At 41.5% G+C, this 115,343-nt stretch carries 107 protein-coding genes and 2 tRNA genes (1 of these 109 running past the window's edge); 54 read left to right on the top strand and 55 right to left on the bottom strand.

Annotated features, from left to right (window positions below):
* Positions 1 to 529: the 3' portion of a 3-keto-disaccharide hydrolase gene (locus tag PP181_RS09405; protein ID WP_154919439.1), read on the top strand. It extends 191 nt beyond the left edge of the window; 529 of the gene's 720 nt are visible here — the last part of the coding sequence; its start codon lies off the left edge, out of view; it ends in the stop codon at positions 527 to 529.
* Positions 530 to 568: 39 nt separating this feature from the next.
* On the opposite strand, the gene hisIE is transcribed toward PP181_RS09405, so the two are convergent.
* The 21 genes from hisIE to PP181_RS09300 all read right to left on the bottom strand — a co-directional run bounded on the left by hisIE (position 569) and on the right by PP181_RS09300 (position 20,923).
* Positions 569 to 1,168 (bottom strand): bifunctional phosphoribosyl-AMP cyclohydrolase/phosphoribosyl-ATP diphosphatase HisIE, encoded by a 600-nt coding sequence (hisIE, locus tag PP181_RS09400; protein WP_272636885.1) that lies wholly within the window; start codon positions 1,166 to 1,168, stop codon positions 569 to 571.
* 9 nt (positions 1,169 to 1,177) lie between these two features.
* On the bottom strand, positions 1,178 to 1,873 hold the full coding sequence (locus PP181_RS09395) for an aspartate/glutamate racemase family protein (RefSeq protein WP_272636884.1): 696 nt from the start codon (positions 1,871 to 1,873) through the stop codon (positions 1,178 to 1,180).
* 6 nt (positions 1,874 to 1,879) lie between these two features.
* On the bottom strand, positions 1,880 to 2,635 hold the full coding sequence (gene hisF / locus PP181_RS09390) for an imidazole glycerol phosphate synthase subunit HisF (protein ID WP_272636883.1): 756 nt from the start codon (positions 2,633 to 2,635) through the stop codon (positions 1,880 to 1,882).
* Between the two features lie 58 nt (positions 2,636 to 2,693).
* The gene (locus PP181_RS09385; protein ID WP_272636882.1) at positions 2,694 to 3,053 is read right to left on the bottom strand and encodes a four helix bundle protein; all 360 of its coding nucleotides are present in this window, start codon (positions 3,051 to 3,053) and stop codon (positions 2,694 to 2,696) included.
* Between the two features lie 13 nt (positions 3,054 to 3,066).
* Positions 3,067 to 3,606, bottom strand: a complete 540-nt coding sequence (locus tag PP181_RS09380; protein ID WP_272636881.1) for a DinB family protein — start codon at positions 3,604 to 3,606, stop codon at positions 3,067 to 3,069.
* Positions 3,599 to 4,381 (bottom strand): 1-(5-phosphoribosyl)-5-[(5-phosphoribosylamino)methylideneamino]imidazole-4-carboxamide isomerase, encoded by a 783-nt coding sequence (gene hisA, locus PP181_RS09375; protein WP_272636880.1) that lies wholly within the window; start codon positions 4,379 to 4,381, stop codon positions 3,599 to 3,601. The genes PP181_RS09380 and hisA overlap by 8 nt, the downstream gene beginning before the upstream one ends.
* The gene (hisH, locus tag PP181_RS09370; protein ID WP_138258137.1) at positions 4,378 to 4,971 is read right to left on the bottom strand and encodes an imidazole glycerol phosphate synthase subunit HisH; all 594 of its coding nucleotides are present in this window, start codon (positions 4,969 to 4,971) and stop codon (positions 4,378 to 4,380) included. The genes hisA and hisH overlap by 4 nt, the downstream gene beginning before the upstream one ends.
* Entirely contained in the window at positions 4,968 to 6,149 is a 1,182-nt protein-coding gene (gene hisB, locus PP181_RS09365) for a bifunctional histidinol-phosphatase/imidazoleglycerol-phosphate dehydratase HisB (RefSeq protein WP_272636879.1), read from the bottom strand. The genes hisH and hisB overlap by 4 nt, the downstream gene beginning before the upstream one ends.
* A 182-nt stretch (positions 6,150 to 6,331) precedes the next feature.
* Complete coding sequence (gene hisC / locus PP181_RS09360; protein WP_272636878.1) at positions 6,332 to 7,378, bottom strand: histidinol-phosphate transaminase; 1,047 nt, start codon at positions 7,376 to 7,378, stop codon at positions 6,332 to 6,334.
* Positions 7,379 to 7,400: 22 nt separating this feature from the next.
* Entirely contained in the window at positions 7,401 to 8,693 is a 1,293-nt protein-coding gene (gene hisD / locus PP181_RS09355) for a histidinol dehydrogenase (protein WP_272636877.1), read from the bottom strand.
* Positions 8,694 to 8,786: 93 nt separating this feature from the next.
* The gene (gene hisG / locus PP181_RS09350) at positions 8,787 to 9,644 is read right to left on the bottom strand and encodes an ATP phosphoribosyltransferase (protein ID WP_272636876.1); all 858 of its coding nucleotides are present in this window, start codon (positions 9,642 to 9,644) and stop codon (positions 8,787 to 8,789) included.
* A gap of 267 nt (positions 9,645 to 9,911) precedes the next feature.
* On the bottom strand, positions 9,912 to 10,727 hold the full coding sequence (locus tag PP181_RS09345) for a prohibitin family protein (protein WP_154919461.1): 816 nt from the start codon (positions 10,725 to 10,727) through the stop codon (positions 9,912 to 9,914).
* A gap of 10 nt (positions 10,728 to 10,737) precedes the next feature.
* Positions 10,738 to 12,762 (bottom strand): VWA domain-containing protein, encoded by a 2,025-nt coding sequence (locus PP181_RS09340; protein ID WP_272636875.1) that lies wholly within the window; start codon positions 12,760 to 12,762, stop codon positions 10,738 to 10,740.
* Positions 12,763 to 12,811: 49 nt separating this feature from the next.
* Positions 12,812 to 13,561: a 3-oxoacyl-[acyl-carrier-protein] reductase gene (gene fabG, locus PP181_RS09335; RefSeq protein WP_272636874.1), complete on the bottom strand. Its 750-nt coding sequence runs from the start codon at positions 13,559 to 13,561 to the stop codon at positions 12,812 to 12,814.
* Positions 13,562 to 13,839: 278 nt separating this feature from the next.
* The gene (gene sucD, locus PP181_RS09330; RefSeq protein ID WP_138258129.1) at positions 13,840 to 14,712 is read right to left on the bottom strand and encodes a succinate--CoA ligase subunit alpha; all 873 of its coding nucleotides are present in this window, start codon (positions 14,710 to 14,712) and stop codon (positions 13,840 to 13,842) included.
* Between the two features lie 160 nt (positions 14,713 to 14,872).
* A complete protein-coding gene (locus tag PP181_RS09325; RefSeq protein ID WP_272636873.1) occupies positions 14,873 to 15,808 on the bottom strand; it encodes a UDP-3-O-(3-hydroxymyristoyl)glucosamine N-acyltransferase in 936 nt (311 codons plus the stop codon).
* A gap of 10 nt (positions 15,809 to 15,818) precedes the next feature.
* Positions 15,819 to 16,385 carry an elongation factor P gene (gene efp / locus PP181_RS09320; protein ID WP_272636872.1) on the bottom strand — a complete coding sequence of 189 codons (567 nt, stop codon included), beginning with the start codon at positions 16,383 to 16,385 and terminating at the stop codon, positions 15,819 to 15,821.
* Positions 16,386 to 16,454: 69 nt separating this feature from the next.
* Positions 16,455 to 17,240 carry an acyl-ACP--UDP-N-acetylglucosamine O-acyltransferase gene (gene lpxA, locus PP181_RS09315; protein WP_138258126.1) on the bottom strand — a complete coding sequence of 262 codons (786 nt, stop codon included), beginning with the start codon at positions 17,238 to 17,240 and terminating at the stop codon, positions 16,455 to 16,457.
* A 10-nt stretch (positions 17,241 to 17,250) separates the two neighbouring features.
* Positions 17,251 to 18,648 carry a bifunctional UDP-3-O-[3-hydroxymyristoyl] N-acetylglucosamine deacetylase/3-hydroxyacyl-ACP dehydratase gene (locus PP181_RS09310; protein ID WP_272636871.1) on the bottom strand — a complete coding sequence of 466 codons (1,398 nt, stop codon included), beginning with the start codon at positions 18,646 to 18,648 and terminating at the stop codon, positions 17,251 to 17,253.
* Positions 18,649 to 18,650: 2 nt separating this feature from the next.
* Entirely contained in the window at positions 18,651 to 19,667 is a 1,017-nt protein-coding gene (gene lpxD, locus PP181_RS09305) for a UDP-3-O-(3-hydroxymyristoyl)glucosamine N-acyltransferase (RefSeq protein ID WP_272636870.1), read from the bottom strand.
* A 23-nt stretch (positions 19,668 to 19,690) separates the two neighbouring features.
* Complete coding sequence (locus tag PP181_RS09300) at positions 19,691 to 20,923, bottom strand: HD domain-containing protein (RefSeq protein WP_272636869.1); 1,233 nt, start codon at positions 20,921 to 20,923, stop codon at positions 19,691 to 19,693.
* A 256-nt stretch (positions 20,924 to 21,179) separates the two neighbouring features.
* On the opposite strand from PP181_RS09300, the gene porX reads away from it, so the two are divergent.
* The 5 genes from porX to PP181_RS09275 all read left to right on the top strand — a co-directional run bounded on the left by porX (position 21,180) and on the right by PP181_RS09275 (position 26,020).
* The gene (porX, locus tag PP181_RS09295; protein ID WP_272636868.1) at positions 21,180 to 22,724 is read left to right on the top strand and encodes a T9SS response regulator signal transducer PorX; all 1,545 of its coding nucleotides are present in this window, start codon (positions 21,180 to 21,182) and stop codon (positions 22,722 to 22,724) included.
* 5 nt (positions 22,725 to 22,729) lie between these two features.
* On the top strand, positions 22,730 to 23,140 hold the full coding sequence (tsaE, locus tag PP181_RS09290) for a tRNA (adenosine(37)-N6)-threonylcarbamoyltransferase complex ATPase subunit type 1 TsaE (RefSeq protein ID WP_272636867.1): 411 nt from the start codon (positions 22,730 to 22,732) through the stop codon (positions 23,138 to 23,140).
* Between the two features lie 464 nt (positions 23,141 to 23,604).
* On the top strand, positions 23,605 to 24,270 hold the full coding sequence (locus tag PP181_RS09285) for a hypothetical protein (protein WP_193554885.1): 666 nt from the start codon (positions 23,605 to 23,607) through the stop codon (positions 24,268 to 24,270).
* A 96-nt stretch (positions 24,271 to 24,366) separates the two neighbouring features.
* Complete coding sequence (locus PP181_RS09280; RefSeq protein ID WP_138258120.1) at positions 24,367 to 25,566, top strand: alanine dehydrogenase; 1,200 nt, start codon at positions 24,367 to 24,369, stop codon at positions 25,564 to 25,566.
* A gap of 64 nt (positions 25,567 to 25,630) precedes the next feature.
* Positions 25,631 to 26,020, top strand: coding sequence for a DUF4258 domain-containing protein (locus PP181_RS09275; protein ID WP_272636866.1), 390 nt, complete (start codon positions 25,631 to 25,633; stop codon positions 26,018 to 26,020).
* Here the strand turns inward: PP181_RS09275 and PP181_RS09270 are convergent, their stop codons facing one another.
* Positions 26,021 to 27,187, bottom strand: coding sequence for a proline dehydrogenase family protein (locus tag PP181_RS09270; RefSeq protein WP_272636865.1), 1,167 nt, complete (start codon positions 27,185 to 27,187; stop codon positions 26,021 to 26,023). It lies immediately after the preceding gene.
* 119 nt (positions 27,188 to 27,306) lie between these two features.
* Here PP181_RS09270 and aroB point away from each other — a divergent pair, with 119 nt between their 5' ends.
* Positions 27,307 to 28,368, top strand: a complete 1,062-nt coding sequence (aroB, locus tag PP181_RS09265; RefSeq protein ID WP_272636864.1) for a 3-dehydroquinate synthase — start codon at positions 27,307 to 27,309, stop codon at positions 28,366 to 28,368.
* 110 nt (positions 28,369 to 28,478) lie between these two features.
* Complete coding sequence (locus PP181_RS09260; protein WP_138258117.1) at positions 28,479 to 28,817, top strand: hypothetical protein; 339 nt, start codon at positions 28,479 to 28,481, stop codon at positions 28,815 to 28,817.
* A 1-nt stretch (position 28,818) separates the two neighbouring features.
* Here the strand turns inward: PP181_RS09260 and PP181_RS09255 are convergent, their stop codons facing one another.
* The 3 genes from PP181_RS09255 to PP181_RS09245 all read right to left on the bottom strand — a co-directional run bounded on the left by PP181_RS09255 (position 28,819) and on the right by PP181_RS09245 (position 31,104).
* Positions 28,819 to 29,334, bottom strand: coding sequence for a DinB family protein (locus PP181_RS09255; RefSeq protein WP_272636863.1), 516 nt, complete (start codon positions 29,332 to 29,334; stop codon positions 28,819 to 28,821).
* Positions 29,335 to 29,408: 74 nt separating this feature from the next.
* On the bottom strand, positions 29,409 to 29,888 hold the full coding sequence (locus PP181_RS09250; RefSeq protein ID WP_027066901.1) for an Lrp/AsnC family transcriptional regulator: 480 nt from the start codon (positions 29,886 to 29,888) through the stop codon (positions 29,409 to 29,411).
* Positions 29,889 to 29,994: 106 nt separating this feature from the next.
* On the bottom strand, positions 29,995 to 31,104 hold the full coding sequence (locus PP181_RS09245; protein ID WP_272636862.1) for a M14 family metallopeptidase: 1,110 nt from the start codon (positions 31,102 to 31,104) through the stop codon (positions 29,995 to 29,997).
* A gap of 147 nt (positions 31,105 to 31,251) precedes the next feature.
* Here PP181_RS09245 and PP181_RS09240 point away from each other — a divergent pair, with 147 nt between their 5' ends.
* Together PP181_RS09240 and PP181_RS09235 are read left to right on the top strand one after the other, a co-directional pair.
* On the top strand, positions 31,252 to 31,680 hold the full coding sequence (locus PP181_RS09240) for a hypothetical protein (RefSeq protein WP_246160898.1): 429 nt from the start codon (positions 31,252 to 31,254) through the stop codon (positions 31,678 to 31,680).
* A 313-nt stretch (positions 31,681 to 31,993) separates the two neighbouring features.
* A complete protein-coding gene (locus PP181_RS09235; protein WP_272636861.1) occupies positions 31,994 to 33,460 on the top strand; it encodes a Gfo/Idh/MocA family protein in 1,467 nt (488 codons plus the stop codon).
* A 12-nt stretch (positions 33,461 to 33,472) separates the two neighbouring features.
* On the opposite strand, the gene PP181_RS09230 is transcribed toward PP181_RS09235, so the two are convergent.
* The 6 genes from PP181_RS09230 to PP181_RS09205 form a co-directional block, all read right to left on the bottom strand.
* Positions 33,473 to 34,429, bottom strand: a complete 957-nt coding sequence (locus PP181_RS09230; RefSeq protein ID WP_154919495.1) for a sterol desaturase family protein — start codon at positions 34,427 to 34,429, stop codon at positions 33,473 to 33,475.
* A 96-nt stretch (positions 34,430 to 34,525) separates the two neighbouring features.
* On the bottom strand, positions 34,526 to 34,960 hold the full coding sequence (mscL, locus tag PP181_RS09225) for a large-conductance mechanosensitive channel protein MscL (RefSeq protein ID WP_138258112.1): 435 nt from the start codon (positions 34,958 to 34,960) through the stop codon (positions 34,526 to 34,528).
* A gap of 12 nt (positions 34,961 to 34,972) precedes the next feature.
* Positions 34,973 to 37,663, bottom strand: coding sequence for a DNA gyrase/topoisomerase IV subunit A (locus tag PP181_RS09220; RefSeq protein ID WP_272636860.1), 2,691 nt, complete (start codon positions 37,661 to 37,663; stop codon positions 34,973 to 34,975).
* 23 nt (positions 37,664 to 37,686) lie between these two features.
* Complete coding sequence (locus PP181_RS09215) at positions 37,687 to 39,549, bottom strand: DNA topoisomerase IV subunit B (RefSeq protein WP_272636859.1); 1,863 nt, start codon at positions 39,547 to 39,549, stop codon at positions 37,687 to 37,689.
* Positions 39,550 to 39,846: 297 nt separating this feature from the next.
* A complete protein-coding gene (gene ychF / locus PP181_RS09210) occupies positions 39,847 to 40,941 on the bottom strand; it encodes a redox-regulated ATPase YchF (RefSeq protein WP_272636858.1) in 1,095 nt (364 codons plus the stop codon).
* Positions 40,942 to 41,201: 260 nt separating this feature from the next.
* On the bottom strand, positions 41,202 to 41,555 hold the full coding sequence (locus PP181_RS09205) for a 4Fe-4S dicluster domain-containing protein (RefSeq protein ID WP_154919502.1): 354 nt from the start codon (positions 41,553 to 41,555) through the stop codon (positions 41,202 to 41,204).
* Positions 41,556 to 41,685: 130 nt separating this feature from the next.
* Here PP181_RS09205 and PP181_RS09200 point away from each other — a divergent pair, with 130 nt between their 5' ends.
* The 8 genes from PP181_RS09200 (at position 41,686) to PP181_RS09165 (ending at position 50,007) form a co-directional block, all read left to right on the top strand.
* A complete protein-coding gene (locus PP181_RS09200) occupies positions 41,686 to 42,759 on the top strand; it encodes an acyl-CoA reductase (protein ID WP_272636857.1) in 1,074 nt (357 codons plus the stop codon).
* A 61-nt stretch (positions 42,760 to 42,820) separates the two neighbouring features.
* Positions 42,821 to 43,885 carry a 3-phosphoserine/phosphohydroxythreonine transaminase gene (gene serC, locus PP181_RS09195; protein ID WP_154919506.1) on the top strand — a complete coding sequence of 355 codons (1,065 nt, stop codon included), beginning with the start codon at positions 42,821 to 42,823 and terminating at the stop codon, positions 43,883 to 43,885.
* Between the two features lie 187 nt (positions 43,886 to 44,072).
* The gene (locus tag PP181_RS09190) at positions 44,073 to 45,023 is read left to right on the top strand and encodes a D-2-hydroxyacid dehydrogenase (protein WP_272636856.1); all 951 of its coding nucleotides are present in this window, start codon (positions 44,073 to 44,075) and stop codon (positions 45,021 to 45,023) included.
* Positions 45,024 to 45,089: 66 nt separating this feature from the next.
* Positions 45,090 to 45,722 carry a DUF937 domain-containing protein gene (locus tag PP181_RS09185; protein ID WP_154919510.1) on the top strand — a complete coding sequence of 211 codons (633 nt, stop codon included), beginning with the start codon at positions 45,090 to 45,092 and terminating at the stop codon, positions 45,720 to 45,722.
* A 67-nt stretch (positions 45,723 to 45,789) separates the two neighbouring features.
* Complete coding sequence (locus PP181_RS09180; RefSeq protein WP_272636855.1) at positions 45,790 to 46,257, top strand: DUF6146 family protein; 468 nt, start codon at positions 45,790 to 45,792, stop codon at positions 46,255 to 46,257.
* A gap of 30 nt (positions 46,258 to 46,287) precedes the next feature.
* Positions 46,288 to 46,608 carry a DUF6787 family protein gene (locus tag PP181_RS09175; RefSeq protein ID WP_272636854.1) on the top strand — a complete coding sequence of 107 codons (321 nt, stop codon included), beginning with the start codon at positions 46,288 to 46,290 and terminating at the stop codon, positions 46,606 to 46,608.
* Positions 46,609 to 47,019: 411 nt separating this feature from the next.
* Entirely contained in the window at positions 47,020 to 49,413 is a 2,394-nt protein-coding gene (locus PP181_RS09170; RefSeq protein ID WP_272636853.1) for a TonB-dependent receptor, read from the top strand.
* 15 nt (positions 49,414 to 49,428) lie between these two features.
* Positions 49,429 to 50,007: a type 1 periplasmic binding fold superfamily protein gene (locus PP181_RS09165; protein ID WP_272636852.1), complete on the top strand. Its 579-nt coding sequence runs from the start codon at positions 49,429 to 49,431 to the stop codon at positions 50,005 to 50,007.
* A 131-nt stretch (positions 50,008 to 50,138) separates the two neighbouring features.
* Here the strand turns inward: PP181_RS09165 and PP181_RS09160 are convergent, their stop codons facing one another.
* The 4 genes from PP181_RS09160 to folE are packed head-to-tail and all read right to left on the bottom strand — an operon-like array spanning position 50,139 to position 52,818.
* Entirely contained in the window at positions 50,139 to 50,573 is a 435-nt protein-coding gene (locus PP181_RS09160) for a monoheme cytochrome C (protein ID WP_272636851.1), read from the bottom strand.
* Positions 50,574 to 50,591: 18 nt separating this feature from the next.
* Positions 50,592 to 51,812, bottom strand: coding sequence for a sulfite oxidase (locus PP181_RS09155; RefSeq protein WP_272636850.1), 1,221 nt, complete (start codon positions 51,810 to 51,812; stop codon positions 50,592 to 50,594).
* A gap of 51 nt (positions 51,813 to 51,863) precedes the next feature.
* Positions 51,864 to 52,163, bottom strand: coding sequence for a hypothetical protein (locus tag PP181_RS09150; RefSeq protein ID WP_138258098.1), 300 nt, complete (start codon positions 52,161 to 52,163; stop codon positions 51,864 to 51,866).
* A gap of 55 nt (positions 52,164 to 52,218) precedes the next feature.
* On the bottom strand, positions 52,219 to 52,818 hold the full coding sequence (gene folE, locus PP181_RS09145) for a GTP cyclohydrolase I FolE (protein ID WP_138258097.1): 600 nt from the start codon (positions 52,816 to 52,818) through the stop codon (positions 52,219 to 52,221).
* Between the two features lie 207 nt (positions 52,819 to 53,025).
* Here folE and PP181_RS09140 point away from each other — a divergent pair, with 207 nt between their 5' ends.
* From PP181_RS09140 to PP181_RS09130, 3 genes are read left to right on the top strand one after another with little or no spacing between them, the layout of a single operon-like run.
* Positions 53,026 to 53,706: an ABC transporter ATP-binding protein gene (locus tag PP181_RS09140; RefSeq protein ID WP_272636849.1), complete on the top strand. Its 681-nt coding sequence runs from the start codon at positions 53,026 to 53,028 to the stop codon at positions 53,704 to 53,706.
* 4 nt (positions 53,707 to 53,710) lie between these two features.
* Positions 53,711 to 54,268, top strand: coding sequence for a CPBP family intramembrane glutamic endopeptidase (locus PP181_RS09135; RefSeq protein ID WP_272636848.1), 558 nt, complete (start codon positions 53,711 to 53,713; stop codon positions 54,266 to 54,268).
* Positions 54,265 to 55,029 carry a TIGR02757 family protein gene (locus PP181_RS09130; RefSeq protein ID WP_154919526.1) on the top strand — a complete coding sequence of 255 codons (765 nt, stop codon included), beginning with the start codon at positions 54,265 to 54,267 and terminating at the stop codon, positions 55,027 to 55,029. The genes PP181_RS09135 and PP181_RS09130 overlap by 4 nt, the downstream gene beginning before the upstream one ends.
* On the opposite strand, the gene PP181_RS09125 is transcribed toward PP181_RS09130, so the two are convergent.
* The 3 genes from PP181_RS09125 to PP181_RS09115 form a co-directional block, all read right to left on the bottom strand.
* On the bottom strand, positions 55,026 to 56,855 hold the full coding sequence (locus tag PP181_RS09125) for a cytochrome-c peroxidase (RefSeq protein WP_272636847.1): 1,830 nt from the start codon (positions 56,853 to 56,855) through the stop codon (positions 55,026 to 55,028). The two genes, PP181_RS09130 and PP181_RS09125, sit on opposite strands and share 4 nt — an antisense overlap.
* Positions 56,856 to 56,929: 74 nt before the next feature.
* The gene (locus PP181_RS09120; protein WP_272636846.1) at positions 56,930 to 58,552 is read right to left on the bottom strand and encodes an alkaline phosphatase PhoX; all 1,623 of its coding nucleotides are present in this window, start codon (positions 58,550 to 58,552) and stop codon (positions 56,930 to 56,932) included.
* Between the two features lie 159 nt (positions 58,553 to 58,711).
* On the bottom strand, positions 58,712 to 59,848 hold the full coding sequence (locus PP181_RS09115; protein ID WP_272636845.1) for a Gfo/Idh/MocA family protein: 1,137 nt from the start codon (positions 59,846 to 59,848) through the stop codon (positions 58,712 to 58,714).
* Between the two features lie 138 nt (positions 59,849 to 59,986).
* On the opposite strand from PP181_RS09115, the gene PP181_RS09110 reads away from it, so the two are divergent.
* Positions 59,987 to 61,477, top strand: coding sequence for a S10 family peptidase (locus tag PP181_RS09110; RefSeq protein ID WP_272636844.1), 1,491 nt, complete (start codon positions 59,987 to 59,989; stop codon positions 61,475 to 61,477).
* Here the strand turns inward: PP181_RS09110 and PP181_RS09105 are convergent.
* A complete protein-coding gene (locus PP181_RS09105; RefSeq protein ID WP_211361176.1) occupies positions 61,474 to 61,932 on the bottom strand; it encodes a hypothetical protein in 459 nt (152 codons plus the stop codon). The two genes, PP181_RS09110 and PP181_RS09105, sit on opposite strands and share 4 nt — an antisense overlap.
* Positions 61,933 to 62,114: 182 nt before the next feature.
* Between PP181_RS09105 and PP181_RS09100 the strand changes: the two genes are divergently transcribed.
* Genes PP181_RS09100 through PP181_RS09090 form a run of 3 tightly spaced genes read left to right on the top strand, consistent with a single transcriptional unit; the run spans position 62,115 to position 64,989 of the window.
* Positions 62,115 to 62,582 (top strand): hypothetical protein, encoded by a 468-nt coding sequence (locus tag PP181_RS09100; protein ID WP_272636843.1) that lies wholly within the window; start codon positions 62,115 to 62,117, stop codon positions 62,580 to 62,582.
* A gap of 7 nt (positions 62,583 to 62,589) precedes the next feature.
* Positions 62,590 to 63,279, top strand: coding sequence for an SGNH/GDSL hydrolase family protein (locus PP181_RS09095; RefSeq protein ID WP_272636842.1), 690 nt, complete (start codon positions 62,590 to 62,592; stop codon positions 63,277 to 63,279).
* 3 nt (positions 63,280 to 63,282) lie between these two features.
* Entirely contained in the window at positions 63,283 to 64,989 is a 1,707-nt protein-coding gene (locus PP181_RS09090; protein ID WP_272636841.1) for a phytoene desaturase family protein, read from the top strand.
* Here PP181_RS09090 and PP181_RS09085 read toward each other — a convergent pair.
* Positions 64,986 to 65,858: a phytanoyl-CoA dioxygenase family protein gene (locus tag PP181_RS09085; protein WP_272636840.1), complete on the bottom strand. Its 873-nt coding sequence runs from the start codon at positions 65,856 to 65,858 to the stop codon at positions 64,986 to 64,988. The two genes, PP181_RS09090 and PP181_RS09085, sit on opposite strands and share 4 nt — an antisense overlap.
* A gap of 75 nt (positions 65,859 to 65,933) precedes the next feature.
* Between PP181_RS09085 and PP181_RS09080 the strand changes: the two genes are divergently transcribed.
* Together PP181_RS09080 and PP181_RS09075 are read left to right on the top strand one after the other, a co-directional pair.
* Entirely contained in the window at positions 65,934 to 66,365 is a 432-nt protein-coding gene (locus tag PP181_RS09080) for a YybH family protein (RefSeq protein ID WP_272636839.1), read from the top strand.
* A 146-nt stretch (positions 66,366 to 66,511) separates the two neighbouring features.
* Positions 66,512 to 68,071: a M28 family peptidase gene (locus PP181_RS09075; RefSeq protein WP_272636838.1), complete on the top strand. Its 1,560-nt coding sequence runs from the start codon at positions 66,512 to 66,514 to the stop codon at positions 68,069 to 68,071.
* 171 nt (positions 68,072 to 68,242) lie between these two features.
* On the opposite strand, the gene PP181_RS09070 is transcribed toward PP181_RS09075, so the two are convergent.
* A tRNA-His gene (locus PP181_RS09070) sits at positions 68,243 to 68,318 on the bottom strand.
* 341 nt (positions 68,319 to 68,659) lie between these two features.
* Between PP181_RS09070 and PP181_RS09065 the strand changes: the two genes are divergently transcribed.
* Both PP181_RS09065 and PP181_RS09060 read left to right on the top strand, forming a co-directional pair.
* The gene (locus PP181_RS09065) at positions 68,660 to 70,609 is read left to right on the top strand and encodes a tetratricopeptide repeat-containing sensor histidine kinase (protein ID WP_272636837.1); all 1,950 of its coding nucleotides are present in this window, start codon (positions 68,660 to 68,662) and stop codon (positions 70,607 to 70,609) included.
* A 275-nt stretch (positions 70,610 to 70,884) separates the two neighbouring features.
* Positions 70,885 to 72,906 (top strand): tetratricopeptide repeat-containing sensor histidine kinase, encoded by a 2,022-nt coding sequence (locus tag PP181_RS09060; protein ID WP_272636836.1) that lies wholly within the window; start codon positions 70,885 to 70,887, stop codon positions 72,904 to 72,906.
* Here the strand turns inward: PP181_RS09060 and bshB1 are convergent.
* Together bshB1 and PP181_RS09050 are read right to left on the bottom strand one after the other, a co-directional pair.
* On the bottom strand, positions 72,903 to 73,619 hold the full coding sequence (gene bshB1 / locus PP181_RS09055; RefSeq protein WP_272636835.1) for a bacillithiol biosynthesis deacetylase BshB1: 717 nt from the start codon (positions 73,617 to 73,619) through the stop codon (positions 72,903 to 72,905). The two genes, PP181_RS09060 and bshB1, sit on opposite strands and share 4 nt — an antisense overlap.
* Positions 73,620 to 73,650: 31 nt before the next feature.
* Entirely contained in the window at positions 73,651 to 74,823 is a 1,173-nt protein-coding gene (locus PP181_RS09050) for a trans-sulfuration enzyme family protein (protein ID WP_272636834.1), read from the bottom strand.
* 185 nt (positions 74,824 to 75,008) lie between these two features.
* Here PP181_RS09050 and PP181_RS09045 point away from each other — a divergent pair, with 185 nt between their 5' ends.
* Complete coding sequence (locus PP181_RS09045; RefSeq protein ID WP_272636833.1) at positions 75,009 to 76,319, top strand: M14 family metallopeptidase; 1,311 nt, start codon at positions 75,009 to 75,011, stop codon at positions 76,317 to 76,319.
* A 290-nt stretch (positions 76,320 to 76,609) separates the two neighbouring features.
* Here PP181_RS09045 and ccsA read toward each other — a convergent pair whose 3' ends face one another.
* Positions 76,610 to 79,795 (bottom strand): cytochrome c biogenesis protein CcsA, encoded by a 3,186-nt coding sequence (gene ccsA / locus PP181_RS09040; protein ID WP_154919554.1) that lies wholly within the window; start codon positions 79,793 to 79,795, stop codon positions 76,610 to 76,612.
* A 292-nt stretch (positions 79,796 to 80,087) separates the two neighbouring features.
* Between ccsA and PP181_RS09035 the strand changes: the two genes are divergently transcribed.
* The 8 genes from PP181_RS09035 (at position 80,088) to galK (ending at position 89,153) form a co-directional block, all read left to right on the top strand.
* On the top strand, positions 80,088 to 80,861 hold the full coding sequence (locus PP181_RS09035) for a Rossmann-like and DUF2520 domain-containing protein (RefSeq protein ID WP_272636832.1): 774 nt from the start codon (positions 80,088 to 80,090) through the stop codon (positions 80,859 to 80,861).
* Positions 80,845 to 81,372, top strand: a complete 528-nt coding sequence (locus PP181_RS09030) for a KdsC family phosphatase (RefSeq protein ID WP_272636831.1) — start codon at positions 80,845 to 80,847, stop codon at positions 81,370 to 81,372. The genes PP181_RS09035 and PP181_RS09030 overlap by 17 nt, the downstream gene beginning before the upstream one ends.
* A gap of 2 nt (positions 81,373 to 81,374) precedes the next feature.
* Positions 81,375 to 81,965, top strand: coding sequence for a Maf family nucleotide pyrophosphatase (locus tag PP181_RS09025; RefSeq protein ID WP_272636830.1), 591 nt, complete (start codon positions 81,375 to 81,377; stop codon positions 81,963 to 81,965).
* A 32-nt stretch (positions 81,966 to 81,997) separates the two neighbouring features.
* Complete coding sequence (locus PP181_RS09020; protein ID WP_272636829.1) at positions 81,998 to 82,948, top strand: septum formation inhibitor Maf; 951 nt, start codon at positions 81,998 to 82,000, stop codon at positions 82,946 to 82,948.
* 3 nt (positions 82,949 to 82,951) lie between these two features.
* A complete protein-coding gene (locus PP181_RS09015) occupies positions 82,952 to 83,509 on the top strand; it encodes a mechanosensitive ion channel domain-containing protein (protein ID WP_154919565.1) in 558 nt (185 codons plus the stop codon).
* 85 nt (positions 83,510 to 83,594) lie between these two features.
* Positions 83,595 to 86,126 carry a PIG-L family deacetylase gene (locus tag PP181_RS09010; protein ID WP_272636828.1) on the top strand — a complete coding sequence of 844 codons (2,532 nt, stop codon included), beginning with the start codon at positions 83,595 to 83,597 and terminating at the stop codon, positions 86,124 to 86,126.
* Positions 86,127 to 86,237: 111 nt separating this feature from the next.
* Complete coding sequence (locus PP181_RS09005; protein WP_272636827.1) at positions 86,238 to 87,971, top strand: sodium:solute symporter; 1,734 nt, start codon at positions 86,238 to 86,240, stop codon at positions 87,969 to 87,971.
* Positions 87,972 to 87,995: 24 nt separating this feature from the next.
* On the top strand, positions 87,996 to 89,153 hold the full coding sequence (gene galK, locus PP181_RS09000; protein ID WP_272636826.1) for a galactokinase: 1,158 nt from the start codon (positions 87,996 to 87,998) through the stop codon (positions 89,151 to 89,153).
* A 146-nt stretch (positions 89,154 to 89,299) separates the two neighbouring features.
* Here galK and PP181_RS08995 read toward each other — a convergent pair whose 3' ends face one another.
* Both PP181_RS08995 and PP181_RS08990 read right to left on the bottom strand, forming a co-directional pair.
* The gene (locus PP181_RS08995) at positions 89,300 to 90,142 is read right to left on the bottom strand and encodes a DUF2911 domain-containing protein (protein ID WP_272636825.1); all 843 of its coding nucleotides are present in this window, start codon (positions 90,140 to 90,142) and stop codon (positions 89,300 to 89,302) included.
* Positions 90,143 to 90,231: 89 nt separating this feature from the next.
* Positions 90,232 to 91,416, bottom strand: coding sequence for a T9SS C-terminal target domain-containing protein (locus PP181_RS08990; protein WP_272636824.1), 1,185 nt, complete (start codon positions 91,414 to 91,416; stop codon positions 90,232 to 90,234).
* 202 nt (positions 91,417 to 91,618) lie between these two features.
* Between PP181_RS08990 and PP181_RS08985 the strand changes: the two genes are divergently transcribed.
* The 3 genes from PP181_RS08985 to PP181_RS08975 all read left to right on the top strand — a co-directional run bounded on the left by PP181_RS08985 (position 91,619) and on the right by PP181_RS08975 (position 94,303).
* Complete coding sequence (locus tag PP181_RS08985; RefSeq protein WP_154919578.1) at positions 91,619 to 92,116, top strand: SRPBCC family protein; 498 nt, start codon at positions 91,619 to 91,621, stop codon at positions 92,114 to 92,116.
* A gap of 183 nt (positions 92,117 to 92,299) precedes the next feature.
* The gene (locus PP181_RS08980; protein ID WP_272636823.1) at positions 92,300 to 92,986 is read left to right on the top strand and encodes an SDR family NAD(P)-dependent oxidoreductase; all 687 of its coding nucleotides are present in this window, start codon (positions 92,300 to 92,302) and stop codon (positions 92,984 to 92,986) included.
* Entirely contained in the window at positions 92,987 to 94,303 is a 1,317-nt protein-coding gene (locus PP181_RS08975) for a cryptochrome/photolyase family protein (RefSeq protein WP_272636822.1), read from the top strand. It begins immediately after the preceding gene.
* Here PP181_RS08975 and PP181_RS08970 read toward each other — a convergent pair whose 3' ends face one another.
* Positions 94,304 to 95,362: a DUF6340 family protein gene (locus tag PP181_RS08970; protein ID WP_272636821.1), complete on the bottom strand. Its 1,059-nt coding sequence runs from the start codon at positions 95,360 to 95,362 to the stop codon at positions 94,304 to 94,306. It lies immediately after the preceding gene.
* Positions 95,363 to 95,620: 258 nt separating this feature from the next.
* Here PP181_RS08970 and PP181_RS08965 point away from each other — a divergent pair, with 258 nt between their 5' ends.
* From PP181_RS08965 to PP181_RS08945, 5 genes are read left to right on the top strand one after another with little or no spacing between them, the layout of a single operon-like run.
* Entirely contained in the window at positions 95,621 to 97,048 is a 1,428-nt protein-coding gene (locus PP181_RS08965) for an amidohydrolase (RefSeq protein WP_138258064.1), read from the top strand.
* Positions 97,049 to 97,066: 18 nt separating this feature from the next.
* A complete protein-coding gene (locus PP181_RS08960) occupies positions 97,067 to 97,231 on the top strand; it encodes a Lacal_2735 family protein (protein ID WP_154919586.1) in 165 nt (54 codons plus the stop codon).
* A gap of 19 nt (positions 97,232 to 97,250) precedes the next feature.
* A complete protein-coding gene (locus PP181_RS08955; protein ID WP_154920294.1) occupies positions 97,251 to 97,697 on the top strand; it encodes a VOC family protein in 447 nt (148 codons plus the stop codon).
* 41 nt (positions 97,698 to 97,738) lie between these two features.
* Complete coding sequence (locus PP181_RS08950; protein WP_272636820.1) at positions 97,739 to 98,143, top strand: GNAT family N-acetyltransferase; 405 nt, start codon at positions 97,739 to 97,741, stop codon at positions 98,141 to 98,143.
* 54 nt (positions 98,144 to 98,197) lie between these two features.
* Positions 98,198 to 99,199, top strand: a complete 1,002-nt coding sequence (locus PP181_RS08945) for a pirin family protein (protein WP_272636819.1) — start codon at positions 98,198 to 98,200, stop codon at positions 99,197 to 99,199.
* A 10-nt stretch (positions 99,200 to 99,209) separates the two neighbouring features.
* Here PP181_RS08945 and murA read toward each other — a convergent pair whose 3' ends face one another.
* The 3 genes from murA to PP181_RS08930 all read right to left on the bottom strand — a co-directional run bounded on the left by murA (position 99,210) and on the right by PP181_RS08930 (position 101,665).
* On the bottom strand, positions 99,210 to 100,517 hold the full coding sequence (gene murA / locus PP181_RS08940; protein WP_138258059.1) for a UDP-N-acetylglucosamine 1-carboxyvinyltransferase: 1,308 nt from the start codon (positions 100,515 to 100,517) through the stop codon (positions 99,210 to 99,212).
* A 15-nt stretch (positions 100,518 to 100,532) separates the two neighbouring features.
* Complete coding sequence (locus PP181_RS08935) at positions 100,533 to 101,183, bottom strand: DUF4290 domain-containing protein (protein ID WP_272636818.1); 651 nt, start codon at positions 101,181 to 101,183, stop codon at positions 100,533 to 100,535.
* A 194-nt stretch (positions 101,184 to 101,377) separates the two neighbouring features.
* Entirely contained in the window at positions 101,378 to 101,665 is a 288-nt protein-coding gene (locus tag PP181_RS08930) for a DUF493 family protein (protein ID WP_272636817.1), read from the bottom strand.
* A gap of 87 nt (positions 101,666 to 101,752) precedes the next feature.
* Here PP181_RS08930 and PP181_RS08925 point away from each other — a divergent pair, with 87 nt between their 5' ends.
* The 5 genes from PP181_RS08925 to PP181_RS08905 all read left to right on the top strand — a co-directional run bounded on the left by PP181_RS08925 (position 101,753) and on the right by PP181_RS08905 (position 106,277).
* Entirely contained in the window at positions 101,753 to 102,313 is a 561-nt protein-coding gene (locus PP181_RS08925) for an ATP-binding protein (protein ID WP_272636816.1), read from the top strand.
* A complete protein-coding gene (locus PP181_RS08920; RefSeq protein ID WP_272636815.1) occupies positions 102,314 to 104,209 on the top strand; it encodes a RecQ family ATP-dependent DNA helicase in 1,896 nt (631 codons plus the stop codon).
* Entirely contained in the window at positions 104,209 to 105,156 is a 948-nt protein-coding gene (gene fmt, locus PP181_RS08915; protein ID WP_272636814.1) for a methionyl-tRNA formyltransferase, read from the top strand. Before PP181_RS08920 ends, fmt begins: the two co-directional genes overlap by 1 nt.
* Before the next feature lie 176 nt (positions 105,157 to 105,332).
* Positions 105,333 to 105,605: an HU family DNA-binding protein gene (locus PP181_RS08910; RefSeq protein ID WP_138258053.1), complete on the top strand. Its 273-nt coding sequence runs from the start codon at positions 105,333 to 105,335 to the stop codon at positions 105,603 to 105,605.
* Between the two features lie 111 nt (positions 105,606 to 105,716).
* Positions 105,717 to 106,277 (top strand): YqgE/AlgH family protein, encoded by a 561-nt coding sequence (locus PP181_RS08905; RefSeq protein WP_138258052.1) that lies wholly within the window; start codon positions 105,717 to 105,719, stop codon positions 106,275 to 106,277.
* 421 nt (positions 106,278 to 106,698) lie between these two features.
* On the opposite strand, the gene PP181_RS08900 is transcribed toward PP181_RS08905, so the two are convergent.
* Together PP181_RS08900 and PP181_RS08895 are read right to left on the bottom strand one after the other, a co-directional pair.
* Complete coding sequence (locus tag PP181_RS08900; protein WP_272636813.1) at positions 106,699 to 107,544, bottom strand: aminotransferase class IV; 846 nt, start codon at positions 107,542 to 107,544, stop codon at positions 106,699 to 106,701.
* 52 nt (positions 107,545 to 107,596) lie between these two features.
* Positions 107,597 to 107,980, bottom strand: a complete 384-nt coding sequence (locus PP181_RS08895; RefSeq protein ID WP_138258050.1) for an START-like domain-containing protein — start codon at positions 107,978 to 107,980, stop codon at positions 107,597 to 107,599.
* Positions 107,981 to 108,113: 133 nt separating this feature from the next.
* Here PP181_RS08895 and PP181_RS08890 point away from each other — a divergent pair.
* A tRNA-Met gene (locus PP181_RS08890) sits at positions 108,114 to 108,187 on the top strand.
* 408 nt (positions 108,188 to 108,595) lie between these two features.
* On the opposite strand, the gene PP181_RS08885 is transcribed toward PP181_RS08890, so the two are convergent.
* Positions 108,596 to 109,354 carry a LytR/AlgR family response regulator transcription factor gene (locus PP181_RS08885; protein ID WP_272636812.1) on the bottom strand — a complete coding sequence of 253 codons (759 nt, stop codon included), beginning with the start codon at positions 109,352 to 109,354 and terminating at the stop codon, positions 108,596 to 108,598.
* Positions 109,355 to 109,356: 2 nt separating this feature from the next.
* On the bottom strand, positions 109,357 to 111,390 hold the full coding sequence (locus PP181_RS08880) for a histidine kinase (protein WP_272636811.1): 2,034 nt from the start codon (positions 111,388 to 111,390) through the stop codon (positions 109,357 to 109,359).
* 314 nt (positions 111,391 to 111,704) lie between these two features.
* On the opposite strand from PP181_RS08880, the gene PP181_RS08875 reads away from it, so the two are divergent.
* Complete coding sequence (locus PP181_RS08875; RefSeq protein ID WP_272636810.1) at positions 111,705 to 112,949, top strand: hypothetical protein; 1,245 nt, start codon at positions 111,705 to 111,707, stop codon at positions 112,947 to 112,949.
* Between the two features lie 168 nt (positions 112,950 to 113,117).
* Here PP181_RS08875 and PP181_RS08870 read toward each other — a convergent pair whose 3' ends face one another.
* A complete protein-coding gene (locus PP181_RS08870) occupies positions 113,118 to 113,366 on the bottom strand; it encodes a hypothetical protein (RefSeq protein ID WP_161598246.1) in 249 nt (82 codons plus the stop codon).
* 281 nt (positions 113,367 to 113,647) lie between these two features.
* Between PP181_RS08870 and PP181_RS08865 the strand changes: the two genes are divergently transcribed.
* Positions 113,648 to 114,346 carry a hypothetical protein gene (locus tag PP181_RS08865; RefSeq protein ID WP_272636809.1) on the top strand — a complete coding sequence of 233 codons (699 nt, stop codon included), beginning with the start codon at positions 113,648 to 113,650 and terminating at the stop codon, positions 114,344 to 114,346.
* The last annotated feature ends 997 nt before the right edge of the window (positions 114,347 to 115,343 follow it).

Raw genomic sequence — 115,343 nt, 5'->3', positions numbered from 1 at the left:
TGCCTTGATTGCCAATCCTGATACCACAAATAGGGACCTCGTTACCAAGCAGCGTTTTAGGAATTTTGAACTGGAGTATGAATGGGCCGTTGATACCGCCGCAAATTCAGGGGTTTTCTTTCACATGCAGGAAGATCTGTCCATGGAAGCTGGAAATGGCAATAGTCCAAACTGGTTGGACAACTATGAACTGCAAATCCTGGACGATGAAAATTTTTACGATACGCTTGCCGTACGATCTGCTGGTTCCTTGTACGATTTGATTAAACCTGTTGCCAAGGAACTAAAACCAATCGGCGATTTTAACAGAGCAAGACTTGTTCACAATAACGGACACGTTGAGCACTGGTTAAACGGGAACAAAGTCATAGAATTTGAGATGAACAGTCCCGAAATGAAAAAATTGTTGAACGAAAGCAAGTTTAAGGAAAATCCTGATTTTCACTCCCACCAGGAAGGTCACATCATGTTTCAGCATCACGGCCAACGTGTTTACTTCAAAAACATCAGAGCTAGGGAAATCGAATAGTATTTATTGAATCAATTGCATATAAAAAAACGGTACTCCTTACTTTTTCCGTTTCATTAACTCGGCTTCGATATCCTTTAGACTGAACCCCTTGGCCTGTAATAGGATCAAATGATGAAAAAGTAGGTCGGCACTTTCATACAGAAACAAATCATCTTTGTTGTCCATGGCTTCTATGACCGTTTCCACGGCCTCCTCCCCTACTTTTTGGGCAATTTTGTTGATGCCTTTTTCAAAAAGGGATGCAACATAAGAAGTGTCGCCTTTAGCGGCTTTTCTCCGTTGGGCAATTGTATTTTCCAATTCTGAAAAGAATCCAAAATTGGAATTGTTTTCTTCGTTCCAACAGGTATCACTTCCTGTATGACAGGTTGGCCCTACAGGATGTACGGAAATCAACAGCGTATCGTTATCGCAATCAGTTTTTATGGCAACCACCTTTAAAAAGTTACCACTTTCCTCGCCTTTGGTCCACAAGCGCTCCTTTGTTCGGCTATAAAAAGTAACCTTCCCACTTTCTTGGGTTTTCTCCAGAGCCTTTTCGTTCATATAGCCCAACATGAGCACATTTTTTGTTCGTGCATCCTGTATAATGGCTGGAACAAGTCCGTCTGTATTTTTTGTAAAATCTACTTCCATCGTAAGTCGTTATTCGGCCAAGGCAAAATTCACGGCCGCATTTGAATGAATTAATGTAGTGTCAAAGGTAGGAATATTGCAATGTTCCTGTTGGATCAACAAAGGTATTTCGGTACAACCTAAAATAACTCCTTTTGCCCCTGCTTTTACTCCAGCATCGATAATCCTGAGGTAAACTTCCCTGGATTCAGGCGAAATAATTCCTTTGGAAAGCTCTGTATAGATAATGTTATGGACCAATTCTTGGTCTGACTCTTTGGGTATCATAGTTGTTATTCCAAACTGCGTTTTGAGGATATCTTTATAAAAATGAAGTCCCATGGTATATTTGGTTCCCAACAAAAGCACCGTATCAATTCCTTTTGAAACAACGGCTTGCCCAGTAGCTTCGGCAATATGGAGTAAGGGTATGTTGGTTACCTTCTTTATACTATCCGCACATAGGTGCATGGTATTCGCACCGATGAGAATCATTTCTGCTCCGGTTTGCTCCAACCTTCTGCCAATATTGGCAAATTCCTTGTTCAAGGATTCCCAATCCCCGGCACTTTGCTTTTTGGAGATTTCATGGAAGTCTACCGACTCCATCACCAATTTACACGAATGGGAACCTCCCAATTTTGAATTCACTATCTCGTTTAGGTACTGATAATACAGTTGGGTGGACTGCCACGTTATACCTCCAATAAGTCCGATTTTTTTCATCTATCTCTATATCCTAACGGTAACGCCTTCTTTTTGAAGTTCCTTTTTTAAATCCCTTATTTTAATTTCCTTAAAATGGAACACACTGGCGGCCAGGGCGGCATCTGCTTTACCTTCCTTAAAGGTGTCCGTAAAGTGCTGAATATTTCCTGCCCCGCCTGATGCTATAATTGGAATAGTAAGTTCGTCGGACAATTTGGCCAAGGCTCGGTTTGCAAAACCGTCCTTTGTACCATCGTGGTCCATGGAGGTAAACAATATCTCACCGGCACCCCGTACTTCAACCTCTTGGGCCCATTCAAATAGTTTCCGTTCCGTAGGTACCTTGCCTCCCACCAAATGCACAATCCATTCTCCATCAATTTGTTTGGCATCGATGGCCACCACAATACATTGAGATCCAAATTTAGCTACCAAATCATTGATTAATTTCGGATTCTTCACCGCCGAGGAGTTTATGGAAACCTTGTCCGCACCGTTTTGCAGTAAAATATCCACATCCTCTACTGAGGAAATACCACCTCCAACGGTAAAGGGTATGTTTACCTTTTCAGCTACGTGATACACCAAATCCGCCAAGGTCTTTCTTTTTTGTTCTGTTGCCGAAATATCCAGGAAGACCAGTTCATCCGCGCCTTCCTTGCTATAGATTTCTGCAAGTTCCACCGGATCACCGGCATCCCTTAAGTCTACAAAATTGACGCCCTTTACTGTTCTGCCGTCCTTTATATCTAAACAGGGTATGATTCTTTTTGCTAACACTTTTTAATTTAGAATTACGGATTTAAAATTTAGAATATTAATTTTCTCATATTCATGGTTAAGAAATTTGATTTAATCGTTTTCGAACGGCCATGATTGAACTAACCGTTATGGCAAGTAGTTCGTTGGCTTCCTTTAAAAGAACATTCAAATTATTTTTTTCATTAATTTCAGTTTTTTGAAACATTTCAAGCCAAAACATACTTTCATCCAATTCTTCTTCCACAATCTTCAGTTTATTAATAAAATCTTTATCGGATTTTGCTCTACAAGCAGCTCCATAATTTGCACCAACTGAGCTGGAACTACGAATCAATTGTCTTACCCAAGCATCAAATTCCCTTGATTTAGGAATTAGCTTACAAAGTTCCCAACATTCAAAGGAAAAATTTTGAGTTCTAATTTTTAAATCCTTCATTAATTTTTATTATTCAGCTTTTATTCTTCATTCTGAATTCGTCATTCAAAACTGTTAAATCTAGACCATCATAAAAACCTAAATCCTTGTTCCTCAAAAGCTTTACCCAAAAAGCGATTTGACCCGTGTGGTAAGATAAATGCTCCACCGCATGCATTATGACCCCTACTCCTGAAAAGGAAAACCCTTGAACGGAACGAATTTTGACCAATTGCTCTGGTTTGGCATCAAAAATGACCCTCTTGGCATCATCCACCGTACTGCCCAGTTTTTTAAGCAATTCCACTTTAGTGAGCCCCCCTTTGGTTTGAAATTCGGCATCCCTATTGCGTATATCGTCCACCTCGCCCAGGGAAGAAATAATATATTGGGTCATGTTACCACAAATATGGAGAATTAAATTTCCAATGCTATTCAAGGAGTCGTTCGGTTTTTGCCAGACCTCCGCATCGTTGATGGATTCCATACTTGTTTTAATCATCCGGGTACTTTCATCCATTCGATAGAGGGCATTCTTGACCAGCTCCTCTATGAATCGTGCTTCTTTATCCATGGTTCATAATATAAGTTTCCAATTGTTTCAAGGTAATCCTATTTTCATATATGGCCTTGCCGATAATGACTCCCTCACAACCAATTTGCGCCAACCGGGGAAATTCTTCAAAACAGGAAATCCCCCCCGAAGCAATTAGTTTTAGAGATTTCCCCGATGTTTCCTTTACTATTTTTTCATACAGTTGAAACGAGGGGCCTTGTAACATTCCGTCTTTTGATATATCGGTACAAATAACATAGGAAATCCCTTCTTTCTGATATTCCTGAATAAAAGGAATCAGGTCTTCGGTCGATTCTTCCTGCCATCCGGAAACGGCCACTTTTTCTTCCATCGCATCGGCCCCAAGAATTATCCTTTCTGCCCCATGTGCATTCAGCCAACCAAGAAATACTTCCCTATTTTTTACCGCTATGCTTCCACCTGTAATTTGATTGGCACCACTTTCAAAGGCAATTTTCAAATCCTCATCGGTTTTTAATCCACCGCCAAAATCTATTTTCAAGCTTGTTTTGGATGCAATCTGTTCCAGTACCTTATGGTTAACGATATGCTTGGATTTTGCCCCGTCCAAATCCACTAGGTGAAGGTATTTTATACCATGGGCCTCAAACTCCTTGGCGACTTCCAAAGGATTTTCGCTATATATTTTCTTGGTATCATAATCCCCTTTGGAGAGCCGTACACACTTCCCTTCTATTATGTCGATGGCCGGTATGATTCGAAGCCCCCTATCCCCCAATGGGGAAATACCATCCGTAGTTACCTTTATCATACCCATAAAAAATTCTCCAATATTGCCGAGCCATATTCCCCCGATTTTTCAGGATGGAATTGGGTCCCATAAAAATTATCTTTTTGAAGGGCCGCACTATAGGGTAGACCGTAATCCGTAATCGCAATAGTATCCCCACATAAGGATGCGTAAAAACTATGAACTAGATACACATAATCTTCAGTAAGACCTTGAAATAAGTCACCCTTCAAATCATATATCTTGTTCCAGCCAATTTGTGGAATTTTTAAGCTCCTTTCAGGTGTGTGCGGGCCAAACTTTACAACATCGACATCAAAGATGCCCAGTCCTTTGGTATTACCTTCTTCCGAACCGTTACACATCAACTGCATTCCCAAGCAGATACCCAAAACTGGTTGTTTAAGGGTGGGAATCAATTTATCCAATCCACTTTCCCTTAGTTTTTTCATAGCGCTACTGGCTTCTCCAACACCAGGAAATATTATTTTTTCCGCATTTCGTATTTCGTCTACAGCATTGCTTAATACAGCATCATACCCTAAACGTTTTATCGCAAATTTGATACTTTGGATGTTTCCCGCACCATAATTTATAATAACAATTTTCATAACACACCTTTCGTAGATGGTAGGAACATTTTTTCAGCGTCCCGCTTTACCGCCATTTTTATACTCTTTGCAAAGGCCTTGAAAATAGCCTCTATCTTGTGGTGCTCATTGGTTCCTTCTGCCTTGATATTTAGGTTTGCCTTGGCACCATCCGAAAATGATTTAAAAAAATGATGGAACATTTCGGTGGGCATGTCCCCAATTTTTTCCCGTTTGAAATCGGCATCCCAGACCAACCAGTTTCTTCCGCCAAAGTCGATAGCGACCTGTGCCAAGCAATCGTCCATGGGCAGGCAAAATCCGTAACGTTCAATGCCCAATTTAGTTCCCAAAGCTGCATAAAATACTTCTCCTAAGGCAATTCCTGTGTCTTCTATCGTATGGTGCTCGTCCACTTCCAAATCGCCGTCGACTTTAATCTTTAGGTCCATCTGCCCATGTCGCGCCAATTGGTCCAACATATGGTCAAAAAAGGCCAATCCGGTATGGATGTCGCTTTTTCCCGTCCCATCCAAATTTAATTCGATGAGGATGTCCGTTTCGTTGGTTTTACGATGTGTAGAAGCCGTTCTTTCCTTCAGTTTTAAGAACTCATAGATTTTTTGCCAATCGTTGCTTTCAAATGCAATAAATGCATCCAGCTCTTCTCTTTTCACCGTAATTTCGGAAGTGCCCAGATTTGTTTCGTCATTGATGTAGATGCCTTTGGCTCCCAAATTCTTAGCGAGTTCCATATCTGTTAATCGGTCGCCAATAACAAAGGAATTTTTAAGGTCGTATTCGTCAGAGAAATATTTAGTAAGGAGTCCGGTGCCCGGTTTTCTAGTATTGGCGTTTTCATGGGGAAAGGTGCGGTCCAGAAATACTTTATTGAAAACCACGCCTTCATTTTCAAAGGATTTAAGAATGAAATTATGAACGGGCCAAAAGGTTTCTTCCGGGAAGGAATCGGTTCCCAAGCCATCCTGATTGGTAATCATGACCAGTTCATAATCCAGTTCCTTGGCGATTTTACCCAGAAAAGTAAAGGCCTTTGGATAGAAAATCATTTTTTCAAAGGAATCTATCTGCTCGTCTACCGTTTCCTTAATAAGGGTACCGTCTCTATCGATAAATAGGACTTTGCGGCCCCCTCCGCCCCCAATGGGGAAACTATTTTTAGCTTTTTCCGATTTCATTCGTTTAAAATTAGGTTAACAGATTGATTTTAAACATTTCCTTTAATAGAGGTTTTTAACTTATGATAGTAAAGCCCTCGACGAGGGTTTCACAGGTTTAAAATTAGTTCAACAGTTTTATTTTTAAGCATTTACATTTGTAGTGGGACTGGATTGCCATAACAAATCCTTCGATGAGGGTTTCATGGTAATTCTTTTAAGGCCTTTATCAAAAATTCATTTTCCTTATGCGTCCCAACAGTAAATCTCAAGGTGTTTTCACAGAGCGGTTGCGTTGTTCTATTGCGAATGACGATGCCTTTTTTTAGCAATTGGTCATATCTTAGCGATGCATTATCCACTTTGGCCAGAATAAAATTGGCATCGGTAGAATAAACTTGTTCAACAAATTGAATGGTTTTCAACGTTTGTTCCAATGCCTTTCTTTCTTTAAGGATATTCTCGACTTCTTGGTTAATTTCCTCCAGATTCATTACCCTTTGCAATGCCCTTTGTTGGGTCAGTTCATTGACATTATAAGGCGGTTTTATTTTGTTCAATACCGATATTATTTCTTCGGATGCCATACATATTCCCAAACGGATACCGGCCATGCCGTAGGCCTTTGACAAGGTCTGTGTTACAATCAAATTGGGATAGTCCGATAATTTGGATACCCAACTATCCTCCAATGAAAAATCAATATAGGCCTCGTCGATGACCACCAGACCCTGAAAGGACTGCAACAAAAATTCAATGCTTTCCGCCGCGAAACTATTCCCTGTGGGGTTATTGGGCGAACAGATGAAAATCATTTTGGTTTGGGTATCCATCGTATTTAAAATCGTGTGCATATCCGGTTGGAAATTCTCCAACAATAGTACCTCCCTATTTTCCACTACATTGATATCAGCCAAAACCTTGTACATGCCATACGTTGGCGGCAGTGTAATAATATTATCCACTTTTGGTTCACAAAAGGCCCGGAAAAGCAAATCGAGCACTTCATCACTGCCATTACCCAATAAAATATTGGCTTCTGAGATTCCCTTTTGCGCGGCCAGTACCGACTTCAAACTCCGCTGCTGTGGATCCGGATAGCGATTGACGCCATTTTGAAACGGATTTTCATTGGCGTCCAAGAAAATCATTTCCGAACCATCCGAAACATATTCGTCCCGAGCCGAGGAATAAGGTTTTAAGCCCTTTACGTTTTCCCTGATCAATTTATTTAGTTCAAATTTTTGCATATCAATACTTCTGGACCTCGTTCTAAATAACATTTTTTAGTTCTTTCAATCGTAAGGTAACCGCATTCTTATGTGCCTGCAAACCTTCCGCCTCGGCCATAAGCTCAATGGCCTCGCCTATATTCAGAATGCCTTCCTGGCTTATTTTTTGAAAGGTCATGCTTTTCATAAAACTGTCCAGATTTACGCCACTATACTGTTTCGCATAACCATTGGTGGGAAGTGTATGGTTGGTTCCGGATGCATAGTCGCCCGCACTTTCCGGGGTATAATTTCCAACAAATACGGATCCGGCATTTGCCACGTTGTCAATAAAATAATCTTCGTCCTTAGCACAGATAATGTAATGTTCCGGCCCGTACGCATTTATCAATTCTACGGCCGTTTGCCCATCTTCCACATAAATCGATTTACTATTTTCAATCGCCATTTTGGCGATGTCCTTTCGCGGTAATTCTTTGAGCTGATTTTCAAGTTCTGTTTCTACTTGGTTTATCATTTCTTTTGAGGTTGAAACCAATAGTACCTGACTGTCCGTACCGTGTTCGGCCTGACTCAATAAATCGGATGCAACGAAAGCGGGATTTGCTGAATCATCAGCAAAAACCAAAAGTTCACTAGGCCCTGCGGGCATATCGATGGCCACGCCATGCTTTGTGGCAATTTGCTTTGCGACGGTTACATATTGATTTCCGGGTCCGAAAATTTTATAGACTCTGGGAACGGATTCCGTACCAAAGGTCATTCCCGCAATCGCCTGGATACCCCCAACTTTCAGGATTTTTGTCACGCCACATAATCCCGCTGTATATAATATCGCAGGATTGACATTACCTTGCTTGTCCGGTGGCGTACATAAAACAATTTCTTTACATCCCGCCAAATTCGCCGGTACCGCCAACATCAAAATAGTGGAAAATAAAGGGGCCGTTCCCCCAGGAATGTATAACCCGACTTTTTGAATGGGTCTCTTTTCCTGCCAACATTCCACACCAGGAGCGGTTGTTACAGAAACCTTTTGGGTCTTTTGGGCCCTATGAAACTTCTCGATATTGCTTTTTGCCAATTGAATGGCTTGCTGTAGCTTTTGGGATACCAAACCTGCTGCATCCTTTATTTCCTGTTCAGATACCAATAAACTATCCAGCACTACCCCATCAAAGGTTTCCGTATACTTCTTCAAAACGGAATCCCCACCATCCTTCACTTCTGAGAAGACCCTATTTACCGTATCCTCGATATCGGATATAGTTTGGGTGGGTCTTTTAAGCAACTTGTCCCAAGATTCTTTACTTGGGCTATAAATTTTGTTCATACTTTCAATCTCAAATTAGCAACTGATTTTTAGCTTTAGGAAATTCATTATATTTTATAACTACGAGCAAAATGCCAACATCCAATAGCCGTTTCACAAAACCATTTTCTCTATCGGGCATACCAAAATACCTTCGGCACCGGCCTTTTTCAATTCGTCAATAACTTCCCAAAAGGTATCCTTATCGATAACCGTATGCACGGAACTCCATCCTTCTTCCGCCAAAGGCAGCACCGTTGGACTGCGCATTCCCGGAAGCAACTTTAGAATATCCTTTAATTTGTCGTTTGGTGCGTTCAACAGCACGTATTTTGATTTTCGGGCTCGCAAAACCGACTGAATCCTAAATTGAAGTCGTTTCAACAAAGCGGTGCGCTCCTCCGATATCTTTGGCGAAACGGCCAATACCGCTTCACTGGTAAGCATTACCTCCACTTCCTTCAAATTGTTCTTGAACAAAGTGCTACCGCTGGAGACAATGTCACATATTGCATCCGCTAGCCCAATATTCGGTGCTATTTCCACAGACCCGTTGATAATGTGTAATTCCGCCTTTACCCCTTTTTCCTTTAAATAATTGTTCACTGTATTGGGATATGAGGTAGCGATACGTTTTCCTTCAAAATCGTATACGGATTTATATTTAACCGATTTTGGAACCGCCAACGAGACCTTACACTTGGAAAAGCCCAATTTTTCCGCAATCGAAATATCCTCTCCTTTTTCAATCAAAACATTTTCCCCGATTATGGCTATATCCACCACTCCGTCCCTCAAATATTGGGGAATGTCGCCATTGCGCAAGTAAAAAACCTCCATGGGAAAGTTTCTACTGGATGCCTTCAATTGGTCCTTGCCATTATCTATGGAAATGCCACAATCCTTTAAAATTTGAAGGGAATCCTCGTTCAATCTTCCCGATTTTTGAATCGCAATCCTAATTTTTGTCATGCTCGTTTCTTTATTTTTTTGTTGATGCTATCGAAACCAAAAACAAAACCCGCTTGATTTCTCAAACGGGTTTTAAAATATGTCTGTAATACTACAATACATTTTTACCTCGCTTGAGCGCAAGTATAAAAATGATGATGTGTATTGTTTTTCTTCATTACTGTGTAAAAGTAAAATTTAATTTTTTTATGGAAAAGAATATTTCCGAAAAATAACAATTTACTCGATATTCGAGATTTAGTTCAAAAAGCGAAATGCTTAGGTATTTTAGTTATTTCCCAAAATCAAAGGCAATCCGTCCCCTCCACTTCCAATGACCACTACTTTTGAATTTGGGGATTCTGACATTTTTAAGGTAGCATCGATACCTTTATCCTGCAAAATCTTATCGGTCAAGGATGCACTTAGTATTTTATTGGCATCGGCCTTACCTTGGGCTTCAATTCTTTGGCGCTCAGCCTCTTTTTCGGCGGTAATCAATCGGAATTCATATTCCAAGGATTCCTGTTCCTGTTTCAGTTTACGCTCTATGGCGTCCTTGATAGTCGGTGGCAAGGTAACATCCCGTACCAATATTTCATTGAGCTGAATGTATTCGTCGTCCACAATCTTTTTGGTCTCCTCAAAAATCTCCATTTGAATGGCGTCCCTTTTACTGGAATACAATTGCTCCGGTGTATAGCGACCAACTACGGAACGCGCCGCGGAACGGATCGTGGGTAACAAAACACGTTGTACATAATCTTCCCCCTTTTCTTGGTGCAACTTGCCCAACTCATTGTATTTTGGTTGAAACCAGGCCGATGCATCCAGCTTTATATCCAGACCATTGCTGGAAAGGACGTTCATTTTTTCAAAGACTTCCTGTTGTCTGACCTCGTAGATATATACCTTGTTCCAAGGTGCTACCAAATGAAATCCTTCCCCCATTGGGGGCTTATCCGTTACCACTCCATTTCCAAAGGTTTTATAAAGCACCCCTGCCTCCCCAGAACCTATGGTCACGGCGGATTTTGAAATTAAAATAACTAGCACTATAAAAATAAATATTGCCGGAAGGGCAATTTTTGGTAATTTGTCCATCTCTATCTGTTTAAATTAGTCCGTTATATTTTCTTAGGAACCACTCCGTACTAAACGCCACTATGATTATGGCCAAGAGTATCCTGTAGTCTATCAAAGATACGATATTTTCAATGCTTTTTTGTGTGGGAATGTAGTTGTTATTGGTGCCGAGTTCTTCAATTAGACTTTCAATTTGGTCCGGAAAATAGGAAGCGCCATTTGTGTTATTGGCGAGCAGGTCCATTTTTTTGTGGTCACTGGAAACGAATTGTTTTTCAAGATCAAAATCAGAAATTGCAAAGCTCCCGTTTTTTGAGATTCCCTCCCCTTCCACATTTACTGTAAATTCATAGGAGCCCGGTTCCAAATCGCTCAAATCCGCTTCGTAGTATCCGCTTCTTATGGCCATGGTCCTACTGGAGGAATTCCCGTTTTCAGTGTTTATAATGGTTATATTCAGGGTTGCATTTGGGTCAAATATATATGCCTGGTCAAAATACGTGGCGGTAATGATCGCCCTATTGCTGCCCTCAAAGGTATTGGAATACTCCAGGTTGAGTCGGTCTCGCTGTGCACTTGCCGTAAAATACCGAACAAGTTTGCCCATAAAGCTATCGAAATTCGTGAAATCGCCGGTGGAACGATAAGTCTGAGCACGCCATCTCCAAATATCGGCACCTGCTAAAATTCCCTTCTTCCACGATTCCTGTTCCATTACAGTAAGCAAGGGTGAATTTATGTTCACGCCCCTGATTTCAGAATCCAGTAATACATCATGGGGTACCTTCATTGTAATGGGACCTGCATCGCTCGTTAATGGGGGAAAATCGTCGGTATCAAAATCGGAAATATCAAAATTGGAAAAAGCGGCATTGGTCCTCCCAAACACCTCCTGTTCCGGATAGCCCAGTTCAACCTCAAAATCGTCCTGAACCTGATTGAGAAAATTAAAGTCGGTGTTGACCCCGGTTATGATCAAATGATTGGATTTTTTGTTTTTTATGAATTGAAAGATGGCATTGAAACTTCTATTGAGTTCATACAGCAGAAAAATATCCATTTCCTCTAAAGTTCCGGCTGGAGCATTTGGTTTTAAGAATGTCACTTTTCGTTGTTCGTTACTTTCAATCGCTTTTTTTAAAGCTCCCAAATCCGGATGCAGAATTTCAGAAACGATGCCCACATTTGTTTTTTCGTCGATCACTTCCACCGTTGTTTCACGGCTATTGTTTGCAATATTTCTTTCCGAAGGCAATTGGGACGTGCTTACGTTTATCCTTTTTAGGCCTACAGTAGTAGCATCTATCAGCGTATTGATGTTTTTTAAATTGTTGGATTCCGATAGTTCAACGGTTTCGGAAAAAATAGTCCTCTCACCTACCTTTATTTGGACCCGAGTAGTAATAGTGCCGCTACCCTGATATCGCACATAGGTTTCAACCGGGAATTTATTGTTCAGGAAAGCATAGGTGTTTGTATTTATTGGTCCGATACCCAAATCTTCATACGCCGTGGTATCGCCTACCGTGATGGTATACACGGGCTTCTTTGCGCTACTCTCATAGGTGTAGTCCCTACCTACGTTCTGATTCCCATCGGAAATAAGTAGCATGGCACCCTGTTTTCTTCGGTAGGCTTCATTTATATCGGAAAGGGGTTCCCCTATGTTGGTAAACATATCGGAAAACGAAAGACTGTCCAAAGGTTTCAAATCGATTCCAAAGGAGAATCTGTTTATGGTAAACCTATTTTGAAGGTTTTCGGAATTGTTCAAGGCTTCCAGAATGGTATTTACTTCAGTTCCATGTTCCTGCATGGATGTGGAATTATCTACTAGGATATTCAATACCGGATTTTCAATGGTATAGGTAGATTTGGCAAATTGGGGATTAATGAGGAGCAACAAAATACCAAATACACCTAAAAAGCGTAAGAAGGCCAGAAAAAGGGTCAACCGGGTCCTTTTCTTTTTCCTATAAAAATACTGAAACAGTGCTACCAAAATAGCCACGATTGCGGCTAAAATAACAAGTAGAACTGTTTCAGTTTGCATTAATTGAATTTGTTGAGATGACTTTTGGAAGTCGGGAAATATAGGGTGCTTATGTTAGCATGCCGCCATCCACATTGAGCACCTGTCCCGTAACGTAGGCCGATAGATCAGAGGCAAAGAAAAGACATGCATTGGCAATGTCTTCCGTAGTGCCACCACGCTTTAAAGGGATACCGTCCCTCCAGCCCTGGACCGTTTTTTCATCCAGTTTCTCGGTCATTTCCGTTTCTATGAAACCCGGTGCAATGGCATTGCAGCGAATGTTTCGAGATCCGAGTTCCAGTGCAACCGATTTTGTAAAACCGATCATACCGGCTTTGGAGGCCGCATAATTGGTCTGCCCGGCATTGCCTTTCACACCAACCACGCTACTCATGTTTATGATTGAGCCCTTGCGTTGTTTTAGGAAGGTACGTTGGGTGGCCTTTGTCATGTTGAAGACCGACTTCAAATTGATGTCCATAACGGAATCGAAATCTTCCTCAGACATACGCATTAAAAGATTATCCTTTGTGATTCCCGCATTGTTTATAAGTACGTCGATTACGCCGTTAAAATCCTTTAAAACTTCGGCAACCAGGTTTTCCGCTTCTGCATAGCTTGCAGCATTACTTTTGTAGGCTTTTGCCTTTACCCCCAAGGCATTGAGTTCCTTCTCCAGCTCCAAGGCGGGCGCCTCGCTAGAACTATAGGTGAACGCCACATTGGCCCCATTTTCCGCAAATACTTTGGCGATTCCCTTTCCAATACCTCGGCTGGCACCGGTAATTATTACATTTTTTCCTTCTAACAGTTTCACACGTTTAAAATTAGGTTAATAGTTTGATTCTTAAACATTTCCTTTATTGAGGTATTTGACTTTCCATAACAAATCCTTCAATGAGGCTTTCATGTAGTTACTATTTCTAGGGTCGTTTATCAAATATAAGTATATAGACTAAAAAAAATCCCGTAACAACGGGATTTTACTCGATAATCGAGATTTAAAAAAATACGATGCTCAATAAAACCACTGAATTGATTTCAATTAAAGAATTTAGCGGATTAAATCTAGGTGTCCATTGATTTTGGTATGTCCTAGGACATTACTTCTTTCACCTTGGCACCTATTTCGGCGGGAGAATCTACCACATGGATTCCGTGCTCCCTCATGATTTTCTTTTTGGCTTGTGCCGTATCGTCGCTACCTCCTACAATGGCCCCGGCATGTCCCATAGTCCTTCCTGCAGGAGCCGTTTCCCCAGCAATAAATCCTACGATAGGTTTTTTACTTCCGCTTTCCTTATACCATTTTGCAGCATCAGCTTCCAATTGACCGCCAATCTCACCGATCATCACTACACACTCGGTTTCAGGGTCATTGATCAAAAGTTCTACGGCTTCTTTAGTAGTTGTACCAATAATAGGATCACCACCAATACCGATCGCCGTAGTGATTCCCAAGCCTTGTCGTACCACCTGATCGGCAGCTTCGTATGTCAATGTACCAGATTTAGATACAATGCCAATGTTTCCTTTCTTGAAAACGAAACCTGGCATGATACCCACCTTGGCCTCTCCCGGTGTGATGACTCCAGGGCAGTTTGGACCGATCAACCTACAATTTCTGTCCTTGATATAGTTGGAAGCGATCACCATATCCGCTACCGGAATTCCTTCGGTAATGGTAATAATCACTTTAATGCCTGCATCCGCAGCTTCCATAATCGCATCCGCCGCAAAAGCGGGCGGAACGAAAATGATAGAGGTATCTGCCCCAACTTTTTCAACAGCTTCACTAACGGTATTAAAAACAGGTTTTCCCAAATGCTCTTGGCCGCCTTTTCCCGGAGTAACACCACCAACGATATTGGTACCATACTCAATCATTTGTTCGGCATGAAAGGTGCCCTCGCTTCCTGTAAATCCTTGTACAATAATTTTGGAATCCTTGTTTACTAAAACGCTCATATTGCTGTTGATTTTTATTGGCACAGCCAAGGGTTAATCACCGGTTGGCTTGCCTCGAAATTAAAATTAGTTCCTAACGAATTACCCGTTGGTTTGACCCGAGGTATAATTCTGCTGCAAAAATATATGTTTGTCAAAGAATACTAAAGTATTCCGCTTCTTATTTATTGTCCAGTTTTTTTATTATTTCCGGTATTTTTTTTGTGTATGCCAATTGCTTCAGCTTCTCGCGAGATTCTTCAATAGGCGTACCAAAATAGCTTTTACCTCCAGGAACCGACTTTGTAACGCCCGTTTGGCCCATGATGACGGCCTTTTTCCCTATGGTGATGCCACTATTGGTACCCACTTGCCCCCATAGGGTGACTTCATCCTCAATTACCACACAACCGGCAATACCAGTTTGGGAAGCGATCAAACATTTCTTGCCAATAACCGTATCGTGTCCTACATGGACTTGATTGTCCAATTTTGATCCCGCACCTATGGTAGTATCCCCGGTAACGCCACGGTCTATGGTACAGAGGGCGCCCAAGTCCACATTGTCCTCAAGAACGACCCTTCCTCCGGACAACAATTTATCAAAGCCTTCAGGCCTGTTTTTATAATAAAAAGCATCGGCGCCAAGGACGGATCCCGCATGGATCGTAACCCCATTTCCAATGATGCAATTATCATAAATACTCACATTGGCATGAACTACACAATTGTCCCCAATGGTAACATTGTTCCCTATAAATACATTGGGTTGTATTATGGTATTTTTTCCGATGTTGGCCGAATTGGATATCGCTCTGACCGAAGCTACAAAGGGACTGAAATACTGGGTTAGTTTGTTGAAATCCCTAAATGGGTCATCCGAAATCAAAAGGGCCTTGCCCATTGGGCAATCTACCTTTTTATTGATAAGAATTACGGTCGCCTTGGAATGTAAGGCCTTGTCGTAATACTTTGGATGGTCTACAAATACAATGTCCCCTGCTTCCACTACATGGATTTCGTTCATGCCCAACACGGGAAAATCCGGATCACCAACAAAATCGGATTGAATGATTTCGGAAATCTGTTTTAGGGAAAAAGTAGTCGGAAATTTCAAGTTCCTGGTTTTATTCTTTTACACGCTCCATGTATGATCCGCTGGAGGTGTCGATCTTAATTTTATCGCCCTCGTTGATGAACAACGGTACGTTCACCTCTGCACCAGTTTCCACTTTGGCTGGTTTTGTGGCATTGGTGGCGGTATTTCCTTTTACCCCCGGCTCCGCATAGGTTACTTCCAAAACTACACTTGCCGGCATTTCAACGGACAGGGGCATGGCATCCTCCGTATTGAACATAATCTTAACCACTTCGCCCTCCTTTAAAAGTCCGGGCGCATCCAAAGCACTCTCTGCTAGGGTAATCTGGTTGTAGTCCTCCGTATTCATAAAGTGGTAGGTCTCCCCTTCCGCATACAGAAATTGGTACGATCGTGTTTCCACACGTACATCCTCAATTTTGTGTCCTGCAGAAAACGTGTTGTCCAATACCTTCCCGGTAGAGACACTTTTTAGTTTGGTTCTAACAAACGCCGGTCCCTTTCCCGGTTTCACATGCAAAAATTCGATGATTTTATAGATATCATTGTTATATCTGATGCACAATCCTTTTCTAATATCTGATGTAGATGCCATTTGTTATATTCTTAAAATGATTTTTGATAATTTATTTGGATAAACCAAAAGTTTGCAAAAGTAAGGTAATTAACTATTACTGAAATACCCTTTCATAATTCCACGTTGCGAATCCCTTATGAACTGCAGAATTTCGTCACGCTCTGGAGTCGCCTCCATTTCGGCCTCCAAAATTTGGACGGCCTGGGTATTGTTAAAATTCTTCTGATATAGAATGCGATATATATTCTGAATCTCCCTGATTTTATCCGATTCATAGCCCCTCCTTCGTAAACCGACGGAATTAATCCCGACATAGGAAAGTGGTTCCCGGGCGGCTTTCACGTAAGGGGGTACGTCTTTTCTAACCAGAGATCCTCCTGTTACAAAGGCATGCTGCCCAACCGATACAAATTGGTGCACCGCCACCAATCCGGCCAAAATAACATTGTCACCAATGGTCACATGTCCGGCCAAGGTAGAATTGTTGGAGAAAATACAATTGTTGCCCACCAAACAATCGTGGGCGATATGGCAATAGGCCATGATAAGACAATTTTTGCCCACCACCGTTTTCATACGATCCGATGTGCCTTTATGAATGGTAGCACATTCACGGATGGTAGTTCCGTTTCCAATGACCACGGTCGTTTCCTCGCCCTTGTACTTTAAATCCTGTGGTGGGGCGGAAATTACGGCACCAGGAAAAATATTGCAGTTTTTCCCGATTCTAGCACCTTCCATGATCGTGACATTGGAACCGATCCAAGTGCCCTCTCCAATGGTTACGTTGTTGTGAATGGTGGTAAAGGGTTCTATTACCACATTCTTTGCAATCTTGGCGCCTGGATGCACATATGCCAGCGGCTGATTCATACTGTCCTTATTATTTTGATTTTACGATTTGGGCCATCAGTTCCGCCTCAGAGACCAATTTATCATTTGCATAGGCATAGGCCTGCATGTGGCATATTCCCCTTCTAATGGGCGAAATCAAATCACATTTGAATATTAAAGTATCACCAGGAAGCACCTGTCTTTTGAACTTTACGTTGTCCATTTTCATGAAAAAAGTCAAATAGTTTTCTGGATCCGGTACGGTACTCAACACCAAAATCCCGCCTGTTTGGGCCATCGCTTCCACTTGTAAAACACCTGGCATTACTGGAGCACCTGGGAAATGTCCTACAAAGAAAGGTTCGTTCATAGTTACATTTTTCATACCCACAACGTGCGAATCAGAGAGTTCCAATATTCTGTCTACCAATAAGAAAGGAGGTCTATGCGGTAACATTTTCATAATTTGGGTAACATCCATCAAAGGCGGTTGACTCAAATCATATTTAGGTACGTTATTTCTTTTTTCAAGCTTTATGATTTTGGAAAGCTTTTTTGCAAATTGGGTGTTTACAAAATGACCGGGCTTGTTGGCTATTACCTTTCCACGAATTCGGGTTCCGGCCAGTGCCAAATCCCCTACAACGTCCAAGAGTTTATGACGGGCGGCCTCATTGGGCTGATGCAAGGTGAGGTTATCCAAAATCCCGTTCGGTTTTACGGATAGCTTCTTTTTATTAAAGGCCTTTTCCAGTTTTTTCATCGTCGCCTCGGATATCTCCTTGTCAACATATACGATCGCATTGTTCAGATCTCCTCCTTTGATAAGGCCATTTTCCAAAAGCATTTCAAGCTCGTGCAGAAAACTAAAGGTACGTGCTGCGGAAATCTCCTCTTTAAAATCGGAAAGTTTGTCCAAGGTGGCATTTTGCGTGCCCAATACCTTAGTGCCAAAATCCACCATGGTGGTCACCTGATATTCATCCGCAGGAATAATGGTGATTTCACTTCCGCTTGCTTCATCTTTATAGCTTAGCACATCCTTAACGACATACTCTTCCCGCATTGCTTCTTGCTCAACAATACCCGCGCTTTCCAAAGCTTCTACAAAAAACTTTGCGGAGCCGTCCATAATGGGCGGCTCGGGAGAGTCCAGCTCGATCAGTACATTATCGATTTCCAAACCTACCAGTGCGGCCAGTACATGCTCCGAAGTATGGATTTTTACGCCGTTCTTTTCCAAATTAGTACCTCGCTGGGTATTTACCACGTAATTGGCATCGGCTTCTATAATAGGTTCCCCTTCAAGATCTACACGCTTAAATTTATAGCCATGGTCTTCAGGTGCGGGAACAAACTTTATGGTCACGTTCTCCCCGGTATGCAGACCTACTCCGGCAAGGGAAACTTCCTTAGCAATGGTGCGTTGTTTATCATTCGTATTCATCGTCAATCCTTATTTTCCAAGTTGTCGATTCTGTTCATTATTTTAGGTAAGTTTTTAAAATGCACGTACGACTTGTTAAAGTCGCCATAATTCAGTGCCGGTGATCCTTGTAGGACTTCGTTGTCCTTTACATTTCTTCCTATTCCGGATTGCGCTTGTATTTTTACATTATTGCCAATAACGATATGGCCTACGATACCCACTTGACCGCCTATCATACAGTGCTTCCCAATTTTTGTAGAGCCCGCAACCCCTGTTTGGGCGGCAATTACCGTATGTTCCCCAATTTCAACGTTATGGGCAATCTGAATTTGATTGTCTAGTTTCACACCTTTTCTCAGGATGGTGGAACCCAAAGTTGCCCTATCGATGGTGGTACCGGCCCCCACATCTACATTATCCTCTAAAATCACATTTCCCGTTTGGGGAACCTTGCTGAATTCTCCCTCGGAATTGGGGGTGAACCCGAAGCCATCGGCACCAATGATCACACCGCTATGCACGACGCAATTGTTTCCAATGATACTTTCAGAATAAATTTTGGCCCCCGCAAAAACCACAACGTTATTGCCTATTCGCACGTTATCCCCAATATAGACATTGGGGTAAATCTTGACGTTATTTCCAATGGTTACATTACTTCCAATATAGGAAAACGCCCCCAAATACAAATCGTCACCAAATGTGGCGGAATCCGATTTATAAACAGGTTGCTCAATGCCCGTTTTGTTATTCTTGACCTGATTGTAATATTCCAGTAATTTGGAAAAGGACTTATAGGCATCCTCCACTTTGATAAGGGTCGTTTCCAAATCCTGCTCCGGAATAAAATCCTTGTTTACTATGGTGATGGAAGCTTTGGTCTTGTAAATATGGGAAGTGTATTTTGGGTTGGCCAAAAAGGTCAAAGAGCCCTTTTCTCCTTCCTCGATCTTGGCCAATTTGTGAACGGCTATCTCTGGATTTCCATGGACTTCACCCTCTAAAATACCTGCAATTTGACCTGCTGTAAACACCATGGGCACAAATGTAAGAAAAATTGTTATACGGCATCTTTGGGGTAACAGATATAATATTTGGTCACCGTTTTTGACAGTGCCGTAATATTCAAGTGGTCCGAAAGTTTGGCTACATCTACGATTTTCCCATTTTTTCGTAAAATGTGGATGTTTTGGCTTTCTTGATTATAGGCCCTGTTCTCAATTTCCCCGGTGAATATAAAATAGGAGATTTCATCCTCCGTGGATAACCCGAACATCTTGGCAACCTTCTCCTTCCTTCGGGTCAATTTTCCTTTTTTGATGGGCTCTTTTTTAACTTTGATGTGCAGCAGCTTTCTATTTATCAACATTTTGCAAAGTGTAGAGAGCACCTTATCATCCTCTTCCTGCCAATTCTTTACTGCGGATAAAATGTCGATATCGTCCAACTTTGAGAACCGCTCCAGCACTTGAGCGTCAAATCTATCCCGATTAATATCATTTTGTAGAAAGAAAAGTAAAGAGTTGCTCCCTTGTAATTGCCGGCCATTTTTGATCAAGAAACGCGCCCTCTTTAGAATACTGATCAGAATTTGCTCCGCAACCACCCCAGTCTTGTGTAAATACACTTGCCAATACATAAAACGGCGGGCCATCAAAAACTTTTCCACAGAATAAATACCCTTCTCTTCCAATACGAGATTACCACTGTCCACCACATTTAACATGGTGATGAGTCGGTCTGCATTGGTATTTCCTTCGGATACGCCCGTATAAAAACTATCCCTCTTGAGGTAGTCCAATCGATCCATATCCAACTGACTTGAAACCAGCTGATTCAAAAACCTTTTAGGATGTTTCCTTGTAAAAATGGAAATTGCCTCGTCCAATTCTCCGTTGAAAACCTTGTTTAGTTCTTGCATGAATTGAAGCGAAATTTGCTCGTGGCTAACCCCGTTTACGATACTATGTTCCATAGCATGAGAAAACGGGCCATGACCAATATCGTGCAAAAGAATCGCTCCCAGAAGCCCTTTTTCTTCCGCCTCCGAAATAGCTACACCTTTAAATCGTAGTACCCGAATCGATTTTTGCATGAGGTACATGCTACCTAAAGCATGGTGGAACCTGGTGTGGTGCGCACCTGGATAAACCATATAAGAAAGTCCCATTTGCGATATTCTACGCAAGCGTTGAAAATACGGATGGGCTATCAGGTCAAAAATCAAATCGCTGGGAATCCTAATAAATCCGTAAATTGGATCATTGAATATGGTGAGTTTTTTGGGTTTCATTTAAACATTAGAAGTTGCATCCAATTTTCAAAGTTATGTAAATTAATAAGGTAATACCTTGTGTTTAGAATTGAGATGATTTAATTGAGATATGAGAATCTAGATGTAAGATGAGATACTTATTAGTGAAAATGTAAAAAATTAAAAGAGATAAGGAGTTTCTTTAACAATGAACAACGAACAACGAACAACGAACAACGAACAGCCAACGGCCAACAGCGAATAGCGAAAAACCAATAACGACTTAGAATACTTGATGAACAAAATAAAAATACTTTGGGTGGACGATGAAGTGGACCTATTAAAGCCACACATTCTCTTCCTTCAAAATAAAAATTACGAAGTAATTACTTGTCAGAGTGGACAGGAAGCCTTGGAAGAATTGGAAAAAACACGGGTGGACATTGTTTTTTTGGACGAGAACATGCCGGGTATTTCAGGATTGGAAACCTTGAGCGAAATCAAGATTATTGATTCCTCATTGCCCGTGGTGATGATTACCAAGAGCGAAGAGGAATTTATTATGGAAGAGGCCATAGGCTCCAAAATTGCCGATTACCTCATAAAACCGGTGAACCCGAATCAAATTTTGTTGTCCCTTAAAAAGAGTCTGGACCATTCCAGATTGGTATCGGAAAAGACCACCAGTAACTATCAGCAGGAATTCCGGAAAATTGCCATGAACCTATCCATGGTGAATTCGTATGACGAATGGGTAGAACTCTATAAAAAATTGATTTATTGGGAGCTTCAACTCGAACAAATAGAGGACAGTGGAATGTTCGAAATCCTGGAATCCCAAAAAGTGGAAGCTAACAACCAATTTGGGAAGTTCATCGATAAAAATTATGAAGATTGGTTCCACGGAGGCGATGCCCCGGTACTATCGCATACCCTTTTTAAAAATTGGGTAGCCCCCGAAATTAAGGATGAAAAGACACTGTTGATCGTAGTGGACAATTTGCGATACGATCAGTGGTACTCCTTTGAGGATACAGTAGGTTCGTTCTACAAAAAGACCAAGGAAAAATCCTATTACAGTATTTTGCCAACGGCTACTCAGTATGCCCGAAATGCGATTTTTTCAGGATTGACTCCTTTGGACATGGAGAAAAAATATCCGGATTGGTGGAAGAACGACACGGATGAAGGAGGCAAAAACCTTTATGAAGACAAATTTTTGGAGGCGCAATTGAAGCGATTGGGACTCGATTTAAAATGGGAATACCATAAAATTAGTAGTCTTAAGCAAGGGAAACAACTATCCCAGAACTTTAGATCCCAAAAAGATAATGACCTTACGGTGATTGTTTACAATTTTGTGGATATGCTCTCACATAGCAAAACAGAAATGGAAGTCATTAAGGAATTGGCCTCAAACGATAAGGCCTATAGGTCCCTTACCCAAAGTTGGTTCAAAAACTCCCCGTTGTTGGAAATTATCCAACAAGCACAGAGCTTGGGAATGAAATTAATCATTACGACGGACCATGGCACTATCAATGTAAAATCCCCTTCTAAGGTCATTGGGGATCGGGACACCAGCTTAAACTTGCGCTACAAAACAGGCAGAAGTCTTAGCTACGAGGAAAAGGATGTATTCGCCGCCAAAGACCCTAAAAGCATTTTTCTGCCTAATATCAATGTGAGCAGTTCCTTTATATTTGCGAAGAACGATATGTTCTTTGCCTATCCCAATAACTTTAATCATTACGTAAGTTATTACCGTAACACCTATCAACATGGAGGGGTTTCCTTGGAAGAAATGATTGTACCTTTTGTAGTTTTGGAGCCAAAATAGTCTTCATGGAACTTATTTATACCGAAAAGGAACTTCAGAAAACGGCAAATGCCATCCTAGCGGAATTTTCTACAAACATATTCGCCTTTTACGCTCCCATGGGTGCCGGAAAAACGACCCTGATCAAGGCCCTCGTAAAGGAATTGGGTGCCGTTGACGAAGTAAGTAGCCCCACGTTTGGACTGGTCAATGAATATGCTGATGGCGAGGGGAATCCAATCGCCTACCATTTTGATTTTTATCGATTGAAGGATGAAATGGAAGCCTTGGATTTTGGCTTGGAAGACTATTTTAACACCAATGCCTATATTTTTATGGAATGGCCGGAAAAAATCCTATCCCTTTTGCCGGACAACGTATTGGCCTTAAAAATTGAAATTTTGGATACAATAACTAGAAAGATATCCGTGGTTTGATCAAGTCATTCGCACAATTACCTCCATTTTCAAATAAAATCAACATCGTTTAGCAAAGGGAATTATTGTATTTTTTCGATGAAATACATGTATATCGATAAAATGTATATTTTTCACGACGAAATGCACAATTTTAACGTTTAAATGCATTTTTTTTGTCCATTATTTCTTACGTTTGCAGTAGAACAATTTAATTATTAACTAAATCCCCTAGTGAAAATGAAAAATAAAAGAACATTTCTTGCATCCCTCGCATTAGGAGTATTTCTGTTAGGAGTTATTTCTCCAACAGTTCTAGACCAAAAGCCTAGTGTGGATAAACGATTAATTACCAAAACCGGGAAAAAGCAATAGTCTAAAATTTCAGTTTTGAAAATTTAACAAAAGGACAATCAATAAATTGTCCTTTTTTTCGTTGAGATATTTTAGCTTGTATTCCAAGCAAAGAAATATCAATGACGTAAATGAATAATTCAGAAAGAAAGCGAGCAAAGAGGAAGTTATTTTTAGACTCATTGATGGTCTTTTTAATTATAGCTTCTCCTTTCATCTTCAAACTTCACGAATATGTATCCACTGAAGAAGGGGCTACATTAAACATTTTAGGAATTGAAATAAATGATAATGGTTTTGCTAACTTAAGTGTTTACATATGGTTCATGTTAGGAAAATTAGTTCCATTATACCTTCTTTTAATATGGTTTTTTACATGTAAGCACTGGTGGTATCATATAATATTGATTCCTATTACAATGTATGCTTTTCAAATTTTCGAAGAGATTTATTCAGATGATTATTATATTGATACTGAAAACATCCTTTGGCTATTACCAATTTGTATGGTAATTATTCCTTTTGTTTATTTCATTAGAATTAAGCTTTATGACAAGTACGTACATGGTATCGACTTGGAAGCCATGGAGGCTGAATTGGAAGAGCTTAAAGAAAAAAATAGTAAAGACGGATATTCCTCAAAAGCTTCCCATGAAAATGACGTAGACGTAGCCGAAGATTTAAAACCCGAGTCGCTCTCCGAAGAAATAAACCGAAAACTTTCCACGGACAATATAGAGCAAGGCTTAAAAATCTTCCAGGACAAACTGCAAAACTGGTTCCATTTCAGGCTTTGACCATCAGGACATTCAGGTATATTATTACGAAATCCATTTATCTAAAAATCGTACATTTGATTTAGGACGTATTCATCCTTTTTTAGATATGCCTCTATGAACCAACCAAGCTCTCCATTTAGTAAACAGCAATTAATACCCCAAGAGGAAACTCTTGAGGTCCTACGGCAAAAAGGGGAACTCTTTATAGGTATTCCCAAAGAAAATCAATATCAGGAAAAACGGATCTGCCTCACTCCAGATGCGGTAAATGCCATTACTTCCAATGGTCATAGGGTACTTTTGGAATCGGGTGCCGGGGAGGGTGCCAATTTCTCCGATAAAGATTACGTAGATGCCGGAGGAGAAATAACCCGCGATACGAAAAAGGTCCTTTCATGTCCGCTGTTGCTTAAAGTGGAGCCACCTACTCTATCGGAAATAGCCTTGATCCATCCGCAGACTACGGTAATATCGGCCTTACAAATAAAAACCCAGAACAAAAGTTATTTTGAGGAGTTGGCCAAAAAACGGATAACGGCCATTGCTTTTGAATACATTCGTGACGAGGATGGCAAATATCCCGCCGTGCGCTCCTTAAGTGAAATTGCCGGAACTGCCTCCGTACTCATTGCCGCGGAATTAATGGCGGCCACCAATAAGGGAAACGGACTCATGTTCGGGAATATAAGTGGGGTTCCACCGGCAGAGGTGGTCATCATTGGTGCCGGAACCGTTGGGGAATACGCGGCAAGATCGGCCATTGGACTAGGTGCCAACGTGAAGATTTTCGACAATTCCATAACCAGGCTCAGGAATATCCAGACCAATTTAAAACAGACAGTCTACACCTCTACCATACAACCTAAAAACCTGCTCAAATCCTTAAAGCGATGCGATGTCGCCATAGGAGCCACCCGAGGTAAAGGTCGGTCTCCGGTCATTGTAACCAAGACCATGGTGGAACATATGAAAAAAGGTGCAGTGATCATTGACGTAAGCATTGATACCGGCGGGTGTTTTGAAACCAGTGAAATCACGAACCACAATAAACCTACCATTGAAAAGAGTGGGGTTTTACATTATGGTGTACCCAACATTCCATCTCGATATCCTAAAACGGCCTCTGTATCCATCAGTAATATTTTCACCCCATATCTCTTAAAAATTGGTGAGGACGGCGGACTTGAAAATTCCCTGCGTTTTGACAAAGGGCTGCGAAACGGTCTTTATATGTACCACGGCATCCTGACAAATAAATCCGTTGGGGATTGGTTCGACCTTTCCTACAGCGACATCAACTTTCTTATTTTTTAGAAATAGGACTCCAAGCTTTCGGTATTGGCAGTAAACCGCTAATTTTGCTCATCTAATTGTATCGATGACCATGTCTTTTTTAAAGCGATTGGGATTTTATTTGGGCGGATTTGCCATCGGAATTATTTTCTTGGCCATGTTTTTACGAAAGAAATCGGACGAAACAGGAGTCAGTTTCTGTTACTTCCCCAATTGTAGAACCTTAAAGGACATTCGGTCCAAATCCTTGTACTACTCGGACGCCGTTCAGCGTCAACTTTCCGAAAAGGAATTGGATACCTTGGATATTGTTTTTCTTTTGAACGAAGGCACCGTGGATTTCTCAAAGAGCGACACAAAAAGTACGCCTTGCAAAACCTATTTTATCAAAGGAAAACAAAAAGACCAGCAACTGTCCGCTTGGGTCAAAAACTGCAGCGAGAAAGCCAGTATTGAGTCGGTCTCGATCGAGTAACTAGATTTTTCTTCGTTTTCGTTCCTTCTTCAGCAAGGAAAGCTCCCTACTGGTTTGCCCTGCAACGGACGTATTTTCCTCTGCCCTTCTGATGAGATATGGCATAACATCCCTCACGGGGCCAAAAGGTAGGTACTTGGCCACATTATATCCGTGTGCCGCGAGGTTGAAAGAAATATGATCGCTCATACCATAGAGCTGTCCAAACCAAATGTCCTTATGGTTTTTCTCCACTCCTTTTTCCCGCATCAATTCCATAAGTTTATAACAACTATTTTCATTATGGGTACCTGAAAAAATCGACATATCCTCCAGGTTTTCCAGCATATAGGCAACGGTGGCATCAAAGTTTTCATCGGTGGCCGCTTTTGACTCACAAATGGGGCTTGGGTACCCTTTCTCCCTTGCCCGTTCATTTTCCTTTTCCATGTAGGCCCCGCGTACCACCTTGATTCCAATTTTGAAACCGTCCTTTTGTGCCCTTTCGTGCAAATCCCTTAAATAGGGCAATCTGTCCCATCTGTAGGTCTGCAGCGTATTGAAAACTATGGCTTTCTTCTTGTTGTACTTGCGCATCATATCTTCGGCAAGTTGGTCGGCAGCATCCTGCATCCAACTCTCCTCTCCGTCTATTAACAAGGAAACATCCAGGTCATGCGCCTTTTTGCACACTTTGTCAAACCTATTGATGACCCGTTGCCACTCGGCCTCCTCCTTTTCCGTTAATTTTCCGCCTTCACTTATTTTTTGATACAGGGCAAACCTTCCAAATCCGGTTGGTTTGAAAACGGCAAACGGTATGGCATCCTTTTCCTTTACAAAATCCAAGATTTTTAGGATCATCTCCGTGGCATTGTCCAACGGGTCTTCCTCATCCTTTCCTTCCACGGAATAATCCAATACGGAACAGACACCTTTTTCGAACATTTTATCCACCACAGGCATGCAATCCGCCTCGTTGACGCCCCCACAAAAATGATCGAACACGGTGGCCCTAATGAGCCCTTCTACGGGTAGATGCGCCTTGATGGCAAAATTGGTCATTGCCGTTCCAATTTTGACCAAGGGTTCGTTGGCAATCATCTTAAAAAGAAAATAGGCTCTTTCTAATTCAGAATCTGATTTTAGAGAAAATGCAGTTGCGGTATTCTCAAAAATAGCGTCCATACGCATACAATTTTTAAGGCTCCAAAGATAAAGACAGGATTTCTATTCTATTGAGTAAAATAACCTTTATTTTGCGCTCTTAAATAAAAGATTTTTGGTGTATTCGTAATTCCAATCCCATGCAGTCCATAGTATCAGATTCATATTCGGTCCATTTTGAAAGCAATGCATTTGAAGCCCTAAATTCCCATTTGTCCTCGCACAATTACTCAACCATTTTTATTTTGGTGGACGAGAACACCCATGAATTGTGCCTGCCCCAGTTTATGTCGGAAATTGCAGGGGACTATAATTTTGAGATTATTGAAATTGAATCGGGAGAGGTCAATAAGACTATTGAAACCTGTGTGGGGGTTTGGGAAGCACTATCAGAACTTGGTGCCGATCGTAAAAGTTTGCTCATCAACTTAGGAGGTGGCGTTCTTACTGATTTGGGTGGATTTGTGGCCTCGACTTTCAAGCGGGGGATAAAGTTCATAAATGTCCCCACGACCCTCTTGTCTATGGTGGACGCGTCCGTTGGAGGAAAAACAGGTGTAGATCTTGGGCCTTTGAAAAATCAAATAGGGGTTATCAATCAGCCTGAAATGGTATTAATTGTATCCGACTTTTTAGAATCCTTAAACGAACGACAAATTACAAGCGGTTTTGCGGAAATGCTCAAGCACGGTCTCATACGAAATGCCGATTACTGGGAATCCTTAAAGCAGGTAAGTTCCCTTTATGAACTAAGAGATCATATTTTGCCATCCGTAGCGCTCAAAAATGATATCGTCTTACAGGACCCTACCGAACAAAACATCCGTAAGGTATTGAACTACGGACATACTTTGGGCCACGCGATTGAATCCTACTTTTTGGAAAACGAGAACAAGGAGACCTTGTTGCACGGCGAGGCCATTGCCATAGGCATGATTACCGAGGGCTACCTTTCCCACAAGCTTACTGGATTACCTTTGTCACAATTAGAAGATATAAAATCTACTTTTTTGAAGTATTATGAGAAAGTGTCATTCACGGCCAAGGATATTGACGCCATTCTGGAACTGTTGAAATATGATAAAAAGAACTCCCATGGAAATATCAATTTTGTCCTTTTAAAAGGAATCGGAGAAACCCAGATAGATGTAACCATTTCACCCGAATTATTTCAGGAAGCTTTTGCATACTACATGGAATAAATTCTACATATACTAAAACTACTGTTTCACAACTCTTTAGATATATCAATGCATTAAATAATTAGTTTAGGTTCAAGAATTAAGTATCACAGTAACCAACCTAAACTATTATGACCAGACGACTCATTGATTACAAAAAGTTAGACCATCATCTAGCCACTTTATTAATTGAAAAATACCCTTATGGATATGGGGATGAGGACATTATCGTATTCAAAAATGCAAGTGGTGAATTTGTGGAAGCGGTAGAACTGAGAACGGAAGACACCTTATACTTAGTGAAAATAAGTAAAAGTCTCTCCAACTTTATCGCCAATTTTGAAGATACCATAGAAAAGGAATTGGACAGAAAAACTGCGGCTGATGCTATTGAGGAAGATGAACAAATTATCCCTGAATTGGAGATGAACTACGAATCCGAAGACGAGGATTACTCAGACTTAGACTAGTCTACGCATATTTTTCCAATAGGATATTGGCGTGATGTTTTTGGTGTCCGCTAATGGCAAAACCCAATGCCGCAACACTCCAAGGAATTCCACTGGCAGTACCAACCCTGCCCAACTGGGTATTTCCAAGATTTTTAAAAAGTGTTATGGTCGCATTACGAACGGCTAAATACTCTTCAAGTATTTCCTCCTTGGTCCTGTTAAGGCTATTGCTTTCCAAAATGTATGCATCCTGATCAAAACCGGGCAACTCAACCTTGTCATTTCTTGAGAATCTAAATGCCCTATACTGAAAAATGCGTTCCGTATCTATAATATGTATCAACACCTCCGCAACGGTCCATTTAGTATCGGCATAGGCATAACCTAATTTTTCCAAAGGAAGTTCCTTAACATAATCTAGAAACCACTCTTTTCCCTCGTAAAACGAATCCATGAGGTTGACATCTTCCAGGGTGTTGACATAGGTATCGTAAAAATTGGAGGAACCTAGGTTTGGAATTTCTGATTTCTTCATAATATGTGCCGATAGTTTGGTCAAAAAAGCCCAATCAGTTCTTGATCGGGCTTGGAAAAAGTGTCAAATAAATACTATAATTCATTAAAAATGGTATGCATCAATCGTTTCTTGTCGTTAAAACTTTCTTCCAACGAAATCATGGTCTCCGTTCTGCTGATGCCATCAATATCATCGATTTTAAAAATGATGTTTTTTGCGTGTGTGGTATCCTTCGCCCTAATCTTACAAAAGATATTAAACTTGCCCGTAGTGATATGGGCAATGGTCACGTTTGGGATTTGATTCAAACGTTCCAAGACAAATTTGGTTTGATGTGTTTTTTCAAGGAATATGCCCACATAGGCTATAAAAGCATATCCAAGCTTTACATAATCCAACGTGAGTGAGGAGCCCTTGATGATTCCTGCTTCCTCCATTTTTTTTACCCTGACGTGAACGGTACCGGCGGAAATCAGTAGTTTTTTAGCAATATCGGTAAAAGGAGTTCTGGTGTTGTCAATCAACATATCCAGAATTTGATGATCAATTTCGTCTAATTTTACTTTACCCATGGTTGATTTATTTTATGCAAAAATAAAAAATATTAAAAAGAATTATAATAAATATTACGTTTTTGTACGAAAATCGTAATGAGTCTAAACTTAACCAAAAATAATTTTATTGTTTGATCAAATCCATGATTTTCTTGGTATTTAGCCAATTCAAATCTTGTTTGATTAAACAATCTTTGGTTACATGTCCAAAATATATATTTCGTTTATGTCCCTTTTCAGTTATCGTAGGTACAAATTTCACATTGTTATCCTCTAAAACTTCCTTGTATAGTAAGGAAATGCATTCCCCTTCCCGTAAGGATTCATCCAATATATGGGCATTTTCAACAAGAATATCCACAAATAGCTTATTGTTTTCCGGTATTTTAAAATAATTTTCTAATGGGTACGATTCCATTTTGTCGTTAGCGATTGTATAAATAGCTTTGTAAAGTGCCTGAAAAATCAAATCCCGCGTTCTCTCCCGTTGATAATCACCAGGGAAATGACCGGCTTCAAAAAGTATCGTAGGTATTCCTTCCATTTGAAAAGCATCCCCGACACAATTAGGATTGAAAGAATCGTCAAACCGACCTACCTGACCTGGAACCGATTTTTGTAGTTCCTCATTCATGGCCACTATAACTTTCATGGCGATGCCTCTTGAATCGGAATTATTTCGAGCCTCGTCAAATGATGGCGCCAAAAAGGACACAGTGGCTGGACTTATTGTGCTGCCTACGTTAAAAATGGTCCGTTGATCGTGAAGGTTAAAACAATAGTCCGGTTTGAATTCTTCAAAGACTTTGCGAAGAACCCTACTTTCTGGCTGCGACCTATCCTGTGCGTCCCTATTTAAGTCAATTTGGTTGGCATTTGACCTGGTGTAGGCCTTAGCGCCATCCGGATTGAGAATTGGAATAATCTGTAAAGTAACCTTCCCCAGAAAATCCCCGACCAGTGAGGGGCTTTGCTTTAATAGGTTTAGAAGATCAAGTACTGCTTTGGTAGTGGTAGATTCATTACCATGCATTTGTGACCACATCAATATACGCTTTGGCCCTTGACCAACTCTAACTCCATAAATTGGCCTATCTTTTACGGAACGTCCCAAAACCTTTAAATTAAACGAATTGCCCAGACCATTTAGGAATGCTTCGATATGTTGATTGGTTACGTACCTACCTTGAACGGATGTTACCTTGAAATTTAGATAGTCGTCTTTGTCCGGCATAATTTTTAATTTCGCTCAACGAAAATAATACAAACTATCTTAGAAATCCCAAATTTACTACCGCCCCCTACCTATATGTTTATAGCTAATGGACAATTCGTGAAAGGCAAAACTCCTTGAAAAAATTTAACAAAAGTTTTTGTAGGCATGCTTCAATTCTTCGTGAATAAAAAGGACGATTTTGGTTATTTTGCACCCATGTTTAAAAGAGTACTTTTTGTTTTTATTTTGTTCATTGCTTTGGTCTCCTGTTATGGTCCAAGTAGGGATTGTCAGGCATTTAAAACAGGGGAATTTTTATTCGATTATCAAATTGGGGATTCTCTGAAACAAGGGCGGTTTATACGAGGTGAAAATTTCAGTGTGGATTATTATGAGAACAAAGTTGATAGTGCATCCATTCGATGGATCAATGATTGTGAGTTTGTACTTCAGGACTTGAAGAGCAAAGTAGGCATCCACTATAAAATCATCAAAACGACCGATAGTTCTTACACCTTTGAATATAAAAATGCCGTTAAGGACCCTAATCGAAAAGTCGTCGTAAAAACTGGTACGGCAATCAGGTTAAGGTAAAAAGTTTAAACTCAAGTGCAAGAATCAAGTTCAAGTGCAAAATTTCAACAAAAGATTACCGGTTCCTTTTTAATTATTTTACCATTTCACAAACTAACTGTTTCACTATCTCACCAATACACTATTTCACCAATTCATTATTTTTTTAGGTTTACACAGGTTACGAATCCCATCATCCCGGATTTTATCAAATCAAATTCTTGAATTTTAAGCAGTTTTATCAATTGTTTGAAATTTTGCTGGATTCACACCGAATTTAATTAGTACATTGAAATTCCATTACGAAATTCATAAAATCAACCTTTTAAATAAAATGAAAAAATCAAGTAAACAAAATCAATCAATTAGCCGAAGAAGTTTTGTAAAGAAAAGTGCCATGGCCTCTTCCATATTCATTGTCCCAAGGAACGTTCTTGGAGGGCCTGGGTTCATAGCCCCAAGTGATCAGCTCAACTTAGCGGCCATTGGCTCTGGAGGTAAGGGATTTAGCGATATCACTAACGCATCAGTTAATGGTAGGGAACGTGTAGTGGCCCTTTGCGATGTAGATTTTTCCGGTTCTGCGTCCAAGGCTGTTGAAGCTTTTCCAAAAGCAAAACTTTACGATGACTTTAGGGTGATGCTTGATAAGAAAAAGAATATAGACGCAGTTACCATTTCGACCCCGGATCACGTACATGGACCTGCCGCCAAATATGCCATGGAAAGAGGTATCCATGTGTATGTTCAAAAGCCGATGACCCATAATATAAAGGAAGCCAGAAAGCTCACGCAAATGGCCAGGGAGAACAAAATTGTTAGCCAAATGGGTAATCAAGGTGGTTCCAATCCTCTATTGGGAATGGTCCAAAAATGGATAGACGACGATAAAATAGGTGCTATCAGCAAAGTACAGATTTGGACAAACCGACCTGTTTGGCCCCAGGGTATACAGATGCCCAAGGCCGATGCCAATCTAAAACCAAAGGATCTCAATTGGGACCTGTGGTTGGGACCCGCCGAAGAGCGACCTTATGTCCCTAACTTACATCCGTTCAATTGGCGCGGTTGGTGGGATTTTGGTACGGGTGCCTTAGGTGATGTAGGTTGTCATTTGGTGGATATTCCTTTTAGGACCCTAAACTTGAAGTACCCAACAGCAGCTGAGTGTAGTGTCGGTTCTGTTTATACACAGATGTGGACACCGGATTATTATCCAGAAGGATGCCCCCCCTCTTCGTTTATTACGCTAAATTTCGATGCAACCGAGAAAACAAAATCACCCATTGAAATGACATGGAGCGACGGCGGTATCAGACCGGCGCATCCAGATATCATTCCAGCAAATGATGACATTGGCGGCAAAAATAGTGCCAATGGCGTGCTGATTATTGGAGAAAAGGGAATCATATCCACCAATATCAATGATAGTTCCCCATTGATGCCAAAATTGTATCTGAACGATGGCACTACGGAATTTGGTCCTGAAGTGGAAGAAAATCTAGAGCCTGAGTATGGGCACCAACGCAAATGGGTAGACGCTTGCAAAGCGGGATTTGGAAGTGAGGAACACTTGGCCCTAACATCTTCCTTCGATTATGCGGGCCCAATGACGGAAACCGTACTTATGGGGAATCTCGCCATACGAAGCTACATGCTTAGAAAGGAGAATGAACAAGGCCAAATGGACTTCTATGCCCGCAAAAAATTATTATGGGACGGTGAAAATATGAGAATCACCAACTTGGAGGAAGCCAATCAATTTGTAGGTAGGACCTACAGGGATGGGTGGGAAGTATAGATTTTTGAACTATCAATTAGGTCTATTAAAGACAACCTCTGGGTTGGCGCTTTTATGTTCGTTAAAAAGACGCTGTTGTTGCTTTACCGTTAAGGTACTGCCATCATGGCTCCAACCTGGAGGTCCAAATATATACATGAACTTATGGGACCATTTGTCCGCTTTCTTCACATCGTTCCATATATCCTTGAACTCATGCGTTAAAATAACTAGGGGATTATAGGAATTTGGTGCGTGAATCACCCCGAATTTCACCTCTATATCATCATCCAATTCCTTCCAAGTCCCGAATATTTTATCAAATATGTTGAGGAACCCCCCGTGGTTTTTATCCAAATACTCTACATTCTGCGAATGGTGCACCTGATGCATCGTATGGGTATTGAAAATCTTTTCTATCCAACCCATTTTGGGTACATACTTACTGTGTAGCTGAAATTGCCAAAAAGATTCTATCGCCAAACAAAATATCACCACTTCCACAGGAAATCCTATGGCCGGCATCCACATATAGAAAAAAGGTTTGTACAATAAAGTGAACCATCCATTTCTAATGGCGGTACCCAAATTAAAATGATCCGAAGAATGATGCACAATGTGGGCTGCCCAAAGTATCCTAATTTCATGATTGGCCCTGTGGAACCAATAGTACGTAAAATCATCAGCCAGTTGGCACAGTAGGAAAATATACCATTCATAGCCAAAGGATTTATATCCCATGATATTCATTCTAACCCCATCCACCATAGGGTTGAATAGTTCATAGGTAAAATTGAAAACCACAATCAATACGGTAACCTTGATCAACGGACCCAGTATGGCGGATCCGATTCCCATCGCCCCGCTAGCCATTAAATCCTTCCAGACATATAAATCCTCGTCACCATGGGTGTGACTATAGGTAAGTTCCAATAATATGAAAGCAATAAAACAGGGTACTCCGTAAATGAGGGGGTTCGTTAAATCCATTTAATTCCGTGATTTCGCCAAATATAATTAGAAAAGGTTCTTATGAAGCCGAATTAAAATAATTCATTTCTATAAAACTATAAATAATTCAAAAAATTAGCGTTGCTGTTGATTTTTTAGGATGGTATTCTGCTCTTTCATTAAACTTTCCAAATTTGACAGCAGCTCGATGTTTTTTGGAGTCACCACCTCCGCATTGGCGGGATCTTCAGATTTTTCCTTGAACCTATTTATGAACTTGAGCATTACAAAGATGGTAAAGGCTATGATTCCGAAATCTAGGATAACTTCAATAAATTCCCCATAACCAATTGCTACTTCTTCCATGGCTTCAGTTGCTTCCCGTAAAATCCATTTCTTATTACTAAGATTAACATCATCTGTCATCAATGATAAAGGCGGCATAATGACCTTCTTGACCAAGGTATTTACCACTTCATTAAAGGCGGTACCAATGATGATACCAATGGCCATGTCTATCATATTGCCTTTAACTGCAAAATCCTTGAACTCTTTGAACAGACTTTTCATGTATTACCTAAATTAAAATAAAGTAGTTTGACCTTCACCCTGCTCGCCGTCCTTTTCATCACTGTCGTACTTACTTGTAGGCCCTGAGCCATCATTTCCATTTTCTTCTGGAGAAATATTTTCCTCATCCACCACTTCAATATCCTCGGCATCTTCGGGTTCCTTTTCCTCATAAGGCAGCGGATCCAACAGGTTGATATTTTTTACTTTCTCAGGTGTCAGTTGATTGCCCATAGCCTTGATTCCCTTAACTGCTATAAAATCCTCCAGTTCCACCCTCAGGTTTTCCTTTGGATCCTTGCCCCTGGGTTTGGGGAATTCAACTTCTACCACCGGAAGCCAATCGGTTGAAACGATTTCCAAATACGACTTTGAGTGATCAGTTATGAAGGTTTCCTCCTTATTTTCGTTTTCAACATGGAACCTTTTCACATAAAAACGTTCCTTTTCACCCTCCCAATAAATGGCCGAGATTGGTTTGTTGGGATTGTATTTTTCCAGAACGATCATATCCTCGTCAAAATGGGAAGTCAATACGGGCTGAATGGTCTTCACGACCCCTTTTTGTGTAATAATCAGCAAAAGGTCATCTCCCTTAAATTCCCCTATGAGTTCTCCCCTACCGTCAACATTCAATCTTCGGACGACATCATCAAACCAGATCTTTCTGGGTTTTAACGTTGAAACGCCCTTTTCCTTGAGCTCTATACGCTTCACGGAATATTTGGTCACCACATTCCCTTTGGAGCTTCTGCCTTTAATAAGTACATCGGCAAAATCGATATCCCACTTCAATTTTTTGATGCTTCCAGCTTGCCTCAGATTCACGGTAACCACTTCGGCTTCCCCATTAGGATTGGCTGAAAAATATAATACCTGTGAATTTGGGGTGCCTGCCGTCAAATCATAGCTTTTGTCCCTTGTAATGGAAGTGACATTGAACCTTTTAATATAGGAGGGGCCTCCTTTACCATCTTTATAAATCATGTTATAAATAGTGCGCTTGTCCTTTTTCTTAAAAACGGCTACGTGGATAATGTTCTTACCCACAAAAGTCTTGGCGTCTACCTTGGTTACCTGCATGGAACCATCCCTAGTAAATACTATGATATCGTCAATATCGCTGCAGTCCGTCACATATTCGTCGCGCTTTAATGAAGTCCCCACAAAACCTTCCTCCCTATTAACATAGAGCTTGGTATTTCTAATAACCACTTTTGTTGCCTCGATATCATCGAAAATGCGTATTTCGGATTTTCGCTCCTTGCCTTTACCATAGGTTTCCTTTAGGTTTTTAAAGTAGTCTATGGCAAATTCGACCAAATGTTCCAAATGGTGCTTTACTTGGGCGATTTTCTCCTCAAGGCTTTCCAAATGTTGTTGGGCCTTGTCCAAATCGAACTTGGAAATCCGTTTTATCCTGATTTCGGTCAGGCGAACGATATCCTCCTCGGTGACGGGACGCCTCAAATGCGTGGTATGGGGTTTTAAGCCTTTGTCAATGGCAGTGATGACGCCTTCCCAAGTTTCCTCTTCCTCGATATCCCGATAAATCCGATTTTCTATAAAGATTCTTTCAAGCGAAGCGAAGTGCCATTGTTCCTCCAACTCAGAAAGCTGGATTTCCAATTCCTGCCGCAACAGTTCTACCGTAGCATCCGTAGAACGTTTCAGCATTTCCGTTACTCCGATAAACAACGGTTTATTATCTTCAATAATACAGCCTAAAGGAGAAATGGAGGATTCGCAGGCAGTAAAAGCATACAGTGCATCTATGGTCTTATCGGGCGAAATCCCGGATGGCAGGTGGACCAAAATCTCTACTTCTGCAGCGGTATTGTCCTCGATTTTCTTGATCTTGATCTTCCCCTTATCATTCGCCTTCAGGATGGAATCGATTAACGTAGAGGTATTGGTTCCGTAAGGTATTTCATTGATAACCAGAGTATTTTTATCCAATTGGGAGATTCTGGCCCGCACCCGAATCTTCCCTCCACGTAATCCGTCATTGTAATTGCTTACATCGATAATCCCGGCGGTTGGAAAATCGGGAAACAACGTAAAACGCTTTCCTTTTAGGTGTTTTATGGAGGCATCTATCAGCTCGATGAAATTATGCGGCAGGATTTTGGTCGAAAGCCCCACAGCAATACCTTCCGCCCCTTGGGCCAACAAAAGCGGAAATTTTACCGGTAGGTTTACAGGTTCCTTTTTTCTACCGTCATAACTTAATTGCCACTCGGTGATCTTAGGACTGTAAACGACCTCCAAGGCAAATTTGGACAATCTGGCCTCTATGTATCTTGATGCTGCGGCACTATCTCCAGTAAGAATATTACCCCAGTTTCCTTGGGTATCGATCAATAGATCCTTTTGCCCCAATTGCACCATGGCATCGGCGATGCTGGCATCCCCGTGGGGGTGATACTGCATCGTATGGCCCACAACATTGGCGACTTTGTTGTACCTACCGTCATCCAATTCCTTGAGCGAATGCATGATTCGCCTTTGAACAGGCTTAAATCCGTCCTCAATGGCGGGAACGGCACGTTCCAAAATAACGTAGGAAGCATAGTCTAGAAACCAATCCTTGTACATTCCGGTAACCCTAGTTAGGGCCTCGGACGATTCGTCTTTGTTTGGTTGTTGACCTTCAGATAGATTATCGTTCTGACCGTCGTTCAAATCTTCATTTTCTTCCATTCAGAAGCAATCGTATTTCTAATTTATTTTTGATTTTCCTCCACAAGGTCAATCTCCACTTTTAAGTTTTCTATGATGAATTCCTGTCTATCCGGCGTATTTTTGCCCATGTAAAAATTCAGCAATTCTTCTATGGACATGGCCTTGTCCAACATTACCGGTTCCAACCGTATGTCGTCACCAATAAAATGTTGAAACTCATCGGGGGAAATTTCGCCCAAGCCCTTGAACCTCGTTATTTCAGGCTTGCCGGAAAGTTTTTGAATGGCCAATTGACGCTCCTCGTCACTATAGCAATATATTGTCTCTTTCTTGTTCCGAACCCTGAACAACGGGGTTTGGAGAATGTACAGATGATTTTCCTTGATCAATTCGGGAAAAAACTGCAGGAAAAAAGTGATGAGCAATAACCTAATGTGCATTCCGTCCACATCGGCATCGGTAGCGATTACAATATTGTTATACCGAAGGTCCTCCATGGATTCCTCGATATTCAGTGCAGCTTGAAGCAAGTTGAACTCCTCGTTCTCATAAACGATTTTTTTGGACATGCCGTAGGAATTCAATGGCTTGCCACGAAGACTGAAAACTGCCTGGGTATTTACGTCCCGGGATTTTGTTATAGAACCGGAAGCCGAATCCCCCTCCGTAATAAATAGGGTGCTTTCCAACCTTCGCTCATTTTTCATGTCCCCCAGATGCACCCTGCAATCCCGTAATTTTTTATTGTGTAGGCTGGCTTTTTTGGCTCGGTCCCTGGCCAATTTTCGAATTCCGGAAAGTTCCTTCCGTTCCTTCTCCGCCATAATAATCTTACGCTGGAGTTTATCAGCGGTCTCGGGATTTTTGTGTAGATAATTATCCAACTGCGTACCTAAAAAGTCGTTTATATAGGTTCTAACCGTTGGAAAATCGCCCCCCATTTCCGTGGAGCCCAATTTCGTTTTGGTCTGACTTTCAAAGACGGGTTCCATCACCTTGATGGAGATTGCCGAAATAATCGATTTGCGCACATCCGAGGCATCATAGTTCTTCCCATAGAAATCACGAATCGTCTTTACAATGGCTTCCCTAAAAGCCGCTTGGTGGGTACCTCCTTGGGTGGTGTGCTGTCCGTTGACAAAGGAATGGTATTCCTCGCTGTACTGGGTCTTGCTATGTGTAATCGCGACCTCAATATCATCCCCTTTCAAATGGATAACGGGGTACAACATGTCATCCATATTGTTATTGTCCTCCAATAAATCCTTTAGCCCATTTTCCGAATGGAATTTCTCCCCATTAAAAACGATGGTCAACCCCGGATTTAGGTACACGTAATTTTTGAGCATGCGCTCCACATACTCGTTTCGGTACTTGTAATTTTTGAAAATACTTTCGTCCGGAACGAAAGTAACCTTGGTTCCCTTTCTTTTTGAAGTAACCTCAGGGCCTTCCTCCTTATCCAAATTCCCAAAACTGAATTGTGCGGTCTTGACCTGATTGTCCCTTGAGGACTGCACCTCAAAAAAACTGGATAGGGCGTTTACAGCCTTTGTACCGACACCGTTAAGTCCTACGGATTTCTTGAATGCCCGACTGTCATACTTACCGCCGGTGTTCATTTTGGAAACAACGTCCACCACCTTTCCCAAAGGTATGCCCCTACCGTAATCCCTCACTTTCACGGTTTTGTCCTTAATAGTAATCTCAATGGTCTTTCCGGCGCCCATAACGAACTCATCAATACAGTTATCGATAACTTCCTTGAGCAGAATATAGATTCCGTCGTCTGCCGAAGAGCCGTCCCCCAATTTTCCTATGTACATCCCAGGCCGCAATCGGATGTGTTCTTTCCAGTCGAGCGAGCGTATGTTATCTTCTGTATACTGAGATTCTTGGGACATTTAACTAAAATTTATGAAAGTGTGGCTAAAGATAGCATGACTCGCATAAAGATAAAACCCCTTAACAGTAAAGTAATTAACAATAGATGGCCCCGTATTGTTGATATAGTAGCTACCTGTCCTCCAAAGGGAAAATTATAAAGCCCATGATTTTCAACATGCCCACAATCCAATTTTTTATCCTGAAATGTGATGTATTGGTGTAAATTGAAGTATTCATATTGAGTAGAACAGCCAATGAAACCAATTTAAAGCAAGTTTTATAAAAAGGGATTCCCCGTTTTGGAGTTAGGTGGCCTATACGTTGAATCTAAAGTGCATTACATCGCCATCCTTAACGATATATTCCTTGCCTTCCACACGCATTTTACCTGCTTCCTTCACCTTGGCCTCACTGCCGAATTTTACATAATCGTCAAAGGCGATTACTTCGGCGCGGATGAAACCTTTTTCAAAGTCGGTATGAATGACTCCGGCTGCTTGGGGAGCCGTCGCTCCTACTGGAATAGTCCAAGCACGCACCTCCTTTACACCGGCGGTAAAGTAGGTTTCAAGATTTAGGAGTCGGTATGCACCCCGTATCAATTTTGCAGATCCCGGCTCTTTCAAACCTAGGTCTTCCAGGAACATTTGCCGTTCTTCGTACGTCTCTAACTCGGTTATATCGGCCTCTGTACCTACGGCCAAAAAAATCACTTCGGCATTTTCGTTGGCAACTGCCTCCTTTACCTTTTCTACGTAGGCATTTCCTGTGGATGCCGACTCCTCATCCACATTGCACACATACATTACGGGCTTGTCTGTTATGAACTGTAGTGGTTTCACGAATTCCGTCCTATCTTCTTTGGATATTTCGATGGCCCTAACTGAAACCCCGGATTCCAGGCCATTTTTAATCACCATTAAAACCGCCTCTTCCTTTTGTGCTTCCTTATTTCCTGTTTTGGCCGCTCTTTTTACCTTGTCCAATTTTTTGTCCACCGTCTCCAAATCCTTTAATTGAAGTTCCATGTCAATGGTTTCCTTATCCCGGATCGGATTTACACTTCCATCAACATGGACGATGTTGTCGTTATCAAAACATCTTAATACGTGTAGGATAGCATCGGTCTCACGGATATTTCCCAAAAACTGGTTTCCCAAACCTTCACCCTTGCTGGCTCCTTTTACCAAACCGGCAATGTCCACAATCTCCACGGTCGCAGGCACCACACGTTCCGGTTTTACCAACTCCTCCAGTTTTTCCAACCGTGTGTCAGGGACGTTTACCACACCAATATTGGGCTCTATGGTACAAAACGGAAAATTGGCACTTTGTGCCTTCGCGTTGGACAAACAATTAAATAGGGTCGATTTTCCCACATTGGGCAATCCTACGATTCCTGCTTTCATTATTTTAAAAGTTAGATACTAGATACTAAATATTAGATGATAGACTTTTATTTCGGGGCGCAAAGATAGCTTTTACGCTGTTATTATTCCTATGAAACCCACATAGAGGGATTTGTTATGGTAAGTAAAATACCTTCACAAAAGGAAATGCTTAAAAATCAAGCTATTAACCTAAATTTTAAACGCATGAAATAAAAAAACCCGAACGAGGTTCGGGAAAAGTCTATTTTCTACTTTTTGGAAGCAAAGCGGTCCATTCGCTAACCTTCCGGATGCATGAAAGCCTGTTTCGCCAACAGGATCTCCTCTGATTCCACGTGGTCCTCATCGGGCACACAACAATCCACAGGACATACGGCCGCGCATTGTGGCTCTTCATGAAAGCCCATACATTCCGTACACTTATCGGGTGCAATGTAATAGACTTCATCGCTAATAGGTTCTTGGGCATCCTCTGCGTTCACGGCCTTACCATTGGGCAAAACCACGTCTCCCTTCAATGACGTGCCATCGCCATAGCGCCATTCATCAGCTCCTTCATAAATAGCTGTATTGGGGCATTCCGGCTCGCAGGCCCCACAATTAATACATTCATCCGTAATTATAATTGCCATAATTCAATTTTATATTTAATCCCGATACGAAAATTAATACCGACTTAACGTAGTAACATTCGGCTCTTTTTAAATTCAGAGTCTTATTTTTGCACAAAAGTAAACCCTAGTAAATTTGTATACAAATATAATGGCAGAACAACCAGAAACCATAAAAGCTTTTGTTAAACTCGGAGAATTTTTGGGTGATTTTTGCCAATTTACCAAAGGGAACAATGAAATTAAAGGAGACCAGGCAACTTGGTTCCAAGAACTGGAGGCCGTGGTAGATAGAGCTACCAGTCATAACGGCTGGTTCACTGAGGCGAACATCCTATTCGCCTTTGAACAGTGGTCCAACGCGTTGCAAGCCGATAACTTACAAAAATGGCTAGATCGGTATGATATTCAAAATTCGAGTCCCTTAACAGTTGCCATCATTATGGCCGGAAACATTCCCTTGGTAGGGTTCCATGATTTTTTATCCGTGCTGGTAACCGGAAACCGCGCCTTGGTAAAGTTATCCAGCAACGATAGGCTTTTGCTACCCTTTTTGGCAGAATATCTGGTATCGGTTGCGCCCTTACTTTCAGACCGTATTTCATTTTCAGATGAAATCCTGACCGATTATGATGTGGTCATCGCTACGGGAAGCAACAATACCGCCCGCTATTTTGAGTATTATTTCGGCAAAAAACCGAACATTATCCGAAGAAACAGAAATTCGGTTGCAATAATCCAGGGCGACGAAACACCCGAAACACTTTCGCTATTAGGTGAGGATATTTTCCTGTATTATGGCTTAGGATGTAGAAGCGTATCCAAAATCTTTGTCCCCCATGGGTTCGATTTTGACCGGCTCTACAAAGCCATTTATCCCATTAATCCTATTATACACGAGAATAAATACGCCAACAACTATGATTACAACAAGGCCGTGTACCTTATGAGCGAATTCAAGTTTTTGGACAACGGTTTCCTACTATTGAAGGAAGATGACGGCTATGCCTCTCCCATTGCGACTCTTTTTTACGAATATTATGAAACTTGGGAGTCTCTAGAAACTACCTTGACGAGGGATGCCGATAAAATCCAGTGCATCGTTTCTTCCAAACCCCGTCCAGGCCATATCGCCTTTGGAGAATCCCAAAAACCCGCACTCTGGGATTATGCGGATGGAGTGGATACTGTTGAATTCCTGTTAAAAACATCCCTCAAGAATTAAATCCATCTTTATCTTAAATCAATAGAAATTTCTGACCTTTATCCCCTTAATCAATTGAAAAATGCAAAAACATAATTTTAGTGCCGGTCCCTGTGTCCTTCCTAGGGAAGTACTCCTTAAAGCCTCTGAGGCCGTTATGGATTTTAACGGATCTGGCCTGTCCTTAATAGAAATTTCTCACCGAAGTAAGGATTTTGTGGCCGTAATGGAACGTGCCCGTTCCCTTGTGTTGGAATTATTAAATCTAGAGGGAAAGGGGTATCAGGCCCTATTTTTACAAGGGGGTGCCAGTATGGAGTTTTTAATGGTGGCCTACAATCTTTTGGAAACGAAGGCGGGCTATTTAAATACTGGAACTTGGAGCGATAAGGCCATCAAGGAGGCCAAACTTTTTGGGGAGGTAGTGGAAGTCGGGTCTTCTAAGGACGAAAATTTCAACTACATACCAAAGGGATATGCGGTTCCTTCTGGTTTGGATTATTTACACCTTACATCCAACAATACCATTTTTGGAACACAGTTTAAAAAATTTCCTACGACCGATGCTCCGTTGGTCTGCGATATGAGTTCCGATATTTTCTCACGGGTGCTGGATTTTTCTAAATTCGATTTGATATATGCCGGCGCACAAAAGAATATGGGCCCTGCCGGTACCACATTGGTCGTTATCAAAGAGGAAATATTGGGCAAGGTGTCTCGGAAAATTCCATCCATGCTGAACTATCAATTACATATCGATAAGGAAAGCATGTACAACACCCCACCCGTTTTTGCCGTCTACACGTCCATGCTCACCTTGGAATGGCTAAAGAATATGGGAGGCATCGCCGCCATTGAGGAAATCAACGAGAAAAAGGCCCAGTTACTGTATTCGGAAATCGATTTGAATCCCGTTTTCGAGGGGTATGCCAACAAAAATGATCGTTCCAATATGAACGCCACCTTTAATTTGGCGGAAGAAGGTCTTAAGGATACGTTTGACGCCATGCTGAAAGAAGCCGGAATCAACGGTTTGAACGGGCATCGCTCGGTTGGTGGATATAGGGCCAGTATGTACAATGCCCTTTCCTTGGAAAGTGTTGGAGTCCTGGTGGACGTAATGAGCGAAATGGAACGGAAAGCATAACAAAATGAAACCCTCATCGAGGGAGTTGTTATGGTAAGTAAAATACTTATTCCAGATTGAATATTTAATAATCAGGCTATTGACCACATATTTAACGTATGAAATGAGCCATAACAAGTCTTGATACCCACCTTGATGGTTATTGGTGAATTGCATCTGACCTTTTAATAATATTAAATATAAACAGATGAAAATATTGGCGAACGACGGAATATCCCAGAAGGGCATTTCGCTTCTTGAGAAGAATGGATTTGACGTAATTACTACCAATGTGGCCCAAGAACAACTGGGCAATTTTATAAATAAAAACGAGGTAATGGGACTTTTAGTACGAAGTGCCACAAAGGTCAACAAAGATCTGATCGATGCATGTCCCAACCTAAAGCTCGTTGGCCGTGGTGGCGTAGGCATGGACAACATCGATGTGGAATATGCCCACAAAAAAGGTATCCAGGTAATCAATACGCCCTCGGCATCCTCATTGTCGGTAGCGGAGCTGGTATTTGCCCATTTGTACGGAGGTGTCCGGTTTTTATATGATGCCAATAGAAACATGCCTTTGGAAGGCGATAGCAAGTTCAAGCAACTAAAAAAATCCTACGGAAACGGAAAGGAACTTGCCGGTAAGACTTTGGGTATCATTGGATTTGGAAGGATTGGACAGGCCGTTGCAAAATTGGCCCTTGGTGCCGGAATGAAAGTGGTCTTCTTTGACCCATTGTTGGATGATGTTTCCCTAACATTGTCCTTTTTTGACGGACAATCCGTCACTTTCCATCTAAAAAAAACGGATAAGGAAGAATTGTTAAGGATATCGGACTTCATAACGGTCCATGTTCCCGCACAGAAAAACTATGTTTTGGGCAAGAAGGAATTCGACCTGATGAAAGATGGCGTTGGAATTATCAATGCAGCCAGAGGAGGTGTAATTGATGAAGTCGCACTTGTGGACGCCTTGGAGAGTGATAAGGTTTCCTTTGCCGGGATGGATGTGTACGAATCGGAACCACGACCCGAAATCAGGATATTGATGCATCCTAAAATATCCTTAACACCACACATTGGAGGTGCCACTAACGAAGCACAGGACAGGATTGGGATTGAGTTGGCGGAGCAGATAATTTCACATTTTAAATAGTGCTTTATTGCGACTTTTTTGAACTCTTTTTGTACATTACCAGCAGAACATTAAATTAACTATAAAATGGCAGGATTATTAGATTTATTAAATAGCCCAATTGGCAAACAGGTTATTAGCGGTGTTGCAGGACAGACCAATCAACCGGAAAGTAAAACGGCGGATGTGTTGAGCATGGCCATGCCCCTAATTTTGGGCGCTATGAAAAAAAATGTAAAATCTCCAAGTGGCGCGGAAGGTTTGATGAGCGCTTTGAACAGCAAGCACGATGGAAGTATTTTGGACAATTTGGGAGGATTGTTCCAAGGTGGGGTCGATGATTCCGTAATGAACGATGGAGCTGGGATTTTAGGCCATGTTTTTGGTGGTAAGCAGCCGCAGGTAGAAAATGCCCTAAGCCAGAAATCCGGATTGGACGCAGGAACGGTAAGTCAAATCCTTAAGATAGCTGCACCTATCGTTATGGGCTATTTGGGTAGGGAAACCTCTCAAAACCGTGTTAACGATTCAAATAGTATGAACGCCCTTTTGGGAAGTATGCTGGGCGGACAACCACAACAAAACCAAAGTCTCATAACCACATTATTGGATGCCGATGGTGATGGAAGCATTTTGGATGACGTAGCTGGCATGGTTATGGGCAGCAATAAAAAGAAAGGTGGACTGGGAGGTCTCTTGGGAGGTCTTTTTGGCAAATAAGCTATTTTTAACCTTATTTAACGAAGCCGTTTGATTGTTCAAACGGCTTTTTTGTATCTTAATGATTATGAAAAGGAAAATACTGAATGCATTGTTAAAAATCATGGGCGTTCTCTCGCTCGGCCTTTTATTGGCGCATTGTGGAAGCACCAAGGAGGCACTTTCCATTTCCGATAAAGAAAGGCAGGCGTTCGAGTCAACCAAGGGTGACACTGTTAGAATTGCCAATGAAGAAACTGAATATGAAATCATAATCATAGATCCCGGTTTCTACACTTGGCTAAATTCCATAGCCAGGCCGGAAGGTTATTATTCCCAATCCTTTTTGGAAAACAGGAATATTTTAATGGTCATGGAATGGAATAGACGAGTTTTACAACCTGCACAGTTCAGTCCAAATCTGTACGAATTGCAAATCGATTATAAATCGGAAATTGATTATGGGTATGAAGTCAATTATAAACTCTATAATTACTTTATTTATTTTCAACGCAAATACAATCAAAGACTGGGACCTTTCTTACCTAGGATTTAGGGTTTATCTTTGCCCTGCAAATCAAAAAAAATGCAGAAGTTAAAGAAGCATTGGGGAATACACTCTAATTTCCAACTCATAATAATATTCATCGTTTTCGCTATTACCGGTTCTTCATCGGTATATGTGGCAAAACCATTTTTGGATGTAATTGGACTAGATCAAGACAATTTTCCGGATACTTGGTGGAGTCCAATTGTCTATTGGACATTACGTATACTTCTTATATTTCCCTTTTATCAAGTACTTTTGGTGGCCTACGGATGGTTGTTTGGACAATTCAAGTTCTTTTGGACCTTTGAAAAAAAGATGCTGAAAAGAATGGGGTTTGGCTTTTTGTTTAAGGGTTAAGTTTTATTTAACAATTATTAGGGTAGCATTTGCTAGTTTTGCTGTTATGGGAAGTAGGCTTTTTACATATCTAGCGGCTTTTGTCTTATTCACCTTGATGCTTTTCAAGGTGTCTTCCTTTCATATTTATACACATCAAGATGGTTCCGATACGGTCGAAAACTGTGAAACCTGTTACTTTTCCTTTCAAAATCAGCAAGTAGCGTTTAGCACTGTTTCGGTGCTAATTTTCACGGCATTGGTGCTGATTTATATCGACAGAAAATTTACAAAGGAGACTACTGAACTTTTAAAGTCTCCCAATCTTCCATATACACATTTCGGGAGGCCTCCCCCAAGTTTACGCTAATTTCCATCTTTTCAAATCGGCAAACTATGGTTGCCGATATTATTTAGCGTAAACATCATTTAATGAGGTATTATTTAATACTACTTTTTGTATTTGCTGGCTTCAGGGTAAGTGCCCAGGATTGTAATTCCATTTTGGTGGGAGAGGTATATGATTTTCATGACAATCGTCCCTTGGACGGGGCTACCGTTTCCATAACCGGCAAGGATAGAACTACGCTTTCCAAGGAAGATGGTAAGTTCAGTTTTAGGAACCTATGCGATGGTGTCCTGGAATTGGAGATTTCACATCCGTCATGTACCACAAAGTTTGTGGTCCTAACGATTAAGGGAGATACTTTTGAGAAGGTTTTTTTGGAACATCATTTGGAGGAACTGGAAGAGGTAAAGGTTGTTGGCAATATTCCAAAAAACACGAATTCCGGTCAGGAAGAGCGTTTGTCCCAAAAGGATATCGAACGAAGTAGCGGTAGTAGCTTGGGAGACGCACTAAAGAAAATTACGGGCGTATCCACCTTGAATACTGGTGGCAATATAGTAAAACCTGTCATTCAAGGGTTGAACGGTAGTAGGGTTTTGATACTCAACAACAACGTGCGCATGCAGGATATGGAATGGGGAGATGAACACGCTCCCAATGTGGATATCAATGCAAATCAGGAAATAAGCGTCATCAAAGGTGCCGCAGCACTTGAATATGGAGGGGATGCTGTTGGAGGTGTTATTGTTTTAAACCCCTTGCCCATCGTTCGAAAGGATTCGCTGTTTGGAAAAACACAAATGAACCTTTTCTCCAATGGTCGTGGAGGTAATATCACAAGCACAATTGCCAAGTCCTATGATTCCGGACTTTATTTAAAAGCACAAGGGTCCTATAAGCTTTTGGGCGATTTGGAAGCTCCTGATTATATGTTGTCCAATACAGGCATCAGGCAACTTGGGGTTTCGTTCAATGTTGGAAAAAGGGACTTCGTACAAGGCTGGGAGGCATACTATTCCTTTTTCGATACCGATATAGGAATCCTTAGGGCCTCGCATATTGGTAATGTGGACGACCTAATCCAGTCCATTAATAGTGAGCAGCCCAATGTCATCAACGATTTCACCTATACCATTGCCAGACCCAACCAAGAGGTTTCACACCATCTTGGCAAACTGAATTATTATCGCAGAATGGAAGGGGTTGGCAAGTGGACTGTACAGTACGATTTTCAGAAAAACCGAAGGTTTGAATATGATATTCGGGTTGGTGATGATGCCGACAAAGCTTCCTTGGACTTGCAGTTGACCACACATTCCCTGTTAACGGATGTAAAATTTGATGCGAAGCAAGGGTTGGATATTAAGGTAGGCCTTTTGGGAAGATATCAAAACAACTTTGCCAACCCCGATACGGGGGTTAGACGACTCATACCAGATTATGATAAATATGATTTGGGGGCCTTTGGCGTGGCCGAATACAGTCTAAATGAGTCTTGGACCGTAGATGGAGGTTTGCGCTACGACTTTAACAGGATAAACGCTAAAAAATTCTATCGCACCAGTCGATGGGAAGAAAGGGGGTACGATCAGGATTTCAGTGATATCGTATTGGAAGATTTGGGGACACAACTCCTTACAAATCCAATTTTCAATTTTCACAATTTTTCCGGGAGTGCCGGTCTGAATTATGAAATGGGTGGTGACAATTTGTTACGGGTCAATTACACCTATTCGCAAAGGGCGCCCAATCCAGCAGAATTGTTCAGTGAAGGCCTACACCACTCCGCGGCAAGGATTGAATTGGGCGATTTGCGCATCAACAGTGAAAAGTCCTCCAAAGTTTCCATATCCTTGGAGCGAAACGCCCAGAATTGGGGCTATACAATTGCACCTTTTTTCAATAGCATCAAGGATTTTATACTACTGGAACCCACGGGGGCGGAATTCACCATTAGAGGAGCCTTTCCCGTTTGGTCCTACAGGCAGACCGATGCCACCTTGTATGGATTGGACGTCTCCATATATAATAACTGGAACACAAATATACGTTCGGAACATAAATTCGCCTGGGTTCGAGGTACCGATGTCGTTACCGATATCCCACTGATCAATATTCCTGCGGCAAACTTGAACAATAGTATTGAATTTAAAATTCCTTCGTGGAACAATTTTACGTTTGGCATGGAAAGTCAGTTCGTATTTGAGCAAAAAAGATTTCCCCCAAACATCACCGTCTTCTCACCGGAACAACAACAAGATGTCCTTTTGGCCATCAATACACCACCGCCGGCATATCACTTGATCGCCTTGAACGCGGAAAAGTCTTTTTCACTGTTAAACGAAAATGATTTAACCGTAGGATTGGCTGCGACCAACCTTTTAAATACCTCATACAGGGATTATTTAAACAGGTTACGGTATTTTGTTGATGACATGGGGAGAAACATTAATCTAAGAATAATCTATAATTATTAATAAAAACAAATGACTATGAATACAATTAAAACTAAAATGAAAAACAACAACGCTATCAAATCGATTCTCTTACTATGCTTCGTTGCATTTGGCTTTGTGTCCTGTGATAATGACGATGACAATCCAGCACCAATTGATGAGGAAGAGGTAATAACGACCATGAACGTTACCTTAATGGGAGCCGGAAGTACAATTACCCTTCAATCCCAAGATTTGGATGGGGATGGACCTAATCCACCCGAAATCACGGTTTCAGGAAGTTTAGCGCCCAATGCCACATATAATGGTAGCATTGAGCTTCTGAACGAAACGGAAACTCCTGCAGAGGATATTACCGAAGAAATTGAAGAAGAAGATGAGGAACATCAATTCTTTTTTTCAACCTCAGGTGCAATTACGGGAGTGGATTATGAGGATTTAGATAGTAACGGCAACCCGGTCGGATTGAATTTTACCCTGAACACGGGTGATGCAGGTAGCGGAACGCTCCAGATTACCTTGCGTCACGAACCCAAAAAACCAAATGATGGAACCTTGGCCGATGCGGGTGGGGAAACCGATATCGACCAAGAATTTACCATAACAGTAGAATAAAACACTTTTGTTCCATAGAGATTTTAAATTAAACAAGCACTACTAAAATTGTTCAAGTTGTAAAAAAGACTTTCCGATATAACGGAAAGTCTTTTTTCTTTTACATCTTTTTTCAATAGGATTTAATGGAATTATTCCGATTCCAAGGTATACCACTCAATGTCCGTTAAGGACGCTCTCCTACCCTTTTTAAATGTGGGATAGTTTGTTGTTAGGTAGTCCACAATGATTTGCTGGTTTTCGCCCAAATCCCAAAGCCCCTGTGTTTCCTGCATCCAACGAATGGTTGCGTTCCATTGTTCCTTTCCCATTCTGTTTTGTACGATCAATTTGGAGGAATGGCATGTCGTACAATTGGTAATCACCTCCTGTAGTCCTTCGGCAGCAACCAATCCGGTTCTCACATGAATACCGTCCACAATTTCATCCGGATTTTCATCCGCCACCTCATAGGTATCCTCATATTGGGTCTTCTCAGATTGCTTTTTATACAAATAGACTACACCCAAAGTCAGCATCAAAATAGCAGCAATGGCGATATAACGAATTATCGGTTTTTTCTTCATTAAAAGTTGTTCTTTGTCCTAAACCACTTTAACGGCAATCCTGTGACAGGCATTGTTTAGATACCCCTTTGGGTTCCATCCTGGGAGGACCATCGGTTGTTTTTTTCCATCACTATCCGTAGCTCTGGCCCATACCTCATAATATCCTTTCTTGGGAAATGATACGGAACCTTCAAAATGCTGCCAGGCCAATCGGTTTACGGGTCGCTTTAAGGAACACGGCTGCCACGAAGATCCAAAATCTATGGAAAGCTCCATTTGTGAAACGGCAAGCTCACCAGCCCAGGCATGGCCCGCTATTCGGAAATTGGTGCCTAGTTCGATAACCGCACCGGATTTTGGATAGGTAATCAAGGATTTTACGGGCATGGATTCTATGATACACATACTCTCATCCGCCACTTTATCTCCTGGAGCAACGGTTTCACAAGGAACCCTATACGAACTTCCCCCCATCTTTTCACCATCATGGATTTTATTTCTCACGCTGATTCTATTGATCCATTTACCCGATACGGATGCCGGCCAGCCACCAGCCACCAATCGCAATGGGTAGCCATGTACCAAAGGAATATCCTCACCGTTCATGGCATAGGCAATTAGCGTTTCATCCTGCAGGGCCTTGGTAATGGGAACCCCCCTGGAAATCGGCTCCAGATTGGGGTTCCTACTGAGATGCAGATCGGCGCCATAATATCCTATGTACACCGCATCGGATTTTATACCGACATCCTCCAATACATCCCGCAACCGTACTCCGGTCCATTTGGCACAGGATACCGCCCCTACGGTCCACTGATTTCCTTTGGCAGGAGGATCAAATTCACTTCGCCCATTGCCCCCACATTCCAAAGTTAATTGATAGGTATGGCTTTTAAATTTTGATTTCAACGCGTCGAGCGTATATGTTTTTTCCTGTTTGACCGACTCACCGTCAATCGTTAAGGTCCAATTTGACGCGTCAATTGATTCTGGAACAATGCCGTTGTTCCGTATGAACATGTATTTGTTTGGTGTGATGGCATCGTTGAGCAAGTGGGCCCTAGCTTCCATATTCCAAGGCTTATCGTTAAGTAGGACCATTTCAGGGTCCTTATGGAACATTTTAAAAGGGTCAGGATTTTGGAAAGCCAATGGAACATAGTCTTTCGGAAGTAAATCCTTAAAAACGATATCACTTAAAACGATGGCAGAGAAGCCTCCAAAACTGGCTTTTTTAACAAAATTTCTTCTTTTCAAGATGCGTGGATTTGCTCCTAAAGTTACATCTTTTTAAAATTTCGGAAGAAATTATACCTCTATGGTTTTTCTATTTTTGGCCGACTTGAACACATACGTATAAAACCACATAATGGTAAACGTTGGAATGATATCCAAACCAGGAATAATCTCTTCAATGAAGGTAATGATCCCGGCAGCCTGACCAATTTTTCCTTTGTACATACGTGTCATAAGCCAACCCGATAAAGGGGCCCAAATGACATCAGAAAACTCGCCCACAAATGGAATTGCAAAGGATAGCATTCCAATAGCATCGAACAGAAGCCCTAGGAATAATTGTTTGTATTTTTTATCCGTAGATTTTGACATGACATAAATTTAAAAAACCTACGGAAAATAACAATAACAATACCAAAATTTGAAACTACGAAAGGTCTGAGCTAATCAATTTTAGGAATTCATTTCTGGTTTCAATTTTTTCAAATTGCCCCCTAAAACCAGATGTAGTAGTAACGGAATTTTGCTTTTGGACACCCCGCATCATCATACACATGTGGGATGCCTCAATAACCACGGCCACACCTTTGGGCTTCAACGTATTGTTGATGCATTCCAGAATATCATGGGTAAGTCGTTCCTGTACCTGCAATCGTCGGGCAAAAACATCCACTATCCGTGGAATTTTACTAAGTCCAACAATGTGTCCATTTGGAATATAGGCGATGTGTGCCTTACCAAAAAATGGCAACATATGATGCTCGCACAAAGAATAAAGTTCAATATCCTTTATAATGACCATATCGTCATAATCCTCCTTGAACATAGCCCCTTTCAAAATTTCCTCGGCATCCTGTTTGTAGCCTTGCGTAAGAAACAACATGGCTTTAGCGGCCCTTTCCGGTGTTTTTAAGAGTCCTTCCCTACTTTTGTCCTCCCCTATTTCATCGATTACCGATGCAAATTTTTCCTTGATTCCATCGGTGATTTCCATGTTGTATTCCTCTAAATTTCTATATGGCGCCATTTATTATGTTTAATAAATTAAAATATTCGTTGAACAAAAATATTCATTGATACATCAATTCAAGCCAATATATCGTTAAAATTCGAATACCGAAATCAAATATTTCTATAGTGTGCGTTTCCCTACTGCAAATACTTTCTCAAATGTCCGATGGATTTTTTTATCTGACCCCCATTCTTTATTTTCACCACTTCAATAATCCATGATATGATTACAGCCACGAACATCCATAAATATTATGGGCAATTGGAAGTGTTAAAAGGTGTTGACCTCCATATAAAACAGGGCGAAATCGTTTCTATAGTGGGTGCCTCAGGTGCCGGAAAAACAACACTATTACAGATTTTAGGCACCTTGGACGTTCTTACCAACACCAACGATGGCACCCTGATTGTCAACGGAACGGAGACCACCCAATTGTCCGACAAGGAACTGGCCAAATTCAGGAACGAACACATCGGTTTTATTTTTCAATTCCATCAACTTTTACCTGAGTTTACGGCCTTAGAAAATGTATGCCTGCCGGCGTTTATAAAAAAAACGCCCAAATCAGAGGCGGAAAAAAGAGCCAAGGAGCTGTTGGATTTTCTTGGACTATCGCATCGCTATGACCATAAACCCTCCGAACTTTCCGGTGGCGAGCAACAGAGAGTGGCCGTGGCACGGGCCTTGATCAACAATCCCTCTATCATTTTTGCCGATGAACCTAGTGGTAACTTGGATTCTGAAAGTGCGGACAACCTCCACAACCTGTTTTTTGAACTTCGTGAAAAATTCGGACAAACCTTCGTAATCGTTACCCATAACGAGGAACTCGCGGAAATGGCCGACAGAAAGTTGACCATGGTGGACGGTAAAATTGTGGACAAAGAGGTCATACTTTCCTAATTCCATGTTCGAGGAAATCCTATTGTTTCTTAAAAAACCCGTTTACGAGGAAATGAATTCCCTAAACACCTCAGAAAAACTCAGATATGTACTAAAATTGGTGGTATTGGCCATTGCACTAAGTATCCTCTTGAGCTTCCTCCTTGGTTTATTGGAAACCCTCTTCAATTTGGATTTGGGAAAACATGCTATGGACGATTTTCTAGAAAATTACCCGTTGGTCTACCTATTGATTTTTGCGGTCGTAGGCGCTCCCGTACTTGAGGAAATGCTATTTCGAGGGCCCATGATATGGTTCAAGCATTCCAAGTTTTTCCCGTTCATTTTTTATGTATTGACACTAGGCTTCGGGTTTATGCACATTTCCAACTATGAAATGACCCTTCAAAACCTGGCGTTGTCCCCTATTCTAGTCGCACCACAGTTGGCTGCGGGACTATTACTCGGGTTTGCCAGGGTCAAATTCGGGCTTCTATATTCCATACTACTTCACGCCCTTTACAATTTCGTATTGGCCGGGCCCATTTTAGTGTTCCAACTATTAGATATCCCGATCGAATGAACAAAAAGGAACTAAAGGAATTTTTGGACCAAAAGGTAATCGAATACAACAATCCCAAATTCTTGGAATCTGATCCCATTCAAATTCCGCATCGGTTCAACCAAAAAGAGGATATAGAAATCAGTGGTTTCCTAACGGCGACCATTGCATGGGGTAATCGAAAAAGCATCATCAACAATGCCCAAAGGATGATGGATTTAATAGGCAATAGCCCCTATGACTTTGTACTGAATCATACGCTGGCAGATTTGGATGCTTTGGAAAGTTTTGTTCATAGGACCTTCAATGGAAATGACTTGGTTTATTTCATTCGAAGCCTCAAGAACATTTATGAAAATCACGGGGGACTTGAAGGTATTTTTACCCAAAACCAGGGTAAAACCTCTTTGCAACCCACCATTTCCCTTTTTAAAGAACGCTTCTTTGAACTTCCGTTCGAGAGGCGCACTGCAAAACATGTCTCCGACCCCTTGAAAGGTTCCGCGGCAAAACGAATCAATATGTATTTACGTTGGATGGTGCGTAATGCCAATACCCAAGTGGATTTTGGATTATGGCAGCACATACCAGCTTCCAAATTGTCCTGTCCCTTGGATGTACACTCCGGAAACGTGGCCCGCAAACTAAAACTGCTCAAACGCAAACAGAACGATGCCAAAGCATTGGCCGAACTGGACAGGAACTTAAGAAAACTTGATCCCGTTGACCCCGTAAAATATGATTTTGCCCTTTTTGGTTTGGGTGTTTTTGAAAAATTCTAGTTCACGGTTTCAAATTCCCTATCGGTCAGGGTTTTTAAGAATGCGATAATGGCCTTTGATTCGTTGTCCGTCAACCCCAGGGAATCCGCAGGAAGGGTCTGGTTGGGAACATAAAGTCCCATTCCCTGTCCACCACCTACATTATAAAAGGTGATGACTTCTTCCAAGTTGTCATACACGCCATTATGCATGTAGGGCGCTGTCAATTCACTATTTCGAACGGTAGAAGTTTTAAAAAAATTACGTTTTTCAGCTACCTTGTATGGAAAATATTGTCCCATATCCTCATCCAATTCAGGATGGTCAAAGTCATCTGTTTTGGGTACGCCCAAATTTTCAAATTCGGTTTCCATGTATTTGGGAGGAACCGTACCATTGAAAACAGGGGGAAAATGACATGTGGCGCATGCAGCCTTGCCCATAAAAAGATTGAAACCTTCTATTTCCTCGTCCGTAAGTGATGCTTCCAAATCCTGCATATTTCGGTCAAATTTGGAATCGAAAGGAGCCAAGCTTCGTATGTACGTCGCAATGGCGTTTCGTACATTCAGGTCGGAAATGGTACCGTTGTACAAGGAATCGAACTGAATCTTATAATCCGCATTCGCTAGAACTTTTTGCTCCAAAAGTTTTAAATCGATATGAAACTCGTCCTCATTGTTCGCCACGTTTACGATTTGATCCTCCAGACCATCCGAACGACCATCGTAAAAGAACGAAGTTTGATAGGCGGAGTAACTTAACGTAGGTGTGTTTCTTTGAAGCTCTTTATTGTTAATGCCGATTGCTATTTTCCGTCCGTCCGTAAAGGCTTTCTCCTTTATATGACACGAGGCACAGCTTATGGTTCCAGTACTTGATAAAGAAGGGTCGTTGAAGAGTTTTCTTCCCAATTCAATGCGATCTTGGGTCATTTGTGGCTCCCGTTGTTCCGAAAACATTTTCATATTAAAAAAGTCTTTATCGAAAAGATTGGCAACTGAAGGATTTAAAGTGCGGGACGTGTTCATGGTAATCCCCCAATCTTTGGCCGTTAGATTTATCAATTCCAATTGTTTGTTGGTGTGATCTTTTATAAAGGCGTATCGGTCAAAACTGTCAAAATCGGAAGTATTTAAATCCTTCATCGTTAAGGCGATTTCGGTCTTCCAATGCTGATAGAGGGATTTATCGTTGAAGGCATTTTCATAAATATCGATAACCTTGGCAAGGGTTTCGTAATTGTATACCGCCTCGTTCAATGAATTGGACAACATGGGGGAATCAAAGCCCGTAATGCCCTTGGTCGCAATGTTAACAACAGCATCACGAATCATCTTGAGGTGATGTCGATCTCTTTGATTAATCAAAATATGATTCTTTCTAACAAAAGGTATGCGCACCTTTAAATAGTCCAATACGGTATTCAATTCCTTGTTGTAAAAGTCTTCTTCGGCAAACAAAAGTTCCTCCAGAACTTGAAAACTTTTCGGGTGAAGCACCTTAATATCCTGATAATCGTCTATTTCTACCTTTACTAGGTTTGGTGCGTTCATGGAAAGGTAATTTTCATAATCGTAAGCGATGAGCATGGGCTCTACCCTCTTATACCATTTTCTAGACTTTAAATATAATTCCCGATTGGCCGCTACCGAGTTTAAGGTATCCATTTGTGAAATAAACTGCGCCGTGCTATCCAAAGTAGTGAAGTAATGCGCTCGTATGGATTTATTAAATGCGGATTCCATGTCATTTGAAGCCAACAATTTAGTTTCCATATCCCCTTTGCATGAAATCATCAACACAAATGTGGCACCCATAATCAATCCCAAATCTTTTATTCCCATTTTCATTCAATTTTTAAATAGACAAAAAGGGGCCCTTTTCTAAGAAACCCCTTTGAATAAAATTCTAAATCCGATTATCTAGGTAAGCCTGTTACTTTAAAAAGGAAGGAACCTTCCAAGGTAGCACTGGATTCATCGATGGCCGTTGGATCCACAAATTTCAATCCGTCCGCACGAACGGCAGTTTCTGGAGTCGTACTAAAATTCCATCCATGTACCTGTGCACCGCCCATAAAGGTTGGCTCGGAAGCACCAATTACATCGGTCACATCTATTAGACCAGTTATTTCCCACATGTCGGTAGTAGTTCCCAAACCAAGTCCGGCGGCAACTGTCTGGTTACACTCCATGACCTCTAAAAAGGCACCGGTATTCAAATCCAATTGCCATAATTTTGCAAATCCGGAAATATCGGCATTTAAAGAAGCATAACCGTTGGGGTCTTCTTGGATATAGGCATAGTTTTCTGTTACCAAAATATTATCCGGAGAATGCATTCCATCACCCTTTCCGCCTTCCAAATCACCATCCACCACAACGGTCAATTTGGCGTCACCGGTAGGATTATCTGGATTGAGTTCCAATTTATATACCCTACCAAATCCGGTCCCTCTCAAGTTAAGGTCCGGGTTATCGCCCCGAATCCTTCCGGTGGCATTGAAATAAACTTCCCTATTGGCCTGGGCAGAACCCTTTCTCCAGTCGATATCCTCAATTCGCTGAAAGCCTATCGCAGATGAATCGATGGCCTCTTGGTTCAATTCGGCCAAGGTCCTTTCCGTAACTTCTACCCATTCAACATCATACTCGATATCTTCGGCCATTCCCATTTCAAACAATTGTCCACCTGCACCAGGTGCGGATTCCACAGGGTTTTTCCCTCTCAATACATATAATTTCCCACCATACAAATCTCCTCTGGAACCTACGTACATTCCAAAATGAGCTTGTGGATAGGTATTATTACTATCATCATCTCCCATAAACACAACGGTTTGGGACGGATAGGCATCCTTACCTATCACCACGGCATTTTCCGTGGACCACTCGCCCATAGCAGGAAGTCTTTCGGCCTCTACCCTATTTTCTGCGGCCCTAAAAGGATTTACTTTGTAGACGCCTTTGGCGTTTCCTCCCCATTCACCGCCGGAAAGGTACAAAGGCCCAAATCCATGTTCCTCAACGGTTACCGAAGAACCGGAACACATAGCGGTAAAGGCAGTGGCGGTTGAATTGACGATGTAATCCCCTTCCATGGGCTCTAAATTCGAGTTCATTCGGATTCGGGCAATGGAATAATCGGCCTCCAAATTGTTGATAAATGCGTACGTGCCATCTCCATAGGGATACAAAGCGGCACCGTCCATATAAGAACCGTATACAAAGGTGGAATCCGATGCCAAGATATCAGCGGAAGAAAGAATCATTTTTAGATTGGCGGAACTTGCAAAAGAACCTTTCAATTCAAAAACATCATCAGGCACTACAGAACTGGTCAAAGGTACCATTTCCTCAATGGTAAGGTCCTGTCCGTCCTCGCCATCCTGACCATCTACCCCATCCCTTCCGTCAACACCGTCGATGCCGTCACGACCGTCCATACCATCGATCCCGTCCTCTGGATTACAACTAACGGCCGCAATCCCAAGCAGGGAAAGTGCACAGATTTTAAACAATACATTTTTTGATTTTTTCATTTTCGTTACAGTTTTCAGGTTATGAATAGTCCAAAACTATAACGAGTACCTTGTTATAAGGTGTCCTTAAAATTAGGAATGTATTACGATTAGTTTTCCTAAAGGTTAAGACTTTAAATTAATGTAAATTGATCGTTTAAAATATTCTGGCATAACGTTTCAGCCAACGATGCCCATATTGCCCAAGTCCAGCATTTGTTTTTTTCCGCCTTCCGCAATGAATCTGTAAATGGCCTCCACAATGATCATGTCCCTTTTCCCCATTTCCCCAGGGGCCACATTTGGTGTTCCCATGAGTATGTGTTTGGCAAAATCGTCCATTTGAAGGGCCTGCTGCCTTTGGTGGGGAAAACTGATGACGTTTCCGTTGGATGTTCTACCACTGATAGGCCCATAGCTATGGGCAGGATCCAATTCAAACCAACCATTGCTGCAATGTGATTTTAGCCGATTTCCATTGGCATTGTGCGATGTCATCATATGGGCGACAGCATCATTGGGAAATTCGAATTGGGCGGTGATAGTCTCATCCGTATCCTTAAAATAATCGGGTCTGGTACTAAATTCCTGTGCCGAAACCGAAGAAGGATTTGCCCCACATCCATAAATACTGGTCTGAATGGAATATACGCCCATGTTCATTAAGGCCCCGCCACCCGATAATTTCTTGTTCAATCGCCATTGGTCCGGATTGCCCCTGGAGATATATCCGGCATCGGAGGAAACAAAATGAACATCGCCAAACGTTTTTTCGGCTACATATTTTTTCACCTCCTTGGTATACGGGTCGGACTGCATTCGATAGCCAACTGAAAGTTTCACACCGGCCTTGTTACAGGCACCGATGATGGCATCGCATTCGGCCACACTAATGGCCATCGGTTTTTCGCAGATAACATGTTTCCCTGCCTTTGCTGCACGAATGCTAAAATCTGCATGCATGCTGTTTGGTAGCACCACATATACGATATCAATGGCCTCATTGTTAGCTATGGAATCGAAGTTCTCATAGTTATAGGTATTCTCAACCGGTATACCATACTTTTCCTGCCAGGTCTTTTCCTTTTCCTTAGTTCCCGTAACGATGCCGGCTAGATAACAGTGCTCAGTGTCCTGCAGGGACGGAGCCAATTGATACGTACTGTAGCTGCCGAGACCCACTAGGGCGACACCTAATTTTTTATTCTGTGGTTTTTTTCCATTGGCACATGCAATACTGGTGGCTCCCAATAATGTAGTTGCGGTTATACCTTTTCCTAAAGTTATTCCAAAATCACGTCTGGTGAAAATCTTCATTTTTAAGTTTTTTATTTACAATTAACCAATTTGATGCCTTTTTAAATATAACAAGAATAAAAATCTTATTTCATGGAATGGAATAAAATCACATTAGCTAATAATTGGTTATTTTTAGGGGACTAATTCAGAGAACCTATGAAACGATTATTTTTACCAACCATCCTAGTTTTATTATTGCACGTTAAATCCAAGGCCCAAGGAAGGGAACTTCCAGTGGATACAGTAGTTACCACCCAACATAGCGTTGTCATAAACGGGACTTCCATTGATTATACCGCAAAAACGGGAACGCAGCCCGTTTGGGACGAAAATGGCGATCCCATTGCCTCCTTGCATTATACCTATTATACCCGTAATAATGTTAAGGACCGTGCGGCCAGACCTTTATTGATTTCGTTTAACGGCGGGCCTGGTTCCGGTTCCGTATGGATGCATTTGGCCTATACGGGCCCCCGTATATTGAACATTGATGACGAGGGATATCCCGTGCAACCTTATGGGGTTAAGGAAAACCCATATTCCGTTTTGGATGTAACCGATGTGGTCTACGTAAATCCCGCGAACACTGGGTATTCCAGAACGATTCCGGAAACAGGCGATAAGGTGGACCGTAAAAAGTTCTTTGGCATCAATGCCGATATCAAATACCTCGCAGAATGGCTCAACACCTTTGTTACGCGAAACAACAGATGGCGTTCCCCAAAGTACCTTATTGGGGAAAGTTATGGTGGTCCCCGTGTAATGGGGCTTTCCCTGGAATTGCAAAACGCACAATGGATGTATTTGAACGGGGTAATCCTGGTCTCGCCCGCCGATTATAAAATCATCAGAAATTCCGGACCCGTTGCCGAAGCGATGAACCTGCCTTACTATACGGCAGCTGCATGGCATCATAAGGCATTACCCCCGACATTGCAAAACAAGGATTTACTTGAAATTTTACCCGAATCAGAAGAATATACCATCAACACCTTGATTCCCGCGTTGGCGAAAGGTGGGTTTATACCGAATGCGGAAAGGTCTGCGGTTGCCGAAAAAATGGCCTATTACTCCGGATTGGAAGCGAAAGATATTTTGGACCAGAATCTGTCCGTTCCTACTTCATTCTTTTGGAAAAATCTGTTGAAGGAAAAGGGAGGATATACCGTTGGGCGATTGGATTCCAGGTATTTGGGAATGGACAAACAGTTGATGGGCATGCGACCCGATTATAATTCTGAACTTACCTCTTGGCTCCACAGCTTTACCCCCGCCATAAATTACTATCTGCAGGAGGAATTAAAATTTAAGACCGACATCAAATACAATATGTTCGGTCCGGTGCATCCATGGGACAACTCAGATGAGAATACCCGTGAGAACCTAAGACAGGCCATGGCGCAAAATCCGTATTTGAATGTCATGGTACAATCCGGATATTACGATGGCGCCACTACGTATTTCAATGCAAAATATCTGATGTGGCAAGTGGACCCCAGTGGTAGAATGAAAGACCGATTCAGTTTTAAGGGGTATCGTTCCGGTCATATGATGTACCTTCGTAAGAAGGATTTGCAAAAGGCCAATGATGACATTCGTGAATTCATCAAAAACACGCAAGCAAACGGCAAAAGTGCAAAATACTAGTATTCGCCGCTGAGAACACTTGGCGAAATTGCCAAAACGGAAAGCGAGGTAGCTGGGGAAATAGAATCCATTGGAAAATGATCATGTTCAATTTTAAATCCAATGGCCTCTCTATAAAGTTGCGCTCGCTTTCTTTTTTTCTTTTGTTTGAAAACATCGATGGTGACACCTACACTAACACCACCAAGGACGGTCGCCAATAGATCGGAATTGTCCCAACCACCATATTGGTTTTGATCAATGCCCTCTTTTGCCAAGCCTATGAGTAAGCTTCCGCCTATAGATCCGGCAAAAGTCCAAGCCCTATTGCCATCTGATATTTGATTGGCAACCCCTGCCCCTACCATTCCAAAAAGATTGCCGCCCACAAAGTGAAGCACCTTATCCTCTCCAATTTGGGAATAACCTTTTAATACAAAAAAGAGGACACAGAAAAAAAGTATAAATGTTCTCATACCCCGCAAATATATAGAAAGCATTGGTTTGTTGCGGTTTTTTATCCGATAATCAAAAAGTACATATTTCCCCAGGGCTTCACAAATCACCTTTGACCTTACTAGTGTACCAAAAGCTATCCCGAATCACTTTACATTAAAACTTTAGTTTAAAATAGTATCTTAGGGCTTTATTCAACGTCTTGGAGATCAAAAGCTATTTAAGGACAAATAAAATAATTCACCTGGCCTTGGTGGCCGGTGTTTCGGTTTTTCTACTTCTTTCCTATTTAGGCTCAGGGGAATTTAATGCCAAAATGGATGATTCAAATCCATTTTTATACCTCGTTCCCATTGTGGCAATCGCTGGTTATTTTGGGAGTCAGTTTATTTTTAGAAATCAGATTTCTGCCATAGAAAAAACAATGCCATTGGAGGAAAAATTGAAAAGATACCAGTCCGCATCGATCGTTAAATATGCCTTATTGGAAGGCCCCGCTTTTTTGGCCATAGTCGCGTATAATACATCCGGTAATGCCTTGCCTTGGGTCATAGCCGTGTGTTTGGTCCTGTACTTGGCCGTTCAACGGCCAAACCTTCAAAAGCTCTTGGATACGCTTCCTTTGACATCGGACGAAAAAAGAAAACTTCAACACAATCACAATCAATAACTTACAAATGAAAAATTTCAAGTTTTTGCTTATGGGAATCCTTGCCACTTTTTTATCCCAGCACACGGTTTTAGCTCAGGATTGGGCCAACTTAAAAATGTTCCAAGAGGCCAATGGATCTTTGGAAGCCCCCAAAGAAAATGAAGATAGGGTCGTTTTCATGGGCAATTCCATCACCATTGGTTGGCTGAATTCCAGACCGGAATTCTTTGAGGGAAAACCGTATGTAAACAGGGGCATTAGTGGACAGACGACGCCCCAGATGCTGATTCGCTTTCGGCAGGATGTGGTGGACCTTCATCCAAAGGTGGTGATCATCCTTGCCGGAACCAATGATATTGCCGGGAACACGGGACCGTCCACATTGGGAATGATCATGGACAACATCAAGGGCATGGCCGAAATTGCACACGCCAATGATATTAAAGTGGTATTGTCATCTACCTTGCCGGCGTATGATTATCCTTGGAAACCAGGGTTGGAACCCGCCGGAAAAATTGTGGCACTTAACAAAATGATAAAGGCCTATGCCGACGAGAAAGGGCATATCTATCTAGACTATTTCTCGCAAATGGCGGATGAGAGGAACGGATTGCCAAAAAAATATGCAGATGATGATGTCCACCCCACCGTTGAAGGATATAAGGTCATGGAGCCTTTAGTGGAGGAAGCCATTGAGAAAGCCTTGAAAAAATAGCCCTTGAAAAAAAAGGATTTACAAGAGGATATATCGACCCAAAACTGGGACAGCATCATCATAGGTTCTGGTGCTGGGGGGCTGACCACCGCTTTATGCCTTGCAAGGGCCGGACAGAAAGTCCTATTGTTGGAACAACACGACGTACCCGGAGGATGGTGCCATAGCTTTTATCTGGAGGGACACCGATTTACTCCGGGTGTACATTACATTGGGTTGGTAGGTGAAGGTGAATCTACCAGTAACTTGTACAAAGGTTTGGGTATTGCCAATGATTTGGTGTTTTTTAGGATGAATCCCGATGCTTATGAACATGTGCATATTGGAAACCACCGATTTGATTTTCCCGATAATCCCGAAGAACTTGAAAACCGATTGATTGACAGATTTCCGAAGGAAAAAAAAGGAATCAAAAAATACCTAAAGCTAATCCGACTGGCAAGCGAGGAACTCTACTCCTTACCCTACATAAAGGGTTTTTGGAAAAAATTGACCATTCCGTACAGAACCCGGCATTTTGGCAAATACGGTTTGTTCAGTCTCAAAAGGGTCATAAATTGGCATATCAAAGACCCACTTTTAAAAAATGTCCTAAATATTCAATGTGGCGACCATGGGGTTCAGCCAAAGAAAGCTGCGTTTATTCTTCATGCAGCTTTGATGTACCACTATTTTAAAGGAGGATACTATCCCATGGGTGGCGGAGGTGCCTTGGTAAAATCAATGACCAACAAATTCAAGGAATATGGAGGTGTCCTTAAAACTTCCACCTCCGTTAAAAAAATACTGATCGAAGGCGAAACGAACAAGAAAGCTACCGGAGTGGAACTTGCCGATGGAAGGCAAATTTTCGGGAAGCATATTGTTTCCAATGCGGATGTCGGCATCACGTACAACCAACTCATCGGGAAGCAGCACCTAAGCCCAAAACTTCAGAAAAAACTGGAAAAAACGATATATTCATGCACTTCGCTCATGTTGTTTCTATCGGTGGATATGGATGTGCGAAAGGCCGGTTTGGACTCCGGAAATATTTGGGTTTTACCGGATAGGGATATGGATGATTACTATGACGGCATAATGAAATCGGACCTTCAAAAGGTCGAATTTTTCGAGGCGCTTTTCGTGAGCTGTACCACCTTGAAAGACCCTACAAGTTTTGATGGAAAGCACCATTGCCTGGAAGTAATCACCTTTATAGACTACAGGACATTTGAGCCTTTTGCGGAGGAAAGTGCCGAACGGTCGGAAAAATATCTGCGGTTTAAGGAGGAACTCACCCAAAAAATGATTTTAGGTTTGGAAAAAGTTGTCCCGAGTATCAGCAAGCACATCGTGCACCAAGAATTGGGCACCCCAATTACCAACCAATATTACATCAATACAACAAGAGGAAATGTCTACGGAACGGAAAAAAGCTTAAAGCATATTGGACCTTTTGCATACAAATCCAAAAGTGAGATAGAAAACCTATATCTATGCGGTGCCAGTATTTTATCGCACGGTGTGGCCGGGGCAAGCCATTCTGGGGTAAATACGGCAGCGGTTATTCTAGGATGCCACGCCGATGAACTAAAAGAACCCCAGGAAGGGCAGGAATTACTCATTTTGGAGGCCGAAGACACTTCCAATAACTACCCGGAGGAGATACAAAAGAAAATCAGGCTACGACAAAAAAGGACGCAGGAAAAATCAAAAAGCTTGGCCTAACCAAAAAGCAGCGGAAAAAACTTACCCTCCATTTTCTGCCCCTTTGAAATAGGTGGGACACCCTTTAAGAGTTCATCATTGGTATTGCTTACCGTGCCATCTGCAAAAACGTTGAGGACAAAGGCCCTTCGAGGCCTATTCGATTTGTTTTCATAGGAACCATGTACCATTAAGGGATGGTGAAAAGTGGCATAGCCTTTCTTCAAGGGAATGGGAACAGGGTTAAATTCCCTGCGCTGATCTTCGGTCAAATAGTCCAAAAGCCCCTCCATGTTTCCGGCAAGTTCAGGGGCATCCAGCAATCCCCAATTGTGGCTTTTTGGCACATAATACAAGCACCCGTTTTCTTCGGTGGCATCGTCCAGACCTGTCCAACAGGTTAAATGTTGCATGGCCACGGTGCGTGTCCAATACGAATAGTCTTGGTGCCAGGCCACTACCCCACCGTGCTTTGCAGGTTTGTAAAAAAGCTGGTCGTGCCAAAAACGAACTGCCCTATTACCCAACAATTGATATGCCGCCATTACAAACGCCGGATTCCATAGAACATCATGAAAGCCTTCCGTAATCCTCCAATGCCCAAGGGAATGAAACAATACGGAATCCTGGTCCTTGGATTCGTTACTGTGAAATTCGTAAAAAAGCGAGTGTGCAGGATGTTTGGGATCCATAAGCTCGTCTAATTCCTTTTGCAAGTGTAAAATTTGCCCTTCGTCCAACAGTTTGATGCCGGATACATATCCATATTCCTCGTAATGGGTCAATTGGGCTTCGGATAGTTTATAAGCCTCCCATTCATCCGCTGTTTTGGGGAATTTAAAAAGTTCTGAGATGAGCGAATGTCGCTCTGCCAAATCCTTAATTTGCATCGGTCAAAAATAAAAAAGGTTACCCTTAAAGATACTGAATTCTATTTTCTATATTGACTTATAAATCCAACTATTATGAAGTACTTTTTACTTGCCATCACTCTAGGTATTTTCGTTTCCTGCACTGAAACTAGCAACGATGCGGAGGACATCGACCAAATCAAAAAAATCTTACGTGACCAACAAACTAGCTGGTCCAACGGTGATATTGAGGGTTTTATGGCCGGATACTGGGAGAGCGACTCCCTTAAGTTTTACAGTGGTGCCAAACTTTCCAAGGGCTGGGAGACAACCTTGGAGAATTATAACCTGCGCTATCCTTCAAAAGCACATACGGGCAAACTCCAATTCAAAATTGCAGATATTTCCAAAATAAACAAAGATGCCTATTGGGTGATGGGAGAATATCATTTGACCCGGGAAGTTGGGGATGCCAAAGGGACCTTTCTCATTATTTTCAAAAGAATTAATGGGGATTGGAAGATAGTGGCCGATTCATCTTGCTGATCATATTCCATATCCCACTTTTCCTTATTTTTGACAAATTTCACAAAATACCTATGAAACCCTCGTCGAGGGATTTGAGTGATTAACTAAATTCCTCTTCCAAAGGAGGCAATTAAAAATCAATATGTCGCATTTAATTTAAACGTATGAGAAAATTAGTTTGGTTGGTGGCGGGCCTTTTGGCCGCATGTAATTCCTCACAGAAGACAGTAAGGACGGAAACCATTTCAAAAGGACCCGTCGACCCTAAAGTCTATGCGGAAACCATTACAGAAATTGAATTGAAGGAGCATTTGTACATTTACGCTTCCGATGAATTTGAAGGCCGGGAAACCGGACAACCCGGACAAAAAAAGGCCATTGAATATCTAAAGGCGGAATATGAAAATTTGGAGATTCCTCCCGCCCAGTCCAATGGCGATTACTTTCAGAAAGTACCCATTGAAATCAGCCAAATCCCCGTTGGCAAGTTAAGCATCGACACTTCCGATTATCTTTTGGGCGAGCACGTACTTACCTTTTCAAAAGCCCAATCCGGGGACAATGAAATTGTATATGTAGGATACGGTATCGAGGACGATAATTATTCTGACTACCAGGGAATGGACATTGCCGGCAAGTTGGTATTGATGAAAACCGGGGAGCCCATGAACTCGGACGGTACGTACACGATTTCCGGTACCTCTGAAAAATCGATTTGGAGCAACATGTCGGAATCACTTGGAAAACGCTTCCAATTGGCCGAAGACAAGGGAGCTATTGGCGTACTTTACTACGATGCCGATAATTACCCAAGATTTAAAAGTCGGTTCGACTATATGCGAAACAGTAATAGTGGCAGAATGAGCCTTAAGGACCTTCAGGAAAATGACTTTTCAAGTCTGTTTATCGATGGTACGTTGGCAAAAGCGATTTTACCATCTATAGAAACAGACCAAACGCCCAAAGAATTGGACTCAAAAGCAACATTGGCATTTGAAAGTTCCAACGTGGAGGTAGATTCGGAGAACGTAGTGGCATTTATACAGGGAAGCAAGAAACCCAATGAATATATTATCATTTCATCGCATTTGGACCATATAGGAATTACCGAAGAGGGCGAGATCAACAATGGCGCGGACGATGACGGGTCTGGAACCGTGGCGCTTTTGGAAATTGCGGAAGCCTTTAAAAAAGCTCAGGAAGACGGAAATGGACCGAGTAGGTCTGTGGTCTTCTTGCACGTGACCGGAGAAGAAAAGGGCCTTTTGGGTTCTGAATATTATACCGATGTAGAGCCCATTTTTCCCCTAGGCCAGACAGTTGCGAATTTGAACATTGACATGGTGGGAAGAATAGACCCTAAGCGGGATGGGGATAGAAATTATATCTACCTAATTGGTTCCGATAAATTGAGTACGGAACTACATGAGCTTTCCGAGGAAGTGAATTCCAAATACACCCAATTGGAATTGGATTATACCTATAACGATGAAAACGACCCCAATCGATTTTATTACCGAAGCGATCACTACAATTTTGCCAAAAACAACATTCCCATAATTTTCTATTTTAACGGAACACATGACGATTATCACAGGCCTAGTGACACTCCGGACAAAATAAACTATGATTTATTGGAGAACAGAACCCGACTGATTTTCTATACGGCATGGGAATTGGCAAACAGGGCCAATCCCGTTGTTGTCGATAAGGCTTCAGATTAAGGAAGTTTAAGATTTAAGTTAAAGGCCGATAGTTATTATCGGCCTTTTTCTTTTAAAAAGTAAAGACTGGAATCTGGGCATTCCTTGCTCGGCACAGGCTTCTCACCCTACATTCAGGATACAAAAAAGCCCCGGACATATCATGTACAGGGCGAGTTTAAAATGCTTTTTGGGTGGAAGACCGGGTTCGAACCGGCGACCTCTGGAACCACAATCCAGCGCTCTAACCAGCTGAGCTACAACCACCATTTATAAGCGGTGGCAAAGGTAATTTTTTTTCTTCTACTTATCAAAAGAAAAACTACTTTAAAATATTGTTGATCGTACAAAAAGATTAAGTTATACTAATACTATCAAGTTTTAATTCAACCATCAATAACTTGTGCACTAGTGTAGGAGAAATTGACAAATAAATACGATGGTGAATTTACTTTCTAACTGATTTTTACATAGTGACAGTAATCAAAAGCCAATCTATTACAAACTCTATATACGTTCAAGAATAAAATAAAAGTAAAATTTTAGTATTTTTCGTTCACACACGTATCAAAAACCATTTAACTATTAAACAGGATGAAAAGTTCAAAAATGCTTAAAACTACATTTCTGTTCCTATTTATTTCCATAGCCGTATACTCACAAAAGATACCTTCCATACTTAAGGACACGATTTATATTTTGGAGCTCAACAAACGAGCGGAAGAACTGCGCTATAGAAAATCTGATTCCATTCAAATAATCGCCTTACAGGCTTTGGAGCTAAGCAAGGAAATCAACTATGAAAGAGGTGTATTGTATTCCACATACAATCTGGCCAGCTACGAGTTGTATCAAGGAAACAGCAAGAAATCCTTGGAAATAAATTTAAGAATTTCAAACCATCCAAGCTTGTCCAAATACCCAGATTTGGGCATAAAAATATATAATGATATTGCCCAAGCCCACTTCATACAATCAGATCATCCAAAGGCCTTTCAAAACTTCCTCATGGCCAATTATTTGGCTGAAAAAACCAAAAATTTAAACGAATTGGTTCGTATTAACAACAATTTGGGAACAATGTTCCTTTTATTGGGAGATTATAACGAATCAATGCTTTATTATGACGCTGCAAGAAAAGTTATCGATCAAGAGACGCCAGTTCACATCCATGGTATTATTCTATCAAATCTTGGCTATCTGAATATGCGGAAAAATAATTTGGATAAAGCAAAGGATTATTTAAAGCAAGGTCTTGAACTTGCAAAAAAAACCAACTTTTCAACAATCATTGCGTTCAATTATCTGACTACCGGTGAAGTATTTAGTTTAAATAAGGAATATGACAAAGCATTGGAATTTTATGAAAAAGCCGAAAAGGAATATCAGAAAAGTGGGGATAAAAAAGGTATTTCGGATTTATATTTTGGATTTGCATCAGTTCATTACGAACTAGGTAATTATACCCTTTCGAAGGAATTTGCCCTTAAAAGCCTAGACTTATACAAATCCTTTAAATTAAGATCTGGCCTGGAAAAGTGTTCTCGCATACTCTATAAGTTGGCAAAGTATGAAAGTGATTTTGAAGACTCCCTTAAATATTTGGAAAGTGCCGAAGCCTACTCTGACTCCATTTCCAAAGAACAAAATAAGACCAATCTCTCCATGCTAAAGGCAAAGTTGGCCTTTGAGGAGGAAAGGACAAGACTTGAAGAAACCAATCTGGCCACTATAAATACTCAAAAAAAATACATAGGTTGGTCATTGGTATCACTAATATTGGCAATAGTCGTTATTTTTTTTATTCAGAAATCCAGTAAAAAAAGAAAAAAACTAAATACCATTCTTGCCGACAACGAGCGAGAATTACACCTAACAAATCAAACAAAAGATAAATTGTTTTCCATTGTGGGTCATGATCTTAGAGGCCCTATCATATCGTTGAAGGGTTTGTTGGATGTCTCCCTAAATGAAGAAAATGGTGAAAGTCAGTTCAGGAGATTTGGACCTAAATTGCAGAAGGACCTTGAACATATTCATTTTACTTTGGACAACCTTTTGAATTGGGGTCAAACACAAATGAAGGGATCAAGTATGGTACCAAGAAATCTTCTAGCACGAAATGAAGTCGAAGATATCTCCCAGATTTTTAATGAAAATCTAAAAAACAAAAGAATTAAACTTATCAACTCTATACCAGATAATTTATGTGCCAAAATGGATTTGAACCATTTTGAAATTGTCTTTAGAAATTTAATAAGCAATGCAATTAAATTTTCACATGAAGGCGGAAAAATTTTAATTGATGGAGAAATATCAAAAGACAAGGTGTTGATTAAAGTTAAGGATAACGGTGTTGGCATTAGCGAAGACGATATTAAAAAGATATGGGACTACAAGGAACATTTATCAACCTTTGGTACGAACGACGAAAAAGGTACTGGTCTTGGCCTGATGCTTTGCAAGGAAATGGTCGAAAAAAATAACGGTGATATTTGGGTGGAAAGTGTAATAAATAAGGGCACAACTTTCAAAGTAAGTTTGCGGCCCTGTACTTAATCACCTAAAATATCCAACTTTAGGATGCATTTTCGTTTTATCTTTAAAGGCTTTACTTTATTAGTAATATAAATAATATTTGGATGTAGAAATTTCAAACTATCGACGAATTACATAAATTCAAGATAAAACACACAAAAATTGATAGTTCACAACAAAAAATGAGACATGTGCTAAAGGCATTGTAAATTCACATTTTGTATGAGCAAATTCAGGTGATTTCTAAATTTAAAACCTTTAAGAACTACGACAGCAAAGCCTTTTATATAAGAGGAGTGCTTCTACTATTTATTTTCTTTACTTATAGTGCACTTGCCCAAATGTCTTACAAGGATTCCCTATTGATTGAAATTTCAAAGTATCAAAACTCCTCCAAAGAAAATACTGAGTATGTAGAATTGTTATTGGAATTAGGTCTAGAACAGCGGTATTTCAATCTGGACAGCCTTAAATTACTATCGGAGGAAGGGCTTAAAATAAGTGAGAAAATAGGCTATGAAATCGGTAAGGCAAATGCTTACCTAGGTTTAGGAACATTTTATTCAGACAAGGGCAAATATGATGAGTCCTTGGGCAATTTGCAAAAGGCCTTGGATATCAGTTTTGTTGAAAAGGACGATACCTTACGCTTAACAATTCTCAATACCATAGGCGAACAATTTGACTATAGGGGTGATTATGACCTTGCCCTAAGCAAATACCTTGAATGTATTGAACTGGCAGAATATCTTGAAAATCAAAAGATGTTATCCATAATCAACGAAAATATTGCCAACCTCTATATTTCCCAAAAGGATTTTGAAGAAGGTATGTTCTATTATGAAAAGGTCAAAAAAATCAACGAAAAAATAGGAGATGCAATCATCATGGCTGAAACCATGAGCAATATGGCCTCGGCCTATGCCGATATGGGAAAATTGGAACTTGCCATGTTCAATATAAATAGTGCCATAAAAACCTTTGAGGATAACAGAATCAGGGATTGGCTCGCCTATGCATACCAGGTAAAAGGTAAAGTGTACTTAAAACAGCAGAAGAATAAATGGGCCTTATATTGGTATGCTCAAAGTGAAATCCTTCACGATAGGTTAGACGATTTAAGGGAGGAAATACAGCTTTTGACGGGAATGGCAAAAGCGCATCTGAAATTGGGAAATGATAGTATATCAACAATATATGCACAGCAGGCTTACGACCATTCCTTAAATCTGGATGTTTTATCAGGAATAGAGGAAGGTGCTGAATTATTGTATGAAATATACAAGAATAAAGGTGACTATAAAATGGCCCTAGAGTACCATGAAATTTTCAATGAGGTGTCCGGAAAAATTTCCAGAAAGGAAAGTAAAAAGGGACTTACGATGTTAAAAACCAAAATAGCGTATGAGAGGCAGAAGGAGCAGTTAATCCTTGAAAATAAGGAGGCGTTGGCCAAACAGAAAAAATATGTATATGCCACCTTAATTGTTTTAATAATATTCTTGTTCATAACAGCCCTAATTAAACGTAATGCTAAAATTCAGAAGGAGTTGAATAAGGAACTTATTTTAAAACAAGAAGATTTAGAAAGAAAAGAAAAGTATTTGTACGAGGTCGACCAGACCAAGAACAAGCTTTTTTCAATCATTGGTCATGACCTCAGAGGCCCCATTGGAGCTTTCCAAGGGCTGATCAAATTGTTTAAGGAAGGTGACATGTCCAAGGAAGAGTTTTTAGGCTTTGTACCCAAATTGAAATCGGATATAGATAATATCGCCTTTACGCTCAATAATTTACTTTCTTGGGGACAAACCCAAATGAATGGGGCCCAGACGAAACCTGGAATCACGGCCATAGAAAGTATAGTTAACGAAAATATAGCCTTGCTTTCAGAAGTAGCAAACAATAAATCCATAAGGCTTATCAACAGAATAGAGTCCAACACACTGACTTGGTGCGATAGTGACCAAATTGATATTGTGATCCGAAACTTGATAAGCAATGCCTTGAAATTCACTCCTAAGGACGGTATGGTTACCATAAGCGCAGCCGAAAAAGCCAGACACTGGGAAATTGTTGTACGCGATAATGGTGTAGGTATGAGCAAGGAAACCATTGGAAAAATATTTGACCAGTCCAACTCACATTCCACTTACGGCACCAATGATGAAAAAGGTACCGGACTCGGATTGTCACTTTGCAAGGAAATGGTTGAAAAAAATCATGGCAACATTTGGGTGGATAGTTCCATCCACAAAGGATCCAGCTTTTACTTCTCCATACCAAAAGCCAAAAAAGAGTACAAGAAAACGGCCTAAATCAAGGAATCAAGGGAGTCTACGGCCAACATACGCTCTACCGTAAAACCTTCGGCATAATCCACCCCTATCAATCTCCCCAAATCCTGAGCCCTATATTTCACACTTTCAATAAAAGTTTTACTACTGATGGGCGTCTCCGGCTCTTTGCTCTTTGGGTCATGGAACTGGGAGGAATACGCCAAAATGGCTTCTGTTTTCTTTTCCATGAACTGGCTTATATCCACCGCAAAATCAGGGGTTAGGTTTTTCCATTGGATATAATGATATACCAATTTTGGTCGCCACTTTTCCTGGGCCTTACCATTAAGAAGGGTCTCGATTTTTACAAGCCCGCTTAAAAAGCAGGCATGGCTCACCAATTCGCTTCCCTTAGCATGGTCAATATGTCTGTCATTTACGGCATTGCATAGGACTATTTCAGGCCTGTACTTCCTGATCATTTTAATAACCTCCAATTGATGTGCCTCGTCATTTACAAAGAACCCGTCACGAAAGCCCAGGTTCTCCCGGACAAAAACTCCCAAAATGTTTTTGGCATTTTCAGCTTCCTTACCCCTAATTTCTGCAGTACCCCGGGTTCCCAACTCACCTCGGGTCAAATCCACAATGCCTACCTTTTTGCCTTTGGAGACTTCCTTGGCTATGGTCCCGGCCGCACCAAGTTCAGCATCGTCCGGATGCGCTCCAAATACCAAAATATCTAATTTCATTTATAAGTGCCTTTTTGGATTTTTAAAAATATCAAACGGTCGTTTTAGTCTCTTTCTTGACTTTTTTAATGGCATATTCAATATCCGCAATTAGATCTTCCGGCTCCTCGATTCCTACTGAAAATCGAATCAACCCATCCTTGATGCCTTGTTCTGCCCTTACTTCGGCACTCATCAGGGCATGGCTCGTCTGGGTGGGTGAAAGTACCGTACTTTCCACACCTGCCAAACTCATGGAGGATTTGATCATTTTTAGGGATTTCTGAAAAAGCGAGGCATCCAAATAGGGCTTCAATTCAAAAGAAAGCATTCCCCCAAAGCCTTTCATCTGCCGCTTGGCAAGTTCATGGTCCTTATGGATGGTCAACCCGGGATAATACACCGCATCAATATCGGCATGGGAATCCAAATACCTCGCCATTGCCAAAGCATTTTCGTTTTGGGCCCGGACCCTGAGCCCCATCGTCTTTATACTTCTCTCCAACAACCAAACAGTGTAATCACTGAGGCTACCTCCAAAGTTTTTGGCCAAATGGAATATGCGATGCATATGTTCCTTGGTAGAGGCTACGGCACCCGCACAGATATCCGAATGACCGCCCATGTATTTGGTGGCACTATGAATGACCACGTCGATGCCAAAATCTATCGGGTTTTGGTTCACCGGACTGGCAAATGTATTATCGATCATGGAAACGATGCCATGTTTTTTCGCTATGGCGGCCACACCTTCTATATCGGTTATCGTCAACAAGGGATTCGAGGGTGTTTCTATATAAAGCACCTTGGTGTTTTCCCTAATTTCGTTCTCAAAATCCTTAGGCTCCCATCCTTTTGTAAAGGAATAGGAAATACCATATTTATCGAACTCTTCGGTCACCAAATTATAAGTGCCCCCATATAAGGTCTGTTGTAAAACAATGTGGTCCCCTGCCCTAAGGAATGCCAAGAGGGCCGTACTTACCGCGGCCATTCCGCTTCCAAATATCAAGGCCGACTCCGCATGTTCCAATGCGGCGATTTTTTTACAAAGACCATCTTGGTTGGGGGTATTGAAATACCTTGGGTATCGCTTAACATCTACATCATCAAACGCATACGAAGTACTCATATACAAGGGGGAAACCGCGCCTTTATATTTGGTATCCTCCAATTCTCCCACGTGTGTACAAATTGTATTCAAGCCTTTACCTTTATTGTCCATTGTTCCAAGTTTAATGAATTGCTAAAGTTACGAAATGAAGGTGAATCTTACTCGATGCAATTTACGCTCTTACTCAAGATCAAAACTACTCCCTGCTATACTTCAAGCAAACATTGGCCGACAAAATTTGGTTCGATTTTTTTAAATACCTTTCAACCAAAGATAAAATCCGCTAATTTTCTACAATGATTCATCAGCCTTACTTTATGAGGACCCAATTACTTGCAATTCTCATCCTTTCTTCGGTATTCATTTCCTGTAAAAATACAGCGACGTTAGTTCCCCAAAAATCAACTTCAGGCTATCAAGGACAGGGTGCCAGCCCTGTTGTGCCCACCGTAAACAGACCGGTACAAAAGCAATGGAAAGGCATCTGGTCCATGGACAATCAAACCTACTTTTCGAACGATTTTGATGGTGCCCGGTTGAACGGTGTGGCCAATGATGGTAACGACCATTACACCATTTGGATCACCGCAGAAAATACGCCCATAAACGTGAGTCCATGGTATTCCTTCAAAGTTTGGACCGGGAAGCCCAGGGAAATCACCATTAAACTTTCCTATCAGGATTCAAGAAGTAGGTATTATCCCAAAATCAGTTCAGATGGTATCCATTTTAAGGTTTTGGACAGTACCAACTACAAGGTAATAAATCCGGGCGAAGGGGAGTTTGGCATCAAAGCGGCACCCGAGTTTGCTGAAATTACCTTAGCCATTGGTAATGAACCCGTTTGGATATCGGCCCAAGAACTTTATACTTCCAAAAGAGTGCAGGAATGGGTAGATTCACTCTCCGTTAAACCCTTCATTACCAATTATGAAATTGGGAAATCCCACGAAAACCGTGCTATCCAGCTCATGGAGATCAAGGAATATCCAAGTACCAAGAAAGCATTGATGATCATCTCCAGACAACACCCGCCGGAAGTTACTGGATTCCTTGTGATGAAATCCTTTATGGAAACCATATCCGGTGATACGGAACAGGCTAAGACTTTCAGGGAAAAGTTTGACGTTTTCGCCGTACCGCTTATGAATCCCGATGGCGTGGACAACGGACATTGGCGTCATAACATGGGCGGTATTGACCTGAATCGCGATTGGGAAAATTTCAATCAGCCGGAAACAAGAAGCGTGCGCGATTTTCTGAACAAAAAAAATGAAGAGGGCTACGAATTCGTTTTTGGGGCCGATTTTCACTCAACTTGGGACGATATCTACTATCCGATTGACAGCACGGTCATCGAACAAAAAGGTAAGATTGTATACGATTGGATCGAAAGCATTTCAACCCGACTCCCTCAAAAAAGAACGAATATTGCCCCATCCGATAAAATAAAACCGACCATGGTTTCCAGAAATTACTTTTATGTACACCATGGCATGCCGGCCATCGTTTTTGAACTGGGCGATAACACGCCCCGGGATTTTCTAAAGGAGAAAGGAAAGGTCGCCGCTGAGGAGATAATGCGGTTGTTGTTGGAGAAGGAATAGTTGTTGGTTGTTCACTTCGACTACGCTCGGGGCATGGGTTGTTCGTTGTTCGTTGTTCGAAATGGATTTTTGTAAATTTTATAATTATAAACGATTTATATAAACCAATAACAACTTTAGCTTAAAAACGAAGCGGTATTCTGTGATTTGGAATTAGGATTTTGAGATTTTTTCTTCTATCCTTTGTTCAATATTGCATGGTTTTGACTATACCTCCTCCAAGGTTGGTCAAACTATCCATTTAGATATTCTTCCAGTCGCACCGAGTATCAACAGCTTCATGATAGCAACTACTTTTTGGCGTAATTCACCTGATACCTCCAGTAACTCAATGCTCCCAAGGCCAAAACGCCGGCAACCGTATACCACACAAAGGTTGGTGTAATCACCTGTGCCCCACTCGCATAGCTATGTAGTCCCACCAAATAAAAGTTCACTCCAAAATAGGTCATCATGATACTACCAAAGGCAACGACGCTCAAAAAATTAAAGGTCCACCTTCCCCTTAGCCCGGGAACCAATCGTGTGTGGATGACAAAGGCGTAGACCATAATGGATATCAAGGCCCACGTTTCCTTAGGGTCCCAGCCCCAATAACGTCCCCAGCTTTCATTGGCCCATTGACCCCCTAAGAAGTTCCCAATCGTCAGCATGACCAAACCTATCGTCAACGAAAGCTCATTGATGATGGTGAGTTCCTTCAAATTGATATCCATGCGTTCGCGATTTTTCTTATTGGTCAACAGAATCAAAATCAAAGAAACCACCCCTAAGATCATCCCCACTGTCAAAGGACCATAGCTGCCAACAATGACCGCCACATGTATCATCAACCAATAACTGTCCAATACGGGAACCAAATTGGCAATGGAAGGGTCCACCCAACTCTGGTGGGCTATCCATAAGAGCATGGAGGTTACAAAGGCCGATGCGGCAACGGTCATATTACTCTTTCTACCAAACAATAAGCCCATGCCCATCGTTGCCCAGGAAACATACAGGATACTTTCATAGGCATCGCTCCATGGCGCGTGGCCGGAGATATACCATCTCAAAATCAAACCTGCGGTATGCCACAAAAAGAATAAATAAATGACACCTTTGAAAAAATAGACCCCAATTCTCCAGATGGAACGATCTTTAAAAATTTGAAAAATAAGAATCAAAAAGAAAAGTACGCCAACCAAGGCATAATACTGATACAGCCGATTAAAGATATTCAGCTTGTTGTAAATAACTTCTGTGTTGATTCTTCGTTCCGATGGTAGTACTTCACTACCATTGTTTACCTGATTTTGCTTGAAAGCGGCCAGAAGTCGGTCTGCTTCGCCATAGTCCCCTGTCTGCTGTGCCTTACTTAATGTCATCAAATAGTACGGCATGGCATTCTTGACAAAATTGGCATATAGGGAATCCTGAATCTGGATCTGTCCCCCACGATATTCTACCGCCGATATCCATTTGTTGTTCTCATCGTTCAACAGTGGGAAAATTTTAACAATATCCTGACCCAAGGCCTGATTCAATAGACTCAAACGGATGTTGGCATCCTTGAAATCCTGTTCAAACTTGTTTGGGTTATTGGTAGCAGTTGCCTCCCTTAAGAAGGGCTCCAGCTTGTACGTCCCGTCCGGATTAAAAAAATCGGTCGCCTTTACGTATTTCTGCCCTTGCGGAATTCCTATAATTTTTCTTATGCTATCATTTTGTGCCTTTTTGTCCAAGGCAATAAACTCCGCATTGTACCAAACTGCGGGGTTCATGATCATGGAAAGAAAAATTTGGTCTGAACTATACCCCAAATAGGTGTCCTTAAGGCTCAACTTCCTCAGTAATTCCGAAGAAAAGGTATTGACGGGCTTCATCCTTCCGCCTTCATCCTGAATCACCAATTTCCCGAATTTATCCGCATGTTCCTTGGCCACCATGGAGGATTTTATGAGGGAATCTATTTGTTGTTGGGTGGGTGCTTGGGTATGATCATGGCCATCGTCCGCTGTATGCTCCTGCGCTTGTAAGGAACTAGATAACCCAATTAACAGTATAATGGCCGTAAGTATCTTTTTCTTTTTTTTCTTCAATTTATCCAAGGACTCCGCCAAATCCTTGAAACGGGTTTTCCCAAAGAACATGATTCCCATCAAACCAATATACAGCAGAAAATACCCTACATAGGTAATCCAAGTCCCCCAAAAATCGTGGTTTACTGAAAGTCGGGTGCCTTTTTCGTCAGGGTCAAAACTTGCCTGGAAAAATCGGTATCCCTTATGATCCAAAATGTGGTTCATGTAAATATCATAATCAAAGGGCCTTTCATCCTTTATGGTCACCTTGCTCATAAAGGAGGCATAGGCGTTCTCCGTTCCAGGATATTTTTCCGCAATGAAATCGTTGAGTTGTATGGCAAAAGGAAGCTCGTAAATCTTGGAACCATATCGCAGGGCAAAATCCAAGCCCCCAACGTTGAATTTATCGCTAAACTGGGTCTGCCCCTTACTTCCCAACACCTTTACTTCCTTGGTCTCGCCATTACTGGATACAGAAAGTACAAGCGCATCCAAATCGAATTCCATTTTTTCGGCTTCGGGTATTTCCACAATGCCGTAGGTTCCCTGTACTAAGGAATCGGGGATGACAAACTGCATATTGGCCGTATTGTACAAAGAACGCAATTGTAATTTTTGTACACTATCCTGGACCAATTGTCCCTGAAATTGGTCGGCCATGCGCATAAAACTTCCTTGAAACGGAGAAGATATTCGATATTCGGGGCCATCGGTGAAAATATTTATGGCCCCATCAGTCTCATTGTTCAATGAAAACAGCACGCCGTGAATGCTCATGACCTTGCCATTCTCCAAAAAATGTTCGTGTCGCTGACCATCGCCCGCTTCCACGATTTTTAGATATGTATTCCCTGTCGTTCCCGGAATGAGGCCTTCCTTGGCACCCTCAATAAAGTCAACGTAGGAAATGGTAAATTCTTGACCGTTAAAGTCCCCGGTCCATGGCAGATTGGATTTTATGGCTTCTGGGGTTACGATCAAATCATCCTCCATAGTTTTCCTTCTTGGCTCTCCATTGATATCACCCTCAATGTAGGCCGTCAAATAGGTCTTATCCGAAAAGAACACATTTTCAGTTTCCCCTTCTCTGATCGGCATCATGCCCTCGTAGCTGATATATCGGGTTACAAATGCACCAACAATGATCAATATCCAAGACAAATGCAGGACTAGAACGGGCCATTTTTCCTTTCTCAACAAGCGATAACGCGCAATGTTCCCAATGAAGTTGATTACAAAAAAGACCATAATAACCTCGAACCAGGTGGTATTGTATATCCAGATTCGGGCAGTTTCCGTACTATACCAACTTTCAATAAAAGTCCCAAATGCCATGGCCACGGCAAATACAATAAACAAAACGGACATTAAACGGGTGGAGAAGAAAATTTTCTTTAACAGATCTGTCATTTAAGAAGACAATGGTTTTCAGGTTGCAAAAATACGTCCTTTTACACTTTTTTTTAAACGATATCCATGGAGAATAGTGTAACAAAATGTTAATTTTCTAGGGACTACAATAGTCTGTAAAAGTGAGAATCACATCCATATATCCTCTAGTTTGGCTATCATAAAGATTATAAATGTTTTTCAAAAAAATGTTTCCTAGTCTGGAAACACTTTCAGGAAGCTTCCCAGGGAACGAAGGAACTGCAACAGTTTACCCATAAAATCTCCAAGCAATTCTTTGTATTTTCGCCGAATGATTTCCGTAGTCATCATAGGAACTGGGAACGTTGCCCAAAATTTGGCATCGGTATTGTATGGTGTTCCCGAAATACATCTGGCAGGAATCCTTGGCAGGTCAGAGGCCTCCGTATCCCATTTTGAGGGCAAAGTCAATGTTATTTTGGATTGGATGGAAATACCAAAGGCCAATATCTACATCATCGCCGTGAAGGACGATGCCATACAGGAAGTGTCCGATGCCCTGAACGTAGAAGGAATGGTAGTGCATACTTCCGGAAGCGTTGGTTTGGACACTTTGTCAAAGCATCAACGAAGGGGTGTTTTCTACCCCCTACAGACCTTTACCGCTGGAAAGATTATTGATTTTAAAACTGTTCCCATGTGTCTGGAAGTTTTCAATGAAAAGGACATGGAGATATTAGAAACATTGGGGAGAAAAATTAGCGATAACGTTCAGCACATTGATTCCGCCCAGCGAAAAGTGTTGCACGTGGCCGCAGTTTTTGTGAATAATTTTACCAACTACATGTATACCATCGGAAAGCAAATTTGCAATGAAAATGACTTGGATTTTTCAATACTGTATCCTTTGATAAAGGAAACCGCTGCCAAAATAGAAACCTTGTCCCCAGAAGCTGCACAAACAGGCCCGGCCATTCGGAGCGATTTAAAGACCTTGCATGGACACCTTACTTTGTTAACCGACGAAAAGCATAGGACCCTATACAAACTAATAAGCAATGCGATAAAGGCATCCAACCAAAACGAAAATGAAGAAAAGCTATAAAGAGTACTTAAAGGATATTACCACATTTATTTTTGATGTGGACGGCGTTTTGACCGATGGTAGCGTCCTCGTGACCACCACGGGGGAAATGCTCCGAAAAATGAGCGTCAAGGACGGATACGCACTAAAGGTCGCCATCGATAAAGGGTATAATATATGTATCATTACGGGCGGTACCAACGAGGGTGTGAAAAAACGCTTGCAAGGTTTGGGCATCACCGATTTTTACATGGGCTCCCATCACAAAATCGATGCTCTGGAAGAATACTTGGACATTTATGGCATCGATCCGAAAAATGTACTTTATATGGGCGATGACATACCGGATATCCCTGCCATGAAAAAGGTGGGCGTGGCCTCCTGCCCGCAAAATGCCGTACCCGAAGTACGGGCCATCTGTGACTATATCTCACATATCAACGGTGGCTCTGGATGCGCACGGGACGTCATTGAACAGGTACTTAAAGTACGGGGGGACTGGATGGATAATTTTGATGCCGCAAACGCTTAGGGATGTTACGGGAAAAGCTTGGCGATTACAAATTGATATTGGCCTCTGGTTCGCCCAGGAGAAAACAGTTCTTGGAGGAGATGGGGCTGGACTTTGAAATTAGGTTGAAGCCTGTGGAGGAAATCTACCCCGAAGTACTTCAAGGTGCGGAAATATCCGACTTTCTTTCGAAACTAAAGGCATCGGCTTTTGAAGGGACATTGGGTCCAAAAGAAATTTTAATTACGTCCGATACCGTGGTATGGCATAAAAACACCTCCTTCGCCAAAGCGGGCGATGCCAAAGAGGCCCATGACATGATTGCCAAATTATCTGGCGATTGGCACGAGGTCATTACCTCGGTATGTTTTACCACAAACAGCGAACAGATTATTAAAAACAGCATCACCAAAGTAAAGTTCAAGAACCTGTCCGATGCCGAAATCGATTATTACATCACCCATTTTGCGCCCTATGACAAGGCTGGTGCTTATGGCATTCAGGAATGGATAGGCCTTATTGGCATTTCTGAAATTCAAGGTTCCTACACCAACGTGGTGGGTCTACCTACAAACCTGGTATACGAAACGCTTTTGGATATGGTTTCCAGATAGATTTTCCTTAATTTTAAAGAAAAGAACGTTTTATGTTTAAGAAATGGTTGACCTTGGAAATGTCGGTGGTCCTTTTGGCTGCCGTCTTTACGACATTTCAGTCCTGCAATTCCAAAGTAGCGAACGATACAAAGGAAGAAAGTGTAACGCCCAAAAAAGAACCGGAATTCCCTCGAAAAAAATTATCCCAAGAATTTAAGGACTATTGGTATTCCGGCACAGCGGAAATTACATCCTATGAACTGGAGCAAGCACGCTATGGAGAAATACGAACAGGCAAGGCGGTGATGATCTATGTAACGGAACCTTTTTTGAAAGACAAACAGGTCAAAGCGGACAATGCATCTACCGATAATGTCCCGGTCCTAAAATTGAACGCCACCAAGAAATACCTGACCGGTATTTACCCCTACTCCATTATGGCCAGTAGCTTCTATCCGGTTTATGACAACCAGCATGCGCTTAAAGTGTCCTTTTCAGCGCAGGAGTGGTGTGGTCATGTATATGCCCAAATTAACAATAAAGAAGAGTTTCAGGTCATGTCCCGTTCCTATTTTGAATCGGAGGGCGACCAAGATTTCAACCTGAAAAAAACAGTTTTGGAAAATGAACTTTGGAACAAACTAAAAATCGATCCAGAAAATCTGCCGCAAGGCACCCATCAAATCATTCCTTCCCTTGAATTTGTTAGGCTTAGCCACAAGGAATTAAAAGCCTATGATGCAGAAGCCACCCTTACAAATTCTGATGGTTTTTACACCTATGAAATTTCGTATCCGGAATTGGAAAGAAGCCTTTCCATAACCTTTGGAAATGCTTTTCCGTATCCCATCGAAAGCTGGTCAGAAACCTCAAAAAGTGGGTTTGGCCCAGAGGCCCAAACTCTTACTTCAAAAGCTACTAAAATCAAGACCATTAATGCACCCTATTGGCAACAGAATCATAATAAGGATTTATATTTGCGGGACAGTTTAGGTCTATAATTTATGGAAGGTTTTATTGAAGATCACAAAAGCAGTCTCCTGTTCAGTCTTGTACTTTTTGTAATTATCCTCATTTTTAAAATCATATTTACCTCCATCGTAAGGAAAGTGGGTAAATTGAGCGATTTTAATCCCGTACGGATCAATTTGATTATCAAGTACATCAATATCGTATTGATTACCTTGTCCATAATTGCCCTCACCTTTATTTGGGGCGTAAACTACCGGGATCTGGGCGTTCTGCTTTCCTCCGTTTTTGCGGTAATCGGCGTAGCCTTATTTGCGCAATGGTCTATTTTGAGCAATATTACTGCGGGGGTCATCATCTTCTTTTCCTTTCCGTTTAAAATTGGCAATACCATTCGAATACTGGACAAGGAAATTCTGGATACCGACAATCCCGAGAGGGAGGTTTTTGTCATTGAGGATATTAAGCCCTTTCATCTTCACTTGAGAAGGGCAAACGGGGAAATTATTACCTATCCCAATAACTTGGTCCTTCAAAAAGGGGTGGTATTGATATCGACATACAAAAGCGAGGAAATTGCTGCGGATAAATAAGTTACCAGTCTGTTAAAGAAGTCGTAAAATCGAGTCTTGGGCATGCAATCTTTTTATCTTTGAGATTAGACCAAAAACCAATTTAATGCGCCGTATCACCATATTTTTACTCATGGGCATCCTTTTTATTGGCCCATCCTTCGCCCAGACACCAAAAAACCATTCCCCAGCCGATATTTTCCATGAGATTCAAAAACTGAATTTTTTAGGCACGGCATTATATATTGCGGCACACCCAGACGATGAAAACACCAGGCTTATCTCCTACCTTTCCAACCATGTCCACGCCAGGACAGGCTACCTTTCCTTAACAAGGGGCGATGGCGGCCAGAATTTGATCGGTCCGGAGCTTAGGGAATTGCTGGGCGTACTACGGACACAGGAACTTTTGGCCGCTAGAAGAGTGGATGGAGGCGAACAGTTGTTTACAAGGGCCGTTGATTTTGGATATTCAAAAAATCCGAAGGAAACATTGGAAATCTGGGACAAGGAACTGATTCTCGGCGACGTGGTTACGGCCATTCGCAAATTTAAACCCGATGTCATCGTTAACCGGTTTGACCATAGAAGTCCAGGAACCACACATGGGCACCATACATCATCTGCCATGCTAAGTATGGAAGCCTTTGATTTGGCCAATGACCCCAAGGCATTTTCGGACCAATTGGAAAACACCGATACCTGGCAACCCAAACGTTTGTTTTTTAACACGTCTTGGTGGTTTTATGGTAGCCAAGAAAAGTTTGAACAGGCGGACAAAACCAAACTATTGAATGTGGATATAGGAACCTATTATCCTATATTGGGCATGTCCAATAATGAAATTGCTTCCTTGGCCAGTAGCCAACACCTTTGCCAAGGTTTTGGAAGATTGAGCTCCCGTGGCACCGAAGAAGAATATCTTGAACTCCTAAAAGGCGACTTACCTCAGAATAAGTCGGATTTGTTTGAAGGTATCAATACCACGTGGACCCGGGTGGCCGGTGGTACGGAAATAGGAGCCATTCTGGACAAGGTTGAGTCCGAATTTAATTTTAAGGATCCTTCCGTTCATTTATCGGATTTGATAAAAGCCTATCAGCTGCTTCAAAAAATAAACGATGACCATTGGAGGGAACTAAAATCAATAGAACTTAAGGCAATCATCGAGGATGTGGCGGGCCTTCATTTGGAAGCATTTACCACCCAGGCCTTTTCCAACCCGGGGGAATCCATAGAACTCAATTTGGAGGCGGTCAACAGAAGTAATGCCGACATCGTTCTGGAATCGGTATCGGTAAATGGAGAAAAACTTTTAATTGAATCGACGGATTTGAAGTACAACGAGCTGTTCAAAAAACAAATGAAGATCACCATTCCCAACACTACGAACTATACAAGTCCCTATTGGCTTATGGAAAAGGGAACATTGGGAACCTATACAGTGACCGATTCGGAATTAATAGGAAAACCTGAAACCCCTAGGGCCTTCAAAGCGACTTTTAATCTACTTTTTGACGGTGTCAATATCCCGATAACAAAAAATGTATCCTATAAATACGGAAGACCGGACAAAGGGGAAATATATCAGCCTTTTGAAATCGTGCCAAAGGCAACGTCCATGTTGAAGGACAAAGTTCTTATATTTTCGGACGGAACGCCAAAACAGATTCCGGTTACCGTAAAGGCCCATAAGGACCATGTATCGGGTAAAGTACGTTTGGAAATTGGCGACGGCTGGATTCTCGATTCGGCTACCCAACCATTTTCCATTGAGAAGAAGGGCGACGAGCAGACGCTGGTATTTACACTAACGCCTCCCGCTACCGAAAATGAATCGTATTTAACTTCCATAGTATCCATAGATGGAGAAAACATTTCAAAGGAACTGGTAACCATCGCCTACGATCATATACCCACTCAGACCGTGTTGATGCCCTCCGAGGCAAAAGTCGTTAGACTGGATATTCAAAAAGCTGGTCAGCATATTGGTTATATCATGGGCGCCGGGGATGATGTCCCCACCAGTTTGGAACAAATTGGGTATACAGTGCATATTATAAATCCTACGGACATAGACGAGAACTCCTTGGATAAATACGACGCCGTAGTTCTGGGCATCAGGGCCTATAATGTAGTCGATGAATTGAGCTTTAAGCAACGATATATTCTGGAATACGCAAAGAATGGCGGTACCGTAATCGTCCAGTACAACACGGCGGGCAGATGGGCGGACCAGTTTGAAAACATCGCCCCGTATGATCTTCAGATTTCAAGGGACCGGGTGACCAATGAAAATTCCGAGGTTAAAATAATCGCCCAAGACCATCAATTGGTAAATTATCCCAATAAAATCTCCTCCAATGATTTTAATGGATGGGTTCAGGAACGCGGTCTTTATTTTCCGGATAGCTGGAGCAAGGAATTTACACCCATCCTTGAAATGAAGGATGAAGGGGAAAAAGCCACAAAAGGAAGTTTATTGATAGCACCTTACGGAGAAGGTCACTATATTTACACAGGATTAAGCTTTTTCAGGGAACTTCCCGCGGGTGTTCCAGGAGCATACAAATTATTTTCGAACATGCTATCCGTGGGTAAGGATAACCTGTCAAAAAAGGAACAGATCAAAGGATGAGTCAGGAAAAAGAGGAACATAAAAGTTGGAAACGTGAGTATTCCCTGGTTCTGATTCTTAATCTTGTTTACATTCTCGTTTTTTATCTTATAATGACTTCATACAATTAAAATGGGCGCACTGGACTGGACGATTCTTGCTGGTACCCTATTATTCATTGTAACCTATGGGGTCTGGAAAACCAAGGGAAGTGCGAACGTTGACGATTATGTAAAAGGTGGAAACGAGGCGCAATGGTGGACCATTGGACTCTCGGTTATGGCCACACAGGCAAGTGCCATAACGTTTCTGTCCACGCCCGGTCAGGCCTTTCACGATGGTATGGGTTTCGTACAGTTTTATTTTGGCCTTCCATTGGCCATGATCATTATCTGTTTGGTGTTCGTTCCCATTTATCATCGCATGAAGGTATATACTGCCTATGAATTTTTGGAAGGACGGTTCGATTTAAAAACCCGTTCCTTGGCGGCCATCCTATTTTTGATTCAGCGGGGCCTTGCCGCGGGAATCACCATTTTTGCACCTTCGATTATCCTTTCGGCCGTTTTAGGCTGGGACTTGGGCACCCTAAATATTATCATAGGTACCCTGGTAATTATTTATACTGTATCGGGTGGTACCAAAGCGGTCAGTGTTACCCAAAAGCAGCAAATGTTCATCATAATGACGGGCATGTTCGTGGCCTTTTTCTTTATTTTAGGATTCCTTCCTTCGGACATAACTTTTTCCAAGGCCCTAAAAATAGCCGGCGCGAGCAATAAATTGGACATCCTTGATTTTAGTCTGAATACAAAGAGTAGGTATACCTTTTGGAGCGGAATCACGGGCGGACTCTTTTTGGCCCTCGCCTATTTTGGTACAGATCAAAGCCAAGTACAACGCTATTTATCCGGAAAATCCATCAGGGAGAGTCAACTGGGATTGGTCTTCAATGCCATATTTAAAATCCCCATGCAATTTTTCATTCTTTTGGTCGGGGTGATGGTCTTTGTCTTTTATCAATACAATCCTTCGCCCCTGAATTTTAATCCGGCGGCGACGGTGGCTGTGATGGAGTCTAACTATGCCGAGGATTATAAAATCCTTCAGGAAGGACAGGTTGCCTTGGAAGCCGAAAAGCGTATCGCCCAAAATCAGTTTTCGACCGCCCTCGATATTAAGGAATACACGGCAGTTCAGGAAGCGAAACAACAAATCATTCGGATCAATCAAAAAGATAGCACAAACAGGGTTGCCGCAAAAGCCCTGATTTCACAGGCGGATGATTCCATCGAAACCAATGATAAGGATTATGTCTTCATTCACTTTATTCTGAACAACCTGCCAAAGGGATTAATCGGTCTTTTATTGGCGGTAATTCTCTCGGCCGCCATGTCCTCTACGGCATCGGAACTGAACGCCTTGGGAACCATTACGGCTCTAGATTTGTATAAACGGAATAAAAAAGGAAGCTTTACGGAAAAACACTACGTACTTGCTTCCAAAGGTTTTACTCTTGCCTGGGGTGTCATCGCCATTTTGATTGCCTGTATTGCCAATCTTTTTGATAATCTAATTCAACTAGTGAACATTATAGGTAGTATTTTTTACGGAAATGTACTTGGCATATTTCTCTTGGCTTTTTTCTTCAAGTTCGTAAAGGGAAATGCGGTGTTTTTTGCCGCCATCATTACCCAGATAATTATCTGCATTATATATTATAACCTAATCCATATTTATCCTTCTGGAGAAGAAAAGCTAGGGTACCTATGGTTAAACTTTATTGGTGCTGCCCTGGTCATAATTACGGCCATTATTTTCGAAGCCTTTGACAGAATGTTGAGCAAGCCTCCAACAGAAGCATAAAACCAATCAACTATCCTAATTTCCATGATTGCCCACGATATCAAGCGTTCGTTTATTTCAAAATATCAAAGGGAACCGATTCTGGTAAAGGCTCCCGGAAGAATCAATTTGATTGGGGAACATACAGATTATAATATGGGGGTTGTACTACCCGCTTCCATTGAAAAAGGAATTTATTTTGCCATTCAAAAAAATGGAAGTTCGTCTATTCACATAGAAACTTTTCTGACGGATGCCGAAAAAATTGAATTCGACCTAAAGGGAAACCCAAAACCTTACCAGGCCTTTTGGGGAAATTACTTCAAGGCAATTTTAGAAATCATGGTATCTAAAGGATATTCATTAAAAGGTTTCGATTGTGTTTTTGGAGGAGATATTCCAATAGGAGCGGGACTCTCTTCCTCCGCTGCCCTTTGTTGTGGTTTTATTTTTGGCCTTTCGGAAATTTTAGGCTTTTCCATTAGCAGGGAAGAGAATGCGCTCATAGCACAGGAGGCGGAGCATAAAATTGGGCTTAACTGCGGATTGATGGACCAATATGCTGTTCTTTTTGGAAAACGGAACAATGCGCTGTTTTTGGATTGCCGGGATTTGACCCATGAGTTTGTACCTGTAAATTTAAAAAGTTACAGCTGGGTGCTTATCAATTCGAATATAAAACACAACCTTGCTGTTGATTCCGAATACAACAAACGGAGAATTTCCTGTGAAACGGTCGTTTCCAAAGTCAATACCAGTATTCAACCAGCAGCTTCCTTAAGGGATGTTACCCAAGAGCATTTGGAAAAAATAAAAATGGAGGTAAGCCCTACGGATTACAAAAGGGCAAAATATATTCTGGAGGAAAACGAAAGGGTTCTAAAAATGATAGCGGCTTTAAAAGCCGGTGACACCCAAGAAGTAGGTAACCTACTCTTACAAGGCCATTGGGCCATGTCTCAGGAATTTGAAATAACGACTCCCGAACTTGATTTTCTAGTAAAAACAGGTGAGAAACTGAACGGCGTAGTGGGTTCCAGAATGATGGGAGGTGGATTTGGCGGGTGCACCATAAACCTACTTAAAACGGATAAAGTTGAATCCTGTCTGTCCGAAATAAAAAGTGCCTATCGTAAAGAGACCAACATCGAATGTGAAACCTATCCGTTGGAAATTGGGGATGGGGTCCATGTGCTAGATTAAGCTGCCAAGAAGTAAGCCCACAGGATGTCCATACGGATGGAATTTTCAAATTAAGCGAACCTATTGGAATAAAGTCTCTTTCGTTACCAATAAAAAAGCCCGTAAGCTACATGCATTACGGGCCTTTTACAAAGACTAAAATATTCTTAGGCTCCCCATTCCTTTAAGGAATCCTCGTTCATTTTTACATAATCGGCATTACCGGCCTCTTTCGCTTTTGCCAATGATTTTCTTGCAGCTTCTATGGCTCCTTTTTTATCCCCGGCCTTCGCCAAGATCAAGGATTGCTGTCTTAATTGCCAATATGCAGGATTCTCCGTCATGTTCATGGCGGTATCCATCCATTCCTTGGCCTTATTTATGTCCTTGCCCTCACTTAAATAATAAACCGCAGCAGCATAGTAATCCCCAGCTCCTGGTCCGGACATGATTCTGTCAATATTTTTCATTACGGTAGCATCGGTTGGAACCTCTATCGGAACGCCTACATAGACCTGCTCCCACATAATACCCAAATTGGCACCTGTTGTATTAAGGTCATCCATGGTGATGGTAAAAGTTTCAATGGGTATTTCAATAGGATACACAGGTACGGTCGCCGTGGCAACAATTTTGCTCTCTTCCCAATTACTGGGTACGCCACCTCCATTGGTATCCGTGTAGAAAAACACTTCCCACTCCTTTTGACCTGGCTTTGTAAAGATGGAATAGGTTCCCGCTTTTACCTCGCTACCTGCAATGGTTACGTCCGTATCAAACGAAATTGTTGTGTAGGCATTGGCACCCGTTCTCCACAATTTGCCATAAGGTACCAAATCGCCAAAAACTTTTCTTCCACGCATGGAAGGCCTGGAATAATCCACCACTACCTCCGTCAATCCAACCATTTGAACCAATTTGGAAGCGGGACTTGGGGCCGGAGTATTGATTTGGGCCTCAAGGGATAATGATGCCACAATGGCCAATAAAAAGAGTATTACTTTGTTCATAGTTAATTGATTTATTTAGTTTTAACAAAACTAGGTATAAACCAAAATCCCATTTGTTAAGAAAGTATTAAATAAGCGGGATACAAGTGCTAGTATATGGCAAAAGGTACGGAAAGGGTACCCGTATTTAGATAGGCTGCAAAATAGAAAATCCCGGGTCCGTTAATTGTGTTGGATATTGAACCCGATGTATCTACTTCATTCCCGGAGTTCCAAACGAGCCTCCCGCCTGCATCAAAAATGGCACTTCCAAAAACCGTATTGGAGGTTTGAATTTCATAAACGAACGAACCCATATTTAGATCCTTATATATAAGTATCGTTTCGTCCTCGTCACTTTCTATGGGTTCTTCGGGGGTTTCAGGTTCTTCGGGGGTTTCCGGTTCCTCAGGGGTTTCCGGTTCTTCGGGAACCTCGGAATCGACAAATGTAATTTTAAACAGTCTTGCGGCACTGGTGATGGAAGGTGTTTGTCGTGAAAAAAATTCAGAAGTAAAGAGGAATTGGTTGGCACTTATTTGGGCGATACCTTCGGTTTGTACAAAGGACAGTCCTAAATCGTAGCTGCTAAAACTTCCATTGAAGATGTTCGTACCGATGGAATTCTCGAATTTGATTAAAAACGGCATTAGAATGGTTGAATATCCCAGTAAATACAATTTGGTTCTTGCACTATCATAAACGGCGTCAGTCACCAAGCCCACCTCGTTTAATGAACCGATGTTCGTAGCGACATGGCTACCGATGGTCTTTGGAATGGAATATGCGACAGATCCCAGACTTTGCCATTGCTTCGTAAAGACAACCAACGCATCATCCAAAGCGATGAAAGCTTCCGCATCCCAATCGGAACTTCCGTTATTGGTAAAATCCGTTTGGTCCTCATATGTGAATTCGATTCTTTCGGCCTGTACCTGGTCGGACACTAGATAGTCCGACTTCGCAATTCGGTAAATCACCAAATCCGTTCTCGTTCCAACATTGTTCCCAAAATCCCCGATATAAATATAATTGGCATCCTGTGTCAATGCCTCCCAGTCCATATTTTGGGCATTGGTAATTGTTATGCGTCTGGTTATGGCCAAGGAAGTGGTATCCATCTCATACAGAATTGGCTCGTTCCCAGAATCGTTATGGGTTATCAATCGGTCATTAAAAAAAAGTAGTCCGGATGATTCGTTGATTTCGGCATTCAAACCGCCAACTTCAGAAATCGTTTGTTGCGCCGTAAGCACGGACGTAAATAATACCAACAAAACTGTAAAATATTTCATGGCAAAACTCACATTGCAAAGGGAAAATACAAAATCCTTTTGGTAAGCAGCTTACGTGCACTTATTTAAACTATCAAAGATTCAGATTCATCGGTGAAAATTCATATCCTCTTGCATAGATAAATGCTAAGACTTTATATTTTGTTTAACTTAAAACAATATTTGTTAAACAAAAATTAGGTATATTTGTTAAAAGGATTGTATGAAACTTTATCAGCTTAAGTCAAAACAATATTTGCCCATAAGTCAATCAGAGGCTTGGCAGTTTCTATCGAATCCTGCGAACCTAAAGGTAATTACACCAGAACATATGGGTTTTGATATTCTGGATGGCGCTGATAGGAAAATGTTTCCCGGCCAAATTATCCAGTATATCGTGAAACCTTTTCCAGGGTACTCCACCAAGTGGGTAACGGAGATAACCCATGTGCAGGCCGGAAGCTATTTTGTGGACGAGCAACGTTTTGGACCCTACAAATTGTGGCATCACAAACACTTCATCAGCGAAATACCCGGTGGTGTTTTAATGGAAGATATCATTGATTATAAATTGCCCTTTGGGATTTTGGGCCGGATGTCGCACCCATTTCTGGTAAAAAAGCAATTAAAGCAAATATTTATGCATCGAGAGCAAAAATTGACCTCACTTTTTGGTAGTATGCTAGATAAACAAAACACCGTTGAATTTAAATCTATATAAATGAAACCCGTATCAAGGGATTTGTTATAGTGAATTACATAACTCTAGAAAAGGAAATGTTTAACAATCCAGTTATTGACCTAATTTTAAACATATGAAATGAGCCATAACAAGTCTTGATACATAACGAGATGGTTATTGGCGAATTACACCTGACCTACGAAAAACAATAAAAATAAACAGATGAAAACAATATTATTGATAGGTGGATCTCATGGGATTGGTTTGGATGTAGTAGACCAATTAAAGGAAACTCATAACCTTTTGGTAGCATCCAGAACGGAACTCCCGGAATCCCATAAAAATATTAACCATATTCAGTTCGATGCCACGGAAGATGTATTAAATATGGACGATATTCCCAATTTGGATGGTTTTGTGTATTGCCCTGGAAGTATCAACCTGAAACCTTTTAAGATGATGAGTTTGGAAACCTTTGAAAACGATATGGAAATCAATTTCTTTGGTTTGATTCGGGTTGTAAAGGACATTATACCCAAGATGAAGGATGATTCAAGCATGGTATTTTTCAGTACGGTAGCTGTCTCCAATGGAATGCCCTTCCACACCAGCGTTGCGGCGGCAAAAGGTGCCATAGAAGGCTTTGCCAAATCCTTGGCCGCTGAATATGCGCCAAAAGTAAGGGTGAACGTCGTGGCACCTTCATTGATAGATACTCCTCTGGCCAGCAGACTGCTCAACAACGACAAAAAAAGGGAATCCATGGGGGAAAGACATCCATTGAAAAGAGTTGGAAAACCAGAAGACATAGGGAATATAGTTTCCTTTCTTCTAAGCGATAAAAGCTCTTGGATGACGGGACAGGTCATTGGAGTCGATGGAGGAATCTCTACACTAAACCTTAGTTAAATGTCCAAAAAGAACGTCACTATTTTTTGGTTCCGAAGGGATTTACGGCTGGATGATAATGTAGGCTTTTTGGCCGCATTGAAGTCGGACCACAAAGTACTGCCCATTTTCATTTTCGATACCCATATTCTTTCCAAACTGCCCGAAGACGATGCTAGGGTAACCTTCATTTTTGAAACCTTGCAGAAAATGAGGAAAGAACTACAAGATGACTGGAACAGCTCATTGGCCATATATTCCGGAACGCCAAAATCGATTTTCGAGGAATTGATAGAGATGTATAATATTGGAAGCGTGTACACGAATAGGGACTATGAGCCGTATGCGAGGGACCGTGATGGGGAAATCGAGGAGCTTTTGGCGAGCCAGGATATAGCCTTCAAGACCTTTAAGGACCAAGTTATTTTTGAGACCTCCGAAGTTATGAAGGACGATGGCGATCCTTACGTGGTGTATACGCCCTATAAGAACAAATGGAAGGAAACCTTTGACAAGGATAAACATCTGCAAATCCATTATACGAATAGTTATTTGGATAATCTAATCGAAAACACGAGGCTTCCCAACCTTACGTTGAGCGATTTAGGGTTTAAAAAATCGGACATAGAGGTGCCGGATTTTACTGTCACCCCTACCCTAATCAATAATTACGAGGATACCCGAAACTATCCGGCAAAAGAAAATGGTACTTCTAGATTAGGACCGCATTTAAGGTTTGGAACGGCATCAATACGGAAAATGATGAAAAAGGCCATCAATGAGGATAATGAGGTTTTTTGGAGCGAATTGATTTGGCGCGAATTTTTTATGCAAATCCTTTGGCATTTTCCTCATACCAAAGACAAGGCCTTTAAACCAAAATATGACCGAATCGAATGGCGCAACAAGGAGGAAGAATTCGATAAATGGAAAAAGGGACAAACGGGTTATGCCCTTGTAGATGCCGGAATGCGTGAACTAAATTTAACCGGCTATATGCATAATAGGGTGCGAATGCTCGTCGCTAGTTTCCTGTGCAAACATTTATTGATCGATTGGCGCTGGGGAGAGGCCTATTTTGCCGAAAAGCTCTTGGATTATGACATGAGTGCCAACGTAGGCAACTGGCAGTGGGCGGCCGGTAGCGGTGTTGACGCGGCTCCGTATTTTAGGATATTCAATCCAATGACCCAAGTGGATAAATTCGACAAGCAAAAAGAGTATATCAACAAATGGGTACCGGAATTACAGGAACTGAATTATCCAGATAAAATGGTAGATCATAAAATGGCCAGGGAGCGCTGCTTGGAAACCTATAAAGAGGCACTTAACAATTGATTATCTTGAAAGCTGATCAAATGTGGCTTCCAACTCCTGTTGTTCCGCCAATCTTCTTCTCAGGATATTGACATATTGCAGGGCCAGTCTAGTATCATAATCGGAATACGCAGCGGATGCAAACTCCAAGGCCCTTTCCAAATCACCATTGATTTCATTGATGATGGCCATATTGTAATGGGCCCTTCCGGCAATTTTGGATTTTCTGTTATCAAGTTCCGTAGCCCATAAATCGGCCGCTCCATCCCAATTGCCAGTTCTGGCCCTTCGCATCGCGATTTTAAAATTGTTGGTGCCGCGTACAAAATAATCCCGTGCTACTCGCACGTTAATGGGCCTTGTCAAGAGCGCGTAATCCATGCCAATGGTGTTACTTATTTGCAAAACACCTTCCTTTCTTCCCGCTATGGCTTCAAACGCCTTTGCCGGATTGACGCCCTCTCCCACCGATGTAAGGAAGTCATTAAAAATATATTCGTCCAAAATTGTTTTTGTAACGGGATCGTAAACCCTCCAGCCATTTTCAATTAATGTATTTAAGGTTAACCTATGACCTGGAATCCCTATGTTAATACCTACGTTGTTAGGTATACTTACGGTGGTTAGTTCATAACTGGGCGTTGTATCCGTATCATAAAACTCCAAGGAAAATAAAATGTCCACCTCGTTCTCCTGACAAATTTGCGCTACAAAATCCGTAGGCAAGGCAGCTGGAAAAACACCCAAACCTTTGCGCGATCCATCAACATCTTCGATTATCCTGACCACTTCAAATCTGCTGTCCCTCTTCAATGCATCCAGAAGCCCCTGAATGGCATATTCTGCGCCTTCTTTGTCCAAATCCTTTCCTTCAAGGGACAAGACCTTATCCAGTTTATCCAGTTTATTGTTTTCTTCCGATGGAATACTCCTGTTGAGGATACCAATCTTGGTCACATGGGCCGGAATGGCAATCCTCGGAGCCTGCGTCACTCCCATGGTCAATCTATTGGTAGAACTACAGGAAACGTTCATTAGAATGATTCCGGCAATTAGGAATATGTTTAAAATGTTCTTCATGCTATCGGATTTAAGGATATAATTGGTTGATTTATAACGAAAAACTTTACTGTTAAGTATTTCAGGAAGTATGTAAAAAATGCCAAGAACTTAGAAGTCTTGGATTATCTGTTCTAAGAACATAAAAATTTGAACAAGCCTATATTGTAGGCGCTTCCTTCAGACCTTTTAAAACCTTATATTTACGCTACAATGAAATCATTCTTTCAATTTATATTTAGAAACACTAAATAATCCATACCAAGTAAACCGATAAAAATGAAAAAATTCCTAGTACTAGCATGCTGCTTCGGTCTGATTAACGTTGTTCAGGGCCAAAAAATGAGCAAGGACAAAAAAGCGGTCATTGCTTCCGTTGAAAATCATAAGGAGCAACTTATCAAAATCAGCGACTCCATTTGGGCGTTGGCAGAAACAGCCTTTGAAGAGACGGAATCTTCCCGAATCCTTGCTGACTATGCCGAAAAAAATGGACTGACTGTAACCCGGGGCGTTGCCAATATCCCCACTGCCTTTACGGCCACATACGGTTCCGGCAAACCGGTTATTAGTATTTTGGGTGAATTTGATGCCCTACCCGGAATCTCTCAAAAGGCGAGCCCGGAAAAATCGCCTTTAAAAGAAGGAGCGGCGGGCCACGGTTGCGGCCACAATATGTTCGGCACGGCAAGTTTAGGGGCCGCCATTGCCATAAAGGAATTAATGGAAGCTGGAAAAATACAGGGGACCGTCAAGTTTTTGGGCACACCGGCAGAAGAAAAGTATTTTGCTAAAGTGTGGATGGTTGAGGCCGGACTTTGGGACGATGTGGACGTTAATGTAAGCTGGCATCCTTCCGCAGGCATAGAAGCCGATGTTCAAACAGGACTTTCCCTGATCGATTTCATCGTTGAGTTCTATGGACAGACTGCGCATGCATCCGCAGATCCCTGGAACGGTAAAAGTGCCTCCGATGCCCTAGAGCTGTATACCACCGGTATCAACTACTACAGGGAGCATATTTTGCCCACTTCACGTATTCACTATCACATACAGGATGGCGGACAGGTGGTAAATGTGGTTCCAGATTATGCGAAGCTTTGGGTAAGGGTTCGCGACCCAAAGAGGTCCAAAATGTTGCCTACCTACGAACGCGTAAAGGCCATGGCGGAAGGTGCTGCCATCATGGCGGATGTAGATTATAAAATTTCATTGGTCTCAGGTATTTATGAAACCTTGGTCAACAGGACGGGTGGAGAAATCATGCAGTCCAATCTGGAGCTATTGGGCCCTATCACCTATACGGAAGAAGAGGAAGCTTTTGGAAGGGCCATCCAAAAAGCGACGGGAAAACCCGAAGTTGGAATGGACGGTAAGGTGTACCCGCTTAAGGAAACGGAAGAGAATCCCGGTGGCGGTTCCACAGATGTGGGCGACGTAAGTTGGAATGTACCCAACATTAATTTGGGAGTTACCGTAGCGCCAAAAGATACGCCCTGGCATTCTTGGGCCGTTGTGGCCTGCGGCGGTATGTCCATTGGCCATAAAGGAATGGTGCATGCGGCCAAAGCGATGGGTATGACCATGTTGGACCTTTTTGAAAATCCAAAAATGGTGGAGGCCGTGAAGGAAGAGTTTAAGACCAGAAAAGGAAATGAGGTGTACGAGCCCATGATCGATGGGCCACCACCTATTGGAAAAAATTAAGAAAAAAATAAGATTGCTATGTTCGGATTATTTAAAAGAAAAACAGAAAAGGAAAAATTGACTGCAGAATATCAAAAGCTCATGAAAGAGGCTTTTGAACTATCGACCATTAACAGAAAAGCAAGTGATGAAAAATATGCAAAAGCGGACGAAATCCAGAAAAAACTGGATGCCTTGGAATGAAGTTAAAAGACCAACATTGATGGTTCTTTGTTTCTTTTTTCTTCAATATTCGCTAAAAGCCCAGGAAGAATCAGAAACGAACTTCGATTTTAAGTACGACCATTATTCGCTCATTGTGAAGGACTTGGAAAAAACGGGGAAATTCTATAAGAACATTCTAAAACTTAAGGAAATTCCCCATCCTTCAGCCACTTCCGGATTTCGTTGGTTCGTAATCCATGGGAACTCGCAATTGCATTTGATCGGAAAGGACAGCGTACCTATGAAGCACAACAAAAGTGTCCATCTTTGTTTGGCCACACAGAAACTGGATGAATTTATTGCCCATTTGGAAGAAAAGAACGTTCCATACTCGGACTGGCCAGGTAAACCAAACGCCGTTACCCTGAGGGCCGATGGAGTCCGACAAATTTATGTACAAGATCCTGAAAATAATTGGGTGGAAATCAATACGGCCGTTCATTAAAAAGTCATGCTCATCTTTATAATGACCAAAACTGTTTTGGATTGGAAATAAAAAGGATATCGCCCGAACACACTTGGACGATCAGGCATCAGGTTATGTGGCCCAAGCATCCAATCGAATTCGTAAAGCTGGAGAAAGATACCTCCGGAGCACATTACGGAATTTTCGTTGAAGATAAATTGGTGAGCTGTATTTCCCTTTTTATAGCGGATGATTTGGCCCAATTTAGAAAGCTTGCAACACTACATGGATACCAAAAAAAAGGATATGCTTCGGCGCTTATCGACCATATAATCGCCATTTGTCTTCAAAAAAAGGTACAAAAAATTTGGTGCAATGCCCGACTGGACAAAACCGACTTTTATGAAAATTTTGGACTGATAAAAACAAAAAATAGCTTTTCAAAGGAAGGAGTATCCTACCTAGTGATGGAGCGAATTTTGTGAAGATAATCTGGTAGCGTAATTTTACGTAGCTATCTTGAACTAAAAATCCTTTTAATGAGCAATACAATAATACGAAAGTTTCCTCTCGGTTTTCAATGGCAGACCCAGGACCCATTTTTGTTCTGTGTACACCACTTAGATCATTTTCCTGAAGGTACCCCAGATTTAGGTCCGAATCCAGAATTACTGAAAGGAAGACCTTTGGGCGGGGATTTTGATCCCCACCAGGACTGGCGTATGTATCATGGTCAAACCATTCCCGGATTCCCCGCACATCCACATGTTGGATTCGAGACGGTAACAGTTGTTAACCAAGGTTTTTGCGATCATTCCGACTCCTTAGGTGCAGCAGGAAGATTTGGCTTGGGCGACACTCAATGGATGACCGCAGGAAGCGGTGTGCAACATTGCGAAATGTTTCCGCTATTACATACCGATAAGGAAAACACCTTGGAACTATTTCAAATTTGGTTGAACCTACCAAAAAAGTCCAAGTTTGCCGATCCCTATTTTAAGATGCTCTGGCATGAAGATATCCCTATAATAATAACGGAAAAAGCTACGGTTACCGTAATTGCAGGGAACTTTAATGATATCACGGCACTTGCACCACCGCCGGATTCTTGGGCATCGGAGCCTGAAAATAAAGTAGCTATTTGGAGTATCGTTATTAAAGCCAACGGAGAAATCCGTCTTCCAAAGGCAGAGAAAGGCATTAACCGAAGTATTTATTTTTATGAAGGGGACGAAATTAGCATCGAGACCGAAACAATCCCCAAAAATTTTGGTATGGATGTGAATCCTGAAGCGGATATCAACCTAAAAGCAGGTTCAAAAGTTGCCAAGCTATTGGTGCTGCAGGGGGCCCCTATCAACGAGCCCGTTGCCCAACAAGGTCCCTTTGTAATGACCACACAGGAAGAACTTCAAAAAGCTTTCTCACAGTTTAGATTGACCCAATTTGGTGGATGGCCATGGCCCTATCCCGATAATATTCATGATGCCGAAAAAGGTAGGTTCGCGAAATATCCGGATGGAACTGTAATTGAAAAATAGTTATCTCCAATTAAATCCTGTCTATTTTTGCCCCGATAGCTTTCAATCGTACATCGATATTCTCATAGCCCCTATCGATCTGTTCAATATTGTGGATAATAGAGGTACCCTTTGCGGATAAGGCAGCGATCAGTAAGGATACACCAGCACGTATATCTGGTGAGGTCATCGTGGTCGCTTTTAGGGTCGACTTGAAATTATGGCCCATGACGGCAGCACGATGCGGGTCGCAAAGAATTATCTTGGCACCCATATCCAATAGTTTGTCCACAAAGAACAGTCGGCTTTCGAACATTTTTTGGTGAATGATGACTTCCCCTTTCGCCTGAGTGGCTACTACCAAAATAATACTAAGAAGGTCTGGAGTCAACCCGGGCCAAGGCGCATCGGCAATGGTCAATATCGACCCATCAATGTAATTTTGAATTTCATATCCGTTGGTATGTTTCGGAATAAAGATATCATCTCCTCTCCGTTCCAATTGTATCCCCAGTTTTCTGAAAACCGTGGGTATTTGTCCCAAATCGTCCCAACTTACATTTTTTATGGTCAATTCACTTCGAGTCATGGCTGCCAAGCCGATCCAGCTTCCGATCTCGATCATGTCGGGCAACATGGTATGTTCCGTTCCCCCCAAGGATTCCACACCATCAATGACCAACAAGTTGGACCCGACTCCCGAAATCTTGGCACCCATCCGAATGAGCATTTTACACAACTGTTGTAAATAAGGCTCGCATGCCGCATTGTATATGGTGGTTTGACCTTTCGCCAATACCGCTGCCATTAGGATGTTGGCGGTGCCGGTAACCGAAGCTTCATCAAGCAACATATAGGTACCTTTCAACTCTTTTGCCTCAACCCCATAGAAATATTCCTCCTTGTTATATCTAAACTTGGCACCGAGCTTTATGAAGCCTTCAAAATGGGTATCCAAACGCCTACGACCTATTTTATCCCCTCCAGGTTTTGGAATATATCCTTTTCCGAACCGGGCCAATAATGGTCCAACCAACATTATGGAACCCCTAAGTCCTCGCCCGTCCTGTTTGAACTGATCGGATTGTAGATAATCTAAATTGATATCATCGGCCTTGAACGTGTAGGAACCCTTTCCTCTTTTCTGAATCTTTACACCAAGATCTTCCAAAAGGGATATCAGTTTGTTCACATCAACGATGTCCGGGATGTTGTTTATTGTAACTTTTTCCGATGTCAAAAGTACGGCACACAGAATTTGCAATGCCTCGTTCTTTGCACCTTGTGGCGTTATTTCACCGGAAAGTGAATGTCCGCCTTCAATCTTAAATGTTCCCATCTAGGAAATGGAAGTTTAGTAGCGTTTTTTACCGCGATTATTGTTTCTATTCTTTTTACCGGAACTTGGCCTTGGGGTTTTGGCAACCTTGTTTTTAAGGAATTGTCCGCTATCGGTAAGATTTTCGCCTTTGGCGGCCAAATCTATTTCACCATTGCTCAGCTCGTACAAATGTTTGAAAATTGCGGTATCGTCCACAACTTCCTTGTTCCAGTTAAGATAGCATTTCTTCATATGATTGGCAATGGCATACTCCAGGCCGGAGCGCTTGTCACCTTTTTCCCATTGTACGGCAACATCGATCATTCGCTTGATGTTGTTCCCGTAAAATCTGTATTTAGGATAGTTCTGGGGATATTCCAAAGGTTCTGGACGCTTTTGTAACATCTCCTTAGAAGTTATTGGGAAAGGTGATTCCACGTCGAGTTTAAAGTCGGACATGATAAATAGCTGATCCCACAATTTGTGCTGAAAATCAGGCACGTCGCGCAAGTGTGGCTGCAAGTTGCCCATAACGCTGATAATGGACTTTGCCACACGGTTACGTTCTGCATCATCTTTTATAGAAACGGCATAGTCCACCATTTTTTGAAAATGCCTACCGTATTCAGGGATGATCAATTGGGGACGCTCTGTATTGTATTCGAGGTTGTTTACTAAATCCAAATTGGAAAATTTATCTTAAAAAATGTTTCGAAGAAGTCTTCTTTTTAACGTCTGCAAAGTAATAAAATTATGGCGGAAATACTATTTTACCACATAATCGGAATTTAACTTATTGAAGTTTGCCCGAAATTCAAAGAATAATCCCTCACACTTGTATCTCCTTAAATACCCCTAGGAATTTGGAACCATTGATTTTAGAGGGAAATCACTCCCTCTATAGCCCCTACTTCCTTATATTTCTCAATGACCTGGTCCGGATTCTTGAGGTTGACGGTAATCGAAACACTGGTGTACTTTCCGTTTTTGGATTTTTTTGATTCGATGACGGCACCCATATTGTCAAAAATCTTGTGTATGCTATTGATTTTTTCCTGATCAGATAAAACAATGAATTTGTACAAGTAATTTGAGGGCCATGTGCTAGTCGCCGATAACTGTTTCCTTAATTTACTATAAAACGCATCAGAATTATTTTCTGCCATTACATTATTTTTTACAAAGGTACGGGTAAATGATTAGTTTTTTAAAACCTAGCGTTTGCGTAAATTTACAGGGTAAATCTACAGTATTTGGACTTTAAGAGGATTGTGATAACCGGTGCCCCCGGCACCGGAAAGACTTCGGTAATTAAATCTTTGGAAGATAGAGGATATTACTGCTTTCATGAAATCATTCGTACCATGACCCTGGAGGCCAAAAAATCGCAAAGGTCAGATTCGGTTTTGAGCAACCCTATTGACTTTGTGGACGATTCTTTGGCATTTAACCATACACTTTTAAAAGGTAGATTGGCACAGTTCCAAGAGGCCGGAAACCTAAAAAATGATGTACTTTTTTACGACCGGGGTACCCCCGATGTTTTGGCCTATATGGACTATTTTGGACAAGCATACGATGTGGAGTTCAAGGAGATTTGTAAGCAATATAGATATGACCAAGTGTTCATTCTACCTCCTTGGGAAGAAATCTATGTACAGGACAATGAGCGATTGGAAAGCTATCCCCAGGCCGTAGACCTCCATATTCATCTGGAAGAGACCTACCGATCTTTAGGTTACGACATCGTGGAAGTACCATTTGGAACTGTAGCGGAGCGTTTGGATTTTATAGTGAAAAGGATAATCATATAAGTGAGCTTAGATCCACATAAAGTACTCAAAGAATATTGGGGCTACCCAAATTTTAAGGGCTCTCAGGAAGAAATTATTAAAGCGGCCCTCAATGGTAGGGATGTTTTGGCATTATTGCCCACAGGTGGTGGGAAGTCGGTTTGCTTTCAAGTTCCCAGCATGGCCACCGAGGGTATCTGTATCGTAATTTCCCCTTTAATCTCCTTAATTCAAAACCAGGTTTCGCAATTAAAAAGCATGGGTATAAAAGCCATTGGCATGACCGGCAAGATGCGTTTTGAGGAGATCAATGATCTTTTGGACAATTGTGTCTATGGAGACTACAAATTTCTATACATGTCTCCTGAGCGTTTGGAGCAGGAAATGGTACAGGACCGCATCCGTCAGATGTACGTCAATTTTTTGGTGGTCGATGAGGCCCACTGTATTTCGCAATGGGGCCACGATTTTCGTCCGGCGTACTTACAATGTAAAATCCTAAGGGAGCTTCATCCAGAAGTCCCTATGATGGCCTTGACCGCTACGGCCACACAAAGGGTAGAAGCGGATATTGTTAAGCAATTGGAATTGTTGAATCCACTGATTCAAAAGCAATCGTTCGTACGGGATAATATTTCCTTTAGGGTAGATACCCAAGAAGACAAGCGGTTTCAACTTTTGTATTATTGCAAGCGACTAAAAAGTAGCGGAATAATTTACACACGCTCGAGAAGGGTTACCGAGGATATCAGTAACTATCTTTTACAGAATGGGATTTCGTCGACGTTCTATCACGGGGGAATTCCCGAAAAGGACAAAAGGGACAAATTAGACAAATGGCTCCAGAACGAGATAAAGGTAATGGTAGCCACCAATGCTTTTGGCATGGGTATCGATAAGGCCGATGTTTCCCTTGTCATTCATTATCAAGTTCCGGACTGTATCGAAAATTATTTTCAGGAAGCAGGCAGGGCTGGACGTAATGGGGATAAGGCCGCTGCAATCCTCATCACAAATAAAACCGACCAGGAACTTGCCAAAAAACAATTTTTAGATGTATTGCCCGATGTCTCCACGGTAAAATACATCTATAGAAAACTGAACAACTATTTTCAAATCGCCTTTGGGGAAGGGAGTAACGAAACATTTCGGATACATTTCAATGAATTCTGTGATGCCTATCATTTAAATACTTTGATAACATATAATGTATTGAAGATTCTGGATAGAAACTCCGTCATCGCACTATCTGAATCTTTCAACCGTATGTCCAGTGTACTCTTTATATGTTCCAAAGAATCGCTTTTAGGCTATTTAGGTAGAAACGCTTTTTTGGACGACTTTACAAAATTGATTTTGCGAACCTATGGAGGAATTTTTGAAAACCATACGGTCATCAATACCTTTACCCTGGCCAAAAAATTAAGTTACCCCGAAAAGAAAGTGCTGGAATACCTCGAAATTTTGGCGCGGGATGAAATAATCGAATACAATGCTTCCCATAGTGACCTTGAAATTACCTTTTTGGTACCAAGGGAAGATGAGCAGACCATAAATCGATTTGCGAAAACTATCAACGAACAGAACCAATTGAAACAGGCCCAGGTTACGGCCATGCTTAATTATATTGGAACGGAATATATATGCCGAAGTAAGCAATTGCTAACCTATTTTGGGGAAAAGAACCCCGATTCCTGTGGAATCTGCGACGTATGTCTAGGAGCTCCTTCTAAGGGTACTCAACTTCTGGAACTCAAGAACAGAGCGATAGGATTACTGAAAAATCAGGATGCCTCCTCAAGAACATTGCTAACTTTGCTTCATTGCCAACAAGAATTGCTCCTACTGGTATTACAAGAACTTTTGGAAGACGGGATTGTGGAGCTTACCTCCAAAAACGAATATAAAATCATCTAATGCAAGCATTACGAATAGTATTTATGGGAACCCCAGATTTTGCCGTGGGGATTTTGGATGCCATCTTTCAAGGCGGTTACAAAGTAGTAGGTGTGGTTACGGCCCCTGACAGACCTGCTGGAAGGGGAAGAAAACTAAACGAGTCCGCAGTAAAAAAATACGCCCAGGACAAGGGCCTGCCCATTTTACAACCGACCAATCTCAAGAGCGAGGATTTTTTGGGAGAATTAAAGGCATTGAACGCGAACCTTCAAGTGGTCGTCGCCTTTAGAATGTTGCCAAAGGCTGTTTGGCAAATGCCGGAATTTGGCACTTTTAACCTCCATGCCTCCCTGCTGCCCCAATATAGGGGCGCGGCCCCCATCAACTGGGCCATTATTAATGGCGAAACAAAAACGGGGGTCACCACGTTTTTTATCGATGATAAAATAGACACAGGGGCTATCATCCTCCAAAAGGAAACCGAAATTCACAAGGACGAGGACGCTGGTTCCTTACATGACCGTTTGATGGTATTGGGCGCCGATGCCGTTATGGAAACTTTGGAAAGGATTTCACAAGGAAATATGGATGCTATTGTACAGGAAAATCCGGCCGAATTGAAAGTGGCCCATAAAATTCAAAGGGATACATGCAAAATCGACTGGAGCCGTCCCATGGATGAAATTTATAATAAGATTCGGGGATTGAGCCCCTACCCCGCCGCTTGGAGCACCCTAACAAATGATGGGGAACAACTGGATATTAAAATCTATAAGGCCACCAAGGAGAAAACAGACCATTCCTTGGATTTTGGGAGTTTACTGTTCGACAAAAAAGAGCTAAAGGTTTCGGTTAAAAATGGGTTCCTGAAATTATGGGAAGTACAACTACAGGGGAAACGAAAAATGACGGTAGCAGATTTGTTGAACGGCCTTAATCTATCAAAAAATGCCAAAATTGGCTGAAGCCCCGTCATTATTGGGATAGCCGAAGACGTAAAAAAAGCCTTACTTTATCAACAAACCTCTTGAGTTATCAACAAAATAAGGGATTTGCCCCCATTTTACTTGTGTTGGTCGTAAATCCATATAAATTTGTTATAGGTTTAAAATTATTTAACAACAATTAATTTAATCAGATTATGAACAAAACAGAATTGATTGATGCAATGGCAGCAGACGCGGGCATCACTAAAGCAGCGGCTAAAAAGTCATTGGAGTCTTTCTTAGGAAATGTTGAAGGTGCTCTAAAAAAGGGCAATAGAGTTTCTCTAGTTGGTTTCGGGTCTTGGTCCGTATCTAAAAGAAATGCAAGAGAAGGTAGAAATCCATCTACTGGTAAAACTATCCAAATCGCAGCTAAAAACGTTGTTAAGTTTAAGGCAGGTTCTGACCTAAGCGATGCAGTTAACTAAATAATTGCAAGATTATCATATGAAAAGGCACTTATTAAGTGCCTTTTTTTATTCCCAGTTTGGATAATTAATGTGAAATGTCTTACTTTAGGATTATTCAGGTGTTTAAATATGGTGCATTTAAAGCCAAACAAGGGTAAGTTGTTAATTGCTGAGCCGTCTCTAACAGGTGATGTTTCCTTCAATAGATCTGTAGTTCTTATTGCGGAGCACAATGAAGAGGGGTCCGTAGGATTTATACTCAATAAACCTTTGGAATATCAAATAAGTGATCTTGTTACCGAAATCTCCAAACCCTTTCAAGTATACAATGGCGGACCCGTTGAGCAGGACAATCTATACTTTATTCATAAAGTACCCCATCTAATCGATAATAGCGTTGAAATTTCGGACGGCATCTATTGGGGCGGTGATTTTGATAAGACCGTAGATCTTATCAATAACCACATTATTTCCGAAGACGATATAAGGTTCTTTCTGGGCTACTCCGGTTGGTCTTCTCTCCAACTGGACAAGGAGCTATCATCCAAGTCTTGGATAGTTGTCAAGAATGAATATCGGAGTCAGATTATACAAAAACCCTCTGGAGCTTTTTGGAAGGAAAAAATGCTGGAACTAGGTGGAGACTATCTATTATGGTCCAATGCACCGGAAAACCCTAGTCTTAATTGAGGGACTCCAATTACAATTAGCAGCTAGCAGTTAGCAGTTAGCAGTTAGCAGTTAGCAGTTAGCGAAGATCAACTACCAAAAATTGAATATGAAATTATAGGTACAAAGTATTTAAATGATGTTCTGTAAAAGGTATTCCCCTGATAACTCTAAACATATTTAATATACATGTTGCGGTTACCAAATGAGCAAAAGCTTACTCCCATTACATTTTCCGTGCAGAAGCAGTAAAGTTTATCAATACCTTGGTTTCCTTGAAATTTGTGCGATGAAGGCATCAGGCAAATGAATCAGTAAATCGGCAGCCATTTTTATTTGACATGGTATTGATAACGAAATACTTAAAGGCTAACCTATTTTACTATAAATGACCAGTTATTTCAATAAAAGCTATGATGTACCTGTTTTTGGATAATGCGGATTAAACGGCCAATCGGGCAAGGGCATTCAATCTTCCAACGAGCCTTTTGGCCATCGCCGATGTATACTCCTTTTTGCGATAGTTGGTAACAGGAACGATTCCTTGGATAACATTGGTGATAAAAAGCTCATCAACCTTTTGAAGTTCAAAGGGCGATATGCTTTCCTCTACGATGTTATAAACTTCATCATCCTTCAACATGGTAAGTATTTTTTTTCGAATGATTCCGTCCAAGCACCCATCTTTCAAGGGGGGCGTCTTAACTAAATTTCCAGTTACTACGAAGATATTCCCGTTTATGGCTTCCACGACGGACTTATCATTATTGAGCAACAAACAATTCTGATAATCGTTTTCCTTTGCATAAATGCCCGCCACTACGTGAATTATTTTATTGTTCGTCTTTAGGTTTGACAACATGTCGGGATTCAAATAAAAATCCTTAAAGAGTTCTACTTCATAAACAGCTTCGTTCAGAACATAGAAAGGTGCATCTAGACTACTTACTTCAATCACATAGGAAATATCATTAGTCTGTGGTGTATATAAACCCCCATCATTCCTGTAAACGGCAAAGCGAATCCTATGGGCAGGTGAGGTTTCATTGGGACTTATGGTCTTGTGAATTTCCTCCTCAAAAAATTCCATGGTAAAATTCATGGGGATTTCCATGCGTAAAATCCGCATAGAAGCCATAAGTCTAAGGTAATGCTCCTCCAAAAAATAAATATGGCCGTTAACTTCCCTTATGGTCTCAAAAAGAGCATCCCCATACTTGAAACCGCGGTTTTGGTGATTAAAAAAACCTTGTTCGTTTCCAACTAATTCCCCATTAAAATTTACCATAAAAAAAGGCCTTTACTTTAAAGGCCCAAAGATACGGTTTCATAAAGAAATTCTATTTTGATCCTAGCACCTGTTTTAAATCGGATACTTGGTTCTCCCATAACATCTTTGCCTCGTCCACTTCGTCCTCTTCGGCAAAATCGGTTATGAATAGCGATACATCCTTGGTAATCTCATCGACAATAATCTTCATCTCAAAATAGGTTCCTTCATCACCCTCGGCCCAAGAAAAGCGTACAAATTCATCGGATTTTCTTTTCAGTAATTTTGCTTCTTCCTCTGCACCGTCCCAAATAAAAATATATTTCTCACCCCTTGAATTTACATTATCGGCAAACCATTCGGAAAGGCCGGAGGGTGTTACCAAGTATTGATAAAGTAATTGGGGGGAGGATTGTATAACGTACTCTATTTCAAATTTAATTTTTTCGCTCATTCGATCGTCTTTATGCGCCCAATATATATATTTCTATATGATTAAAAAATAAAAGATGCTTAATATTTTTTAGACCTCATATGTTGATGAACAAAAAATTAAACTCTATATTTGCAGCCGCAAAAATTACCATGGCGAGGTAGCTCAGCTGGTTAGAGCGTCGGATTCATAACCCGGAGGCCGAGGGTTCAAGTCCCTCTCTCGCTACATAATAGACCGTTGACAATGAATCACTTACGTTCATTTTCAACGGTTTCTTTTTTTGGTGATTACCGTATACGGTAGCGTATGCGGTTACTAAATAAATCAAATGAAATACTGTTATTCTGTACTTTACAAGTATAAAACATTCGGGTTTATAATATTTATGTTAAATATAAATTTACCATGACTACCCTAATTTTGAATTAACGGTAATACGGGATAAACATTTGTTAATTAAGACTATACCTTGTAGTTCATGAGAGAAACCATCCCTAAGGAGTTCATGAAATCAAAATGAATGAAAATAGCTCGAATTCTCTTGTTATGACGGGCACCTAAAAATGTGAAGAGGTCAAAGCTTATAGAACGAATTAATTTTATAAGAATCATGAGTAACTTATCCTATTCGATTTATTTAAACCGCAACATAGACTCCAGGATGCCGTTTATTTCATTCCTTTTTTGCCTTGAGACGGGAATTTCCCTGTCGTCTTTCATAATCACGGTGCCCCCGTCCCTTTTCAGGATACCCTTGACAAATTGGGGGTTGATCAAATGGGACTGGTGCACACGCAGGAAACCATAGTCCTGCAACATTTCTTCAATTTCCTTCAGTGTTCGGCAAATGAGCAGCTTGCTTCCGTCATCAAAGAAAAAGTTCGTGTAATTGTTGTCCGATTCGCAGCGCACAATGTCCTTGATCTCGACAATATGGTATCCGGCACCCGTGGGCAGTGCAATCTTGGACAGGTCCTTCACCGTGCCCTTCAAATTATGCTGCAATAGTTCCCACTGTTCAGGATAGGTTTTTTTACGACGTTTCTCCCAATTGGACAATGCTTGCACTATACTTTTTTCGGTAATGGGCTTCAATAGATAATTGATGGCACTATACTGGAAAGCCCGAATGGCATATTGGTTATAAGCCGTTGTAAAAATAATATCAAAGTCGATAGGTAGTATTTTGTCCAATAATGCAAAACCATTCAAGTTGGGCATCTCAATGTCTAGGAACAAAAGATCGGGCGAATTGGCATGAAGATACTCCAAACCTTGGGTGGAGTTGCAGAATGTCCCCGTAATCTTGTAGTCGGGGTGCACCTTGGTGATCAGGTTTTTCAGTACGTTCACGCAGTGCATTTCGTCATCGATGATAATGATATTGGCCATGGTTATCCGTTATAGGTTATGGTTATGCGGGTGCCCTCTGGCATGCCCTGGTCGTTTTCAAGATCCAAAATGTTCAGGTGCATTTTGGCTTCGCTGATATGGTTGTAAAGGGACAATCGCTCCTGGGTGATCCGCGTCCCCGCAGACGGATGTGTTTTTTTGGTTTTGCCACTTTCCTTTCGCCCAACGCCATTGTCCTCGATGGTGATCTGAAGTTGCTGTGAGGTGTCGAAAGTGACCGAAAGTTTTTTTTCTGGTTTGCCACTGGGATGCAGCCCGTGCCATATAGCATTTTCCACGAAGGGCTGCAACAATAGTGGCGGAATGGTAAATTGTGAGAGCGCTTCACGCGAGTCACAACGGATGGTATAGGAGAAATCCTCGCCCAAACGACTTTTCTCCAACGAGAGGTAGAGTTCCAGCATCTCCAGTTCCTCTTCCACCGTGATGGTGTTTTTGCTGCTGTTCTGCAATATGGTACGGAGCAGCACCGAAAAATTGTCCAGGTATTGGATGGCATCCTCCTCCCGTGACAACATCACGAGGTTTTTGAGGGCATTTAGACTGTTGAAGATGAAATGGGGGTTCATCTGGGAGCGTAGGGCCAGCATTTTCATGTCGCGGAGGCGTTCGGCAAAGGACCTCTTGATCTGTTCTTCCTTTTGCTTTTCCATTTCCGAATAGAGCTGGATCAACTCTTCGGTTTTTTGCTGTACCTGCTCGTCCAGTTCCTTGCGCATCTTTTCCTCCATGATCTGGTTCTGTTGCAATTGCTCGATCAATTTTTGGCTGGCCCTGTCCTTTTCCTTTTGGATGAGGAACACCTTTTCCCCAAGCGCTATGGAGAAGCAGAACACTTCGCCCAGAAGCCCTGCTTGGAAGATGATATTTTGTGCATAAGGAAAATTGAAAATACTGCCGGGAACGAAATGTAATTCGGTAAACGATATAAATGACGAAACAAATGCCCCTATAAAAAACAGGCTCTGTCCCAACACAAAGTATTTCATGAGTGGATGCTTTACCTTTACCATGATCCAAACGAACAATACAAGATTGAACGGTATTACAATGGCCCGTACTATGTAGAAAATCAGCTCTTCGGCATTATCCGTATCCCACATATGATAATTATAAATGAGACGCAAAAAGGCGTATGCAAAACAAAAAATGCCCAAGCCTATCAAAGCCTTTGATAGCGGCTTACTAAAGCTTTTGACTTCCAGCAAATGCAAAATAAACAAGATGTAAAACCCGATGAAAGTAAATTGCGCCGGTTCAAATACGATCATAGAAGTAGCCGGGGCGTGCCGTGCAATGTTTCCCACTGTTGCTATAGAGAACTTTAATACGCCAAGGGCATATAATAGTTGAAAGAAAAGGTAGCCGAGATAATAGAAATAGACCTGTTTGCGCAGGCGAAAACAAAAGACCAGGGCAAATACAAGGATACAGCAAAGCGAGATGATATAGGTATAAATAAAGGCAATGGATGGGGCTTGATTTGTCCTGACCTTGTCCATGAAATCCAAATAGTCGAGTCTGGAATACAAAATCGGCATATTGGAACGGTACTTTTTGTAACTATTGGTGATACGGATATAACATTGGTAATTTTGGAAGGGCAAAAGTACCAACTCTGTAAAAAAAGACCATTTGGACTCAGAACGTTCTCCCAAGGGGATTAAGTAACCATTTTTGAAATGCTCGAATTCCCCATCATTTTGCAGGTACAAATCCATGTGGAAACCGCTTTGAAAGAGGTAGGTGGTAAGCGTGTCCGGTGTGGTGTTTTCAAGCGGGAACTTGATCCAGATCGCAGTTTCCGGGGTGGTGGCAAAAGAGGAATCATACGCTTTCCAACCGTCGGTTTTCAAGATTTTCTCAAGGGATTCCTCCCGGGTGCTCCGCAAAGCCTTTACTTCCGGATGGCCCACAAGGTCCACTCGGGAAGGAAGGGAATCGGCCTTCATCTGTGCAGAAAGGGAACACAGCCCCACTAGGAGAAAAACAATGACAGGGGCTATTTTTTTCATTTTTCCATGTTTGAAATCGCATCGGTACAAAAGACCCGATTGCTGGGCTCTTCAATACTCCCCCAATATATAAAATGAATTCGTCCCCCGCACCACAAATTAGGGTTTGGCCATTGTGAACTAGAATTTGGTACGTAATTACACCAATCCCGAATTCTAAGTTGGACAGGTCAAATTCTAAATCATGGTTTTATGGGGAAGTGTGATCGACTAGGTTTGTTTTCATTGGATATTTCAAAAAACCTCAACATGAAAACCACACTATTTTATACCCAATTTTTAATACAACGAAAACATCACTAATAATTATATCTATGAAAACGACAACAAAAATCATGTATTTGTTCACCTTGGCCCTGATACTGGGCAGTTGTTCCTCCGATGGGGATAACGACCCACAATATAACCTCGATGCGCTGCAGGGAAAATGGTACAGGGTAGGTGGCAACAACCCAGATGCCAATGGTATGGAAGTCACTGTCACTAACAACCAAGGGGTGCTGACCGACCCGGCAAATACCAGCCTACAGGTGGACAACATCAAATGGAAGGACATTGAGGCCACCGGGGAAACCAATTATGAACACGGTGAGTTGGGCTCTGACCAGAATTATTACAACGGGTTCATGGAAATGGGCACGGACGATACCTTGAGGATCAGCGTCAATAGCCCCGGTGCGGGCAATGTTCAAAAATGGGTCAGGACATTTATCGCTCCCATTGCCGAACTGCACGAATGTGAACCTTATGAACCGGATGTTTTTTCAATGGCCAAGGATGACATATGGGTGGAGGCCGGTGAAGAGGATGAGTTTCCCGGATTACTACCGGCATCAACGGATCCCGCAGGGGGGTATTATATCGTTACCTTGGAATCAACAGGACCCCTCCCATCCCAACCGTGGATAGATATTTCGGTTTCTGGCGATGAGGTTCCCGTCATCAACGGAACGTCTGCTGGAACCGATACCCCCCTTACCAGAAAAGTGGCCTTTTCGGCGCATCCGGGCATTGCCTATGACGTCATGGCAAGACCTTTTTTCAATGCATCACCATCATCGGATGTTTATCCGGAACCGTATAAAATATCATGGGAATATATGGGCATCATGGACTGCTATGAACCCAATGACAATTTTGATGAGGCCAAGTTCATCCCAAAGGATGAAGTCATTGAGGCTTATGCGAACAAGAACAATGAGGGATATGGGATTCAGGAAGAACAGGATGATTATTACAAAGTGGTCCTGTTCCAACCGGCCAGGTTGCAGGTACAATTGTTACAAAGCCCTTCCGATGATTTTGTCGACCTTAACTTATACAGGGAAAACAGAGGGGAAATAGTGACCACGTTGACACCCATTTCAGGTATGCCTGGCGACAAAGAAGATGGGTCATTGTACATTAAGACCACCAATGCCACACTTGATGTGGGCACATACTATGTACGGGCACGTACTTTTATGAACGATGGCAAAACAGCGGACCTTAATCTTGGGGAACCTTTGCCTGACACTTGGTCCACGCCATATACCTTCACCGTGACCCCAGTTGAGTAAAATGGAACGAAAGCATCTGCATATTTGAAAACTAAGTTATAGACCCTTTGTTTTTGGTTTTGCAGATGTTTTTTTGGTTAATCTCGACATGAAATGGTCTGTTATATGGGAAGAAGCTTTCAATAATCCTAAAAATAGAATTCCACATAAAATCTTTTAGTTATATTTTTACCTATGCGCAGTCTTTTTGTTCCTAACGTTTTGGGCCAATCCCTTTAGGGAAAATTGAAAGTGGAAAGATGGAACAGGGTCACCGATTGGAAGGTATAGGAGCCGATATCCCTTTTCAAAAACTTTGGGAATGGCAAACACAAAGTCCTGTTCCGGTTCAAGAAAAGCTCGGGGGACAAGGACATTGTACTGTTCCAGATGAAAACGACCCTTGCCCATAATGGAAGAACCGTAGGTAGCGGCCAAAGTTACGATCGGCCCTGGCTACCGGGGGACTTGTATGTTCCCGTGGAAGCTTTTGATTTAGCCAGCTCCTTAAGAGAACGGCCAATGGCAATAAAGTAAAGCTGATGCCAGGAACCTATGAAATATGTTTGGAAATGCAACCGTCCCAAAGGGAAGCGGAACCCATAAAAACGATGTTTACTTTGAAGATACTCTGAAAAGCCTACTGGATAAAGCCCATGAACAAAGTGTTTGCTTGGCCGATGGCCGTGGGCAACGGAAAAACCAAAACATCTATAGATATGAAAAAGTTATTTACACTCCTTACCCTACTGCTAAGTGTTTTGGGCAGTGCCCAGACCTTAACGGGAAAACTTGTCAATCCATTGAAGGGGATGAAGCAGATGGATATTGAAATTTTGCCCTTGGGACTGGACAGATCCATTACCATTGGGAAACTGAAAGCCGATGGGACACTGGAATTTACTTTTCCCCCTATAGAAAGCTTCCTATCCGACAATGAAGCACAACAAATGGTCGTCAACGAGCTTAAGTATGCCCTTTACTTCAATTGCTTGGGACAGGAGGAATCGTTATATCCTGAAATAATGGCCTTACAGATCAAACCCATTACATTGTGGTATAAAGGAAGGTACTCAGGTGTACTTTTTCCGGTGACAAGTGAGGCCATGATTCCTTGGCTGGAAGACGAGGCCTACAACAATCCTGAAAAGGGTACTTTCTACGAACTCATTTATGTGGCCCAGGCCACTACATTGAACATGCAATGTACGACCACGAATCAATTTTCAGGGGATGTCGTGAAGTCCACCTATGATTACCAATTTGAGTTGGAGGCTGGACTGAACTTTATTGCCTATCATATTAAAGAAATCTATGAGACCTACCCTAAGGTAACCTCTTTTAAACCCAGTAAGGTCACGGTCAAGAATATTAAAGTAGGTTTGGATGACATCCAATGGTTTGCCAAATATTTTTAAAGATACTTCGTCAATACCCTTATGTTTAGATTTTTGACATAATTGACCTGTTTACCGAGGGCGTATCATCTAGACTAAGGTTCTAATAACATAATAAACTATTGAACGTGTATAGGTGTTTAATTAGGACAAGGTTCAGATGGGAGATAAGCTAGCAATTTTATCTTGGTTTTTATTAATATATACAAAATGAGCATATTATGAATTAAAAATTCTATAATTAATTCTAAAAAAACTTTATCTGAGCGTACCTTGCTCTTTGTTTAAATGAATCTTCTGGCACTGTATCGTCTTTTCACGTGTCGACTCTAAGGAAATTTAAAGGTTATGTGATAAGACATGTTCCTTATTCTCAGGACAAGGACAACATTACCAGATTCGACAAAAATTAGGATAGTATTCTATTTTAAAATCAACGGTTATAGCTAGACAAAAATCTCCATACTATTTCATAATGAAATTATTGAAAACGTTTGTAGCATAGAAGCTACCTAAAAAGCTGTACTTTTCGAAAAGTGGAAAAAATAATTAAAAAATAGACCGATTACTTTCAGTAAATTTAAAAAGTAAACCGCATACTTACCGTATACGGCTGACATTAAAACAGAAAAAATAATTTTAATAACTAATTGTTTTTCAATAGGTTGTAATAATAAAAAATAGCGGTTAAAGTTCATAACCCGGAGGCCGAGGGTTCAAATCCCTCTCTCGCTACAAGGTGAAAACCTTTATAAATTAACGGTTTGTAAATACAAAAACCGTTTTTTTTGTGACCATGATTTTCCTAATTTTACAAAAGGAATACGAAAAGGCATACGTTTTTCACGTAAGTCTCTTTTTCTGAGTCAAAATCTATCCTACAGAACTGTTTTTTCAAGTGGTTCTGTTTGTCCAAAAGTACATAACGGAAGGCATTGGTTAAAAGATGGTATGCTTATTTTTCTTCCAAAAATGCAAATACAGCTTTATCCCTAGGTTACAGATAACCCAAATACCA

Origin of the sequence: Maribacter sp. PR66, assembly GCF_028464205.1 — a bacterium.
Taxonomy (GTDB): domain Bacteria; phylum Bacteroidota; class Bacteroidia; order Flavobacteriales; family Flavobacteriaceae; genus Maribacter; species Maribacter flavus.
This window is presented reverse-complemented; position numbering and strand designations above follow the sequence as displayed.

Coding starts and splice junctions, on each gene's coding strand:
- hisIE (WP_272636885.1), bottom strand. CDS start 1,168: ATGGAAGTAGATTTTACAAAAAATACAGACGGACTTGTTCCAGCCATT.
- PP181_RS09395 (WP_272636884.1), bottom strand. CDS start 1,873: ATGAAAAAAATCGGACTTATTGGAGGTATAACGTGGCAGTCCACCCAA.
- PP181_RS09385 (WP_272636882.1), bottom strand. CDS start 3,053: ATGAAGGATTTAAAAATTAGAACTCAAAATTTTTCCTTTGAATGTTGG.
- PP181_RS09380 (WP_272636881.1), bottom strand. CDS start 3,606: ATGGATAAAGAAGCACGATTCATAGAGGAGCTGGTCAAGAATGCCCTC.
- hisA (WP_272636880.1), bottom strand. CDS start 4,381: ATGATAAAGGTAACTACGGATGGTATTTCCCCATTGGGGGATAGGGGG.
- hisH (WP_138258137.1), bottom strand. CDS start 4,971: ATGAAAATTGTTATTATAAATTATGGTGCGGGAAACATCCAAAGTATC.
- hisB (WP_272636879.1), bottom strand. CDS start 6,149: ATGAAATCGGAAAAAGCTAAAAATAGTTTCCCCATTGGGGGCGGAGGG.
- hisC (WP_272636878.1), bottom strand. CDS start 7,378: ATGCAAAAATTTGAACTAAATAAATTGATCAGGGAAAACGTAAAGGGC.
- hisD (WP_272636877.1), bottom strand. CDS start 8,693: ATGAACAAAATTTATAGCCCAAGTAAAGAATCTTGGGACAAGTTGCTT.
- hisG (WP_272636876.1), bottom strand. CDS start 9,644: ATGACAAAAATTAGGATTGCGATTCAAAAATCGGGAAGATTGAACGAG.
- PP181_RS09345 (WP_154919461.1), bottom strand. CDS start 10,727: ATGGACAAATTACCAAAAATTGCCCTTCCGGCAATATTTATTTTTATA.
- PP181_RS09340 (WP_272636875.1), bottom strand. CDS start 12,762: ATGCAAACTGAAACAGTTCTACTTGTTATTTTAGCCGCAATCGTGGCT.
- sucD (WP_138258129.1), bottom strand. CDS start 14,712: ATGAGCGTTTTAGTAAACAAGGATTCCAAAATTATTGTACAAGGATTT.
- efp (WP_272636872.1), bottom strand. CDS start 16,385: ATGGCATCTACATCAGATATTAGAAAAGGATTGTGCATCAGATATAAC.
- lpxA (WP_138258126.1), bottom strand. CDS start 17,240: ATGAATCAGCCGCTGGCATATGTGCATCCAGGCGCCAAGATTGCAAAG.
- PP181_RS09310 (WP_272636871.1), bottom strand. CDS start 18,648: ATGAATACGAATGATAAACAACGCACCATTGCTAAGGAAGTTTCCCTT.
- lpxD (WP_272636870.1), bottom strand. CDS start 19,667: ATGGTGTTTACAGCAGGTCAAATTGCAGGTATTTTAGAGGGTGAAGTC.
- PP181_RS09300 (WP_272636869.1), bottom strand. CDS start 20,923: ATGAAACCCAAAAAACTCACCATATTCAATGATCCAATTTACGGATTT.
- porX (WP_272636868.1), top strand. CDS start 21,180: ATGAACAAAATAAAAATACTTTGGGTGGACGATGAAGTGGACCTATTA.
- tsaE (WP_272636867.1), top strand. CDS start 22,730: ATGGAACTTATTTATACCGAAAAGGAACTTCAGAAAACGGCAAATGCC.
- PP181_RS09285 (WP_193554885.1), top strand. CDS start 23,605: ATGAATAATTCAGAAAGAAAGCGAGCAAAGAGGAAGTTATTTTTAGAC.
- PP181_RS09280 (WP_138258120.1), top strand. CDS start 24,367: ATGAACCAACCAAGCTCTCCATTTAGTAAACAGCAATTAATACCCCAA.
- PP181_RS09275 (WP_272636866.1), top strand. CDS start 25,631: ATGACCATGTCTTTTTTAAAGCGATTGGGATTTTATTTGGGCGGATTT.
- PP181_RS09270 (WP_272636865.1), bottom strand. CDS start 27,187: ATGGACGCTATTTTTGAGAATACCGCAACTGCATTTTCTCTAAAATCA.
- aroB (WP_272636864.1), top strand. CDS start 27,307: ATGCAGTCCATAGTATCAGATTCATATTCGGTCCATTTTGAAAGCAAT.
- PP181_RS09260 (WP_138258117.1), top strand. CDS start 28,479: ATGACCAGACGACTCATTGATTACAAAAAGTTAGACCATCATCTAGCC.
- PP181_RS09255 (WP_272636863.1), bottom strand. CDS start 29,334: ATGAAGAAATCAGAAATTCCAAACCTAGGTTCCTCCAATTTTTACGAT.
- PP181_RS09250 (WP_027066901.1), bottom strand. CDS start 29,888: ATGGGTAAAGTAAAATTAGACGAAATTGATCATCAAATTCTGGATATG.
- PP181_RS09245 (WP_272636862.1), bottom strand. CDS start 31,104: ATGCCGGACAAAGACGACTATCTAAATTTCAAGGTAACATCCGTTCAA.
- PP181_RS09240 (WP_246160898.1), top strand. CDS start 31,252: ATGCTTCAATTCTTCGTGAATAAAAAGGACGATTTTGGTTATTTTGCA.
- PP181_RS09235 (WP_272636861.1), top strand. CDS start 31,994: ATGAAAAAATCAAGTAAACAAAATCAATCAATTAGCCGAAGAAGTTTT.
- PP181_RS09230 (WP_154919495.1), bottom strand. CDS start 34,429: ATGGATTTAACGAACCCCCTCATTTACGGAGTACCCTGTTTTATTGCT.
- mscL (WP_138258112.1), bottom strand. CDS start 34,960: ATGAAAAGTCTGTTCAAAGAGTTCAAGGATTTTGCAGTTAAAGGCAAT.
- PP181_RS09220 (WP_272636860.1), bottom strand. CDS start 37,663: ATGGAAGAAAATGAAGATTTGAACGACGGTCAGAACGATAATCTATCT.
- PP181_RS09215 (WP_272636859.1), bottom strand. CDS start 39,549: ATGTCCCAAGAATCTCAGTATACAGAAGATAACATACGCTCGCTCGAC.
- ychF (WP_272636858.1), bottom strand. CDS start 40,941: ATGAAAGCAGGAATCGTAGGATTGCCCAATGTGGGAAAATCGACCCTA.
- PP181_RS09205 (WP_154919502.1), bottom strand. CDS start 41,555: ATGGCAATTATAATTACGGATGAATGTATTAATTGTGGGGCCTGCGAG.
- PP181_RS09200 (WP_272636857.1), top strand. CDS start 41,686: ATGGCAGAACAACCAGAAACCATAAAAGCTTTTGTTAAACTCGGAGAA.
- serC (WP_154919506.1), top strand. CDS start 42,821: ATGCAAAAACATAATTTTAGTGCCGGTCCCTGTGTCCTTCCTAGGGAA.
- PP181_RS09190 (WP_272636856.1), top strand. CDS start 44,073: ATGAAAATATTGGCGAACGACGGAATATCCCAGAAGGGCATTTCGCTT.
- PP181_RS09185 (WP_154919510.1), top strand. CDS start 45,090: ATGGCAGGATTATTAGATTTATTAAATAGCCCAATTGGCAAACAGGTT.
- PP181_RS09180 (WP_272636855.1), top strand. CDS start 45,790: ATGAAAAGGAAAATACTGAATGCATTGTTAAAAATCATGGGCGTTCTC.
- PP181_RS09175 (WP_272636854.1), top strand. CDS start 46,288: ATGCAGAAGTTAAAGAAGCATTGGGGAATACACTCTAATTTCCAACTC.
- PP181_RS09170 (WP_272636853.1), top strand. CDS start 47,020: ATGAGGTATTATTTAATACTACTTTTTGTATTTGCTGGCTTCAGGGTA.
- PP181_RS09165 (WP_272636852.1), top strand. CDS start 49,429: ATGAATACAATTAAAACTAAAATGAAAAACAACAACGCTATCAAATCG.
- PP181_RS09160 (WP_272636851.1), bottom strand. CDS start 50,573: ATGAAGAAAAAACCGATAATTCGTTATATCGCCATTGCTGCTATTTTG.
- PP181_RS09150 (WP_138258098.1), bottom strand. CDS start 52,163: ATGTCAAAATCTACGGATAAAAAATACAAACAATTATTCCTAGGGCTT.
- folE (WP_138258097.1), bottom strand. CDS start 52,818: ATGGCGCCATATAGAAATTTAGAGGAATACAACATGGAAATCACCGAT.
- PP181_RS09140 (WP_272636849.1), top strand. CDS start 53,026: ATGATTACAGCCACGAACATCCATAAATATTATGGGCAATTGGAAGTG.
- PP181_RS09135 (WP_272636848.1), top strand. CDS start 53,711: ATGTTCGAGGAAATCCTATTGTTTCTTAAAAAACCCGTTTACGAGGAA.
- PP181_RS09130 (WP_154919526.1), top strand. CDS start 54,265: ATGAACAAAAAGGAACTAAAGGAATTTTTGGACCAAAAGGTAATCGAA.
- PP181_RS09125 (WP_272636847.1), bottom strand. CDS start 56,855: ATGGGAATAAAAGATTTGGGATTGATTATGGGTGCCACATTTGTGTTG.
- PP181_RS09120 (WP_272636846.1), bottom strand. CDS start 58,552: ATGAAAAAATCAAAAAATGTATTGTTTAAAATCTGTGCACTTTCCCTG.
- PP181_RS09115 (WP_272636845.1), bottom strand. CDS start 59,848: ATGAAGATTTTCACCAGACGTGATTTTGGAATAACTTTAGGAAAAGGT.
- PP181_RS09110 (WP_272636844.1), top strand. CDS start 59,987: ATGAAACGATTATTTTTACCAACCATCCTAGTTTTATTATTGCACGTT.
- PP181_RS09105 (WP_211361176.1), bottom strand. CDS start 61,932: ATGAGAACATTTATACTTTTTTTCTGTGTCCTCTTTTTTGTATTAAAA.
- PP181_RS09095 (WP_272636842.1), top strand. CDS start 62,590: ATGAAAAATTTCAAGTTTTTGCTTATGGGAATCCTTGCCACTTTTTTA.
- PP181_RS09085 (WP_272636840.1), bottom strand. CDS start 65,858: ATGCAAATTAAGGATTTGGCAGAGCGACATTCGCTCATCTCAGAACTT.
- PP181_RS09080 (WP_272636839.1), top strand. CDS start 65,934: ATGAAGTACTTTTTACTTGCCATCACTCTAGGTATTTTCGTTTCCTGC.
- PP181_RS09075 (WP_272636838.1), top strand. CDS start 66,512: ATGAGAAAATTAGTTTGGTTGGTGGCGGGCCTTTTGGCCGCATGTAAT.
- PP181_RS09065 (WP_272636837.1), top strand. CDS start 68,660: ATGCTTAAAACTACATTTCTGTTCCTATTTATTTCCATAGCCGTATAC.
- bshB1 (WP_272636835.1), bottom strand. CDS start 73,619: ATGAAATTAGATATTTTGGTATTTGGAGCGCATCCGGACGATGCTGAA.
- PP181_RS09050 (WP_272636834.1), bottom strand. CDS start 74,823: ATGGACAATAAAGGTAAAGGCTTGAATACAATTTGTACACACGTGGGA.
- PP181_RS09045 (WP_272636833.1), top strand. CDS start 75,009: ATGATTCATCAGCCTTACTTTATGAGGACCCAATTACTTGCAATTCTC.
- ccsA (WP_154919554.1), bottom strand. CDS start 79,795: ATGACAGATCTGTTAAAGAAAATTTTCTTCTCCACCCGTTTAATGTCC.
- PP181_RS09035 (WP_272636832.1), top strand. CDS start 80,088: ATGATTTCCGTAGTCATCATAGGAACTGGGAACGTTGCCCAAAATTTG.
- PP181_RS09030 (WP_272636831.1), top strand. CDS start 80,845: ATGAAGAAAAGCTATAAAGAGTACTTAAAGGATATTACCACATTTATT.
- PP181_RS09025 (WP_272636830.1), top strand. CDS start 81,375: ATGTTACGGGAAAAGCTTGGCGATTACAAATTGATATTGGCCTCTGGT.
- PP181_RS09020 (WP_272636829.1), top strand. CDS start 81,998: ATGTTTAAGAAATGGTTGACCTTGGAAATGTCGGTGGTCCTTTTGGCT.
- PP181_RS09015 (WP_154919565.1), top strand. CDS start 82,952: ATGGAAGGTTTTATTGAAGATCACAAAAGCAGTCTCCTGTTCAGTCTT.
- PP181_RS09010 (WP_272636828.1), top strand. CDS start 83,595: ATGCGCCGTATCACCATATTTTTACTCATGGGCATCCTTTTTATTGGC.
- PP181_RS09005 (WP_272636827.1), top strand. CDS start 86,238: ATGGGCGCACTGGACTGGACGATTCTTGCTGGTACCCTATTATTCATT.
- galK (WP_272636826.1), top strand. CDS start 87,996: ATGATTGCCCACGATATCAAGCGTTCGTTTATTTCAAAATATCAAAGG.
- PP181_RS08995 (WP_272636825.1), bottom strand. CDS start 90,142: ATGAACAAAGTAATACTCTTTTTATTGGCCATTGTGGCATCATTATCC.
- PP181_RS08990 (WP_272636824.1), bottom strand. CDS start 91,416: ATGAAATATTTTACAGTTTTGTTGGTATTATTTACGTCCGTGCTTACG.
- PP181_RS08985 (WP_154919578.1), top strand. CDS start 91,619: ATGAAACTTTATCAGCTTAAGTCAAAACAATATTTGCCCATAAGTCAA.
- PP181_RS08980 (WP_272636823.1), top strand. CDS start 92,300: ATGAAAACAATATTATTGATAGGTGGATCTCATGGGATTGGTTTGGAT.
- PP181_RS08975 (WP_272636822.1), top strand. CDS start 92,987: ATGTCCAAAAAGAACGTCACTATTTTTTGGTTCCGAAGGGATTTACGG.
- PP181_RS08970 (WP_272636821.1), bottom strand. CDS start 95,362: ATGAAGAACATTTTAAACATATTCCTAATTGCCGGAATCATTCTAATG.
- PP181_RS08965 (WP_138258064.1), top strand. CDS start 95,621: ATGAAAAAATTCCTAGTACTAGCATGCTGCTTCGGTCTGATTAACGTT.
- PP181_RS08960 (WP_154919586.1), top strand. CDS start 97,067: ATGTTCGGATTATTTAAAAGAAAAACAGAAAAGGAAAAATTGACTGCA.
- PP181_RS08955 (WP_154920294.1), top strand. CDS start 97,251: ATGGTTCTTTGTTTCTTTTTTCTTCAATATTCGCTAAAAGCCCAGGAA.
- PP181_RS08945 (WP_272636819.1), top strand. CDS start 98,198: ATGAGCAATACAATAATACGAAAGTTTCCTCTCGGTTTTCAATGGCAG.
- murA (WP_138258059.1), bottom strand. CDS start 100,517: ATGGGAACATTTAAGATTGAAGGCGGACATTCACTTTCCGGTGAAATA.
- PP181_RS08930 (WP_272636817.1), bottom strand. CDS start 101,665: ATGGCAGAAAATAATTCTGATGCGTTTTATAGTAAATTAAGGAAACAG.
- fmt (WP_272636814.1), top strand. CDS start 104,209: ATGCAAGCATTACGAATAGTATTTATGGGAACCCCAGATTTTGCCGTG.
- PP181_RS08910 (WP_138258053.1), top strand. CDS start 105,333: ATGAACAAAACAGAATTGATTGATGCAATGGCAGCAGACGCGGGCATC.
- PP181_RS08905 (WP_138258052.1), top strand. CDS start 105,717: ATGGTGCATTTAAAGCCAAACAAGGGTAAGTTGTTAATTGCTGAGCCG.
- PP181_RS08900 (WP_272636813.1), bottom strand. CDS start 107,544: ATGGTAAATTTTAATGGGGAATTAGTTGGAAACGAACAAGGTTTTTTT.
- PP181_RS08895 (WP_138258050.1), bottom strand. CDS start 107,980: ATGAGCGAAAAAATTAAATTTGAAATAGAGTACGTTATACAATCCTCC.
- PP181_RS08885 (WP_272636812.1), bottom strand. CDS start 109,354: ATGGCCAATATCATTATCATCGATGACGAAATGCACTGCGTGAACGTA.
- PP181_RS08880 (WP_272636811.1), bottom strand. CDS start 111,390: ATGAAAAAAATAGCCCCTGTCATTGTTTTTCTCCTAGTGGGGCTGTGT.
- PP181_RS08875 (WP_272636810.1), top strand. CDS start 111,705: ATGAAAACGACAACAAAAATCATGTATTTGTTCACCTTGGCCCTGATA.
- PP181_RS08865 (WP_272636809.1), top strand. CDS start 113,648: ATGAAAAAGTTATTTACACTCCTTACCCTACTGCTAAGTGTTTTGGGC.